Raw genomic sequence first — 88,343 nt, forward strand, 5'->3', positions numbered from 1 at the left:
CGACGTTCACCTTGGCCACCTTGAGACACATGACTATCAGCCAATTGCATCCCTTGCTCTTGCAGTAATTCGCGCAATCTCGGCATAGCTTGTTCAACCAGATCACGCGTTTGTGTCTGAGTGACATGGAACTGTACTTGGGTTTGATCTCCATGCACTTGGATTTTTACCAGCATATGCCCAAGCTCTGGGGGATCAAGCCTAATCTCTGCATGTTGAATACCTTGACTCACCATAGTAATCAACTGTTGCTTCATCACGGGTGAAAACCGTTGGATCATCTCTTGCATTTGGTTCTGCTGATCAACACCTTGGCGTAATGATAGCTGAACTTGCATTGTTTCTTGGCGATTTACTTGTGACATCGAGAGTGTATGGATTGATGATGTAGACTTAATATCTGAGAAGGTACTGCCATCATCAATAAAATTTTCATCTCGGGGAATATCCATCGCAACGGTCAATTTTGCATCTTTAAGTAATAGGTTAGCAGCCAGTTCTGGATTAAGACTCCCATCAAGATCACTTTCTGTTACAGACTGAGTAGCCGATGATTCAGAAGAAACAGCAGAACCTAAAGTATTAAGTTCAAAGGTATTTGCTGAGGTCGTAACGTTACCTGTATTGAGACTGCCCAATATCGGAGCACTCGCGGCACTAGCTGATGACTTTGGCGAAGTGCTCATCGTCGATTTTGTCGTTGAACTATTCGTTAAACCAGCTTGATTAACCACAGCGTTAAGTGTGACTTCATTCTCGACTAAAGGCTCATCTATGCTAACGCCCACTTGAGTGGTAGCGACAAGCTCTGTGTCTTCTATCTGTAATTCAGCATCATCGATCAAATTGGGGTCAATGACAGCATCTGTATCCACTGACGCTGCAATTGTATTTGGATCTATGGGGAGGATCTGAACGAGCGGCTTATCAGTCAAAGGGACTGGCTTAACATCATTATCAGCAGCAGATACAGCCACTGGCGCATCTGGCGCAGAAGAAACTAACTTTTGTAATTCAGCAGAGAAACCCACTTCATCAATCATTGCATCTGATGCCTGCTCAACATCGGCAGAAATAGCTGACACTAATGAAGGATCGATGAATACGGCCGATGTCGCATCAGCATTTTCTTCACCTGCTATGTCAGTGGTATCTTCGCCTGTCATGTCAGTGGTATCTTCAGCATTTAAAAATACCGGCGGCAAACTCTCTCCCTCTGATGCCGTTTTCTTCATGTCATTTGCCATGCTGATCTGGGCGAAGATGAGATTTACGTCAGCATCATCCGTTGATATGTCTTTATCATTTACTTTATCAGTAGAGGCGATCTGCACTTTATCGTCAGTATTCGCTGTAGCCTTTTTAGGCGCGGAAATAGAAAATGAGCTAGCGGAGACAGACGCAAGTGTAGATGAAAAGTCTTCATTATTAGACTCTTGGGAAGATGTCTTAGCGGAATTGGCCGCAGAGTTGCCTGTTTTACTCAACAGGATATTGGTCATTTGTTGCATAAGTGCTCCCAAACATCACCCAGCAGAAAAGAAAATGGCTAGGTAGAAACGTCAATTAAACACTGCGGTTGCAGGGTCATGGACTAAATCAAAGCAAATAAGATGCCAAAACTTCAGTTTTTACTGCAGCATATTGAAAAGAATAAAACTCAGGGAAAGAAGTCGAACAAATGTTCTGCACCATAAGCGGCAACAGAAAACTGAACTCATACGAGTTAGTGAATGGCAAAGATACCGATCATTTAACGCACCATTACACTAACGCTGATGACGGCGATAAAACTGCTGAGAAGCAAATTCATCGGTCATTTTCTGCTCTCGTTTTTGTTCAACAACTTGGCGCTTCTTCTCTTTACTCGCTAACAGTAATTCCACTGCCTTACGTTTTTTCTGTTTTTCCAACCAATACTGTTGTCGATATTCTTTTTGTTTTTCACCGTCGGCCACAACGCGATTTTGCTGAGTAATAGCATCATCAATCTGACGAATAAAGCGATGAAACTGGTGATAATGACTGGCGCTAATGGCTTGGCCTTGCTGGGATTGCATTTGCTTCATGTATTCTAAGCGATAGTTATTCAGTGCACTGAGTTGATTCAGCCGCTTTTGGCACTCTAACTGCGCCGACTTTAACAATAATGCCGCTTGTTCTTCGGCATCATTGGCGAGCTTTAACACTAACAACAAGGGATCGGCGTTAGCCATACTAGACCTCGATTAATTCGATGACGCCATTATTTGCACTGAGCGGCAAGTTGCCCGAGCATGACTTGGCTATCGGTAAAACTGAATGCATCACGCATGGTTTGGCGTAAAAAAGCATTCATCGCCGGCTGTAATCGTATCGCATTATCGATTCGAGGATCGCTTCCTTGAGCATAAGCGCCAATTGAAATCAAATCCCGATTTTGCTGATACAAGGAATAAGTTTGTTTCACGCGGCGCATCGCTTCCAAATGTTCATTGGAGATCACCATAGGCGCGACTCGGCTAATGGAGGCTTCGATATCAATGGCAGGATAGTGCCCAGAGTCCGCAAGCGAACGTGACAAGACTATGTGACCATCGAGGATCGCCCGCGATGCATCGGCAATGGGATCCTGTTGATCGTCCCCTTCCGTCAACACAGTATAAAATGCCGTAATTGAACCTTGACCTGGGCCACCGTTGCCGGCGCGCTCAACTAAACGCGGCAGCTTGGCAAACACTGAAGGCGGATAGCCTTTGGTGGCAGGCGGCTCACCCACAGCCAAAGCAATTTCCCGCTGCGCTTGGGCGTAGCGCGTCAAACTATCCATTAATAACAAGACGTTATAGCCTAAATCGCGGAAATATTCGGCAATACGAGTCGAGGTTTCACAGGCGCGCAAGCGCATCAGCGGCGAGGTATCTGCAGGCGCGGCAACAACAACAGAACGCGCTCGACCTTTGTCCCCAAGAATTTCTTCAATAAACTCTTTTACTTCACGGCCACGTTCGCCCACCAGCCCAACCACAATAATATCGGCAGTGGTACCGCGGGTCATCATGCCTAAGAGCACACTCTTACCCACACCAGAACCGGCAAACAAGCCCATACGTTGGCCTTTACCCACAGTCAGCATGGCATTAATGGCGCGAACGCCAACGTCCAGCGGCTCGGTAATAGCACGGCGAGATAAGGGGTTAATGGCAGCGCTATGTCTTGGCGCTTGTTGATCAGTCTGCAACGCACCTAAACCATCTAAAGGCACGCCGTTACCATCGAGCACGCGCCCTAACAGGGACAAGCCGACATTGAGTCCAGTTTGTTCCCCTAAAGGAACCACCCGGGCACCGGGTAATACCCCACGTAATTCTTCGATAGGCATTAAATAAAGGAGTTCACCATCAAAGCCGACAACTTCGGCAATTAACTCGCCCGCCATAGTTTCGATGGAACATAAGCTGCCTACAGGCGCGCGGCAACCGCTCGCCTCTAAGGTTAAGCCAACAACACGCACCAGCTGACCACTGGCGACAGCACGAAATGGCGGCACTTTATCCTGATGATGATTAAGCCTATTCAGCAGTTGGTGTTGGCGATTTTGCATCTGTTCTGGCATCCGATTGGGTATCTAAGTGCTCACCTGTATTTGAGGCAGATTGCATATCCTCAGCGTCTTGGTTAACCGTATCGACAGCTTGGTTATCCGCCGTTTGATCATCAAGCTCAGACTCAAGCGCCACAGCAACTTGTTTGGCAGTATCTTCAGCTTCAATTGTCTCTTGCAGTTGATGCTGTTTATCACTCAAATGCGCATGTTGATTTCGTAATGACTCAAACACAGTATCAATACGCGATGAAAGCGTTAAATCGACTAATGAGCGATGACTGCTCAGAATACAATCGCCTGCACTTAACGTCGGATCGACTTCAAGTTCCCATTTACTGCGGGTCAGTTGGGCGGTGGAATAAAGTTGTTCGACAAGGATCACATCGTCAGGGTGCAGCCGAATAGTCACCGCTTGCTCTTTAATTGGTAGCGACTCTATGCCTAAGCGTAATGCCGAAAGCACTTGTTCTGGATGGGTTTTTAATTCGTGACCTATGACTGATTTAGCTAATGTCATACTCAAGTTCAGTAGGGAGAGCTCAATATCACCATCGAGTAATTGCAATGGCTTTTCAAATTGGGTTAATAAGGCTTCAAACCGCGAAAGTAAAACCTTGGCTTGAGCTAAACCGGTTTCTAATCCTTGCTCATGCCCTTGGGCGAGACCTTCGGTATGGCCTTGCTCTAAGCCTTCTAAGCGACCTTTTTCTAGCCCTTGCTCGTAACCTTGTTGTTTACCTTCGGCAAACCCTTCTTCTTCAGCTTGCGCGCGAATGTCTTCAATCTCGGCCATCGTCGGCGGAGAAACACTCTCAACCGTCGTCGGCTTAGCGGCTTGATGATTCGAATGGCCGAACAAATTCGAGATAGAATCGTCATCGGCTTCAGTCACATCTGGCAGTGCCCAGTGACTAAACTCAATATCACCGTCGCTCAAGACCTTATTTGACGGTTTATTGTCGCTCGGATTAGAGGAACTCATCGCCACCACCGCCGCCTAACATAATTTCGCCGCTGTCACTTAAGCGACGGGCAATAGACAGGATTTCTTTTTGGGCGACTTCCACTTCACTGATACGGATTGGACCCATGGCCTCAAGATCGTCACGCAGCAATTCTGCGGCACGTTTTGACATGTTGCCCAAGATTTTTTCTTTCAGCTGATCATCTGTGCCTTTAAGCGCCTTCATCAGTACATCTTGCTGCACTTCACGGAGCAGTGCTTGAATACCACGGTCATCAACATCGATTAAGTTTTCAAACACGAACATCAAGTCTTGGATTTGCTGCGCCATTTCTTCATCAGACTCGCGCATGGTTTCCATCAACTGACTTTCGATACCCGTATCTAAATAGTTCATGATGTTGGCAGCCGCTTTTAGGCCACCCATTTTCGCGGCCTGTGCGCCACCTTGACCGGCAAACTGTTTCTCCATGATGTCGTTCAGCTCTTGCAGTGCAGCGGGCTGAACTTCTTCAAGATTCGCAATCCGCATCATCAAATCTAAGCGAGTATTTTCAGGGAATTGACCAAAAATTTCCGCCGCCTGATCGGGTTCTAAATAGGACAACACGATCGTTTGGATCTGAGGATGTTCGTTTTGAATAATGGTCGCTACTTGGCGTGCATCCATCCATTTCAACGAATCCAAACCTTTAGCACCGCTGCCCATGATAATCTGTTCAATCAGATTACCCGCTTTATCTTCACCCAGCGCGGCGGTTAAGGCTTTACGAACGAACTCTTCGCTGTTGAAACCAATAGAAGAATACTTTTGTATATCATCGAGAAACAGCTTATGTACCCCGATGACTTTTTCTTGACCAAACTCATCCATTGCCGCCATCGCCATACCCACTTTTTGCACTTGCTTCGGCTCTAAGTGTTTTAAAATAGATGCAGCATCGGCCTCACTCAAACTGAGGAGTAAGATCGCGGTCTTTTCGACACCGCTAATATCCTTAATGTTAAAGGCAGGTGGGGCCGCTGGAGCCACTTCTTTCGTTTTATTCTCAGCCATTGTCTTGTAACCAGTTTTTCACGACTTGAGTAGAGAGCTCAGGCTCATTCGCCACGAGCGCACGGATAGCTTTAATCATATCATCATCTTTGTGCAAATTAGGGATATGAATTGAACCATCATCGGCATAACTGTATTCCGCCTCTTGGGTATTGAGCATCCCTAGCGTATCTGCCGCGTACTGGTCCTCAATTTCGGCCAGTTCGTTACCTAATCTGCCATCCTCAGGCATATTCACACTGTCAGGATAGATTAAGCGTTTCAGCATAGGCCGTACCACAGCTAAAATCAGTACCAGAATCACTAGCGCACCAATACCGAGCTTAATCGCGCGCCAGAACCAAGGTTGCTCCCACAGTTCTAGTGCTGGCAAGTCTTCAACTAATTGATCCATAAAGGGAACCGTTACCACTTCTAACACATCACCCCGTTGCGAGCTAAAACCGACTGCCCCTTCGAGTAAACGACGAATGTTGGTCAGCTCTTGTTCAGTACGGGCAACACGCGCCACTTGACCATTTTCTCCGGCAGCACCGGGTTTAAAGTCCACAGCAACCGACACACTAATGCGGCGAACGGCGCCAACTTGCTGACGGGTATGGCTAATGGTGGTATCTAACTCAAAATTACGTGTCGCCTCACGGTGTGAATTACCCGCAGTGACAGACTCGGTCGCTTTAGTCGCATCTTGCGGAATGTTTGACTCCATTGGTGGCTGATTCGATAGCGCACCAGGGATCCCACCCGAAGAGCCGCCAGTGGTATTATTTTCAACGGTCATTTCGCTGCGCAGGGCTGGTAAATCAGGGTTGTAACGCTTAGAGGTTTGTTCGACCGCAGTAAAGTCCATGCTAACATCGACTTGAGAGGTGAAATTATCAGGACCTAAGATAGGTACCAAAATCGATTCAATCTTAGTGCGATACTCTGCTTCTTTTTGCTGTACTAATTCAAGCTCGCGACGGGCAGTCGCAGACGCGCCATCTTGGCTGCCTGAGTTTAATAAGCGGCCGTTCGAGTCAGTTACCGTCACCCGTGATGGCTCTAAACCTTGCACAGCAGAGGCAACGATATCAACGATAGCGTCGACTTCACCTTGGCCTAAACCGCCACGGCGGGTATTGATGACCACAGTCGCACTTGGTTTTGAGGCATTGCGAGCAAAGACGTTTTCTTTAGGTAACGCGAGGATCACTTTGGCGCGGCTAACACTTTGTAGTTGCTCAATTGCACGGGCAAGGTTTTCTTCTTGGCTGTGCTTAAGACGGGCTTGCTCCATACGTTGGCTAACACCAAAGCCGCTGTCTTGATTCAAGAAATCTTGACTAGCTGCAGGGCTGTCGACGCCTGCGCGGCTCAGCATCATTTTCACTTCTTGATATTTATCTTCGGGGACTTTAATCACGTCCACGTCGATTTGATACTTAACTTTATTTTTATCAAGCACATCTAATACTTGAACCATTTCCTGAGTTTCCATTTTTCCCAATGGACGATACTCAGGCTCCTGTGCCCACAGCATGACAAATACGGCCAAGGCCAAACAAATCGCCAAGGCTAAAATCATAGTTACTTGACGCATCATATCGACACCGCCAAGGTTTCCCATCATTCCTGACTTATGTTCTTGCTGGACACCTTGGTCAGCTAAGCCGGAATTGGATCCGACAATCATTTCTGTGCTCACGATTCGTACCTGCTAATTGGGTTATTCACTGGCCTAGACAGGCATGCTCATTATTTCTTTATAGGCTTCGACAAGTTTATTTCGTACTTGTACCGTTGCCTCGAAGGCGACACTGGCTTTCTCACGGGCGATAACAGTATCCGACAAAGTGACGGTAGTATCTCCCATTTCTAAACGCGTCGCGAGGTTTGATGATGTCGACTGTAAGCCGCTGACATTGCCGACGGCTTGCGAGAGTAACTGACCGAAGTCCGCACCACTGGTGTTATTAACTTGCTGCATGATATTTGGCTGAACGCCAAAAGACGGCGTAATTTCGCCTTGGAGTTTCTGCATTTCTTGCAGGAATGAATTTGCGCCTATTTGCATGCTGAGCTCCCAGTCGTCGAGTTCTTGACGATCAAAATACCGATAACGGGACAATGCAAAATAACGGCCAAGTTTTCAAATGGTCGTGATTGATAACAAATTGACGAGATAAGAAGACGTTAAAACTAAGGATTCTGGATAAAACAGGTCACTTTTGCGGTGGTATACTTTAATAAATGCAGCCTCACACTCATGTGGAGGCTACAAGATTATCACTTGAATTTAAAGACTAATTTGGCAGTTGAATGCCCATATCACGCATTTTTGCCATCTTGTATCTTAAGGTTCGGGCGCTTATCCCCAGTTTTTCAGCAACCAGTTTGCGGCTTCCTTGGCATTGATTAAGGGTTTCTAAAATAATCACATGCTCCTGCGCTTTAAGCTCTTCGCCTAAACCGTCTGGCTCGGCAACAAATTGATCTAGGTCATCAGCGCCTAAAATCACATCCTGCGCATCGATAATAATGTCATTGGCGGTGATCACTTGACCGGCTCTTAATATCAAAGCCCGCTGGATCACATTATCGAGTTCACGTACGTTCCCCGGCCAGCGATGACTCAATAAACGTCGACGTGCATTTTCATCCAACTCAGGCACATCGGCGACATTCAATGCCTTGGCATGCTTAACCAATAAATGGCGTGCAAGGGGTAAAATATCCGCTGGACGTTGACTTAATGCGGGCCAAGCTAATGGGAACACGTTGATTCGATAGTAGAGATCTTCCCTAAAGCCACCTGCCGCCACCACGGTTTTTAGGTCTCGATTGGATGTGGCAAGCACGCGCACATCGAGCTTAATGGTTTTACGGCCGCCTAAACGCTCAACTTCACGCTCTTGCAATACCCGCAATAACTTAGCTTGTAAGCCTAAATCCATCTCAGAGATTTCATCTAGCAGCAAAGTGCCACCTTGAGCCTGCTCAAATTTCCCAGGACACGCTTGATAGGCCCCCGTAAATGCGCCTTTTTCATAACCAAAAAGCGTGGCTTCGAGCATATTCTCGGGAATTGCAGCACAGTTAATGGCCACAAAAGCTTGATCCGCACGGCTACTGTGTTGATGAATATAACGGGCTAAGACTTCTTTACCCGAGCCGCTTGGACCTAAGATCATAACCGATGCATCAGAAGCCGCAACCCGCTGAGCCAGTGCCAATAAAGCTAAACTCTTCTCATCGGCAACAACTGGCTGATCCACATTTTGTTTTAACGGCAAATAACGGGAAACTTGATTGAGCAAGACTTCTGGCGCAAAAGGTTTCGCTAAGTAATCGACAGCACCCAATTTAATGGCATCCACCGCACTACCAATCGTGGCATAAGCTGTCATCAACAGCACAGGCAACTTAGGATGATGTTGCTGTAGGAAATTTAATAATCCTAACCCACCAATACCTTGCATCTGCACATCGCTAATGACTAAATCAAATTGATGTTGTTTCAAGGCTAGAATAGCGTCTTCACCCGAGGCAACATCAACACACTCATACTGAGCCAACATTAAAGTATCCAACAAGGCTTCACGCAATGAGGCATCATCTTCAACGAGCAATAACTTTGCTTCAGACATGGGTAATCTCCAAAGGTAATATCACCGCAGATTTAGCCCGTGGGAAGACTAAAGACACAGTACAGCCTTTATTCGGTAAGCAACTTAATTGCAGTTGTCCTCCATGATTGCGCACCACAGATTGCACAACCGCTAACCCGAGCCCAGTTCCCTGCGATTTTGTCGTAAAGAAAGGTTCAAGCACCTTCTGCTGCATATTGGCATCTAAACCTTTGCCATTGTCGATGACATTCAGTAGTAACTGATCGCCCTCTTCAGCCGCTTGAATACGAATCTCAGTCGCGCCAGCTTCGATACTGTTCATCACTAAATTGTTGATTGCCGAGCTTAATGCATTTGAATTGGCTAACATCGAACTGCTTGATGCATCATCAAATGACAAGTCACAACCTTGCTTAGCCGCTATCGGCTCACAATTTGCCAATACATTGTCGATAACCTCAGCCAGTGTAATCAAATCTCCCAGTTCATCCTGACGGCCTTTCGCCATCAATAGCATGTCGTTAACCTGACGCTCCAGTTCATTGAGTCTATCAACAAGCTTTTGCTGGAATTTCGCTTTAGCGGCATCGGATAACTTAGGACTCGCAAGATTAGAGGCATATAGCAAAGCGGCAGATAAAGGCGTGCGCACTTGATGTGCCAAGGTAGCAACCATTTTACCCAGTGCAGATAAGCGTTGTAGATGGGATAGATTTTTCTGTAATAATCGAGTTTCAGTCAGATCAGTTAACACAATTAATTGACCAGGCTCTGGCGTGAGTGGCGTAATTGCTAATTTAACGCGGCGGCCATTACGCAGTGACACTTCGTGACCATCATCGTCCTGTGGCGCAAAGGCACTGTGGATCACATCAATCCAGCGAACGCCACACAAGGAGCGCTCTAGTAATTCAACTGCAACCGGATTGGCATCCGTGACTATACCGTCGCCATTGATAATAACCACGCCGGATGGCATAGCCTGTAAAATATGCTCCATTCGATTGGACATATTAGCGGCCTCACGCAGTTGGTTCCATTGTTTGCTAGTGTGCTTGAATGACTCAATTTGCGCTAGTGGGTTGGCTGACATAGTCACTCCGTCAAAAAATTGCTTATGACGGAGTGACTGCAGTATCTATGCCAAATTAGAAATTGAACTTTAGAGGTTAAAACGACTTATATAACAATAAAATAGAAAACTAATCTTTGGTCATTCCGTACTTACGCATTTTTTCTACTAGCGTTGTACGACGTATTCCGAGCATCTCAGCCGCGCGAGCAACAACGTTATCTTGCAGCTCTAGCGCCTGACGTATCATGTCGATTTCCAGTTCTGCTAACAAATCCTTAAGGTTCACGCCTTCAGGCGGCAGCTCACTTGGGAAACGCGTCTCAGGAATTTCAACCGGCTCTTCATCACTAAAGATAGAAGCCAAAGCATCACGTTCCTGCTGCTCTTCACTCATCTCTACACAATATTCAGGTACATCGATATGGCGATACTTAACGGGTAAGTCGTTAACATCAACCAATCCACCCGGATATAAAATGGTGAGGCGTTCGACTAAATTAGACAGCTCACGCACGTTACCCGACCAAGCATGCTCTTTTAAAGACTCAATCGCACGCTGCGTAAAGCGCACCTTGCCACGGCCTTCGTTGTAGACTCGGCTAACCAACTCTTGTAATAGCAAAGGTACATCGTCCTTGCGATCACACAACGCGGGCATTTCAATCGGAAATACGTTTAGGCGATAATAGAGATCCTCGCGGAACTCATTCACGCTGATCATGGTTTCTAAATCTCTATGTGTCGCTGCTACAACGCGCACATCGGCATTGATGGTCTTAGTGCCGCCAACACGCTCAAATACCCGTTCTTGCAGTACACGAAGCAATTTAACTTGCATCTGCAATGGCATATCACCAATTTCATCGAGAAATAGTGTGCCGCCTTCAGCCAATTCGAAACGGCCTTTACGAGAGGATATTGCCCCAGTAAATGATCCCTTCTCATGACCAAAAAGTTCACTCTCTAACAACTCTGGTGGTATAGCACCACAGTTCACTGGAATAAAAGGGCCATCACGGCGTTCAGACAAATAATGGATATTACGGGCGACCACTTCTTTACCTGTACCGGATTGACCCAGTACAAGCACGGTTGCCTCAGATGTTGCCACTTGATTAATCAAATGCCTTACATTGGCAATACCATCACTGCGCCCCACCAAGCTTCGGAATAACTTAGTTTGATTCGCACTTGTGGGTACTTGAGGACGCTTAACTTGGCCAAATACTTGGCAGAAGTGTAATAATTCAGTGAGTTGAGGATAGGTTAAAGGTTCCTCAATATTTCCAAGAATGTTAGATACTTGCAGATCGTCAACGTTGCCAAGCAACAGCATAGGTTGCCATGGATGTTGACCTGCGATGTTTTTAAGCATCTCTGCATCCATAACATCAGTTAGGATAACTAAAGCTCTAAAACGAGTATCTTGGAGGCTAGCACTTAATTTTTCGGCGTCAATTTGTACAATTTGCTCACCTAAAAAATCAAAAATGCAACACAGGCGATTTAATCGCTCTGATGGGGGGCCGATAAGTAAAATTCGTTGATCTGTTTGCATCATTCAGTAGGCCGTAAAGCTCTAATATGTATTAATTCGCATTAATTATTTATGATTAGTTGCTGTAAAAGCTTAACAAATTCAATGTAACAATCTGTGCCACCATCACTACTGTGATGAATATTGTATTATCAGCAGACGAGAAGCAAGCCTCAGATGAGGTTTATGCCAAACTGAATTGATTTTAGTACATTTATGTCATGATTATAATTAAAAACGTCAAATATTTGGCTTTAAGCCAAAAAAGAAGACGCAATAAATGCGTCTTCTTTTATCAAAATTTATGATATTAACCAGCTTCAGAATGCGCAGATATATTGTGTTTATCGGCAGGAATTGAATCCCAACCTTCTTTGATAGTACGTAAAATCTCGCAAACATCATCAATCGCTTTAACATCATTATTGATATTGGCCTCAGTAATTTTACGTAGCATAAAATCATAAAGCTCACTTAGATTACGGGCGATTTGCCCGCCTTCATCCATGTTTAAACTATTGTTTAATCCTATGATGATGCCGATTGCTTTGCCAATATATATGCCTTTGTTCGCAATATCTTTTTGCTCCATGGCATAACGAACCTGCGCTAGGCGCTGCAGCGCACCAGCAAACATCAGTTGGATAATGCGATGCGGTGAGGCAACGCTAATCTCAGTATCTAATGACACCTTACGATATGATTGCAGTGAACTTCTCATAAACACCTACCTAGTTGAATCTATAGTCTTATACACATTGATCTGGCGCTTATGTTGACTGCCAGCATGTAATAAAGCTTGTCGCTCTGCCATCACAATTGCCGCCTTAACCGCAAACTCTTGCGTTAAAGCGAGTTGCTGTTGAAGATAATCAGTATCTGTCATGTTGGCATCCGCGAGCAGCACATTAAGAAAAGTTTGACGCTGCCCTACCTGCTCAAGCAAATTTGATACCAACTCATCTGTTTCTTCATTTTCAGCGGGAATATGGGTTAATATTTCTAATAGTTCCGTGAGCTGAATATTGACTGCATCAAGCTGTTCCAATGGCGGCCTCCTTGTAGCTAACTGCGTCTAAGCAGCTGGCAAACTTACCGAATATTAGCGTTGCCTTACTGAACCAGGCAATGAATTCAAACGGTCAACTAAGCCACTACTTTGTTGATTTAATTGGCCAACAATTAAATCCATCGCATTAAACTGCTTTGATAAACGAGCCGTTAATTGATCCATTTTCAACGTAAAAGCAGCGCGTTGATCTGTTATGCGATCGGTTTGATTAGTAAAGGCTGTTTGGCGTGTTTCAATTAAGCCGCGGGGTTTAACATAGCTGTCAGCTAATTTATGAAATTGGTTGGCAAGACCGGTGTTTGGTGTGGAAAATAAATCACTCACACTCGCCATATCTTCAGCAATAACTTTGTTAAGCTTATCGTCATCGATGGACAACTTTCCATATCTATCTGACTTAATACCAATATTATATAACGCCGATGAGCCATCGCCAGTGGGGACACGTTGACTTACCATACTGCGTAATTGAGATTCTAATGAACGGATCATCGAATCGCCTTGCAGTGCTGAGGCAGTCTTCTTCGTCGTATCATAAGAAGACATTTTATCGATAGCCGTCGCTAAGCTGTTATAGGCATCGACAAAGGATTTTACGTTCTCTTTAACTGCATCGTTATCTTGCTCGATTTTCAACGTCGTTGTTTTGGCAATATCAGCATCTGTTAGATTTAACGTGACGCCTGTTATTGCCTCTTTCACTTCGTTGCTCTGCGAGGTCACCTTTTGGCCGTCAATGTAAATCACAGCATTCTGGGCATTCTGTAAGGTGGTCAAATTACCCGCACCAAAAATATCATTTAATCCAGTGCCAGAGGTGTCATTAGCCGTCACATTGACTTGATTATCCTCACCAGACTTGTCGGTGCTGAATACTAAGCGACTACCTGCATCACTGGTAACAACCGTGGCGGTGACGCCCGGGTTATCTGTAGCTGCATTGACCTTTTTAGCGATGGCGTCAAGTGAATCGCCAGCAGCAATCGCAACGGAAAAGTTGTCCCCGTTAACCCCAAAATCTAGGCTCCCCTCACCTACACCTTGCGTACGATCAGCAATATTGCTCCCCGCAACTTTGTGGCTAATTGCGAGCTGTTCAACTTTTATACTATAACTACCTGCTTGCGCAGTTTTATCAGTCGTCGCGGTCAAAAAAGTGCTATTTCCAACAGATACCTTACGTTGATTGAGTGTATCGCCAGTTTGCAATTTTTTTAACGCGTCTTGAAACTTAGACAATTCGCTTTTTAATGTGCCGATCGCTGACACCTTCGCTTTAATACTGTCTTCGGTTTTATTGAATATCGCTTCTTTAGGGACTTTCTCAGCATCCACTAATACCTTAACGATATTAGAAATATCTAAGCCCGAACCAATACCCGTCGCTGTTAATGCCATACAAACCTCTACTCATCAATTAACACATAAGCCTTAGCCTATGTGTACATTAAGCTTCTGTTTTCATTAAAAGCCCAGTGACTTCTGATAACTTCTCAGCTAATGCCAACGCTTCCTCCGTGGGCATTTGTCTGATGATGTCGCCTGTGTCTCTATCCAATACTGTCACAATTGGCCGGCCACTTTGATCATCCACTTTAAAGGCTAACCCTTTGCGCATCATCGACATCATGTCGGTCAATTCTGTCGCCACTTCATTGAGTTTTTCTGCATCAGGCTCTTGATTCACGCCTTCAGAATCAGGTGATGGTGTAATGGTGTTAGCTTGTGTTTGCGTCTGTGCTTGCTCATTACGCTTGAGCTCAACATCCTTCGCCGTGATACTGCCAAGTGTTTGTCCTACATCAGCCTTCGCGTGAGCCATTGGGGGTGAACTGACTAGATTGATATCCATAGCTATACCTCAATCAATAAAATGCCCCTCGTGACTATCTACACTCAAACTACACTCAAATAAAACATTAAGCGATTGAGGGGGAACACATTTACCATGTTATTTATTAACAACCCTTTAAGCAGCAAAGGGAGACTCGTTACCGAATCTCCCTCATCACTATCCGGCGATAATGCTACCGATTATAGCAGTGACAAGGCCACTTGAGGTAACTGGTTAGCCTGCGCTAGCATAGCAGAACCGGTTTGCTGTAATACTTGGTTTTTAGTCATAGCTGAGGTTTCTTTGGCAAAATCCACATCTACAATACGGCTCTTCGCATCAGCGACGTTAGCCTGCACGTTGGCATTGTTGGCGATATTATGTGACAAACGGTTTTGTACAGCACCTAATTTCGCACGCTCTGCATCCACTGCTGCTATCTGAGTATCTATCTTTGCAAGAGTAGCAGTTCCAACGTCTCCAGCTGCACCAGCCCCAATACCACTCATGTCAGCTATCTTAACTTGAATTTTCTCTGCCGCGGTATGTCCTGTTTGAAAGCTTTTATCAAAGCCTGTTAACACTTTAGTGTCACCAAAAGCGGTATTCGCACCAATACTATCTATTTCTGCAACTAAATCATTAAACTCTGCTTGAAGGGCTGCTATATCTGATACGCTATTTGCACCATTTTCTGCTTGTACAGACAAATCACGCATACGTTGCAACATGTTAGTCTGTTCTTGCATTGCGCCTTCGGCAATCTGTGCTACGGAGATAGCATCATTGGCGTTACGCATCCCCACATCCAAACCGCGCACTTGGCTGTTTAAGCGGTTAGAAATAGCGAGTCCTGCTGCATCATCTTTTGCACTGTTGATACGTAAACCAGAAGATAAACGCTCCATTGACGTTGCTAATGCTTGGCCTGAAGTATTTAGGTTTTTTTGTGCCTTCATTGAAGTCACGTTGGTGTTAACGGTAATAGCCATTATTGAGTCCTCTTCCTAGTTATACTGCCAAGGCTTGGAAGCTTGGCTAAATTTTTAACAATTAATCTTCCGGATGGATAGGTATTTGCTTTCTGTTAAATAAAGTCGAACAGGGAAACAGAACCCACCTTACTAAACACGTTCGTGACTGCGTTCAATGCAAGCTGTTGCTTTTCAAATTCGGTAATCGCTGACGCATAATCGAGATCTTCCAATAAAGACAGTGCTGAACTATTCACCACTTTCTCTTCGGTATGACTCGCTTGATAACTCTCGACAGATTTCAAACTATTGCCCGCCACACTTCTGGCGGAACTGAGCTGATTAATGCCGCTATCGATATTATTCAATATCTGTGCCAACTGCGATTTACCTTGTGATGAATCCGCTAAAGCAGGGTTTTCAATCACGTTAATCGCATTGCTAATACTGTCAAAAATGCTGATCTGCGGCTGTGGCGCCATGCTGAAACTGTCGCCAGCACTGGGCGCACCATCTATTTTGACGTCAACCCCCTCAAAGTTTACCGTGTTACTGGCGTCAAAATTAGCCACGTTAGCCACAGGATTGTTCGCTGAGTCGAGTACCGTTAAATCAACCCCGCCAGCACCATTATCAGCGAAGTTAAATTTATAGGTATCAAGAGGATAAGTTACACTTGGCCCAGCTTTGGCTGAGTCAACTGTAAAGTCACCCTGTTGGCTGGCCAAATAATTGACGCTAAAATCACCCATCGCGTTTGGTGCATTCATGAAGGCGCTATCACCTGGAATGTTGGTGCCAACCACCACACCAGACTGCACTACGCTGTTACGTACGCCAGAGTCACCTTTATAGATAATTTGCGCTGGGCTAGCATTAGTGAACTCAAATGGGGCTTTATCTGTGCTAAAACCGGCAAACATATAATTGCCTGAGGCATCTTGGCTGTTTGCCAATGACATAAGTTCTTCTAAGCTGCCACGCATTTCATCGGCAATTGTTTGCCGTTCAGTGGCAGATAAGGTGCCGTTTATCGAGCGCAATACTTGATCGCGAATAGACGCAGTCAAATCTTCGGCGCCACCTAACTGGCTTTCGGCAAGACCAAGGTGATTGGCAGCATAATCGATATTCTTCATAAACTGATCGACGAGTGCATTTTTCTGATTCAGATTATCAATACCCTGTGACGCCACAGGATCATCACCAGCAGTATTGACTTTCTTACCACTGCTCAATTGGTCAAGAATTTTGCTGGTCGCCGTTTGCTTTTGCAGCACACTGGTAATGCTTTGATTAAAAATCTGCGCGGATGATAATCGCATAGTTAAATCTCCTAACGCACTGAGGATAATAAGGTGTCAAAAATCTGCTGTGCAGTCGTCATGATCCGCGCAGAGGCTTGATAGGCTTGCTGAAAACGCATTAAATTTGCTGCTTCTTCATCTAAGTTCACGCCCGACTCACTCTCTACTCGCGCATAAGCTTGTTGATACACGGCCTCTGCCGAACCAACACGCACTTCAGCCGCTTTCGTTTTACTGCCTACCTCGAGCTTAGTGTTCTCGAACACATCAGCTAGGGTCGACTTTCCCCCATTCATCACCTTACTTTCGCTCAATTTAGCCATAGCGACAGCATTGGAGTTATCACCCTCAGCGAAGGATAAATCGAAAGTAAATCTGTCATTACCCGCTGCAGCTGTACTATCTACTTCGAAGGTAAAACCAAAGGCGCTGATACTCGGTGGGGTATAAGTTGTAGCAGCCCCAAGTGATGTTCCTGCGGCATCGAATGCTTCATAGGTGGGAGGTACAGCAGTAGTGTCGAGCTTTATCGTCAATTCACTGCCCGTTACAGGGAAATTTGCGGCATTGCGATTACCAATTTGAGTCAACTTAACTTGGGTATTGCCCGAGTTAGCGGCATCTGCAGTAATCTTTGGGGATGCGGCGGCAATGCCTTTAGGGTCTTTCATAACAACTTCAATGCCATTTGAGGCGCCCGCTGTCGGGCGAATGGCAAAACGATCCCCCGACGCCATCGCGCCCGCTTTTATGTCAATTGAAAATCCAAAAGTCGAGCCTGATAAAGTCAGCGGTGTTATCACCCCCGTTTCCGTATCTCTCAACTCATAAGAAGCTGGCGCAGTACTGACACATGACAGCTCGTAGGCACCGCCAGTTAATAAACTGGTGTCATCGACGGTGACGCCTAACGTTGCATTGCCCGTATTTCCAGAAAAACCTGCTACACGACCCAAGGACATCATAGGATCGTTGATATCTTTGAAGATATTGGCGCCGACTTGACCATTGAGGTCAATGCCTTGCGCTTGCATTTTGTTAAAGTTATCAGCCACGCCCAAAGCTAATTGGTCAAGCTCATGACCCGCGGGAATTAACGTCTGGTCACGATAATCAAACATGGCTCCTAGCTGACCACCCAGTTTATTTGGGTCAACAGTAACGCTTTGCGAGCCAATACTTGAGTTAAGCTGTAACTCTTTGGGAAATGGGTTACCCGCTTGAGTCCCCATACTCATGGCAATCTCACCAGAAACCAACATTACAGAGCCACCGAGCATAATACTCTTAGCGCCATTTTCTTGCGGGATAACATTCACTTGGGCGTACTGGCTTAATTCTTGAACGAGTGCATCTTGCTTATCGAGTAACTGCGCATCTTGATTCGGTGACTTCATCAGCTCTAGGTTTAAGTTGGCAAGTTCTGTACTGATCTCATTAATACGCTTGGTCATGCCGGTTATCTGGTCATTGGTTTGATCGAGCTGACCATTCAAATAAGACTGCATCTGATTCAGGCTACTGGCGACTTGCTGCGCATTCGTTAAGGTCGAGCTGCGGATGCCCAGGTCTGTGGGTAAGTCCGCCACGCTATTCATACCTGAAAACAGGTCATTTAAGCTTTGTGGCACAACGTTGCCTATCTTAGAAAATAGCTGATCGAGTTCACTCAATTTACCGTAGCTGGCTTCGGCGGCACTGAGCGTTGTTTGGCCAATGCGCAACTCTCTTGCGGCATAGTCATTGTAGATACGCTTAACGTCATTAACGTAAGTTCCAGTGCCATAAAAGCTATTGCCTAAACGCTGTGATTCTAGAGTCGACTGGGTTGCCACTTGTCTGTGGTAACCCGCGGTATTGGCGTTAGCAATGTTATTACTGGTGACACCCAGTTGCGACTGGGAGGCAAGCACCCCAGTTCGTGCAATATTCAGCAGATCAACGGCCATTAGTTGACACTCCTATGAACAAACAGGGTTGTAAGGTTCATCATTTGTCTTCTCCTGGCAGAATTGATTTCAGCTCTTCACTGATGGACTGCATCACTTTAATGACCTTTTCAGCATATCTAGGATCTGTGGCATAACCCGCATCCTGCAAAGCTCGAATAAACTGAGTTGGCGAAGCCGCCACTTTCTTCGCATCTTGATAACGATCGCCTTCGGCAATGAAGGACACAAAATCGTTGAAGCTATGCTCAAAGTCACTGTAAACACGGAAGTCGGCTTTTTGCTGCACTGCCACACCGTGTTCGAATTCTAAGGTGCTGACGTTCGCCTTATCGCCCAGCCAACGGCGATCAGCTTTAATATTGAATAGGTTATGACTTGGCGCGCCGTTATTACCGCGAACAATTTTTTGTCCCCAGCCAGTTTCAAGTGCCGATTGCGCCAACAATACTTCTGGTTGAGTGCCTAATGCTTTTGCCGCTTTTTCGGCATGTGGGTATAAGGTCGCCAAAAACTCTTCGCGACTACCGAAGCGGACTATCTTCTGAGTTTCCCTAAAGGCCGCCGTCGGCAAAACTTGGCCGCTAATCACAGGGTCGACGACAGAAAGTGACTGTTCGCTCCAGCTTGGCTTAGGAGTATCAATTGCCAGTAAACGATTTGGCGTATCAATGTCCATTGATGAGTTTGCATCCATGGCTCTATCAGGCTCAAATGCTGGTCGAGCAATGGCAGCGGGTACGCCATGATTAATAACTGTGGATTCAACCGCTGGCGCGACTGCACTCTGCATTGGCACGTTAAGCGCTTTAGCATCATGGAGCATTTTCATACCGCCATCGTCGCGTAATACCGATGCTGGCGTAAAATGACTGGTTTCAGGGGAGAGTTGCTGCACCATCATATCGGCAAGGCCCAATACCCCTTTGTCAGATAAATCGACCGATAACTGCTGATCGCGCATCTGCTCGTAAAACTTAGTGTATTGGCTATTGAGAGGACTATCAGACTGAAAAACCGCATTGGCATCGCGCATACTTTTCATCAGCATTTGCACGAAAATACCTTCAAATTGTTGGGCGACCTTTTTCAAGGCGCCCTTCTCATCCTTCTGAGCCTGGGCGCGGAGTGAATCTAAGCCGCCCAGGTCAAGAAAATGTGATGAACTTGAAAGCTTTTCCATGATTTTCCCGACAGAAATTAGATGATGATAAGTTCACCATGCAAAGCTCCTGCCACTTTTAACGCTTCCAGTATTGCTAACACATCTGAGGGGGCTGCACCGACCAAGTTAACCGCTCTAACCAGCTCATCCAGCGTAGTGCCAGGATTAAACATAAACATACGGCGGTCACTTTCTGTCGCTGTAATCGTACTATTGCTCGTGACAGTTGTTTGACCATTGGCCAAGGCGTTTGGCTGTGAAACCTGGGTTGCCTCAGCAATCGTGACGGTCATGCCGCCATGGGTAATCGCCGCTGGGAGTAAGCGCACGTTTTGCCCAACCACTATGGTTCCAGTACGTGAGTTAACGATCACTTTGGCAGATTCTTCTGCGGGGATAACATCGAGGTTTTCAAGCGTTGCTAAAAAAGACACCCGTTGTGATACATCACGCGGAGCACTGACCTGCACAGATGTTGCGTCTAAAGGACGCGCCATATCAGGGCCTAATAGCTCATTAATCGCATCGGCCATCCGTTGTGCGGTAGAAAAATCAGAACGACGTAAGTTAAACGTCAAATAATCGCCGGTTGAAAATGGGGTCGCCACACTGCGCTCGACAATCGCGCCATTGGGTATACGGCCAACAGTTGGAGTATTTTGGATCACCTTTGAACCATCTAAACCATCGGCACTAAAACCACTCACCACTAAGCTGCCTTGGGCTATCGCATACACATTACCGTCAACGCCTTTCAAAAAGGTTTGCAATAAGGTGCCGCCGCGTAAACTTTTGGCTTCGCCTAAGCTAGATACGGTGACGTCAAGATCTTGACCCGGTTTTATAAAGGCTGGCATATCGGCGTGTACGGCAACCACAGCGACGTTTTTAATCTTTGGTTTGACGTTGTCAGGAAGATTAATGCCGAAATTCTTCAGCATAGTCATAAAGGTTTGTTCGGTATAACTGGTTTTTTCACCCGTTCCCGGCAAACCAACCACTAAGCCATAACCGATCAACTGGTTACTGCGTACGCCCTGCACATTGGCAATATCTTTAATTCGTTCAGCCTGACTAGGTAGAGAAAACACTAGCACTGCAACGGCTAACACCAGTTTATATTTCATGATACGACTCCTTAGAAGGGCCACCAGTCGCTCATAAAGAACTGGCTTAACCAGCCCACTTTTTGAGCATCTGCGAAAGTGCCAGTGCCACTGTATTGAATACGGGCATTGGCCATTCGCGTTGAATCGATAGTGTTATCAGGTTTAATGTCCTGCGAGCGAACCAGACCTGTGACGCGAATAAACTCATCACCGTTGTTAATTGAGATCCATTTTTCACCACGGATCACTAAGCTGCCGTTGTTCAGCACTTGCATCACGTTTGCCGAGATGCTGCCATCTAAACTATTGCTCTGATCCGCATCCGATTCACGCTTAGTGTTCATGCTATCTTTATAACGTAAATCAATTGGCACTCCGCCAATGGACACATTACTACCACCAGCAAAAATGGGATCTAAGCTCATGTCAGAGCCTTTTTTGATCTGATTGCCTGCACTCTTCTTAGCTTGAGTCGACTCTTTCAAAACGATAGTGATAATGTCGCCAACTTTGTGAGCACGTATATCCGAATACAAGCTAGATGCTTGACTGTCTTGGTAAATAGAACCAGTCGCGGCAATTTTTGTCGGCGGTGCCTCTGGGTATACCGGCGCATAAAAGGGATCATCCGCAAGGGGTTTCTTTTGCGTCGAGCTACAAGCTGCAAGCAATAACGCGACGGCCAACACAAGATATCTAGCCATGATGTTTGCCTCTATAAATTCTGAGTCACGTAAGACAGCATCTGATCTACCGCTGAAATCACTTTGGAGTTCATCTCGTAAATGCGCTGACTTTCGATAAGGTTCACAAGTTCTTCGGTCACGTTAACGTTAGAGGTTTCTAAGGCGCCTTGGCGAATCGCTCCCATGCCATCTAACGAAGCAGTACCTTGAATTGGCGTGCCACTCGCACCAGTTTCCGTGTATAGGTTTTGTCCCATAGGATCCAGACCCGATGGATTAATAAAATCCGTCATAGTCAACTGACCCACAACTTGGTTCTCTGCTGTACCTGGGGTTTTCACTGAAACTTCACCCTCAGCGGAAACGGTAATACTAGTCGCATTGTCAGGAATCGTGATCGCGGGTTGCAGCAAGTAGCCAGAACCTGGCGTCACAATCTGGCCCGTATCGTCTAAGGTAAACTGACCATTTCGAGTATAGGCCGCAGTACCATCGGGTAGCTGGATTTCAAAAAAACCTGGGCCCTCAATCATCAGATCCAATGAGTTATCCGTAGTCAGCATGTTGCCTTGGGTAAACATTTTCTGTGTGGCGACGACTTTGGTACCCGCACCTATGTTTAATCCATTAGGTAACTTAGTGTTAGAAGCGCTGACACCGCCCGCTTGGTTAACTGTTTGGTAAAGCAAATCTTCAAATACTGCGCGACTTTTCTTATAGCCCACAGTGCTGGCGTTCGCCACGTTGTTCGAGATCACCGCAATGTCAGTTTGCTGTGCGTCTAAGCCAGTTTTACTAATCCATAACGCCGGATGCATAATCTATCTCCTAACTAATACGCATTAATGAAGATGAAGCGCGATCATTTTCTTCCGCGGTTTTCATCATCTTGACTTGCAATTCAAACTGACGCTGAAGGTCAATCAAAGACACCATTTCATCGACAGGATTTACGTTACTGCCTTCCACTGCGCCACTTTCAACTGCGACGAAAGGATCAGCTGGTGCAGGTTCACCTGACATTTGTCGAAATAATCCATCTTCACCACGCATCATCTGCGCATTGCCGGGATTAACGAGTTTCAAGCGACCAACTTCTTCCACCACTTCAGCGGTAGCGCCCTGAGGTCGAACAGAAATAATGCCATCCTGAGAAATTGAAACTTTCTCGATAGGGAGCGGCAACACTATGGGACCGGCATCCCCCATAACAGGATTTCCCCTGTCATTGTGTAGTAAACCCGTAGAGTCGAAACTTAAACTGCCAGCGCGGGTATAGGCTTCACTGCCATCTTTTGCCTGCACGGCAAACCAGCCGTCGCCTTTAATGGCAACATCGAGATCTCGTCCGGTCGTTTTTATTGGACCTGAGCGAAAATTTGCTGACGGAGACTCTGTCATCGCAAACACCCTTGTAGGCAATCCTTCACCGAAGGCCTGCATCGAGCGAGCTTGCGCCATATCGGATTTGAAACCGTCGGTATTCGCGTTGGCTAAGTTGTTCGCACGGAGCGCCAGCTCATTCATATTTTGCTTGGCGCCACTCATGGCGACATAAAGGAATTTGTCCACAGACTGCTCCGTCAAATTTTCTACATGACAATAGCAAAGCAATCATCGTGCCAACAAAATTGACGTTTAATTTACTGATAGAATTGAAGAATAGGAAAATGAAGTGAATTGACAGCTAGATAAAGGCTAAGTGTTGCCACTGGCGGCAACACTTAGTCAAACAATGTAATGATTAGCGAATTTGTAATACGGTTTGTTGCAGCGTGTTGTTCACTTCAAGGGTACGAGAGTTCGCTTGGAAGTTACGCTGCGCCGAAATTAAATCGACCAGTTCAGTGGTCAAATCGATGTTCGATTGCTCTAACGCCGATGAACTGATGCTACCAAAAGTACCACTGTTTGCCTCCCCCGCTAATGCCTGACCTGAGGCTAAACTGGCTTTCCATGAAGTATTACCCACTTGCGTTAAACCTTGTTCGTTAGCAAAACGGGCCAAGGCAACGCGGGCTAAAGCAACTGTCGAACCGTTAGAATAACTGGCAGTAACAAGACCATCAGCACCAATTTCGACGTTAGATAAACGGCCTACCGTCGTACCATCTTGCTTCAATTCAGTTGCCGCAAAAGGATCTGCATATTGAGTTGGCGCATTAAACTTCACAGTTAATGTTTGAGTACCATCCGCTCCAGCGCCTAATACACCAGCTGGTTTATTACCAAGTGGCTCCGTGGTAATCACGGTAGGATTACTTTCGATATAGGCCCCAACTGAGTTGAACTTCAGCACAGATCCCGTCCAGCCACCAGCAGTTTGCGCTGAAACACCACCACCGCCCGCAACCGTTGGCACATCTGGACTACCATCTTTATCTATATCTACATCATATTTACCAGCAGGGCCATTTAAATCAACGGGGAGTTCACCTATCGCATAAAAAGCCACCCAGTTGTTCTCACCATTATATGCACCGTCTTTAGGCTTCACAAAATACGTCGTCATGATGTGTGACTCACCGAGAGAGTCATAAATAGTCATTGAAGTCGCATTGTTATAAGTTTTTGGATCTTTAGGATCAAATAAAGCAGGATCTAGGGCTTCAGCTTTAGCATTTAAGTTCATTTGTAAAGTGACATTCTCAGTCTTTACTGGACTACCCGCAAAATCAGGAATTTGTACAGGCTTAGCCGTGGTTAAGCTCACTGATGTTGAGTTACCGTCTTTATCAACAGGAAAAGTTTGTAAATAGTTGCCAGCCGAATCCACCATGTAATTGTTAGAATCTACTTTAAATGCCCCTGCACGGGTAAATGAATGGTCTAGGCTACCAATTTCAGAAGCTGTGACAAAGAAGCCACCGCCCTTAATCGCCATATCAAGGGAGTTACTCGTCAGCTGTAAGCTGCCTTGATGGAATTGCTGGGCCACTTGACTCGTCGCCACACCACCACCCACGGCAGTCTTAGCATTTGAAAAGATAGAATTAGCGTATACATCCGCAAATTCAGCACGGGATTCTTTAAAGCCAATGGTGTTCGCATTCGCAATGTTGTTCGCCGTGGTGTTTAAATCTTTCTGTGCGGCGGCAATGCCACTCAATGCAATGTTAAACGACATAATTCACCTCTACATTTGACTCAATTCAATTGCGGGCGACAAACGCCCAATTCGGATTCTATAAAAACTATTTTTGTGTGAACTTAAGTTTCAGACACAGCTAATACGTCGGTTAACTTGATCCCCATACCGCCTCTCAAATTGAGAATGGCGCCAGTACTGGCCGTCCCTAAAGAAACGCTGCTCACATGGGCATAGGTTGAAACGGGTAATTCTTGGGATTGCCCATCCACTAAACCACTCGCCTTAATCGTATAGTTACCTGCGACCACTGGCTGGCCATTTTTATCTAAACCATCCCAGTTCACATCGACGTTACCACCATCACTTCCATCGACTTTAAAGGTGGCTACGACTTGACCCTTTTCATCCTCTACGCGCACTGAGAGCTCAGGTATTTTACTCGGTGTACTGATCACCCCTTTCATCGTTGGGCTTTCTGCTGAAATATTACCAGTATCGGTTGGGATCAAAACCTTACGACCAACAAGTCCCGATGCCTGCAGTGCTTGGCTCGACGTCATAACACTGTTTAAGTTAACAATTTCATCATTTAACTTACCGATACCGTCAACGGTCGAAAATGATGCCATCTGCGCAATCATTTGATCGTTGTCGACAGGCTTAAAAGGGTCCTGCATCGATAACTGTTGGCTTAATAACGAGAAAAAGTCATCTTGAGTTAACTGTTGGCTTTTAGCTTCCGGTACTATCGAATCTTTTGGCAAACGTATGCCATCAAGAAACGGATTGCCCGTTGAGCTGGTTGATGAATTGGTCGTAACAGCATTTGACTGACTCTTATTTTGAGCCGTCTGCGCCGAGGCTTGGTTAATTTGATTAATGAGGCTCACAGCTTACCTCCTAAGTAACACATGTTATTTACCCATCCCAAGTGTTTGTTGCAGCATAGACTTAGCTGCTTCAGCGACCTGAACATTCATTTGATATGAGCGCGAAGCAGAAATCATATCTGCCATTTCTTCCATGACATTAACATTCGGTTTATAAATAAAGCCGTCCGCATCCGCCATTGGATGATCGGGCGAGTATTCTTTTAGTAGTGGTTTATCACTTTCAACAATGCCTTTTACCGCAACACCTTGAGAGGCTTGTTGCTGACTTTGCGCTTTGGCCATTTCAGCTTCAAAAATAGGATGACGGGAACGATAGGTCTTATCTACGCTACTCGAGACGGAATCAGCGTTAGCTATGTTACTCGCAGTGGTGTTCAACCTGACCGATTGAGCCGACATTCCCGAGCCAGCAACATCAAATATGCTAAATAAACTCATGATTAATCCCCTCTCAGCGCTTTCTTCATGCCACTAAACTTACTGTCTAAAAAGCCTAATGACATTTGATATTCAAGGGCATTTTGCATGAATGCCGATTGTTCCTGTTGGATATCAACGGTATTGCCATCACCGGTATCGGGTTGATTTGGCACACGGAACTTAACAAATTGACCCGTCAACTCAGCAAGACCAAAATGCTTGTCTGACTCTTGCATTTCAAGACTATTACGCTGCTGTTGTTGGCCACGGGCGGCCTGCATTGCCGCAGAAAAATCAACATCACGGGCTTTATAATGTGGCGTATCGGCGTTAGCGATATTGCTCGAAATGACTTCAGCTCGCTGCGCTCTAATACCGAGAGTGTACTGATGCACACCCAGTGCATTATCAAAATTGATCGCCATAAAATTGCCTCCTCGTGTTACTCACGGAAATAAAGCAATTCATGTGCCAACATAGTGGAATAATGAGAATAACAATAGGGATGAGCAAGTGATGGGTAAAAAATTACCGACAAATGTCGGTAATTTTCTTTAAAGAAGCAAACTTAAGTCTTTTTCTGGTAATAAATCCCAGGATTACAACGGACCATGTCAAACTCATCCGTTAAACCAGCTATAGATTCAGAAGCACCAAGAAATAAGATCCCTTTGGGATTAAGAGCGGCAGCGAATTGCCGCAAAATTTTTGCCTTTGCCTCAGGCGCAAAATAAATCAGCACATTGCGGCAAAAAATAATGTCGAACTTACCAAGTAAGCTATAACTCTCAAGCAGATTATGTGCCCTAAAGTTCACTAAACGCTTAACATTATCCTTTAACTTCATATTGCCTGAAGGCAAAGCATCAAAAAACTGACGCTTACGCTCCTCGGATAAACCGCGCGCTAATGCCAAACTATCGTACTCAGCATTTTTGCAACGTTCCAACATGGAAGGCGATAAATCCGTGGCTTGAATTGACGCACTACCCGCAAGCGCACCAGGCTTCTTTTGTTGATACTCAAGAATCGTCATCGCCAGTGAATAGGGTTCTTGCCCAGACGAACACGCGGCCGACCAAATCTTAAGTGGACGACCTAAACGACTGTACTCAGGTAACAAAACGTTATGCAATAACTCAAATGGATAACGATCACGAAACCAGAGGGTTTCATTAGTCGTCATAGCATCGATCACTTCAGCCCGAAGCGCACGTTCCGTTGGCTTCATCGAATGCTTAACCACATCAGATAAGGATGGCAGGTTATATTTCCCCATCAGAGGAGCTAGACGACTGCGCACCAGATATTGCTTATTTTCACCCAGTACGATGCCGCTGTGTTGCTCTAAGAACAACCTAAATTGATTATATTCAGCTTCAGCGAGTGATTTATTTGGCACATTCACATCCTAAATCCTATAGCAAGCACCAAAATCAGTGCGAAACCATCATGTTATAAAGTCGAGATTATAGCGTAAAGCGTATCTAGGTACTAACTACTGCACTTACAAACTTAAGTGTTTATTCACGGCAGCAGCCAGTTCGTCGGGATTAAACTTAGCGATAAAGTCATTGGCCCCCACTTTTTGAACCATTGCCTGATTGAATACACCACTTAACGACGTGTGCAGTACCACTTTAATATGCTTGAGCTTAGGATCATCTCGGATCTCAGCGGTCAGGGTATAACCATCCATTTCAGGCATCTCAATGTCTGAGATAATGAGAGGGATTTCATCGGCAACATTGTCCATTTCTTTGGCGATTTCTTTAAGCTTATCTAATGCTTCTCGACCATCTTTTGCGGTATCAATTTGTAAGTTCAATGACTCGAGTGAACGAATAATTTGCTTACGCGCCACGGCAGAATCATCGATAACCATAATATGGTAATGCTGGGTTCTGTCGAGGGTCAGCTTTTCATTGGCTTCTTCACTGATAGCGGTTTTAACCGGTGAAATCTCATCTAAGATTTTTTCTACATCGAGAATTTCAACCAATTCACCTTCAATCTCAGTTACAGCCGTCAGATAAGAATAACGACCGGCACCTTGCGGCGGAGGCATAATCGCTTCCCAATTCATGTTGATAATCCGCTCAACAGAACTGACCAAGAAACCTTGAACGCTACGGTTATATTCAGAAATAATGATGAAACAGTTTTCAGTACTCGCTAAAGGTCTACCACCTGTTGCCGCACTCAGATCAATAACTGAAATAGTCGTACCGCGAATATGCGCGACACCTTTAACATAAGGATTAAGTTTAGGCAAAGTTGTCAGTGGCGGGCACTGCAGTACTTCTTTCACCTTAAACACGTTAATCCCAAACCGTTGACGACCGTTTAATTTAAAAAGCAGCAATTCTAAACGGTTTTGACCAACGAGCTGGGTTCGTTTGTTGACTGAATCAAGAATACTCGACATAACTCTGCCTTGTTGTTCTGTTTATGTACGGCCCTATGACTCGTTTGAGTATAGGCATATTAATTGCTTACGTCTTATCTATCGATAAACATAGTCGAAACTGAGTCAATCTTCTGACAGTGATGCAAATTATTATTACAGTGGTCAGCTTCGAACTTGATAAAAGTATAGGTGCATTCTGGCGTTACAAGCTAGTCTCTTCATTATGAAAGTAAATTTAGTCTGTTTTTTTAGTGTTTTCGCCCTCTTCATGCCCGCTTTTGCGAGTGCAGAGCCTATTGTTCCCACCGTATCGGCCATCTCAGAATTAGCTAAAGCGCTTATTTCAGAAAAGATATCCGTGCCCGCTAATGCCAAAGTCGATATTTCGCCGCAAATAGTTGACGCAAGAATGCTGCCGTCACAATGTTCGTCGCCGATTAAGGTTGAATTGGCTAGTGACAGGGAAATTAGCCGTAATAACACCCTAAAAGTCAGCTGCGATACGCAAGAGCTCGCTTACCCTTGGCAAATTTATATCTCGGTTAGAGTGGATATTTTATTCCCCGTTGTTGTCACAACTGAAACCTTAGCACCTGGCGAACTCATCTCCCCTAGCCAAGTTGAAATCCGTTACATTGAGCAAAATAGTTTACGAGGCGCTGAGTTTGATGACCCAAGTAAATTAGCAGGTGTACGAGTAAAACGACGCGTCTCGAAGGATTATCCTATATTGAGCAATAACTTATGCTTCGTGTGTAAAAACGACTCGGTATCTATTTATGTTCGTTCTAACTCATTCGAACTTAAAACTGCGGGCGAAGCCCTACAAGATGGCAATAAAGGCGATCGGATCAGAGTCAAAAATAGCAGTTCAAACAAAGAACTAGATGCTATAGTCACGGGCATTGGCGAAGTTGAAGTAAGAATGTAAAATAATCTAAAGCTTTTTTATAAGCTGCCGATACCCCAGTTAAGAAATCCCGTACACACGACGCTGGAGCCGAAAATGGCAATTGATATTAGCAAACTCAACACTGCAACGACCACACAAGTTCGTTCAGGTGCAACTAAAACTAGCAGCGATCAATCTGCTCAAGTTGCCACAAAATCGACAACACCACAAAGAAGCGACTCAGTGGTGATTACAGCGCAAGCGCAACAACTTCAAGGAGCTCAGACTAAAATGGCGAGCCTTCCTGAAGTTGATCAAAAGAAAGTGGCCGAAATTAAACAGGCTATCGCCGAAGGCCGCTATAAAATTGACCCTGAAAAGTTGGCTGCCAATATTGCAAGTTTTGAAGCCGAACTTAATGACTTGAATAAAGAGTAACTATGACTGAAATAGCTAAACTGGTAGATCTACAACACGCCCATTTGGCTGTTCTTAAGCAAATCATACTCAAGGAAAAAGGCGCTTTGGTTGACCAAAACGCCGATTTACTGATTTCTCTTGCTAACGAAAAATCACAATGTCTGAAAGAACTCAAGACTAATGACGATATTCTGGCAAACCACACTGATAAGTCTCAACTCACTCAGCAAACCGAACTCGTGCATAAAATGGCCGTTGTCAAAGACGCCTTAACTGAATGCAAAGAACTGAACGATCAAAATGCCAGTTTAATTGAGATGAATTTAGCCAGTCTCAATCGCTTCGCTCAAGCTTTACAAGCCAGCAGAAACGCCTCCAGCCTTACGTATAACGATAAAGGCAAGACCTCAACTATCTCAAGTTTAGGTAATGATTTAAAGGCCTAACAGGCGCATCAATTCCCACTCTGTATTTCCCGCTTCTAAGCTCTGCTCTGATTAAAGATTAGACTTTGATACTTGTGCAGAAAAAGAAAAGCCGCATAACTACTCGCATAGTACGCGGCTCAATAGAGTCATGTAGAAATGACTAGAAATACGTGACTTCTTTCACTCGCTGTGGACGACTCTGTTGCTGATACAGCGCCCATACCTGTGAAAAATCCAGTTCTAACTCAGTGACATAATGATCGCCAGCCGGATAACTCTTAACGACCCGCGCCCCACGGATCACGCCAGAAACCGACGCTTTAACATTATCGTCCGTCAACATCCAATCACTGACACTGCTGTTTGCCGTTATTTTCTGCCCATAAACTTGTTCTGCTAATTCACGATAGGCCACAATTTTTGATGCTTGCATGGCCATCAACACTCTTTGTGATTGCTCTTTAGCCGGTTGAGTCGCTAAGGGCGCATATCCTATGGCCGTTAACTTAGGAAAACTCGGCGGCGGCACATCTTCCCATTGCACATATCTATCTTTAGCAGCGCAGCCAGTTAGCATTAGCGCCGCAATAACTAAAAGGTAGCGTTTCATTTTCCATCTCCTAAAACACGCACTTCATTCATGCCTGGACTCGCCTGACGATATAAGATGCCATTTTGTGACACAATTTGCTCCGAAGGCTGCATGTAGTTTGCCAACTCTTTTTGAGTCACAAAAGTTTGAGAGGCCGATACCACACGATTGTTACTTATGTTCACAATCCGAGTATTGATCGACATACCATTGGTAACTGGGCTCATAGTCGATACAACAAGATGCTCAACGGGAAGATTTTTCGACAATTGTTGCCAATCTCGCGTCAAAATAAAATCCCCATTAGCCGTCACTCTCAAGCCATCAGCTAAATTTAAATCCACTACATTAAACTGAAAGCTATGGAGCGACGTCATTAATCCTTGCTGTAACTGCTGCGCCAACGCATTTGTGCCATTCATGTCACCCACTAATACTGGGGTTGCGACGACAATTGGTTGATCAGAACGCAGAGCATCATTTTGCTTAACGAGCTCTGTCACAATTCGCTGTGCTAAATGGTTGATCACTGCCGTTGGCGGCAACCCATTGCCATCCACTAAACTCGGCTTTGGCGGTGTAACCGATTTAGCCACACATCCACCTAACATCAGTAATGTTAAGGGAATTATCACACGCTTTAGCATTGGATTTACCTCATCTATGGGTGTACTGGCAATTAAATCACTCACACTCTATGCGTCTCATTTTTGTGAGTAACAAAAGCCAGCAATCTTCGGACCAAAATTGCTCCAGCCCGACAATATTATGCTCATACGCTGTATATCGACTGCGCCAATGGAAACTTTATCGAAAACTCTCGTTACTCAGGCATGAAATTTGCTTTGTCGGTATATTAGATTAAGTGTCAGGAAACTGGCTCGATTAGCAAGCTCGCCAATAGCTTAGCGATAAGGATTGTATTGATGCACATACCACGTTCAGCTTCGCTCATCATTTTGAGCCTTGCACTGCTGTCTTTGCCTACTCGGGCCGAATGGATAGAAGCCAGTGGTGAAGCGACTATCATCAATGGTAATACGGCTCAAGCAAGGGAAGAAGCGATTAATCAAGCCGTTAGCTATGCTACATTAAGCACGGGCATTCAAATATCCAGTGAACAACAAACCTCTAACGGAAACCTTACACAAAATAATTTTGCGATAAATCGCAACGCCCAAGCTATCAGCATCCAACTCGTTAGCGAACGAATCCAGGGAAACAAAATTTATGTGTCCTTACGACTCGATCTAAATGATGATCCTACGCAGCAGTGTCCAAATGGACAATTAAAGGCCGCGATTTTAATTCCTCAAGCACAAATCAAAGATCGTACTCAGCTCAGATATGGGCAGCTTTCCGGTTTTGAAGAAGTTATTTCCGAAAAACTAGGCAGTGTTATAGAAGATTACTCTTCCACAGGTTTTAGCCACACTCACGCTAAAGAGCTGCTCGATATTAAACAAGATCTAGTGGATATTCGCGGTTATCGACTCCCAAGCTGGCTCAGTGAAATTACCGACAGCCAATATATCCTCCAACCACAAATTATGGATATCTCAATGGAGCCAGTGCAGGCAACCTTCCTAGGATTTTGGGATGAAGCTCCACTCAGGCAATTCCAGTTCAAACTTAGCCTCTATCATGGGATCAGTGGCGAAGAAGTTTGGAGTAAAAGCTACAGCACATCGGCGCCATGGGAATTTGAAGAACAAGCCATTATTGCCCCGAATACGGACAGATTCTGGCGATCATCCTATGGCAAAAATATTACTAAATTAATGCAACAGGCTACCCACGATTTGGACAGCACACTCAATTGCAGACCCTTACTCGGCCAAGTCGTGAGCCGCCAAGCGGACAGGATCATTTTAAATCTCGGCCGTAAACATGGCATTCGTGTCGGGGATAAATTCCAAGTCGTATTACAGCAAAACCTACCCGATCGACTCAATGAAATGCGCGCCGTCGCAACCAAAAGCCGAGCCACGGTAAAAATCGAACAAGTGAGTGAAGAAAGCTCTACAGCAGTACTTTTAGACCAAAATGCAGCTTACAATGTGCAGATAAACGACATAGCGCTTAAGATTTAAGCAACTAAATCATAAGCCTTTTAATCAGAGATAAAACCAGTATAATCACTGTCGTCTCTCTATAGCTCAACAGGATAGAGCAGCCGCCTCCTAAGCGGCCGATCGGGGTTCGAGTCCCTGTGGAGAGACCAGATAGTGCTTATGTGATTTCAACTTCACTTGAAGAGTTTTCTGATAAGCATGATTTCCAGAAACACAATTTACAGCTTCCTCTGTCTATCCCCCTTAAAAAACAGCTCTCTTAATCGTTACTATAAAATCCAATACTAGGATATAGCCACATTGCGCCATTTCCCTAAACTTGGCTAAGTCAGTATAATCCGACACATTGATGTTTGATGAGCCTTCAGGGCTCAACCTAGGAGAGCTTGCTTGGCCAACACTTATATCCCGCTAGAACAATACCGCCGTAAGTGGATTTTCAACAACAAAGACTTGCCTGTCACTGACGAAGACAAGGCGCATATCCTGCCGTTAACAGATAAAAGTGCGATGGAAATCTGGAATCAATGGATCAGTAACAAGAGTAGTCGTGCGGAGCAATTTACTAAGGGAGACTGGGCGGCGAAGGCTGATGCTTGGGTGGAAACAGATCATTGGCAGAGTGCTTGGGATAGTGAAGAGAGCAGTTTACCCGCCATGTTAGCCGAGTTCATTCAATGGCCCGATGAGACAACCGTCTATTTTTGCTATGAAAAATATCAGATTATTGAAACTCGTTGGGATGTGTTCGTCCGTAATTGGAAGTGTTTTCTCTTCTTCGACGACGGTCCAATTTTGATCTCACCAAAACAGAAACAAGCTGTGATGTTCGAACAGAGTGGTCAGTACAAGCTAGGCACTCGCGGATAATTTTCACGCAGAAAGTCTAACGCTGATGATTTGCCGCCGATAGTTTTACACCAATACTTTTACGTCAATTGTTTAACGCGATGATTCATCTTGTTGGCATGCTCATACTTAATGATGAGTATGCCATATTTAACCATTTTCGAATGATGCTTAGGCACATTTAGCCTATCTCTCCCCTCTTCTTTAGATTAACATCCATTTTCGGTGCCGAGTATTTGAGAAGTTGGGGTCAACTTTCTGCTGTAAATACTCATAAAATCTGCTTTATACCAATCGAATTAAATATCTGTTCATTCAGCGGGAGTTCAACGCGCTTTAGACAAGGCGAAGGCTTGAAGGCATAGTGGTGCTCTGTCGAAAGCCTTGAACGCAGTATAAAGCGCGTTGCCATGCCGTTAACATTAGCCGCCCTTCGGGAGCCTCACAGGCATCCGACTCCGGTGTTGCATTGGCTTAAAAGGGAATAACCATTTCTGCGTCAATGCGCCTTGGATTGTGATGCCTGTGAGGCTCTGAACTGATTAGATATTTATTGTGATTGGTATTAAACCCAATAATTAAAATAGAAAAATGAGGTGTATTATGAAGTTACTCTCCACTCTTACCCTAGCAAGCGCGCTGTTATTACCCCACACATTAATGGCCAAAGAAGTATCAGGTGTGCAAGTCGCCGATACTGTGACGTTAGATAGCCAAGCATTACAGCTCAATGGTGCGGGCGTTCGCAGTAAGTTCTTTATGGATTTATATGTGGGCAGTCTGTATTTGCCAGCAGCCTTGAGTAGCACTGCAGCGGTTATCGATGCTCCGATTGCGGCAATCCACCTTAATATTACCTCTGGCATGATCACCTCAGAAAAAATGCGCGATGCGATCACTGAAGGTTTTGAGCACGCGACCGCAGAAAACACCGCCGATATTCAACCGCAAATCGATGCATTTATGGCGCTGTTTAACGAAGAAATTAAAGAAGGTGACCAATTTACCTTAGTCGCCAATAAAGCCCGCGGCGTGACGGCCTATAAAAATGGTCAGGAACAAGCCACCATCGAAGGTGAAATGTTCCGTCAAGCACTGTTAAAAATTTGGCTAGGTGACAAGCCAGCCCAGAAAAGCCTCAAAGAGGCCATGCTAGGCAAATAACTGACATTAACGTTAGAATTTGAATTCGATATCCAAGGCCGCAGCGCCTTGGCTATCCATATCAAGCGCGGCTTGGTCGGTCACTTCTAGCTCCCCATCAAAGTAATATCCGGCGTAAAGATTCACTGTTATTGCAGACGTTGCTCGCCAACCACCGCGCAGATAACTCACCCATTCGTTCGTTTCCACTACAGTGTCATCGTCTTCGATCAGGAATCGCTCAGTACGACGCGAACTACCAAAGCCGACATTCCAATCGGAATTAAATCGATAACTCAGCTCTAATCCTGCAGGACCACTAAAACCGGCTTGGAAAGGATTGGCGAGTGCCCAATGTTCATCTATCTGCCAGCGCATGGCGAGATATGGCACAGTGCGAACTTCATCGATATCATTGAGATACGCGACGCCAAAGCCAATCATATTCCCTGAATCAAATGCATACATGGCAGACGCCACAATACCGTAACTCTGGGCTTCGCTGGCCGATGCAGTGTCGGCGTAGGCATATTGGATCTGCGGCGCTAAAAAGAAGGCCCAATGTTTATCCATGCGATAATTTAACGACACTCCGGCACGGTAACGATTGATATGATCCCAATTCTGCCCGTCGGTACCAAACAGCGGGGCGACATTGTTAGCACCAGTGAGCGTGATATTGCGCCAATCATAATCCAGCCTGTCGTAACCCACACGAAAGCCCAAAGACCATTGCTGATTTAACGGAACATTCATCCCTGCACTCAATAATAAACTGTCCCTTTGTAGCTCAGTATTACCATTGGCAACCTCGGCACTCTGGGTGCTGATCTGCGCGACACTTAATCTAAAAGGCTTGTATTCCTGCGAAGGTTTATCCGCTGCAATAGCGGCACAACTCATTAACGGCAACAGTAATACAGCGCTTTTCAGCAGGCGCAGTTTTGCGCTCGATGGTGAGAGTTCTCGATTAGCCACGTCAGCTCCTTGCATTTAAAATGATTAACAGATTTTTTGCGCATAATACGCGCTATCAAGCTAAAAGGTTCATGCTTTCAATATTCAGATACAAAATGATACTTTTATATTGTGCAAGTTTTATTAAACCCGATGCGCCTTCAGGAACATGTCTGCACAACCCAAAATATACTCATTTCTATCGTCAACGAGTTCATCGGCCGCCAAGCCCAATTCTAATTTGAGTTTTAGCTCACCAAACAACATTAAACATAAACGCACCGCACTATGGTGCGCATTACCGAAGTGATATTGCCCTAGGGCTTCTACTGTCACTAAATAATCCGCCAATAACCCCACTATATGTTTCGGGCCCGCGTCGAAGAACAACTGCGACACTTCAGGATGACTTTCGGATTGTGCCACACAGGCTTTAAATACCGTAATAGCTTCAGGGCTGACGATCATCTCCCCAAACTGCAGGGCAAACTGAGTTAATGCCGATTCAGGCTTAGTGGGATCACTTAACAAATCATCATTAAGATTATGGCCGACACACTTAGATTCGATTGCCGCAACAAATAATTCATCTTTGCTGCCGTAATGGGAATAGACGGTTTGTTTAGACACGCCCGCAAGCTTGGCAACCTCATCCATACTGGTATGGGGAAACCCTTGACGACAAAATAAATCAATAGCAGCCACAAGTACTTGCTGACGTTTTTGTTCGCTACGGCTCAGAGGTAACTGCATCTCAGAGGAATGCATCATATCGACTCTCGAATAGATAGACATAATAAATTGGCATTAGTTAAGCACAAAATAGACTAGACAGTCTAGTTCCGCGCAACTAGACTAGCAAGTCTAGTTACATAGCATTAACGTTTAACTTACAGCGGAAGCACTTAAAATGGATCGAACTGCCCGACGTTCTTGGCGCACTATCAGCGTCTGCGTGTTTGCTTTAGTCACAGTATCCGCCTGTCAAAAGGAAGTCACTGAACACGCCACGACAACCGTACTGCCCACAGTCACGAGCCAAACGTTGATCCTGACCCCAAGCTATCAGCACGAGCAGACCTTCACGGGGACTATCCGTGCGGGCAACACAACTGGCGTCGGCTTTGAACTAGCAGGAAAGTTAAACGAGCTACAGGCCGATTCCGGCATCAAAGTGAAGCAAGGTCAAATACTGGCAATCCTCGATACCCGACTACTTGAAGCCGAGCGTCAAGAGATCCAAGCGAGTCTGGCGCAAACCCAAGCCGATGTTGATCTGGCCACCAGCACTCTAAAACGTAATCAAGAATTGAAAAAATCGGGTTATGTCTCTGAGCAGCTATTAGATGAAAACCGCTCACAATTAAATAGCTTAGCCGCGGCGAAAAACCGCCTACTTGCCTCACAGCATGCCAATCAACTTAAGCTCGATAAATCCATCTTAGTGGCGCCCTTCGACGGCACCATCAGCCAAAAACTGCATAACTTGGGCGAAGTGGTTACTGCGGGCAGCCCCATTTTCACCTTAGTGGGCAATATCAATCCTGAAGCCTACATTGGCGTACCTGTGGCGTTAGCGGAGCAGTTTCACGCCGAACAGCAAGTACAAGTCAGCGTGCAAGATCAAACCTTTACCGCCAAAATCGCCGGTATCAGCGCCGAAGTGAATCCCGTCAGCCGCACCCTACAACTTAGGATCAGCCTGCCCCAAGATGCCCGTGTGATTAACGGTGAAATTGCGTATCTGCATCAACAGCAGCAAATTGAGCAAGCTGGGTATTGGGTGCCGATTTCAGCGCTAACGGATGGCATTCGCGGATTATGGAATCTGTATGTCATCGCAAATCATGAACAGCAATCCATCATAGAGCGACGAGATGTGGAAATTCTCTACACCACCCAAGACATGGCCTACATTCAAGGCGCGATTCAGCCCAATGAAATCTATGTCAGCCAAGGACTCCATAAGCTGGTCGTAGGCCAAGCCGTGTCTCCCATTGCCGCAGCCACGAGGTAGTTATGATTAAAGCCTTTGTTGAAAACGGCCGCTTAGTCAGCCTCGTTATTGCACTATTACTGGTCGCGGGCTTTGGCGCTATCTCGAGTCTGCCGCGTACTGAAGATCCACACATAACCAACCGTTTCGCCTCTGTGATCACCCCTTATCCCGGAGCTTCGGCTGAACGGGTCGAAGCCTTAGTCACGGAAGTGCTCGAAAATCAGCTCAGACGCTTAGAAGAAATCAAGCTGATCCAGTCGACCTCTCGGCCGGGGATTTCAGTCATACAGTTAGAATTGAAAGACACTGTCATGGAGACAGATCCCGTGTGGTCTCGGGCGCGGGATTTATTAGCCGATGCGAAAATCAATCTGCCCGAGGGCATACCATCCCCGACACTCGATGATCAAATTGGTTATGCCTACACCGCCATTTTAAGCTTAGTGTGGAATAGTAATACGCCCGTTCGAGTCGATATGCTCAACCGCTACGCGAAGGAATTACAGAGCAGGCTCAGGCTGTTGTCGGGCACAGATTTTGTCAAACTCTACGGCGCGCCGACCGAAGAAATGCTAGTGCTGCTCGATGGCAACAAGATGAGCCAGTTACAACTCACTCCCGCTTCCATCGCCCATATTCTCAGCGGCGCCGACAGTAAAATTGCCGCGGGTGAAATTAACAATCGTGAGTTTCGCGCCTTAGTCGAAGTCTCGGGCGAACTCGACTCATTAACTCGCATTCGCCAAGTGCCACTCAAAATTGATAACCAAGGCCAAATTATTCGCCTTGGGGATATTGCCCTTGTCACTCGCCAAGCCAAAACGCCCGCGGATAGCATAGCGTTAGTCGATGGTGAACAAAGCGTTTTTGTCGCCGCGCGCATGCTTAACAATAGCCGTGTCGATCTCTGGCAAGCACAAGTGAATAGCGTCGTCGATGAACTTAATCGCGAAGTGCCCGCCAATATCCAGATCCAATGGCTATTCGAGCAAAACAGTTACACCAGCGATCGCCTTGGCGGACTCGTGGTAAACCTGCTGCAAGGATTTATGATCATCTTGCTGGTATTGCTACTCACCCTCGGACTACGAAACGCCATCATAGTGGCGATTTCATTGCCCCTTACAGCACTATTTACCTTGGCCTGCATGAAATATATCGGCCTGCCCATACATCAAATGTCGGTGACAGGACTCGTCGTCGCCCTTGGGATCATGGTGGATAATGCGATTGTGATTGTTGATGCCATCTCACAACGGCGTCAACAAGGGATGAGCCGCCTAGCCGCAGTGAGTGAAACCATACACCATCTTTGGCTGCCCTTAGCAGGTTCAACGATTACCACGATTTTAGCCTTTGCGCCCATAGTACTGATGCCCGGTGCCGCTGGTGAGTTTGTCGGTGGCATTGCTATGTCAGTGATGTTTGCGCTGCTGGGCTCTTACCTGATTTCCCACACGATAATTGCGGGACTCGCTGGACGATTTAGCCATGAAGGCAAACATGATGCCTGGTATCAACACGGGATCAATCTCCCGCTGCTGAGCCAATATTTTCAAGCGAGCCTCAGAATCGCCCTTAAACGCCCTATTCTCAGTGCGCTGCTTATCGGCATTACGCCAGTATTAGGTTTTTACGCCTCGGGCAAGATGACAGAGCAATTCTTTCCGCCTTCGGACAGGGACATGTTCCAAATTGAAGTCTATCTTGCGCCCCATGTGAGTTTAGACAACACCTTGAACCAAGTGCAGTTGATGGACAAAAAGCTCCATGCCGTCAATGGGATTACCCAAGTCGATTGGGTGGTGGGCGGCAATACGCCCTCATTTTATTACAATCTGACACAGCGCCAACAGGGCGCGACTAACTATGCGCAGGCCATGGTGAAAGTGACCGACTTTGAACGTGCCAATGAGCTGATCCCCGAATTACAACAGAAATTCGACAGTGCTTTCCCCGAGGCACAAGTGCTAGTACGAAAACTCGAGCAAGGTCCGCCCTTTAATGCGCCGGTAGAATTGATGATCTTCGGTCCAAATCTCGATACGTTGCGTTCGCTGGGCGACGAAGTTCGCAATATCCTCGCGCAAACGCCGGACGTACTCCATACCCGAGCCACTTTAAGTGCCGGTGCGCCTAAGCTGTGGCTGCAAGTGAATGAAGATGCCAGCCTGATGAGTGGTTTAAGTCTGACGGATATTGCTAAGCAGATCCAAATGTCGACCACGGGCGTTATCGGGGGCAGCGTGCTTGAGCAAACGGAGTCATTACCCGTCCGAGTACGACTCGGTGATGGCAGTCGCGAACAAGTCACCCGCCTTTCAGAAATTCAATTAGTGACACCTTCAGGTGAGTCGGTCGCGCTCTCTGCCCTCGCCCACAACGAAGTGCAAGTGAGCCGCGGCGCCATTCCAAGACGTAACGGCCAAAGGGTGAATACCATAGAAGCCTATATTGTCAGTGGTGTGTTACCCGCCCAAGTGCTGAACGATGTCAAAGATAAAGTGGCACAACTCGCGCTGCCATCGGGATATCGCATTGAAATCGGCGGTGAAAGCGCGAAACGTAACGAAGCGGTCGGCAATTTACTGTCCAATGTGATGTTAGTCATCACCTTGTTATTGGCCACTGTGGTGTTGTCGTTCAACTCCTTTAGGCTCACGGCGATTATTCTATTGAGCGCGATACAATCGGCAGGGCTTGGCCTATTAGCCGTGTTTGTGTTCGGTTATCCCTTTGGATTCCCTGTCATCATAGGTTTGCTAGGCTTGATGGGACTGGCCATTAACGCTGCCATAGTGATTTTGGCGGAACTTGAAGATATGCCGAGTGCCAGACTCGGCGATATGGAAACCATAGTCTCAACCGTCAGCAGTTGTGGTCGCCATATCAGCTCGACAACCATCACCACAGTGGGCGGTTTTATCCCGCTTATCATTGCTGGCGGCGGATTTTGGCCTCCCTTTGCCATTGCTATCGCGGGCGGCACGCTGCTGACGACTTTGCTCTCTCTGGTTTGGGTACCGACTATGTATTTACTGTTGATGAAAACCCGTAAGGCGAACAATCAGTCCGCCATTCCAGCTTAAATCGCATCGTGGACTAGGTATTGATACAGTTTATCTTTGAGGTTTAACCGCTCTAATTTTAACGCTAAAAAGTGCTCATCGGCGGTGGGCACTTTAGTCAACTCCAGTGCCCTAATTTTATTATCGAGCTCATGGTAACGACTGGCCATAGTCGCAAAGGCGCTATTATTGACTTTTAGATGCTTAATTTGATCGACAAAATCAGGAAACTCATAAACTAACGCATGATTCTCACCTAGCATATACACTTCCCCTATAATGGTTCTGACTCAATGAACTCCATTCACCTTAAGCAGCTTAGTCCATGCCATCACAATACGGCCAGTTAGCAGGACTTTTTATCTGCCGACATGTCTGTGGAATGAATTCATTAACTCAAGTCTAAAACTGGTAAAATATCAAAGAATTGACTATACAATTGCTTAAATACTAGACCCATATCAAGACCATGGAGTGAGACTTAGGCTACATTGATGTAACCGTTACCTATAGGATCGTACGATGAATTATAAAAATTGGCCTATTGCAAAACAAATAGGTGCCCTCGCGTTTATTCTCACACTCACCATTTTTGGCATACTCAGTACTGTTTCCTACAAAGCCGCTTCAAATGTATTAGAAGATAAAGGCATGAGTGCCATGAAGTCCGAAATGCGTGCCGTTTCAGACATGTTAGAACTGCAATACGATAGCCTTTTGCAGCTTGCAAGGCGCAACGCCGACGTGTTTAAGGAAATGTATCCAGGGCAATTTAGTAAACCAAATAAAACCGTCAATGTGATGGGAGTAAGCTCCCCCGCCCTCATGCACGAACAAGAACAAATTAACTCCTCAAAAAGTAAAGTCGATCGTTTTGCTAACCTGACAGGCGGTACGGCAACGGTATTCGTGCGTGATGGCGATGATTTTATGCGGGTATCGACCTCACTCAAAAAAGCCGATGGTAGCCGTGCACTAGGCACCTTCCTCGGCAAAACGCATCCAGGCTATCAAGCGCTGATCAGCGGCCAAGAATACGAAGGCTACGCCAAACTCTTCGGCAAAGACTATATGACAGTCTATCGCCCAGTTAAGGACGTCCAAGGGAAAGTCATTGGTATCTTATATATTGGCTTTGACATCACCAGCTCGTTAAAACAATTACAAGATGCTGTAAACAGACTCACCCTAGAAGAAAGCGGTCATTTTCTGTTAGTGCGTAAAGCGGACAATGTACTTGTCGCGCATCCTAAATTTAATGCGGGCGACGTTATCACCGAGAGTATGCTCGATGGGTTAAGTGTGGCTGAGGCCACGAAAGATGATTCTGAGTACAGTTATAGCAATAGTAAAAATGAGCCTATGTTTGCCTATAGCCAAACCGTAACCGGCTGGAATTGGATGTTGGTAGGCCAAGTTAAGGCGAGTGAACTCAATGAAGAAAGTATGCAGTTACTCACTATCAACGCTATCGTTGCCCTCACAGGGATTGCGCTGATCACAGCACTGCTTTCAGTAGTATTAATCCGTGCACTTAAACCGTTACATGCCCTACAAGTGCATATGGAAAGCCTAGGCAGTGGCGATTTTAGTCATCACTTAGCGCCATCGGAACCACAGAGTCAAAACGAAGTTGATCGCATCACCACCAGTGTATCGACCATGTCCTCAGAGTTAAGGCAGTTGATCATTGCCCTGCAGGATTCGGTGATGAGTTTAGAGCAGCAGGCTTCTAAGGCACAAAGTATCGCCAAACAGAATGGCGAAGAAGCTCAGGCCTTAATGCTACAAACGGATCAAATTGCCACAGCCATTGAAGAAATGTCGACCTCTATTCGTGATGTGGCGAACCATGCCCAAGACGGCGCAGTTCAGAGCCAGCAAGTGGATGCCGCTGCCAAAGAAGGCCAAGATCAGCAAGTTAAAGTAGTGCAAGATTTACTCAAGCTCAGTGAACAGCTCAGTAACAGTCATCAGTCGGTTGAAAAAGTCAGTCACGAAAGTGAAGCCATCAGTAAAGTCACCGAAGTGATTAACAGTATTGCCGAGCAGACAAACTTACTGGCACTCAATGCGGCGATTGAAGCGGCGCGCGCAGGCGATCAAGGTCGAGGCTTTGCGGTCGTTGCCGATGAGGTGAGAACCTTAGCCCAGCGCACCCAATCATCCATTTTAGAAATTGGCCAAACAATTGGAAAGCTACAAACCCAAGTGAAAAGCACCACAGAGCAAATGGGTCAGAGTCATCAATTAGGTATGGAATCCGCAGCACAGGGTGAAGCAACCGGCGAGCAGCTTAAGGAAATCACCCGCCGGATTGGTGAACTCGCCATTAGTTCACGTAATATCGCCTCAGCAACTGAACAGCAAAGCAGTGTTGCAGAGGAAATTACTCACAATCTGCATCAGATCAGTGAACTAGCAAATGAGGGCGAGCACCGTGCCACTGAAACCGTACATTCAGCCAATGAACTGTCTTCCTTAGCGGCGGCTTTAAAACGCCAAATAAGCCAGTTTAAGGCCTAGATAGACTCGCTCGACAGGTTCAATTAACACCACTAGCTCAAATTTTTAATGAGTTGTTTATCAAATGCCACCCACACTGGGTGGCATTTTTTATGGCCGCGATTCCAACAGTTTTGGGCATCATTCAAGAAAGCGACTTGAGGAGATAGTTATTGAGGATAGCTATTTTAAAAGAGCCCAACACAGGTTAAACCTTACCTCACCCAGTAAATAAATCCCAATAAAAAACCCCGCTAGTGCGAGGTTTTTTAAATCGAGTTTAGACGTTACTCGGCATCATCTGCCGATCTGTCCATGTTCTCAGTATTCTCAAGCCACAGGGCATTGATAATCCCGAAAGAACAGGCCAACAAAACCCCTAATATCCACGTAAAATACCACATAGCAGATGCTCCTTAATGCCTAATAGAGTGAGGCTTTGTTATCTTCAATATGTTTACGACCGATACGGCCAAACATTTTGAAATAAGTCCAAACAGTGTAGCTCAATACTATAGGGACGAAAATCGCAGCGGCAGCAGTCATCACCCCTAAGGTAGTTTTACTGGCTGTTGCATCCCACATAGTCAAACTGACGTTAGGGTCTAATGATGATGGCATAACGAATGGGAACATAGCTGCACCGCACGTCAAAATCACCATAGCGACAGTCAGCGAACTGAATAGGAACGCAAAACCTGAACGGTTAAAGCGGCTCACCAGAATCACTAACAGCGGCAATAGCACACCTAAGAAAGGGAACAACATAGTGATGGGGTATTTGTCATAGTTGGCAAGCCAAGCACCCGCTTCAATCGCGACTGTTTTCATTGCTGGGTTAGACACCGCATTATGGTCAAGGACTGATGTCACGACATAACCATCAATACCATTGGCTAACCACACGCCTGCTGCTGCAAACAACACAGCCACTAATAGTGCGAAGAATTGCGTGGCTTTCGCAGCACGCACTCGCAGCTCGCTATCAGTCTTCATTTGTAGCCAAGAAGCGCCTTGCATCATAAACATGCTCACGCTCACAAGACCTGCCAGTAGACCGAAAGGATTCAACAGACCGAATAGACCACCGTGGTAAGTCGCACGTAGGAACTCATCGAATTCAAACGGTACGCCTTGTAACAAGTTGCCAAAGGCTACGCCTATGATCAGTGGAGGTACAAAACCGCCGGCAAACAAGGCCCAGTCCCACGACTTACGCCACTTTGGATTTTCAATTTTAGAACGGTAATCGAATCCGACTGGACGCATGTAAAGGGCAAACAGCACTAACATCATGGCGACATAGAAGCCAGAGAAAGACACTGCATACACCATAGGCCAAGCGGCAAATAACGCACCACCTGCTGTGATTAACCACACTTGGTTGCCGTCCCAATGGGGAGCAATAGTGTTGACCATGATACGGCGTTCAGTATCGTCTTTGCCTATGATTGGCAGTAACGCACCGACACCCATGTCAAAACCGTCAGTAACCGCAAATCCGATGAACAGTACGCCGATCAGAGCCCACCAGATAACTCTTAATATTTCATAATCAAACATAATGAAATCCTCTGCTTAGGCTTCTAGGTTCTCGAAATGATAACGACCAGTTTTTAAACTGCTCGGACCAATGCGGGCAAACTTAAACATCAAGAACATCTCAATCACCAGCAGCACAGTGTAGAACAGGGTGATAGAAAGGATACTGAACCATAAGTCGCCAGTCGTTAAACTCGATGCAGACATAAAGGTCGGTAGTACCTCAGAAATCGTCCAAGGTTGACGACCATACTCAGCCACAAACCAACCACACTCAATCGCGATCCAAGGTAATGGCAAGCTATAAAGTGCAGCTTTAAGTACCCATTTCTTCTCAGCGATTTGATGACGTGTGCTTTGCCAGAATGCCGCAGCAAATACGAACAACATGATAAAGCCTAGACCCACCATCACACGGAAGCTCCAGAAAATCGGTGCAACGTTCGGGATAGAATCTTTAGCTGCTGCTTTAATTTGCTCTTCAGTGGCATCAACCACTTTGTCTGTGTAGCGTTTCAGTAAGAAACCATAGCCTAAGTCGACTTTTGCTTCTTCAAAGGCCGCACGCAGTTCAGGGGTTTCTTCACCCGCACGCAGCTTCACTAACATGGCATAGGCTTTCATACCGTTACGGATGCGCACTTCATGCTCAGCAATCAAGTCATGGATACCCGTGACTTCTTCATCCAATGAGCGTGTTGCCACAATACCCATAGCATAAGGAATTTTGATCGCATAATCCGTGTGCATGGTTTCTTGATTTGGGAAACCAACCGCAGTAAAGGCCGCAGGAGCAGGTTCAGTGTGCCATTCAGCTTCAATCGCCGCTAACTTAACACGCTGTGCTTCACCGACTTTATAGCCAGATTCATCACCTAACACGATAACCGATAGAATTGCCGCCATACCAAAGCTTGCCGCAATCGCGAATGAGCGACGGGCAAAAGGTAAGTCACGTTTCTTGAGGATGTAATAAGCACTGATTGCCAGTACAAACATGGCACCCGCGACATAACCCGAAGCCACAGTGTGAACAAACTTCACCTGCGCAACAGGGTTAAACACCACTTCAGCGAAGCTGGTCATTTCCATGCGCATGGTTTCGTAGTTGAACACTGAACCCACAGGGTTTTGCATCCAACCGTTTGCCACTAAAATCCACAATGCCGACATGTTAGAGCCAAAGGCCACTAACCAAGTCACCACTAAATGTTGACGTTTAGTGAAACGATCCCAACCGAAGAAGAACATACCGACGAAGGTAGATTCGAGGAAGAAGGCCATTAAACCTTCAATAGCCAGAGGCGCACCAAAGATGTCCCCTACGTAATGCGAATAGTAAGACCAGTTAGTACCAAACTGGAATTCCATTGCCAAACCTGTAGTAACCCCCAAGGCAAAGTTAATACCAAATAACTTACCCCAGAACTTAGTCATATCTTTATAAATTTGTTTATCCGTCATCACATACAGTGATTCCATGATAGCCAGCAAAAATGCCAACCCCAACGTCAAGGGAACAAACAGGAAGTGATACATGGCTGTCAGCGCAAACTGCAACCGCGATAGCTCAACAACCTCTTCAACAATCATCGGTGACTCCTTACTTGGTGCGTCCAATTGCTATGATAAAACCCGCGTCAATCACAGCAAGTGCCTTTGTAGGATAGTGAGTTTTCATTTTGTGTTTATATCTGAACATCAGTATAAACCGTTAAATTTAATCTTTTGCATTAGTTCGAAGCAGCAAGGGCTAAAAAGTACCAATATCCGTCGCATATTGAGACGCGAGTCACACTATCGCAAGTAACTGAGACCGACACCTTACCACTCAATCAATCAAATGATCTCATCGATATAAATATCAGATAGTTAAGATATTTATTCGTTTTCATTTGTGGCTATTTTATACCACCTCGCTTTGATGCAAATCAATCAAACTCAGTGGTTTAGGTGGGTTTTGCGGTGAGGCACACACTTCCCCATTGAGAGGGATTGACAACCACATAAAACAGGAGTAGTGAGCAAGCGTTAATTAATGTAAACCCATACTTTTATTAATTAGCCGCCACAAATCAGCTTAAGCTACCAAAAAACTAACAAACAAATAATGTTGCAACAAATTAACTAAAAAACTTAAAAATATTTTTAGAGAAATATTAATTTAAAACCTTTAAAATCAACAAATAAACTCACATATAGAAATAAAAATATAAAAATAGCATTAAAATTCATTAGTTTTAATAATGAATAATTGTATTTTTTCTCGTTTGAGAAGCTAACCTGAGTTGTTTAATATATGTCCTGTGTTAAGGAGACAATTTGGTAGAACTGGTGTCGTAGCCCAGTCAATGCCAACTTCGCGCACATAGGTATTAACTTTTGGTGTGGAGATATCGATATGACTAAATTATTTGAACGTGTGGTTAACAGCTACAAGCGTGTTTTTGTTGAACTTTATACAGCTAATGAGCTGAAATAATTCCCCGAATTACTCGTGAAATTTATTGCATTAATTTGAAGTTTTGTTAGCGCAAAACGAGCCCCCCTCTCCTTGAGAGTGGGGGCTTTTTCTTTTCTAAAGCCACAAAATCTGCCTTCAACTCTAGAACCCCATAAAACGTCGCTTCCAGCATCAAGTATGCAACATACCTATTAATAGGTATTTACCGATGAAAGAAGCTATTTTTTCACTTTGGTCCATTAGATTATTTGCAATAAGTGTTAATGATTTGAAATCCAAGATATTTCATAAAAGTGCATTTTAAATATAAAAAAAGGAGCGAAATTATCGCTCCTTTTTTACGATTAACTAAACCCACTTTTACCCATCAATACAGATAAAAGCCGCTGAGTTTACTCGCTTAACCTAAGGTCACTCGCGCATTACGGAACATACGCATCCAAGGGCTATCTTCACCCCAAGCATCTGGATGCCAAGAGTTAGCGACCGTTCTGAACACACGTTCAGGATGCGGCATCATCAAAGTAACGCGTCCGTCAGTGCTACAAATGCCCGTTAGGCCATTTGGAGAACCGTTCGGGTTTTGTGGATACTGAGTCGCGATATCGCCCTTGCCATTGACAAAGCGCAGGGCAATGGTGCCTGACGCTTCGGCAATCGCCAGCGCTTCAGGGCTGGCAAACTCAGCCAAACCTTCCCCGTGTGATACGGCGATTGGCATACGTGAACCTGCCATACCTTGGAAGAATAGCGACGGACTCTGTTGCACTTCAACTAAGCTGAAACGCGCTTCAAAACGCTCTGAGCGGTTACGCACAAAACGTGGCCAATGCTCGCTTCCTGGAATGATTTCTTTCAGGTTTGACAGCATTTGACAGCCGTTACACACGCCGAGGGCAAAGCTTGAGTCACGTTCAAAGAAACGTGAAAACTCATCGCGCGCACGGTCATTAAACAGAATCGACTTGGCCCAACCTTCACCTGCGCCTAATACGTCACCATAAGAGAAACCACCACAGGCCACTAGACCTTGGAAATCCTCTAGGCTGATACGGCCAGATAAAATGTCCGACATGTGCACGTCGCGGCTTTCAAATCCAGCGCGATCAAAGGCAGCGGCCATTTCCACGTGGGAGTTAACGCCCTGCTCACGCAAAATCGCCATCTTAGGCGCAGCGCCTTTAAGAATATAAGGCGCGGCAACGTCAGTGCTTGGATCGAAACTTAAGTTAACCGTTAAGCCTAAATCGGTTTCGTCTTGCTTAAGTTTGAACTCTTCCAGTGCACACGCTGGGTTATCACGCATGGCTTGCATACGATAAGTGGTTTCTGACCACAAGGTACGCAGCGCAACACGGGTATCACTGAAAATTTCACGCGCGCCATCTTTAATGGTGATGCGTTGATCGTCAGCTAACGTCCCAATAACATGGCAAGGAACGCCCGCGATAGCAAACTGAGCAGCAATTTTCGCAGCGTTGTCGCGGCTCACTTGCAGCACAGCGCCGAGCTCTTCATTAAAGAGTCGCTCTAAATCCGTGCCCTGCAAGTCTTCTACATCTATGTCTAAGCCAGTATTACCCGCAAAGGCCATTTCCACTAAGGTGGTAAATAAGCCACCGTCGCTTCGGTCGTGGTAAGCGATAACGGATTTCTTAGCCACTAGATTTTGCATGGTTTCAAAGAAACCGCGCAGCAGTGCAGCATCGTCAAGATCCGGCGCAATATCACCCAGCTCACCAAACACTTGGGCTAAACAAGAACCGCCTAAACGATTTTTACCCGCACCGAGATCCACTAACAGTAAAGACGTTTCGCCTTTATCTGTGCGCAGCTCTGGCGTCACTGTATTACGAATGTCTTGTACCACGCCAAAAGCAGTGATGACCAATGACATGGGCGACGTCACGGTTTTATCCGCGCCATCTTGCTGCCATGCGGTCTTCATCGACATAGAGTCTTTACCGACCGGAATGGTCAGGCTCAGCTCTGGACACAGTTCTTCACCTACGGCTTTCACCGCTTCATAAAGACCCGCATCTTCACCGGGGTGACCCGCAGCAGACATCCAGTTGGCAGAAAGCTTGATACGCTTGAATGAACCGATATCAGCACCGGCGATGTTCATAATTGATTCAGCCACTGCCATACGGGCAGAGGCGCCAAAATCAAGCAGTGCCAGCGGTGTACGCTCGCCCAGTGACATTGCTTCACCGGCGTAGGTATCAAAGCTTGCCGCAGTGACCGCGCAATCGGCCACAGGCACTTGCCATGGACCCACCATTTGGTCACGGTTAACTAAACCCGTTACTGTGCGGTCGCCAATGGTGATAAGGAAGGTTTTATCCGCAACTGTAGGCAAGCTCAGTACGCGTTTAACCGCTTCTTTAACATCAATCTTGTTTTGTTCGAGCGCTGGCGATACCGCTTTGGCTGATACCACATCGCGGCTCATCTTAGGTGCTTTGCCTAATAAGACTTCGAGCGGCAAATCGATAGGATTATTATCGAAATGGCTGTCGCTAAGGGTCAGGTGTTTCTCCGCCGTCGCTTCACCCACAACCGCAAACGGGGCGCGCTCACGCTCACAGATGGCAGTAAATAGTGCGAGGTTTTCAGGGGCAACTGACATCACATAACGTTCTTGTGATTCGTTACACCAGATTTCCAGCGGGCTCATGCCTGGCTCATCTGAAGGCACGTTACGCAGATTGAATAAACCGCCGCGCTCGCCGTCATTCACAAGTTCAGGGAAAGCGTTCGACAAACCGCCCGCGCCCACATCGTGGATAAATTGGATAGGGTTTTTATCGCCAAGCTGCCAACAGCGGTCAATCACTTCCTGACAACGACGTTCCATTTCGGGGTTTTCACGTTGCACAGAAGCAAAGTCGAGATCTTCACTCGATTGACCCGATGCCATAGATGAAGCGGCGCCACCACCCAAACCAATGTTCATCGCAGGGCCACCCAGCACAATCAGCTTAGCGCCAACGGTGATTTCGCCCTTTTGCACATGTTCTTCGCGAATGTTACCTAAACCACCGGCCAACATAATGGGCTTGTGGTAACCACGCACTTCAACGCCGTTATGGCTGCTGACTTCCTGCTCGTAGGTACGGAAATAACCCACCAATGCCGGACGACCAAACTCGTTGTTAAATGCCGCGCCGCCCAGTGGGCCTTCGGTCATGATATCGAGCGCGCTAACGATACGATCTGGTTTACCGTAGTTACCTTCCCATGGTTGAACAAAACCTGGGATTTTTAAATTTGATACGCTAAAGCCCGTTAAACCTGCTTTAGGTTTAGAACCACGACCCGTTGCGCCTTCATCACGGATTTCACCACCTGAACCGGTTGCAGCGCCAGGATAGGGGCTGATGGCGGTTGGATGGTTGTGGGTTTCCACTTTCATCAGGATGTGCATAGGTTCAGTGTGGTAGTTGTACACCCCATCTGGATCGGGGAAGAAACGACCGGCAACCGAGCCTTCCATCACAGCGGCGTTATCTTTGTAGGCAGATAACACGTGATCAGGCGTGGTTTCAAAGGTGTTCTTAATCATTTTGAACAATGACTTAGGCTGAACTTCACCGTCAATGGTCCAATCTGCGTTAAAAATCTTGTGACGACAATGCTCAGAGTTCGCCTGGGCAAACATCATCAATTCGATGTCATGGGGATTACGGCCTAAACGGACGAAGTTTTCGACTAAATAGTCGATTTCATCTTCGGCTAAGGCAAGCCCCAATGCAGTGTTAGCCACTTCAAGTGCGCGGCGACCTTCCCCAAGAATATTGACGCTCTTAAACGGCGCAGGCTCAGTGCGCTTAAACAGCACATCGGCTTTGGCAAAATCGTCAAGCATGATTTCCACCATGCGATCGTGCAGCAACGCATTCAGGGCTTGTTGCTGAGGCGCAGTGAGCGCATCTGACTCGACATAATACGCAACGCCTCGCTCCAAACGCTTCACTTTACCAAGGCCACAATTGTGTGCAATGTCAGTGGCTTTTGAAGACCAAGGAGAAATAGTACCGGGGCGAGGAGTGACAAACAGGAGTGAACCTTGGGGGATATGAGCTTCTATCGCAGGTCCATAGGTGAGAATTTTTTCAAGTTGCTGGCGTTCATTTGTATCGAGCAACTCGCTCAAATCCGCTAAATGAACATACTCAGCATAGATTTGGCGTACCGGAAGCGCAGCGTTTTCGCAGGCCTCCATCAGCTTTTGCACCCTAAACGTCGAGAGTGCAGGGGCTCCGCGGATGATCTCCATCACGTCTATTCACCTTATTATTTATTATTGCAGGGGTCAGAGGTGGCGCTATTATAAGGAAATGTCTGCCACAAATCACCTGTGACCTTACGCAAAACAGTGTTTCCTGTGATATAAAAAACGCGACCATTTTTAGTCGCCATTTTCCCCCACGAATGATTTTTTTACGTTATCGCAGACAAACGGATATAATCCCACCAATGTCGGCCAGTTCACCACGCATGCCCCACTGTTAACTCGCTATCTATAATATTGATTTTATTTACTATAAGCATATTTAATGACTCGATTCCTGTTCGCTCTTATCTTAGGTTTCTTACTGACTGCCTGTCAGCAGGTGACCGTGGACGAAACAGAATTCGTGCCGAAAAAATTAACTGAGTTAAGAGTCGGGACACTTTACGGCCCACAGATTTATATGACATCTGGCCAAGGTGATAGCGGTTTCGATTACGATATGGCGGTATTGTTCGCCGAATACTTAGATGTGCCCTTAAAAATGGTGCCCTACACTAACCGTACCGAGCTGTACGAAGCCCTTAAAAAGAATGAAATCGACCTCATTGCCGCGGGCATGACAGAAACGCCCGCAAGGCGAGAACAGTTCCGCCTAGGGCCGCCGCTGTACCGCGTTAATCAAGTATTGGTGTATCGCGAAGGCATGCCAGCGCCCAAAGACATCAGCGACTTAAAAGGTAAGATTACTGTCATCGCCGACTCTTCCTTTGTCGAGACATTAACTCAATTGCAAAAGCATTATCCAACGCTGGTGTGGGATCAAATTACCGACAAAGACAGCGAAGAATTGCTGGCCATGATCGCCAACAAAGAAATTGACTACACCATCGCCGACTCCAGCAGCGTACAAATCAACCGCCGCTACTTGCCCGATCTGCGCTCAGGCCCCGTACTTGAAGAAAAGCTCGATGTGGTCTGGCTGTTGCCGCCGAACCGCAGTGATGAACTCATGAGCCAATTACTGGCCTTTTGGCACCAAGAAAAACTGGCTGGCACGCTCGATCATCTCAACGAAAAATACTTTGGCCATGTGAAGCGCTTTGATTATGTCGATACTCGGGCATTTATTCGCGCCATCGAAACCGTTTTGCCCCGCTATCGTCAGTTATTCGAAACCCATGCGGGTAATTTAGATTGGCGAAAACTTGCGGCGACTAGCTATCAAGAGTCCCATTGGAATCCCCATGCCCGCTCGGCAACGGGGGTACGTGGCATGATGATGTTGACTCAGCCTACGGCAAAAGAAATTGGCATCACCAACCGTTTGGATGCGGAAGAAAGTATCCGCGGCGGCGCGGCTTATTTGAACGATATGATCAATCGTCTGCCGGAATCCATTCCCGAGAGTCAACGTATGTGGTTTGCACTGGCGTCCTACAACATAGGGTATGCCCATGTTGAAGATGCGCGAAAGCTGGCTGAATCGATGGAGTTAAATCCCAATGCGTGGCGAGATTTAAAGAAAGTGCTGCCACTGCTGCAAAAGCGTAAATACTATCAAAAAACCCGCTACGGCTATGCCAGAGGCAGTGAAGCCGTCCATTACGTCGACAGTATTCGCCGCTACTACGACACGTTAGTCTGGGTGGATAATCAGTCGAAACAGCAAAACCCCGAGGAAGAACCGAGCGATCTTGCATCGGAAGAACCCGCCATTCCCGCTGGAACATTGAGCCCAGAACAACCTCAATAATCCGCATTGCCTGAGCCCAGTCTTTAGATCTGGGTTTCTAGAGACTTAAATCAAAAAGCCAAACTGCTAAACCAAAGCTCTGTGAGCTCAGCATCTGAAACTCAGTGCCAGAACCAAGCTGGCTTTACCAACTTAGGTTTACGCTTAAAAACATCGCTTAGTTCAGCTTATCTGACCAGTGCTATTGCTGCGCTCAAGTGCAACTGCTACTGTCTTGGAGTTATGACCTGCGATACATCACTGCAGGGCATCAATAATAACAATGAATGGGGTCAATATGAGAAGAAAAACCATCAGCAATACTGTCGCGCGTCGTCGTACTTTACTCAAAGTTCGCCATCGTCGTATTTTGAATCGTCAGAAACTGTTCTTTACTTTTATTCAGTCTCAGGATTAATCCTGTCGCTTTTACCACTGTTTACTCAATTGCTTGCAGCGCCTTTTGAGCCTGTTTCAGGGCTTTTTTCTCCTCTCTACGCCGTTTAAAAAAACGACTCAATTGCGCGCTACAAGCATCGGCTAATACACCCGATGTGACTTCAACTTGATGATTAAATGCCGGGTGTTGCAGTAAATTCACTACCGTACCCGCAGCACCGGTTTTTTCATCCCTAGCACCATAAACCACCCGCGCGATCCGGCTGTGCACCATGGCACCTGCACACATAGCACAAGGTTCAAGCGTGACATATAAAGTCGCGTCTAACAGGCGATAGTTTTCGACCAAACGCCCCGCTTCCCGTAAACATAAAATTTCCGCATGGGCGCTTGGATCGTGCTGACTAATGGATAAATTGTAACCGGTCGCAATTTGCTGGCCGTCTTTGACCAATACCGCCCCCACAGGCACTTCGCTCTCAGCTTCGGCTTTCTCGGCCATCAGCATCGCGACTTGCATCCATTGCTCGTCTTGCTGCGATTGTTCATTTTGCTGCGATTGTTCATCTTGCTGCATTTGGTCCACTCATGCCCTCTACCGATTAGCCAAAAAATAATGCCGGATTATATCAGTCAAACACAGATATTTCACGTTTGAGTCATTCAACTTAAATTAATCTATCAAACAACAAAAAAGGCGCACTAGGCGCCTTTTAATCGTTAATTCAAATAATTAACTTATTCCCATTCGATCGTCGCTGGCGGCTTGCCAGAGATATCGTAAACCACGCGGGAAATGCCATCGACTTCGTTGATGATGCGGTTTGATACGCGACCTAAGAAATCATACGGCAAATGTGCCCAATGGGCAGTCATAAAATCAACGGTTTCAACAGCGCGAAGTGACACAACCCAATCATATTTACGGCCATCACCCATAACACCGACTGAGCGTACAGGTAAGAACACGGTAAAGGCTTGGCTGACTTTATTGTACAGGTCAGCTTTATGCAGTTCTTCGATGAAGATAGCATCGGCGCGGCGCAATAAGTCACAGTATTCTTTCTTCACTTCACCTAAAACACGCACTCCAAGACCTGGTCCTGGGAACGGGTGACGATAAAGCATGTTGTATGGCAGACCTAACTCAAGACCAATTTTGCGCACTTCATCTTTGAACAGTTCGCGCAGTGGCTCAACTAAACCCAGCTCCATATCGTCTGGCAAACCGCCAACGTTGTGGTGAGATTTAATCACATGCGCTTTGCCTGTGGCGCTGCCAGCAGATTCAATCACGTCTGGATAAATCGTGCCTTGCGCTAACCATTTGGCATTGGCGCATTTTTTCGATTCTTCATCGAAAATTTCCACGAATACACGGCCGATGATCTTACGCTTAGCTTCTGGATCGGCTTCGCCTTTCATCGCGTCAAGGAAGCGATTTTCCGCATCAACATGAATAATGTTCAGACCAAAATGATCGCCAAACATTTCCATCACTTGCTCGGCTTCGTTCAAACGCAATAAACCGTTATCAACGAATACGCAGGTCAGTTTTTTACCGATAGCACGGTGCAGCAACATAGCCACAACCGAAGAATCGACACCGCCCGATAGCCCTAAAATCACTTCATCATCGCCGATTTGCTTCTTCAAGCGCTCAATCGCATCTTCGATGATAGAGGAAGGTTTCCAGTTAGCCGCACAACCACAAATGTCTAAGGCAAAGTGCGATAACATCCGCATGCCTTGGCGAGTGTGGGTCACTTCAGGGTGGAACTGTACGCCGAAGAATTGCTTCTCTTCGTTTGCCATAGCGGCAAATGGGCAAGTGTCCGTTTTAGCGACCGCCACAAACCCTTCTGGAATGGCCGATACTTTATCGCCGTGGCTCATCCATACGTCGAGTAAGGGTTTGCCTTCGCTGTTAACTGCGTCTTCGATGCCTTTGAATAGTAACGAATCTGTCAGCATTTCAATTTGAGCGTAGCCGAATTCACCTTCGCCCACACCTTGGATCACTTTACCACCCAGCTGCTCAGACATGGTTTGCATGCCGTAGCAAATGCCCAGTACAGGCACACCCGCAGTAAATACGTATTCAGGCGCACGCGGCGAGTTTTCAGCCGTTACACTTTCAGGTCCGCCAGCAAGAATAATACCGTTCGGGGCAAATTCGCGGATTTGGGCTTCTGTTACGTCCCAAGCCCATAATTCACAGTACACACCGATTTCACGGATACGACGGGCAATCAGTTGAGTGTACTGAGATCCAAAATCGAGGATCAGTATCTTGTGCTCATGAATATCGCTCATGGGTAACCTTTATCTCATCTATTGTTTTAACATTGCTCAACGCGGCGAGAGCCAGCCTTGAGTATTGGATCACACGCTTTACAAAGGGGCGGCTTATTGCCGCCCCCTCTTATCAAACGATTAAGAACCTGAACGGTAGTTCGGTGCTTCTTTAGTGATAGTCACATCGTGCACATGGGACTCGCCCATGCCTGCTGAAGTCACTTTCACAAATTGGGCTTTTTCATTCAGTTCTAGAATGGTGGCACAACCCGTTAAGCCCATGCATGAACGCAGACCGCCCATATGTTGATGGATGATTTCCTTCAACTTGCCTTTGTAAGGCACGCGCGCTTCAACACCTTCTGGGACTAACTTATCGGCAGCATTATCGGATTGGAAATAACGGTCAGAAGATCCTTGAGACATAGCGCCTAAAGAACCCATGCCGCGATATGACTTGTATGCACGGCCTTGATAAAGTTCAGTTTCGCCTGGCGCTTCCTCAGTTCCCGCAAACATTGAGCCCGCCATGATGCAAGATGCACCCGCGGCTAATGCTTTGGCTAAGTCACCAGAGAAACGAATACCACCATCGGCAATAACAGGAATACCTAGGCTCTTCATGGCTGCGGCAGCATCTGAAACGGCTGTGATTTGTGGCACGCCAACACCAGTTACGATACGAGTCGTACAGATAGAACCAGGGCCAATGCCCACTTTAACTGCGTTAACGCCCGCTTCGACCAGCGCTAATGCGCCTTCAGCCGTGGCAACGTTACCGCCGATAATTTGCAAATCAGGATGTTTTGCGCGAGTTTCACGAATGCGCTGTAAAACGCCTTCTGAATGTCCGTGGGAAGAATCGATAAGTAATACGTCAACGCCAGCTTTAACGAGTGCGTCAACTCGCTCTTCGTTACCTGCGCCCGCACCAACTGCAGCGCCAACACGTAAACGGCCTAACTCATCTTTACAGGCGTTAGGTTTACGTTCGGCTTTCTCGAAGTCTTTAACTGTGATGAGGCCTTTCAGCTTATAGTTATCATCAACCACAAGCACTTTTTCGATACGGTGTGAGTGCATCAACTTTTGCACTTCATCTAATTTAGTGCCTTCGGCAACTGTGACTAAACGCGCTTTAGGCGTCATCACTTCCTCTACCGTTTTGCTCCAATCCGTCACGAAACGTACGTCACGGCCAGTAATGATACCGACCAGCTCGTTTGCTTCGTTAACCACGGGATAACCCGCAAAACCATTCTTCAGTGTTAACACTTTCAGATCGGCTAAGGTCGTTGATGGTGTCACAGTTACAGGTTGTTGAACCACGCCCGCTTCGTAAATTTTTACTTTACGAACTTCTTCGGCTTGTTTTTCAATGCTCATGTTTTTATGAATAAAGCCTAAGCCGCCTTCCTGCGCCATAGCGATCGCAAGACGAGCTTCGGTAACTGTGTCCATAGCGGCAGACACAAGTGGGATATTCAATTCTATGGTATTGGTCAGGCGAGTTTTAAGAATGGCGGTATTTGGGAGTACAGTCGAATGCGCAGGAACAAGCAACACATCGTCAAAAGTAAGCGCTTCTTTAATTAAACGTAGCATATGCAACATCTCCCCAGTTGAGTAGGATTTAGAGGTGAAATATTGCGGCGGGATTATACCTTGCATATCGGCACTGGTAAATGGAAAATAGCAAATATCCCCATTTAATTGAGTAATTCGATGCAAGGCACCAAAAACAATATTTATACTGTCTCGCGGCTCAATGGTGAAGTCAGACAAATTCTCGAGGGACAACTGGGTAAAATTTGGCTCAATGGCGAAATATCCAACTTTTCCTCCCCCAGCTCAGGTCATTGGTATCTCACCTTAAAAGACCACTCTTCCCAGATCCGTTGCGCCATGTTTAAAGGCCGTAACCAAACGGTCAGCTTTAAGCCCATCAATGGTCAGCAAGTGTTAGTCAAAGGCGCGATCAGCGTGTATGAACCCAGAGGCGACTATCAATTATTAATTGACTCCATGCTGCCCGCAGGGGATGGATTACTCGCCCAGCAGTTCGATGCGCTCAAAATGAAGCTCGCCGCCGATGGATTATTCGCCGCCGACACCAAAAGACCATTGCCGAAAAATATCCAACGCATTGGCGTTATTACTTCGCCAACCGGCGCGGCGATTCGCGATGTCTTACACGTACTCGCAAGGCGCGACCCTTCAATCGAAGTCATTATCTATCCGACTCAAGTTCAAGGTGAAACCGCAGCTCAGAGTATTTGTCAGGCAATCAATATCGCCAACCAGCGTTTAGAAGTCGATGTATTACTGCTCACCCGTGGCGGCGGTTCGCTTGAGGATTTGTGGTGTTTTAACAGCGAAGCTCTCGCCCACACAATTTATAACAGCGCCCTGCCCGTGGTCAGCGCTGTCGGCCATGAAGTCGACACCACCATCAGCGATTACGTTGCTGATATTCGCGCCCCAACACCGTCTGCAGGTGCAGAGTTGTTATCCCAAGATAGCGACAATAAGGCGCAAAAACTCGCAACAGCCTTATCGCGCTTGCAACAAAGTGCGAAACATTATCAGCTCAAACAAGAAAGACGGCTCAGCTTGATTGAGCACAGACTGCAACGCCAAGATCCTAAACGGACCTTGCAACAGTTCGAGCAAAGATTCGATGAGATGCAATTAAGACTGGAGTCGGCGCTGTCGAATCGCTTGCACATACTCAGCCGCCGTCAGCAGTTGCTCGCAAGTCGCCTTGAACAGCAATCTCCCAAGCATAAGCTCGCCATTGAGGGTAACCGCCTAAGTTATCTTGCGAGTCGCTTACAGGATGCATTACAGGACAAACTGAGCCAAAGTGAGCAACGGATAAAATACGCGGCCCATCAACTCGAAACCGTCAGCCCGCTTGCTACCTTGAGCCGTGGCTACAGCATCACCACTGACATCCACAATCAAGTGGTCGACTCTGCCGATAAACTGACAATCGGTGATAGCCTGCAAACCCGCTTGCGCCATGGACAAGTGATATCAACCGTCACACAGATAAAGCTGCTTGAATAAGTTGATAGTTAGAATACTGATATTTATAGCTTAGATAAGCAATTTTATACTTAAGGTGAAAACAATAAGGCGCAGAATTTATCTGCGCCTTTCTATGTTGTCTAGTTTTGTTCTAGCATCCCATGCAAATGGTTTTATTGAATGCTGAATTGGCTAGCTTAAATGTAGTCTTACATCGACCCCGCGAGTATCGGCATACTCTTGGCGGCGCTTATCCATTCGCGATTGGTACAAGTTAGTGTCTGCCGAACGCAGCCATTCATGGGGATCGGCCACCTCAGAGTTTAACGATATCCCAAAACTGCACTGACAATCCTTAAAGCCTTGGCTGGCTAATTGTTCACCTAACCCATTTAACAAACTCAGCAATAGCGGGATCCCTGCCGAAGACGTCACAACCACAAACTCATCACCACTAATACGATAAAGCTTTAAATGCGCTAAGTCCGTTGCTTGCAATAACTGCACTATCGATTGCAGTAATCTATCGCCCTCTTGATGGCCGAGCGTTTCGTTAACACTTTTCAGGCTATCGATATTCAATAGCGCTAAAGCCATAGGCTGCACCACTTTATCGGCGAAGCCTAATTGAGAATTCATATATTCATCAAAGGCATAACGATTGCCGACTCGGGTCAAGCCATCTAAGCGGGCCTTTTCCCACGCAATCGCGAGCTCTTCAATATGCGCCTTACGTTCCTCTGCGAGTAACTTAAGCTTATTCGCTAACGCTAAGGACAACAGCAGCGCATCGGCCGTACCGCCCATCAGCGTCGCCAGCTCCGCATGTTCAATAAAGTCAGGGGTTAGGCCCATATTCCCGGGCAAAATAATCACCGCAGGCAAGAGTAAACAAGTAAAGGCGAGAATAAAATAACGTGCAGGAGCAAAGCCTTTCATCAAGCAGACATTACCACAGGTAATCGCTAAGGCAATCCACAACATGATCAGCACTGAGGCAATAATCGCCGTATAGGGCAACAACCAAATACTGGTCGGCAAAGCCACAATACAAGCAAACATCAAATACTGACTAAGGCGCCACAATCGTGGTGAGTAGCTAGGCAGCTGCAAGAAGTGCTTGTAAAACATGATATTAAAAATCGGCAAACTGATAAAAAACAGATGGTGCAACTCAAGGTAATGGAAATTAAACAAGTGCGCCGGCAAATGGAAGGTCAGTGCCCAGCCACCAAAATACGCGAAGACATAAAGGCCATAATAAAGAAAAGCTTTATCGAGAATAGATATATAAATCAGAATATTATATAAGGCGATAAACAATAAGCCGCCTAAGCACAGCAGCACGGCCATGGCGAGGCGATCAGACATCAACTGATGATCCGTCACGCTTTGCAGGGCAATCTCGGGAGGCGATGAATAATAACGGCTACTGAGCTTAACCAATAGCCAATAATCCGTCCCCATATTCAAGGTGACCTTACGGCCATAATCAAATAAAAATTCGTAGGGGGCACTGTAGCCGCTATGGGCATGTTGCGAACTGCCATCACTGCCGATTATCCAATAATCTACAGATTCGATAATCGAGTTACTCGCATCCACTACCCAATTCGACTGACGTTGATTGACCATCACAGGCGTGATCATCCAATAGTCACCGCCGGTTAAACTCACAGAGTTAGCTTCGTCGAGTTGGCCCATCCAATGGGGCACGGCATCAAACTGTTTTGGGGGCTGTTGATCCGCTTGAGCATGGAACAAATACGGCGAGTCCAACGCAATTTCAGCGCTTAATACAGAGGGACTTAATGTCCATATAAAAAGTAAAAAACACCAAAATAGGGTTTGTTTAAGTTTGTTCATCGGCTTATTTAAGTTAAAGGGCCATAGATCATTTAAACAGCTATGAAGTAAATGCTAATGCTGTCAATCTTAGTCGATAGTTGGAATTGTAGGTTAACTTTATGGCCACATTTAGTTTTTTACAATCAGTTAGGCTAAATTAGTCGAATATCCCATGCCGTATGGAGCTATTTTAGTCTCAAAGTCCAAACCGTGGTCTGAAATCCAAAATACAACTTAATACTGACTTATTTTTTGCTGGGATCCTATGCAGCCTCTATTGATGATTTTAGCCGCACAACTCCTGATTGCCAGTGGCAACCTCTTTGTCAAGTTGCTTGAAAATGATGCACCCGTGTTCCAACTGGTGCTCTACAGACAACTCTTTGCCACCTTGCTAGTGCTGCCTTTTGTGTGGCGCTTGCAGGGTAATCTCAAACTGAGCCCTTATTACAAAGTGCATCTTGCCCGCGCCCTATTGATTGGACTCGGCAATGCCATTTTTATGCTTGCCATTTTGCATCTTCCCCTCGCAACGGTAACCGCCGTGATTTATACCTCACCTTTGTTACTCCTCGTGCTTTCTGCGTTATTTTTGCATGAACGCATAGGCTATCGACGCTCAGTTGCGGGGATCATTGGTTTTACTGGCATTTTACTTATCAGCCAACCAACAGAGTTTAACCTGTATATAGGTTTAGCCTTTTTCGGCGCTATGACGTCGGCGTTGAATAGTTTGATTTTAAAGGCCTATTCGACCCATGAACATCCTTTCTCTATGCTCTTTTGGTCTAATGCCTTTGCGATGATATTTCTGATACCAGCGACCTTATACGAAGGCGCGGATTTTAGTTTGCCAGTAGCACAGGTGGGATTAACGTTGGGACTATTTTATATTGGTATGACTTATCTCATCATTCATGCCTATCGACGTGCCGATGCGAGCCAAATGGCGCCTGTTGAATATACCGGATTGATTTTTGCAGCCTTGTTCGGCTGGTGGATACTCGGTGAAGAACTCAGCCTAGTGATGTTAATCGGCATTGGATTAGTCATTTTCTCATCCATATTGCCCAGCTACAGCGAGCTAAAAGCAAAATGGAAAAGCCGGCGAAGTTGACCTTGGCCGGCTCTTGTCATCGACTGCTAAATTAACGCAGTGAGATCAAAACGATTGGTTTTAGAAGCGGAATTTGCCGCCAATATACACGCCATCTTCGAAAGTGAAATCGCGGGCGTCATCGTACTCATAGGCAATCTTGCGATAACCGACATAAAACGCCATGTTTGGCGTGACGCGATATTGCACTTTTGAATCGAGCTCATATTGGCCATCAACATTGCCAAACGACAAGACTGACGGTGCGTAGTAAGCGGCGGCGTGTAATGAAATATTAGGTCCCATAGATAGCGCATAACGGCCACCAACAGAAATGGCGCTGCCATTTGGAGAATAGTCAGACCAAAGCTGACTTAACTTAGCGCCAACTTCAAAGTGATGCACACCCACATCATGGGTCATGTGCATTGCACCTTGGGCAATATGGCCACCCTCGTCGGCATAGATATAACCTAACACTGCGTTAGTATCTTTGTTCAATTGCAGCTCTAACTCAGTAGAAACCACATCGTTGTTCAACCCAAGATTAAATTCTGACGCATTCACTTGCAGCGCTGCCGCACTCAATAATAAAACACTTGCTACTCTGAACTTAGCCATAAAAACACCTCAATAAATGACTGTGGGTAATAGCCGCGGATCATACCGAATAAATAAAGAAAATCAGCCTATTTGCGTATAAATGGGGATAATTTGCGAGGGATATACAAATGTAAAACAAACTCGAAACAGCTGAAGATCTAAGTCTTTTCACTTACAGCACAATTACACCGCTTGAATACGATCACCCACTAAAGACTGCATTATCGCTTCAGCGTCGACATTGGCACTTAAGGCTAAATAATACCAACCCACTGTGTTGCCCGTGCCGCGGATACTCAAATAATCACGCCAAAACTGAAAGCCCGCCTTCAACAAATTGGCTTGGCTCGACGTATTCTCGGCTCGAATAGTGGCGTATAAAATCGAGATCCCTAAAGCCTTCGCCACTTCGATACGTTTTTGCGTTAAACCTTGGGCAATGCCTTGACGTCGATAATGGGACGACACCACCAGATAACCCAATTCACCGACAGTGCCTTTACCAGCTTTTATCGCAGCGCAACCGACTATCTCACCCTCAAAGGTTTTCGCTAAGATCACCGCACGAGAATCGAAAAATACCTGATGATCCAGCGGATGGGCGTTATCATCACGCCCATCAATCAATTGGGCCGCCAGCGCTAATTCCTCTGGCTGTTCACTTATTACAAACTGAATGTCACTCATATCCAGATTAAACCGTTAATGTTGCCAACATACGGGGAGTGCACGCCACTTAGCTGTGCACTCATATCCCACTTCGCTATCACTCTCAAACTACAAATCTAACAGAGCACTATTGATATAACTTTTTATATACTAATGCACTACAGATACAAGAGGGTCGCCATACCTAAGAAAGTAAAGAAGCCCACCACATCTGTCACTGTGGTCAAGATCACTGAACCCGACAGCGCCGCATCTTGATTAAACTTCTGCAGCACCATAGGCACGACCACGCCAGCAATTGCTGCCACGGCCATGTTAATCAAAATTGCGCAGCCAATCACTATGCCTATGGTCGCTTCACCGAACCACCAGCCCGCGACTAAACCTATAACTATCGCCCACAAAAATCCGTTAACTATGCCAATACCGAGTTCGTTCTTCATTAACGAAAACAAGTTACCCGCTGAAATCTGTCCCATGGCCATACCGCGGATCATCAGCGTCAACGACTGACTACCCGCAATGCCGCCCATAGAAGCCACAATCGGCATTAACACTGCTAACGCGACCACTTGGGATAACACATTTTCAAATAAGCCAATCGTCGCCGAAGCGAGGAAAGCCGTCAGTAAATTGATCCCGAGCCACACAGCGCGGCGCTGGGCGCCCTTCATAATAGGCGCGAACAAGTCGTCGGACTCATCCATACCCGCAGTCGCCATCAATTGCGCTTCATAATGTTCACGCACTAAAGCGGTCGCAGTTCGCAGCGTCACGCGACCAATTAACTCTCCAGACTCATCGATCACAGGCAATTCGATTTCGCGGCTGTGCTCTATCGCTTCGGCCGCTTCCAATAAACTCGTGTCAGCGGATAACGCACGGCTATCCTCGGACAAAAGTGAAATCAATAATTCATCGGGATTATGTTTAAAAATGTCATACCGACGCACTGTGCCTTGATACTTATCCTGATCATCAACGATAAACAAATTGTCGTTACAATCGAGTTCAATACGGCGGAAAAAGCGCTGTGCCTGCGCAACGCTCGCCTTATCACTGAGCACCAACATTTGATGATCGGTATAACGGCCGATTTCATTCTCAGAGTACTGATCGTAGAGTTCGAATCGTTGTCGCTGACGCTCGCCCATCTGAGCCAAGGCGCGATCGGTAAAACTTTCAGGGAGATAATCACTCCACTCAATTAAATCTTCTGGGCTTAACTGAGCAAATAGCAAGTCCACTTCATTGTCGGGCATCCGTTTGAGGATCCCCATGCGCGGATCGGCACGCATTAAGCTCAACACTGTCACTCGGTCAGCAAATTCAACTTGCTGCCAACGCTCGTAACGCTCATCCAAGGGCAAGGATTCAAGCGCTAAGGCTATGGTTCCAGGTTCTGAGTCATTCAAAATTTCGCTAAACACTTCAGCTTGTTCTTCGCCTTCAACTTCAGTGAGTTGTTGAACAACCTGCCCCACGTCCGCTTGCATGTTTGTTTCGTATTCTGCGTCATTTTCTGTCACACAGATGCCCTTTTCTTTAGCTACAAAATTGCTGTAACTATATTGATAATTAAGTAAATTAGCAAACCCGCAAAATGAATTGCGCACAACTATATTGCTGAAAATCATTTTTGGGTTTATGCTGTTTGACTAAGATCCTATGGAGGTGAACATGACTACGAATATATACAGCCAATCAGCGACAGACATTCAAGGCAACACAGTAAGTTTAGAGCAGTATCGAGGCAAAGTACTCTTGATCGTTAACACCGCCAGTGAATGTGGATTTACACCGCAATACAAGGGATTAGAAGCATTATATCAAGAATACAAAGATCAAGGATTAGTGATTTTAGGCTTTCCTTGCAATCAATTTGGCGCCCAAGAAAAAACCGATGAGCAAGGAATTCAAGCCTTTTGTGAATTGAATTTTGGCGTGACGTTTCCGCTATTTTCTAAAATAGAAGTGAATGGCGAACATACTCATCCACTTTATCAATACCTTAAGAAAGCTGCTCCCGGTGTATTAGGTACTCAAGGTATCAAATGGAATTTCACCAAATTTTTAGTTAATCGCCAAGGCGAAGCGATTGAACGATTTGCATCGACCACGAAACCCGAAGCATTAGAAAGTAAAATTGCCGCTTTGCTAAAATAATTTACTCGCTATCTATTTGAAATTTTGCGTTTTATAAAAATTTAGATTTATTTTAACTTTTTTATGGAACTTTAACCGTACAAGCCCCCTCAAATGTATTGAACAGTGAATGTCTTTTTCATGTTCATCATCTCCCTGGGGCTTCTAGCGCGGCCCCCTTGACCTAGGAATAGGTCACTAGGCAACCATTGGGTTGCCTTTTTTTATCCCAATGATTTATATGTACAATAAATGTAATAGCACATTTCAACTGCTTTCTATCTCTCAGAAATTCTTTTTTAAACTTTTTAGGATTTTTTTGCGATATCGATGAACTTAATTAAAAATGGCGACTCTGAGTATAGGTAAGGATTAACGGATAAGATTAAATGCACCTTGAGAATGAAATATGTGAGTCGCAGTTTCATCTACTCAAATGACACAGTTTCTGTTTTATCGCATTGAGTCTAATTAGTTGGTCGTTCATCATCATCTCCCTTTTGGGACACAATAGAAAACACGCTAGCGCACTGAATTCTACTTGTATCCCGCACTGATTTCCTTGTGGCAACCTTAGGTTGCCATTTTTTTTGCTTAAATTTCAACAAGCGCTAACGCTAGCTCATAGATTAATAAGCTGACACGCGTTGAATTTTTATCGCTATGATTTTAATGTAAAACAAATGTAGCACTTAAGTGTGAGCGCTCAATATTTCCCAGAAAAATACCCCAGAAAATATTTTTAAACTTTTTGGGATTTTTTTCTGATATCGGTGAACTTAATTAAAAATGGCGACTCTGAGTATAGGTAAGGATTAACGGATAAGATTAAATGCACCTTGAGAATGAAATATGTGGAGTCGCAGTTTCATTCACTCAAATGACACAGTTTCTGTTTTATCGCATTGAGTCTAATTAGTTGGTCGTTCATCATCATCTCCCTTTTGGGACACAATAGAAAACACGCTAGCGCACTGAATTCTATTTGTATCCCGCACTGATTTCCTTGTGGCAACCTTAGGTTGCCATTTTTTTTGCCTAAATTTCTATACGCACCTAAATCGCTATAATCGCCTAAATGTCTATAATATTAGCGACTTGTCTAATTGAACTTGAATCGAAGGGTGATAGCCTGCGCGAGCCTTTGTATAGATATCTTTTAATTCAGTGTGATATCCCGCGATTTGCAGCTCAGCATAAAGTGGCCGCACAAATTTACCGCGTCCAATACGCACTAAATAAGCACTTAAAGCCTGCAACACAGGGTCGTAATGATTGCGAATCGCCACTCTAAACCAATCACAGGCAATTTCCGCATTAGTCGATTGAGTGAATCGGAACGTTTCGTCCAGATCCATCAGTTGCACTTGGCTGACGACTTCCGGTAATTGGGTCAGAAAATACTGCCAATGATGTACACGCCAATCTTTCACGCTTAATCGGCTCGCGGCCGTTCCCTGTAAAAAACACGCCAGCGCATCATCGACTTTATCTAAACTCATGGATGTTGGTCCGCAATATCCCTCGGGCAAACCTTCGCCATAAATCCACGTTAGCAGCTCGGCTTCGGTAATCTTATCTGAGTGTAATGGCAGTAAGGTTTGCTGCGCGTATTCGACAAACACTTCGGTGGTAATCGCCTTAAAGGCAAAATGATCCACATAGTTGCGTAAAAATTTATCGAACGCCACTCGCCCTAGCCTGCGCTCGAGATCATGGACAAACATCGAGGCTTTATCATAGGTAAAACGATTAAAGGCAAGGTTGGGATCGCCCTGTTGCACATTGGCGGGCAAGGTTTGTTTATCCTTAGGCAAAGACGCCATTTCTTCTGTTAAGCGACCAAACTCTATCACCCACTCCAACTCTGCCTGCTCTTTGCCGTAAACCGCTTCCACGATACGGTTAGTAAAGTAAGTCGTAAAACCTTCGTTTAACCAGAGATCTCGCCAGGTTGCATTACTGACTAAATTGCCCGTCCACGAATGCGCTAACTCATGGGCAACGGTTGACACTAAGCTTTTATCGCCGGCGATGAGTGTGGGCGTTAAAAAGGCTAACCGCGGATTTTCCATCCCGCCAAAAGGGAAACTCGGCGGCAAGATAATCATGTCATAACGGCCCCACACATAAGGACCTAACAATGACTCGGCAACGTCGAGCATATATTCGGTATCTTCAAACTCTTTTGCGGCGGCGACCAACATACTTGGCTCGGTATAAACCCCGCATCTTGGGCCTATCGCTTGAAAGGCAATATCACCGACGGCCAGCGCCATTAAATGGGTCGGGATAGGTCGTTCCATCTCAAAGTGAAACACACCATTAAGCGGTGTGTCGGGATGATTCATCGCACTCATCACTGCGCGCATGCCTTTGGGCACTTGCACTTTAGCATCAAAGGTCACTCTCGCCTTAGGCGTGTCCTGTAGTGGGATCCAGCTGCGGGCATTGATCGGTTGCGATTGGCTAAAGAGATAAGGTAACTGTTTACCCGCAGTTTGCTCAGGTGCTAGCCACTGTAATCCTTGGGCGGCTGGAGAGGTTTGATAGTGAATGCAAACCTGTTTGCAAGGTGACGTTGGCAAACTGATACATAATTTTTGCCCGAGAATGGAATTGGCTTCACTCAGTACAAATTCGAGCGGCTCCTCATTCGCTTCTATTAAAAAACTCACTGTATCAGTGGCATTGACGCTATCTGCAGCATTCACAGAAGTAACCGCGAGTATGGTTAGATCGCGGCTATCGAGCCAAAGCTCTGCTACATCGGGCTCAAGGTATTCCAAGGACAGCGTCGCTTTACCGAAAAGACGCTGCGCGTCAAAATCCACCACTAAATCCAAAGAGACATGTCTCACTTGCACTTGTTCGGTATTAGCAAAAGAATGGTAATCTCGGGTTAAATTCCAAGTCGTTGCATCCGCTAACTTATTCTTAGTTGTTTGTAACACTGTCGCCTCGATATTCAAGTTCTGGGCTCTGGGTTCAGGGCTCTGGGCGCTAGCCCTCTAAGCTCTGGCTCTTAATTGTTAGGGTAAGTTTGAATGCTTAATCATGAGTTGTATGCCACGCAGCTGTGGTGCAGCGCTTCATGACTTGCCACTGTTATAACTACACAGTCATAACTTGCCACTGTCATAACTCATCACGGATTGCTAGTCGTTATTATCGACTGCACATTTGCTCAGAGGCAAATCGTAACTGAGCTTTAAGTCAGCTTATCGGCACCTTATAGGCGAGTTTTTTGTAACAGTTCATCTTTGACGGCGATCGCAGAACAGCAATCGGTTTTCTTTCGTGATGCAAGATTTGCCCGTTGCGACGGCCAACAGCGCCAATAGCGATGTGCAAACGGAGCAAACGGAGCAAACGGAGCAAACGGAGCAAACGGAGCAAACGGAGCAAACGGAGCAAAAATCGAGGCTCGCGCTTCTTAATAAAAACAAAATGCAAAATTATTTAAAATATTTCGCACTTTCTCTGAACTAATTTAAGGATGCTGAGTCAGATATTATGAACCGAATCTTTGTAATGAGTTTCTTCGTTCATCATCATTCTCCTTTAGATGGTTTCTAGCGCGACCGTCCCAAGATTCCGAATTGGAATTTACAGCAACCTATTTAGGTTGCTTTTTTTATGCCTTTTATTTGGCATTTACCAAACATAATGACCAAACATCATCGCCCAGATAAAAACCCAGAAACAAAAAAGGACCTCCGAGGAGGTCCTTGATTAATAAGCCGTTTGGCTTACAAGCGGATACCCACTTGTTCTAAATCTTTAGCAACTACGCTCTTAGGCAGAGTCACATAACCGTCTTTCTCAACCACTTGCTGACCTTGCTTAGACAGCACATAACGTAGGAATTCTTTTTCCATTGGTGCTAAGTCTTTGTTTGGTTGCTTGTTCACGTAAACATATAGGTAACGTGATAGTGGGTAAGTACCGTTAGCTGCGTTTTCTGCAGTTGCTTCGATAAACTCTTCGCCTTTCTTAGCAATCGCAACTGCTTTAACACCAGCAGTTTTGTAACCGATACCTGAGTAACCAATCGCGTTTAGAGATTGAGAAACAGATTGCACTACAGATGCAGAACCTGGTTGCTCGTTCACGTTCGCTTTGAAGTCGCCTTTACACAGTGCGTGCTCTTTAAAGTAACCGTAAGTACCAGATACCGAGTTACGACCGTAAAGTTGAACGTCTTTAGCTGACCAGTTACCGTCTAAGCCCAGCTCGCCCCAACGTTGGATGTCGCTGCTACCACATTTGTGAGTAGAAGAGAAAATACCATCAACTTGTTCAACGCTTAAACCTTTGATTGGGTTATCTTTATGTACGAATACTGCTAAAGCATCGATAGCTACGCGAACCGCAGTTGGCTTATAACCATAATGTTTTTCGAACGCTTCAATTTCGTTTGGCTTCATCTTGCGGCTCATTGGGCCGAACTGTGAAGTGCCTTCTGTCAACGCTGGTGGCGCAGTAGAAGAACCCGCCGCTTGGATCTGGATGTTGACGTTAGGGTACATTTGTTTAAATTCTTCAGCCCAAAGTGTCATCATGTTGGCTAACGTATCTGAACCTACAGATGATAAGTTGCCTGACACGCCACTTGCTTTTTCATAAGTTGGCAGAGATTGATCAATCGATGCCATCGCAGTTGCAGAGAATACACCAGCAGCTGTTAGGGTAATCGCGCCGACAAGCTTTTTCAGTTTCATTATGTGCTCCAGTAGTAAGCTAACTAATTTGTAACTTAAGTTTCTTCAGACGCAGCCAGTATCAATCGCTACAATGACAATTCTATGTCTGTGATGTGACACTTAGATGACAATGCGTTATTTATCGCTTTTTTCTGTCACTAATAAACAACTCTCTGAACCTAGAAACAAAAACAGGCCATAATGGCCTGTTTTTATTATTAATTGCGAATATTTCACTTAAGCAATTTACTTCTTACGCTCGATAAGATGTAAAGGAATAACAAAGCTAAACGTACTGCCTTTACCCACTTCACTGCTGATTTTAAGCTCACTGTGATGATGGTTAAGCGCATGCTTTACTATCGCAAGACCTAGACCACTGCCACCGGTTTGCCTTGATCGCGCACTGTCTACCCGATAAAAACGTTCAGTTAATCGACCTATGTGCTGAGGCGCAATGCCTTCGCCCGAATCCGTTACGCTAAAGATAGCTCCCGTTGCCATGCTGCGCCACTGCACTGTGATTTTACCGCCGGGTTCAGTGTAACGAATCGCGTTAGAAATCAAGTTTGAACAAGCACTTCTTAGCTGTAATTCATTACCGTGGGAATCAAGCCCAGGTTCGCAATAGAAGCTCAGCTCGTATCTATCTTGTGCCAGCGCTTTAGCTTCCTCCTTGAGCACTTCCATCAACTGCGTCATGTTCACTGTATGTTCGAGGTTGATATCGGCCGCATCTTCAATCCGCGATAACATCAATAGCTGTTCGACCATAGATTGCATTCGCCGCGTCTGCTGCTGCATTAAAGCCAGTGGTTTGACGTTCATCGAATCGGGCTCGGCCATGCTTTGCATCATTTCGAGATAACCCTGCAACACAGTGAGCGGCGTTTTCAGCTCATGTGACACATTCGCGACAAACTCTTTACGCATGCCCTCAAGCTGACGTATACGAGTGATATCCCGCGCAATTAACAGTAGCTGCCTATCACCGTAGGCCATGATACGGATCTCAAGCAAACGCCTATCCGATACTGGCGAAGGTAACTCCAGCGGCTCTTTGTATTGTGCGGATTTAATATAAGCGGAAAAATCAGGATGGCGGATCAAGTTATCAATACGTTGGCCATTATCCTGCGGCCAAACAAAACCGAGAATAAGCTGCGCTAACTTGTTGCACCATAAAATATTATGCTCTGAATCGAGCACCACAGCTGCATCGGGTAACGCCTCTGCACCTTGGCGGAATCGCGCCAACAATGCGGCTAATTGACCGACACGTCGACGATTTTTCCCTTGAAGGCGATAAATGCCATTAAACACCCCTTCCCAACTCCCACTGCCCTGCGGCGGTGTGAGTTTCCTATCGCGCCATAACCAAAAGTTAAGCCGTGATAATTGTCGGTAATGCCAGCAAACCAGCCCTAGCATGCCGATAAAGAGTATCCAGAGAAGTTTCCCTACCAATAAACCTATTAGCGCACAAAGCAGTAGATATAAGGCTAAGCGCGTAAACAACCGGTACCCTGAATAAGAGTCAGACATAGATAAACCCAAACATCAGGCTAAATAAGAGGAGCACAAGATAGCCTAAAAGCTAACTTGTGCCTAACACTTATTCGGCACTAAATGCGTGTAGAGAAACGATAACCTGCGCCACGAACCGTTTGGATCAAGCGGTCGTGACCAGACTCTTCAACGGCTTTACGAAGGCGTCTGATATGCACGTCAACGGTTCTGTCTTCAACATACACATTGGTTCCCCACACATTGTCGAGCAGCTGTTCGCGGCTGTAGACACGTTCTGGGTGGGTCATGAAAAAGTGTAATAAACGAAATTCGGTTGGGCCCATATCTAATACAGTATCGCCTACGCTCACCCTGTGGCTCACAGGATCGAGCATTAAGCCCTGCACATCAATGGTTTCTTCTAAACGAGTCGGTGCACTGCGACGCAATACGGCCTTAATACGTGCGACCAGTTCTTTAGGGGAGAAAGGTTTAGTGATGTAATCATCGGCGCCGACTTCGAGACCTTTGACTTTATCTTCCTCTTCACCGCGGGCAGTTAACATGATGATCGGAATTTGGCGCGTGAACTCATCTTGCTTCAAGCGTTTCGCCAATTGAATACCACTTCCGCCAGGAAACATCCAATCCAATAAAATCAGATCGGGGTAAGGCTCCTTTAGCAGCGCAATGGCCGAATCAAAATCTTCCGCCGCAGAGGTCGTAAACCCATGCTGTTCCATTACAAAAGTCAGCATCTCGCGGATGGCTAACTCGTCTTCTACTATCAATATCCTTGCAGTCATAAGTGATTTTCTGTCAGTGAATGTCAACACGGCTATTATTAGTCATTTTTATTACAGATTTATGAATTAGCACGCCGTTTGAGCCATATAGTAGTAATATTTGTCATAATAAGTTTATATAACTGTTTGTTTATAGCAATAAAAAAGGAGGCAATATGCCTCCTTAATTGAATCTTAATACTGGATTTAGAATTTGTGTTCTAAGCCAACACCGATATATTTGTCATCATCAGTAGACGCTTCTAACGAACGATTGGTGTAGAAAGCGAAGACTTTAGTCGGTTTAGCCAGTGCATAATCAGCACCTACTGACCATGAATCACCTTTGTCTTCCATGTCTTGATATTGTGCTTTTAAAGTAACAGCATCGATATCATAGGCAGCGCTGAACAGATAACCGTTAACACTATCAGTAGTTACAGGTAGAGCATTTTTATACGTCTCTTCCTGTTGTTGGTACATACCACCTAAGGTTAAATTAGCGATTTTACCTTGAACCGATGCACGCAGGATTTCATAACCTTTCACATCTGAGTCATAAGCAATAGCAGCATAGATAGGTGATTTTTTCAGTTTAGCGTCACCGTACATAGCGGCTAAGCTGAAACCATCTTGACCCTGTTGGTCAGCATCACCTTCAGCAGCATAAGTCGCACCGAATACAAAACCGCTGATTGATGGAGATAAGTAAGTCGCAGTTTGACCTAAACGGTTGTCGCCTTTGAACAGGCTTTTTAAGTCGCCAGATAAATCGTTAAATTGATCAACGTTACCTTGAGAGATTTTTAACAGCGTGTCGTTACGACCAACTGAGAACGAACCGAATGCGCCTTTTAGGCCAACAAATTGGTTACGAGCTTTAAAGTTGTCGCTAGTCGCAGCACCTGTATCAACTTCGTATTCAACTGTGTAGAACGCTTCCAGCGAGCTAGACAGTTCGAAATTACCCTTCACACCAAAACGAGAAGCATTACTTTGAATAGTTGTTGTAGCATCACCTTTCTCATCATTTGATTGAGCAGTGACATTCAACTTACCATAAACAGTCAGTGGCTCAGCGGCATAAGCTGAAGCCAGAGTTGCAGAAGCTAGCGCAGAAGCAAGTAGAGTTTTACAAAAAACGTTCATCATTTAATCCTTTCGACGTTATGTTCGTCTTGGTTATTGGTTTGGAACGACCGAAAGTGTGCAATGAATGTGTTTCAGTTTTATTTCAATTGTGACTGCTTAGTGCGCGAGGTAAAAAAACTGACGCTAAGCCTGGCAATAAACCCAGTAAAAATGCGGTCTGCAGCTGAGCTAATTCTTATGTTACAGTTTAATGAATTCTGATTAGCCACTAGAAATTAGCTGTCGAACACAGGTTTACCCCGCCCAAACTATGCCGTAAACTGCCACTTTAATTTTCAATGAGCGCCTCTTATGTGGTTTAAAAATCTTACTCTTTATCGTTTCAATAAACCTTTTGCCGTCGAAACCGAAGCGCTAGAAACTGCGTTGGCCGATTTCACTTTCTCCCCATGCTCAAGCCAAGATGTCAGTAAATTTGGTTTCTCAAATGCGTTAGGCAAAAAAGGCAGTTCTTTGGTACACAGCGCCGACAATCGCCATCTGATCTGTGTGACTAAAGAAGATAAAATCCTCCCAGGCCAAGTCGTCAAAGAAGCCCTAGAAGAAAAAGTCGCCCTCATTGAAGATGAAGAAAATCGTAAGATGGCGAAAAAAGAAAAAGATGCGCTAAAAGATGAAATCATCACAAGTTTACTGCCACGCGCTTTCTCGCGCCGCAGCCAGACTCACGCACTGATTTTGCCAGAACTGGAAATGATCCTTGTCGACAGTTCAAGCGCCACTAAGGCCGAAGAGTTATTAGCACTCCTACGCAAAGCACTCGGTAGTCTGCCAGTGATCCCATTGAGCTTTAAAGCGCCAGTCGAATCCAATTTAACCGAATGGTTAAAACTTGGCAGCGCGCCATTACCTTTTGAAATGCAAGATGAAGCTGAACTTAAATCCGAAGCAGATGAAGGCGGCATTGTACGTTTCAAGCAACAGGATTTAAAAGAAGACGAAGTCTTAGCTCACCTCGCAACAGGCAAGCAAGTCCACAAGTTAGCACTGCATTTCGGCCAGTCGATTGCACTATTATTGCAATCGGATGCCAGCGTAAAACGTCTTAAATTCTCTGAAGAATTTAGAGCGGGTAACGATGAAGTCGGCACTGATGACCCTATGGCACGTTTAGATGCAGACTTCGCCTTAATGGGCAGCGAGTTAGTCGCCTTGATGCATGCACTCGTGGCAGCACTAGGTGGACTCGAAGAAGCACAAGTTTAAGCCTAAGCAAGTTAGGTAAACTAAATCCGCGACTCACTCGTATTCTTCTTATATGAATAAGTTGAAATACAAAATAGCAAAAGGCGCACCGTCTAAATGAGGGTGCGCCTTTTTTGTATCAATCAAACGCCTAAATTTAAGGCATTCGGCCTAATCGCAAGCTGAATGCCATTTGATTTAGTCATTGGCTTTAGACACTAGCTCGCCTTTATTATCGAACGGCCAATCAATGCCTAACCAAGCCTTGAAGAAGGCTTTTTGCTGTTTAGTCGCTTTCGCATCGCCCTTAAGCACTAACTTACCGCTTTGCTGCTCCCCAAGGATGAGCTTAACTTGTTTGATTTTATCGTTGCTGAATAATGTCACTTCAATGCTATCGCCAGTCTTAAAGTCTTTAATGCGCTTATCAAAACCCGCAGCAGTCACCTTAAGACCATTAATCGCTAATACTTCATCCCCCGCGACGATACCCGCTCGCCACGCTGGGCCATTACGCAGTACTTGATCCAACACTAAAGATCCATGGGCGCTGCTTAACGTCATGCCGGCAAATGCCTCGACTTTTGAATCTTTGCCATAGGACATTGCTAACCCAGCCTGCGATAACAACTCAGGGAAATCTAATCTCATCGGGCTATTCACGTTTGCCTGCCACCAAGGCGCATAATCTTTGCCGGATAAATCCTTAAGGATATGCTGCACATCACTAACCCCATAGCCCTTTGGCACACGGTGATCTTGATATAAACGGCGATGCACATCGCGGTATGAATGCTTTAGCTTAGTATCTTGGAGCAACGAGAAATCTAACGCTAAGGAGGTTAAGTAACCCTCAGAGTAGATATTCACACTGTGATTAATCGCATAATCACCGCCCGTACTGCTCCACTCTCCTGCACTCGCCTCGGCAACAGATTGAGTTTCACGCCCAGGGTTGAGTTGGTTTTTCTCAACGCGTTTAGCTAAGTCTTCGAGGAACTCTTTAGGCGTCATCACCCCAGCACGCAGCAGTAACTGGCCTTGGAAATAACTGGTAGAGCCTTCGGCCATCCACAGTAATTCCGTCATGTTTTCATGCTGATAATCATAGGGCACGAGTCCAGCAGGACGATAGGCCTTTACGTTCCAGGTATGGATAAACTCATGGGATGCTGTGCTAATAAAGCGTAGGTAATCCTTGCGCTCACGGAAACTAAAACGCGGCAGTTGGATAACCGTAGAATTTAAATGTTCTGTCGCGCCACTGGCGCCGCTGGTGGCATGCACCATATACACATAACGATCAAAAGGATAATCATCCCAAATCGCCTTTGCTTGACCACTTAATGCCGTTAAATCCTTAACGACTTTATCGGCGTCATAGTTACCTTCACCCCAAAATACTAACTCATAGTTTTTGCCATTAGCACTAAATTGCTTATGAGTACTCACACCGGTTTCGATAGGGGAATCAATTAACACATCGTAATTTTGTGCGATAAAAGAATGCGCTGGCGTGCCAGAAGCCATACCGGAGTAACTTTGCCACGTTTCAGGAACGTTCAATTGAACCGATACAGGCTCAGAGCGAAATTGCGGGCTATACATGAACACGCCGCTGGCATCTAAATACGCGTGGCTCGCATCAATATGGCGAACCCTTTGGCCTAATTCATTAGCATACAACTGATAACTAACCGTCACGCTGGTTGGCTGCGTGAGCGCGACTTGCCATTCACCGCTCGCCGTACGTTTCCATGGGAGTTCATGACCTTGATTGTCTTTAGCGCTAAATAAACGCACACCGTCGGCCAAAGGCAATACTTGATATTTACCCGTGCGCCACACTGGCAGATTGACCGTAAAATCACTGGTATTCACTTCAGGAAAAGTCACACTCACTTGGGCGATATGATGCTCGGGTTTAACGAGGTCGATTTGATATTTCACATCGGCCAATACTTGGCCCGAGAATAATGCACTTAATATCAAGATTGATAATCTGTTGGGTTTCACTCTTGCTTCCTTCTGTTATTATGCTTCTTATGATTTTTCCAAGTATAACAAGTCGATGTAGCATCCTCATTAGGCGCTAACAAAAGCTAACAAAATAAGTTCCTTGACTTAAGGAATGAGGAATCACAGTTCAAATGCAAAAACTCACGGTTATTTTATTTACTTTGTTGCTGTCACTGCCTTTTAGCGTTCAAAGCCGAGATCTCGAAGCTGATGAGGTGGAGTTAAGAGAATCACCACAGCAAATGTATGATGTACTCAACAAATCCATTTCCTTCCCCCTTGCGTTCCAAAATCGTGACCAATTTGAGCGTGCAGCCCAAGAGCAAGGCTACAGCCCAATCGAATTTGAACAGATTTTGTATCTGCTGACTCGGCTGAATATGGAGCCGAACGTGAAAACTAAGGTCGGTTTTCAAGACGCAAAAAGCTTGATTGAACTCTTATCTACTGCGGCGCAATCGCCCTACGAACTTGCTATGGTCGCCATGTTGAATGGTCGTTACCTTGGCCGTACCGAACAGAAATATCAAGAAGCGATTGGCCTATATAATGAAGCGCTCACCCGCATTAACGACAGTTATGACATCGAAGCATTGATTCTTAAGCACAATATTCATGAGCACTTAGGCGGCTTACATTTATTGATCCGCCAAGAAGTACCGGCGTTGATGCACTTCCATACATACCGCGACATTGCTTATAAGCTCAGAAACGATTACTTAATCGCGGCGGCTGAAGCAAGACTGGGGTTCTATTACAATTTTAATCAGCAGCTCACCAAATCATTGCAGCATTACAGTGAAGCGATTCGGATCTCCAATCGCTCTAATTACCCAGCGATGAAAACCAATCTGCAATTACAACTTTCTAAGGTATATCGCGATTTAAAGCAGTGGGATGAAGCCCTTAAAAATGCCCACGAAGCCGCTGCCGGTTTTAAAAAGATGGGCAATGACACCTATCTTTCAAGCTGTATGACAGTGATCGCTATGGTCTATGGCGAACAAGGGGATTGGAATAAAGCGATTGATTACTACCTTAATGCCCAGCAATTAGATGCCAAACGCGGTAACTATATTGCCCAAGGCCTTAATTTCCACAATCTTGGTCAAGCCTACTCAAATATTAATGACAATGTTAACGCCCTAAAATATTTACTGATGGCGAACCAAATATTCAAAGAAAAACAAAGCCATCATTATCAGGTTTATAACGAACTCTTAATTGGCGAAATCGCGCAAACCAACCAAGATTGGCCGCTAATGATGACCCATGCCGACATCGCATTGGCATTGGCTATCGACTTAAAACTCGTCAATGAACAAAAAGCTGCCCTCACACTGATTGCCTCGGCGTCGCAAAAATTAGGGGAATTAACTAAAACCATCGATGCCCAAACCCGTATCATAGAGCTAGGTAACACCCTTGCAGAGAAAGAGAAAGACTCCCCAGTGTCGACCTCAGCCCTTGCGGAACAACAACTCAAACTTGAGCTCAACATGGTTCAGGGAAAACTTGCCGAGACAGTGAAGGAAAGCAACAGCACCCACACACTACTGCTTATCAGCTGCCTGATTGCCGGACTCTTGCTGCTGGTGATTGCGTATATGTTGCATCATCGCCGCAAAACCATGGCAAAAAACGCCGCATTAACTCAATTGAGCCTTCAGGAACCCTTCACCCATAACTTAGGCTATGCGGCGCTATTAGCGCACTTGGGCCATAATCAACATCAAGCGTCTACAACAGCTTTAGGGATTATCGCCTTCCCTGCCCAGCTCACGACCGACCTCGACTATGGCCAATATTTTAGTGATGCAGTAACGGTGCAACTGGCCACTCATCTAACCGATGCGCTCGCAGCACCTGTGTATGTGATACGCCAAGGGGTATTTGCAGTGCGTTTCACCCAAGCCGTTGAGCCAACGCACGTGCTCAGCCAGATACGCCAAAAACTCGACCAACAGCACATCGTCCATCATTTCCGGCTTGGTTTTGCCAACTTGCCACTGTTAGCGAAATCAGAAATCAAAATGGCCGCGAAATTAAAGTTTGAAACCGTGCAAATGGCGCTCGCCTGTGCCCGCAGTTTAGAGGGTAGTGACGATTATTATGTTGCCCTTAGAGCGCTCGACTTTGTCCCTCTAAGCTTATTTGCCAATCCGTTATTTTTACACCTTGAAAAAGGCATTGAGCGCGGGTTAATCAGATTAGATACCAACGGAAATAAAGAAGATGTTCGCTGGCCTTGCTGGGAAAATAACCAAGATAGGCAATTACTGGAAAATATTTGATCAATATCAGCAATTAATCACAGAGTCATAGGTAAATCGCATTTGCACTCTACGCCCAGTGTTATAACATTAGTATCATATGAGTTAACAGCTAATCTGGACATAGGATCGTCATGTTTTTTAGCCTTGCAGAGTTAGGACAACACTCAGGATGAAGGATTCGAGCGCTACCGTTTCACAACTTACCTTGCTGCAACAGAAACTTCATTCGGCCAAACTAGCCCTCGATGAAGTCAATGAAGACAGAAACGCAAAGTTACAGACATTACTGCAATTTATTGGTCACTTAAGCCTCGCCTGTAAAGGGCAAAATCTTGAGCTAGATAATAAACTCGCCAAACTTCGCCATAACTTAAATACGTTTGAGCGAGTCGATGAGGCATTGCCAGAATTAGTCGATGTCGAGCGCCTGTTAAAAGGTCAATATCACCATGTGATGGTACAACTTGAAGAGAGTCGTACGGGTTTGTCACAGGTGATCCGTCAAATCCAACGCGTGAACTCTGCACCTGAAAAACTCAAAAAAGAAGTCAATTACTTCAAACAAGATCTGGCTAAACCTTTCCACACAGTTTGGGAATATATTCCTAAAGTTAAGCAAATCATCGGCTTCTACGAAACCATATTACAGCTACAATTTAACGAATCAGAAAAACTCGATGTTTTGCCAAAACACAGGCAGCTAGCCCATGAGCTGGCGCAGATGATTTCGGAAATCGAGTTTCGTAAAGATCAGCGAGACCAAGTCTTAGTGATCAAAGAAGTGCTCTCTTCTGAGATTGAAGTTGATAGCTTGCTCGAAGCCTACCAAACCATTTTAGCGTTATTACTTGATAACATCGCCCGCGAGAAATCGGCATCGCAAGAATTTTTGTTTGCCCTCAATGATGCCTTAGCCGCAGTGCGTGAAGTGGTCAGTGAATCTTACAACCACAATCAACGCAGTTTTCAACTCAAGACCCAGTTGAATCGTGAGATCAATACCCGCGTCGATAACGCCGGTGAAATCATTATCGATGTGGAAGATGTCGTCGATCTTAAAGCCCAATTGACTGAGCAACTTAACTCTATCCGCTCGGCATTGGCCCGTAAAGAAGCCTTAGAGCAAAGAGAACAAGCCTTACTGCGTAAATCGATGGAGACGATGCGCAAAGAGCTTAATGAATTAAGTAACGAGGCAAACACCTACAAAGAGCGTTTGTTCGAACAGCAAAAACTTAACTTGCTCGACAGCTTAACTCAATTGCCTAACCGTGCCGCATTAGAAGAGCGCATGGATCTTGAATACCGTAACTATCAACGGCATAAATCTCCCCTGTGGGTCGCGGTTGCCGATATCGACCACTTCAAAACTATCAACGACAGCTTTGGTCACAGCACAGGCGACAAAACCCTGCAGGTGATTGCGATGGCATTGAAAAACTCGCTACGCGATACCGAATTTGTTGCCCGTTATGGCGGCGAAGAATTTGTCCTGCTATTACCGGATGTGGCACCTGCTGATATCGCTCAACTTTTAAACAGAGTGCGCGAGAAAGTAAAAAATATTCCATTTAAATTTAAAAATCAGAGAATTACAGTTACAGTATCTATAGGGGCTGCGCAAGTTATGGGAAGTGAGCTCATACATGAGACCTTCGAACGCGCCGATGCAGCACTCTACAAAGCGAAACACGAAAGCAGAGACAGGGTTGTGATTGACGTATAATTGAGCCCCACTATACGCCTCCTCTAATCACTCCTGTCATGACGAAGGAGTGATAAATGATAGTAAAAGTCAGCCCTAAAGGCAGCATGGATCAGCTTTCGCAACTTGAAGTTGATCGTCTCAAAAAAAGTGCCAAAAGCACGCTATATCAACTGTACCGCAACTGCTCCTTAGCAGTACTTGCCGCGGGTTTAAAAACCGACAACTCTAAAGCCCTATTCGAGCAATACCATGATTTCGATATCCACGTCCTACAACGGGAACGCGGTGTTAAATTAGAACTGGTCAACCCCCCTGAACAAGCCTTTGTCGATGGCCAAATAATCACCGGCATTCAAGAACATCTGTTCTCAGTCTTACGCGACATCCTTTATATCAGCGACAGATACGACTCGCTCAAACACATTAATCTGACCAACGCCCACCATATCACCAATGTGGTGTTTGATATTTTGCGTAACGCGCGGGCGATTGCCCCCATGAAAGACCCTAACGTCGTCGTCTGTTGGGGCGGGCACAGTATTAATGCTATCGAATACCAGTATACCCGCGAGGTAGGCTATCAACTTGGCCTGAGGGAATTGGACATTTGCACTGGCTGTGGTCCTGGCGCGATGGAAGGCCCGATGAAAGGCGCAGCCATAGGTCATGCCAAACAAAGGATTAAAAATGCCCGTTATATTGGTTTGACTGAGCCGAGTATTATTGCCGCCGAGCCACCGAATCAAATCGTCAATGAACTGGTGATCTTACCCGATATTGAAAAACGCCTCGAAGCCTTCGTGCGTTTAGGTCACGGCATTATTATCTTCCCAGGTGGTGCTGGCACGGCGGAAGAGTTGCTCTATATCTTAGGTATCTTACTCAACGAAGAAAACCAAGAAACCCCTTTCCCGCTGATCCTTACAGGCCCCACGGAAAGCGCCGATTACTTCATTAAGATTGATGAGTTCATTGCCTCAACCTTAGGCCCTGAAGCTCAGAAAAAGTATCAAATCATCATAGATAATCCCACTGAAGTAGCGCGTATCATGAAGAAAAGCATGGAGCAAGTGAAAGCCTATCGCCGCTCAACGGGTGATGCTTACCAATATCAATGGGCACTGAAGATTGAATCTGAATTCCAGTTACCTTTTGTCCCGAGCCACGAGGTGATGGCAAACTTGGACTTGCACTTCCAAACCAACAAAGCCGAGCTTGCCGCCAACCTGCGCAAAGCGTTTTCGGGTATAGTGGCAGGCAACGTCAAGTCGGAAACAATCAAGCACATAGAGCGCGATGGTCCCTTCCAATTGAAAGGCGATCCTAAACTCATGGATATGATGGATAAGCTCTTGAGTGCATTTGTGCAACAACAGAGAATGAAGCTTCCCGGAAGCGCTTATATTCCTTGCTACCAAATAGTGAAATAGAGAGCGAAACAACGACACCCCATGAACAAGTTTTTAATCATCGATGGTCTCAACTTGGTTCGCCGCATCTATGCGGCGATCCCCGATGAAACAGATATGCAAAGCCTCACAGAGCGCGTCAGTTCGGCGTGCACTAAACTGCTGCGGGTGCATCGCCCTACCCATGTGGCTATCGTGTGGGACGGTGATGAAATCTCATGGCGTAAACAGCTTTATCCCGATTACAAAAAAGGTCGTAAACCTATGCCAGAACCACTGGCGCAGGGTTTAGTTGCGCTGCAAGACCATTTAACCGCAATGCACATTGGCTCTATTTATGCCGCCACGGAGGCCGATGATGTGATTGCGACACTGGCGATAAAAACCGCTAAAGCGCAAGGTGAAGCCATAATTGTGTCAACCGACAAAGGTTTTAGTCAGCTTAATCATCGCCAAATTAGTCAATGGGATCACTTTAATCAGCAGTATCTTGATATTGCGGCGTTGGAACAAAAGCTTGGTGTTGAGCGCAGCCAATTTCTCGACTTGATGGCATTAGCGGGCGACAGCGGTAATAAAATTCCTGGTATTGCGGGCATAGGCCCTAAGTCGGCCGCCGAGTTATTGAAAACCTTTAGAAGCTTACCGACCTTGTTCTCCTCCTTATCTAACCTAGGCGCTAAGCAAGCGAAGAAGCTCGCTGAAGGCAAAGAGATGGCAAGGCTGAGCTATAAGCTGGCGCAGTTACAAACGGACCTACCACTCAATATCAACTTGAAAGACTTTCGCGTGATTGACTCCCCACCTGAAAAAACCATCAATCAAGACTAAACTTCTGTTAATACAAAGTTGCAATTAACGCATTTACCTTAGCGCAACAAAAGCGTATTTTATGGACGTGCTCAAGTGACTCATTTAATGAGGTAAAGGAATAACTATAAATGAAATCAAAAGTTTCAGTAATTATCGGTAGTATTTTTGCCGCCTACGTCGCCTTTGTCGCTGTGGTTGTACTGGTTTATGAACCAACGCCAGAAGACATGAATTGGGAGGACCGACAGGCCTATAACAGCCAGAAGATGAACGATTTAACCTTAGGGCAAAATATCGGTTCAGTAAAAGAATTGCTCGGTAAGGCCGACTTTTCAGAGGCAAAAGCCGTCAAGGAAGCCAAGTTACAGGTACTTTTTTATCGCACTCACCATGAGAAATCAGACGGTGTGACGACCAAAGAGGAATGTACCCCGCTTATTTTTGAAAATGATAAGTTGATTGCTTGGGGCCAAGATACCTATAAGCAATACCTCGATGCGGGCACAGACACTGTGCTCACTTCCGCCCACGAGACATTGAGCAGTAAATAAAGACGACTGACTGCTAAATAAAAACGCCACCTAATCGGTGGCGTTTTTGTTTTCATAATTAACCAACTAAACGTCTTAGTGACAGCATACCTAGGTCACTCAGTGCGATAGCAATAAGCTAAACCAGTCACTTATTCATCATCAGCCTTGTACTCGACATAGGCTTCGCCTTTGCTGAGCCATTCTGGCGCGGGTTTACCCTTCAGATAATGATCGAAATACTGCATCATGCGAATGCTGTAATCGAGCTTATTCGGGTACTTTTTCAAGTGATGCGGCTCATCCTCATATTGTAAGAACACCACATCTTTACCAGCACGGCGCATGGCCAAGTACATTTCAACACCTTGTTCCCAAGGCACCGCATCGTCCTTATCACCAAACATGATCATCAAAGGCGTTTGAATACGGTCAGCGTAAAATACTGGCGAGTTTTCAATGTACTTTTGTGGCGCGGCAAACAAACTCGCACCAATGCGGCTCTGTCCAGTTTCATACTGGAACTGACGCGCAATACCCGTGCCGTGGCGAATACCGCTGTAGGCGCTGGTCATGTTCGATACCGGCGCACCCGCGACCGCCGCCTTAAACATCTTAGTTTGGGTGATGGCAAACGCCGTTTGATAACCACTCCAAGAATGACCTTGCAGACCAATAGCATCGGGATCGGCAATGCCCATCTCAATCAGCTTTTGCACACCTGAAGTGAGCGCTTGCACCGAACTCGCGCCGGGGTAACCAATTTCAAAGCGAATATCCGGTAAGAACACCGCATAACCATTGTTGATATACCAAGCAAAATTAGGTCTGTGGTTAATGTTCATCTGCGGGAAGGCGTGCAGTCTATCCGTCATAAAACGATAGTAATAAACCAACACAGGAACGCGCTGACCCGCTTGATAATTGGTCGGCTTGATCAGCACGCCATCTAACGGCTTACCATCGCCATTCGTCCAGTGAACTAACTCAGATTGGCTCCAGTTAAACGCTTGGCGTTGCTTATCTAAATCCGTTTGCTTAAGCGCATTTTGCGGTGCGCTATAGTTAGCCGTATACAAGTCAGGGAATAAGTCGAAACGCTCCTTAGAAAACACGATAGTGTCTGCGTCTTTACTGCGTCCTAACACAGTCAACTTATACTCGCCTTGCATCAGCATTTTCACGCCCGCTGAGCCTAGCGTCGCTTGGTAGAAGCCATCGGCCTTAGTTTTATCGCTATAACCGTGGAGTAACACAGTGGCGTTATAGGCAAGCTCAGTCGGTTCATCGGGATTATCGACTAAGCCCTCAAGACGATATTGAATTTTCTGGGTGCGCCCTTTACCTGCGGTTAAGGCAAAACCTGCCTTAGATTCAGTATTAAACTGCCAGACATCGTATTTATCGTAAACCAAGAACCCAGCGTCATCTTTCAGCCAAGGGCCAAAACCGTATCCCGGCGCGCTCGATGGATAGTCATGGTCTTCATCGGCAAAGCTGACCTTTAATGATCTTGTTAGGTTAGTGCGATGGGCCTCAGCAATATCATAAAGATACACATTACCTTGCTGATAATAAGCCACATACTTGCCGTTACCCGACAAACTTGGCTCGGCATCACTCGGCTGCTGAGTCAAAAAAGGCACCTTACTGCCAGTGTTAATGTCGACCAGATAATAGTCTTGATAAAAGCCAGCCCACGTCGCCATCTTGCGATAGGGTAAATCTGAACTCGCCAACATAAAGCGCTTATGTTGTGAAATCGTCACATCTGGAACAGTTTTATCGCCAAGCTGCACCACGTTATTTGAGCCTAAATGCAATACCGCAAGGTAAGTGCGTTTTTGCTCATCCTCATATTGCTTGATTTCGTGGGGTTTAATCCGTGGGTCGTCACCATGCCACACCTTAAGCCCGCGCTGTCCGGTAACAATATCGGCATTAAACAGGTCTTTTTCTTCGGTGATTTTCTGCAAACTAAGCTGCTGGTTCACCTCTGGCACGCGGCCGAAGAACAGCCGTTCGCTATCCAATGAGAAGCTTAAACTTGTGTAGCGATTAAGTTTCCACTCAGGTGACTCAGGAGTTTTGCTGATTTTACCCGATTGCAAATCGACCAACGATAACTGATAGCTGCGACCATAGGGTAACTCGCTATCTTTGCCCTGCGTAAACGCCAGCCAACGACCATTTTTAGCCAGCGCTAACGCACCAACCTGTTGGCTAGGCGAGTCAAAAGCGACGGTTTTTTGGTGGGTACGTAAATCCACTAACTGCAATTGATGCTGTTTATTGGCGATATCATTCACCGCTAGCGCAAGTCGGCGGCTCCCCTTATCAAACACATAACCAGTCACTTGCTCAACATCGATGCGCTGGGTTTGATCGTCTAAACTAAGCAAAGTAAAACGGCGGCCTTGGTCAAACTTATCAACCTTTGGCTTATCGGCTTTCGCTGGGGTTTGTGTGCCTGCTTCAGCGAGTTTTTCGCTGGCTTTAGGCTCAGGGTCTTTTTTAGACTCTTCATCGGCCTCAAACCACATTGCCAAATGCTTACCGTCATCACTGAACACGAATTCCTTCACGCGCTCAAAGCGGGTTTGCGTGCCCGTTTGAGTATCGAGTAATACCATGTCAGATTTGAGTTTTTTCTTCGCCTTGGCATCACTCGTTTCACGCGTGAGCAAACTCGGTTTGACCACCACAGCCACAAAGCGGCCATCGTGACTCACTAAAGGATCTGACCCTCCCGCGATTTGATAACTTTGCTGCGACAGCACATTTTTCACAATGACGTGACTATCCCCTCGATCGGGCGCAGACTCGACCGCGATGACTTGGCCCTTATCTGCGATAACCGGCTTTTCAAGGGATTCAAAGTGCATGATATCTGTGAGGGTGAGCGGTTTAGTGCTGGTTTCAGCCTGCACTGCTGGCAATATTCCAAGGGATAACAGCACCAGAGATGTGATAGGGATTAACTTCAATGTCTTCCTCTTTTATATATTTGTTAGACTAAAGTAGACTTTTTTAACCATTGGCTCTCCATCATGGTGAGAACCCAGTATTTTTACAAGTTATACCACATAAAAAATCGTGATATTGCTCACTATTTCCTGTGAAGTTTGACCAAAGATGGTTAAAATAATAGGCAGAAAAAATACCAAATTCATAGTCCTGCTATCCAGTTAACGCTGGGGCAGACAATTGCAGTAACGACGAACCGTGGAAGGACTTCTCCATGTCAAAAAGAACGATAACCGTAATTCCAGGTGATGGAATTGGCCCAAGTATTATTGATTCAGCCTTAAAAATTCTCGATAAAGCGGGCTGTGATTTTGAATATGAATTTGCCGATGCCGGCCTGACTGCACTCGAAAAGCAAGGCGAGTTACTGCCACCGCGCACCTTAGAATTAATCGAAAAAAACCGTATCACACTGAAAGGTCCGCTGACGACGCCAGTAGGTGAAGGCTTTACCTCTATCAACGTGACCTTACGTAAAAAATTCGGCCTGTACGCTAACGTACGCCCAGTGATTTCGTTCAAAGGCACTCAAGCTCGTTACGAAAATATCGATATCATCACAGTACGTGAAAACACTGAAGGCATGTATTCTGGCTATGGCCAAAAAGTGTCTGAAGATGGTTTGACAGCAGAAGCCACCAGTATCGTGACTCGCCAAGGTGCCGAGCAAATCGCCACTTTCGCCTACGAACTGGCTCGCAAAGAAAACCGTAAAAAAGTCACTATCGTGCACAAAGCCAACATCATGAAGTCAACATCAGGCCTGTTCCTGAAAGTGGCCCGTGAAGTGAGCCTACGTTACCCAGACATCAAGACAGAAGAAATGATCGTCGATGCAACGTGCATGAAGTTAGTGATGAACCCAGAAAACTTCGATGTGATCGTGACGACCAACCTGTTCGGTGACATTTTATCGGATCTGTGTGCCGGTTTAGTCGGTGGTTTAGGTATGGCACCAGGCGCAAACATTGGCCGTGATGCCGCGATTTTCGAAGCCGTTCACGGTAGTGCACCGGATATCGCTGGTAAAAACCTCGCGAACCCAACCTCAGTAATTTTAGCCTCTATCCAGATGCTGGAATATTTAGGTATGGCTGACAAAGCTGAGCAAATCCGTAAAGCGGTATCTGCAGTGATCGAAGAAGGCGACCGTACCACTCGCGATTTAGGCGGCACTCACGGCACGACTGACTTCACTCAAGCGGTTCTTGAGCGTCTATGATCTCAATGCTGAGCGCGTTTAAGACGAGTCTATAACGGCTTGTTCAAGCATAAGCTTCATAAGAAGTAAGCGTTTGAAACTCAAATGAGTAAATACGAAAAAGCCCCGAAGTTTCCTTTGGGGCTTTTTGTTATCTGGTGTCCCGTCCTGAAATACGTTGACATAAAGAGGACTTCTTTATGACAACATCAATTAACTCAAGCCGTAAGCGCACACAACGAGATTACACCTTAGCCTTTAAATTACGCGTTGTAGAGCGTGTTGA

Annotated in this window: 73 protein-coding genes and 1 tRNA gene (1 of these 74 cut by a window edge); 23 read left to right on the forward strand and 51 right to left on the reverse strand. The window is 45.8% G+C overall.

Going from position 1 to position 88,343, the window contains the following annotated elements; genetic code table 11:
• The 28 genes from MO387_RS03595 to MO387_RS03730 form a co-directional block, all read right to left on the reverse strand.
• Positions 1-1,511 carry the 5' portion of a flagellar hook-length control protein FliK gene (locus MO387_RS03595; RefSeq protein ID WP_242326026.1) on the reverse strand. The gene continues 127 nt to the left of window position 1, outside the view, so the window shows 1,511 of its 1,638 coding nt (coding positions 1-1,511); its start codon is at positions 1,509-1,511; its stop codon lies beyond the left edge, outside the window.
• A gap of 258 nt (positions 1,512-1,769) precedes the next feature.
• Entirely contained in the window at positions 1,770-2,216 is a 447-nt protein-coding gene (gene fliJ, locus MO387_RS03600; protein WP_242326027.1) for a flagellar export protein FliJ, read from the reverse strand.
• A 29-nt stretch (positions 2,217-2,245) separates the two neighbouring features.
• The gene (gene fliI / locus MO387_RS03605; protein ID WP_006082403.1) at positions 2,246-3,583 is read right to left on the reverse strand and encodes a flagellar protein export ATPase FliI; all 1,338 of its coding nucleotides are present in this window, start codon (positions 3,581-3,583) and stop codon (positions 2,246-2,248) included.
• Positions 3,552-4,568 (reverse strand): flagellar assembly protein FliH, encoded by a 1,017-nt coding sequence (gene fliH, locus MO387_RS03610; RefSeq protein ID WP_242326029.1) that lies wholly within the window; start codon positions 4,566-4,568, stop codon positions 3,552-3,554. The genes fliI and fliH overlap by 32 nt, the downstream gene beginning before the upstream one ends.
• On the reverse strand, positions 4,555-5,607 hold the full coding sequence (gene fliG, locus MO387_RS03615) for a flagellar motor switch protein FliG (RefSeq protein ID WP_006082405.1): 1,053 nt from the start codon (positions 5,605-5,607) through the stop codon (positions 4,555-4,557). Before fliG ends, fliH begins: the two co-directional genes overlap by 14 nt.
• A complete protein-coding gene (gene fliF / locus MO387_RS03620) occupies positions 5,600-7,282 on the reverse strand; it encodes a flagellar basal-body MS-ring/collar protein FliF (RefSeq protein ID WP_198555691.1) in 1,683 nt (560 codons plus the stop codon). The genes fliG and fliF overlap by 8 nt, the downstream gene beginning before the upstream one ends.
• A gap of 45 nt (positions 7,283-7,327) precedes the next feature.
• Positions 7,328-7,663, reverse strand: a complete 336-nt coding sequence (gene fliE / locus MO387_RS03625) for a flagellar hook-basal body complex protein FliE (protein WP_006082407.1) — start codon at positions 7,661-7,663, stop codon at positions 7,328-7,330.
• Between the two features lie 229 nt (positions 7,664-7,892).
• Positions 7,893-9,236, reverse strand: coding sequence for a sigma-54 dependent transcriptional regulator (locus tag MO387_RS03630; RefSeq protein ID WP_242326030.1), 1,344 nt, complete (start codon positions 9,234-9,236; stop codon positions 7,893-7,895).
• Entirely contained in the window at positions 9,229-10,311 is a 1,083-nt protein-coding gene (locus MO387_RS03635) for a PAS domain-containing sensor histidine kinase (protein ID WP_063884836.1), read from the reverse strand. The genes MO387_RS03630 and MO387_RS03635 overlap by 8 nt, the downstream gene beginning before the upstream one ends.
• 109 nt (positions 10,312-10,420) lie before the next feature.
• Positions 10,421-11,854, reverse strand: a complete 1,434-nt coding sequence (locus MO387_RS03640; protein WP_106651078.1) for a sigma-54 dependent transcriptional regulator — start codon at positions 11,852-11,854, stop codon at positions 10,421-10,423.
• Between the two features lie 286 nt (positions 11,855-12,140).
• Positions 12,141-12,551, reverse strand: coding sequence for a flagellar export chaperone FliS (fliS, locus tag MO387_RS03645; protein ID WP_242326031.1), 411 nt, complete (start codon positions 12,549-12,551; stop codon positions 12,141-12,143).
• Positions 12,552-12,557: 6 nt separating this feature from the next.
• Positions 12,558-12,878 (reverse strand): flagella biosynthesis chaperone for FliD, FliT, encoded by a 321-nt coding sequence (locus MO387_RS03650; RefSeq protein ID WP_242326032.1) that lies wholly within the window; start codon positions 12,876-12,878, stop codon positions 12,558-12,560.
• A gap of 54 nt (positions 12,879-12,932) precedes the next feature.
• Positions 12,933-14,300 (reverse strand): flagellar filament capping protein FliD, encoded by a 1,368-nt coding sequence (fliD, locus tag MO387_RS03655; protein WP_242326033.1) that lies wholly within the window; start codon positions 14,298-14,300, stop codon positions 12,933-12,935.
• A gap of 49 nt (positions 14,301-14,349) precedes the next feature.
• On the reverse strand, positions 14,350-14,754 hold the full coding sequence (locus MO387_RS03660; protein WP_242326034.1) for a flagellar protein FlaG: 405 nt from the start codon (positions 14,752-14,754) through the stop codon (positions 14,350-14,352).
• A 182-nt stretch (positions 14,755-14,936) separates the two neighbouring features.
• Complete coding sequence (locus tag MO387_RS03665; protein WP_242326035.1) at positions 14,937-15,728, reverse strand: flagellin; 792 nt, start codon at positions 15,726-15,728, stop codon at positions 14,937-14,939.
• A 95-nt stretch (positions 15,729-15,823) separates the two neighbouring features.
• Positions 15,824-17,035, reverse strand: a complete 1,212-nt coding sequence (gene flgL, locus MO387_RS03670) for a flagellar hook-associated protein FlgL (RefSeq protein WP_242326037.1) — start codon at positions 17,033-17,035, stop codon at positions 15,824-15,826.
• A gap of 11 nt (positions 17,036-17,046) precedes the next feature.
• Positions 17,047-18,966 carry a flagellar hook-associated protein FlgK gene (gene flgK, locus MO387_RS03675; RefSeq protein WP_242326038.1) on the reverse strand — a complete coding sequence of 640 codons (1,920 nt, stop codon included), beginning with the start codon at positions 18,964-18,966 and terminating at the stop codon, positions 17,047-17,049.
• A gap of 40 nt (positions 18,967-19,006) precedes the next feature.
• A complete protein-coding gene (flgJ, locus tag MO387_RS03680) occupies positions 19,007-20,149 on the reverse strand; it encodes a flagellar assembly peptidoglycan hydrolase FlgJ (RefSeq protein ID WP_242326039.1) in 1,143 nt (380 codons plus the stop codon).
• Between the two features lie 17 nt (positions 20,150-20,166).
• A complete protein-coding gene (locus MO387_RS03685; RefSeq protein ID WP_006082420.1) occupies positions 20,167-21,258 on the reverse strand; it encodes a flagellar basal body P-ring protein FlgI in 1,092 nt (363 codons plus the stop codon).
• A gap of 11 nt (positions 21,259-21,269) precedes the next feature.
• Positions 21,270-21,944, reverse strand: coding sequence for a flagellar basal body L-ring protein FlgH (flgH, locus tag MO387_RS03690; protein ID WP_006082421.1), 675 nt, complete (start codon positions 21,942-21,944; stop codon positions 21,270-21,272).
• Between the two features lie 11 nt (positions 21,945-21,955).
• Positions 21,956-22,744 (reverse strand): flagellar basal-body rod protein FlgG, encoded by a 789-nt coding sequence (gene flgG / locus MO387_RS03695; RefSeq protein WP_006085642.1) that lies wholly within the window; start codon positions 22,742-22,744, stop codon positions 21,956-21,958.
• A gap of 10 nt (positions 22,745-22,754) precedes the next feature.
• Complete coding sequence (flgF, locus tag MO387_RS03700) at positions 22,755-23,498, reverse strand: flagellar basal-body rod protein FlgF (protein WP_242326040.1); 744 nt, start codon at positions 23,496-23,498, stop codon at positions 22,755-22,757.
• A 172-nt stretch (positions 23,499-23,670) separates the two neighbouring features.
• The gene (flgE, locus tag MO387_RS03705) at positions 23,671-25,053 is read right to left on the reverse strand and encodes a flagellar hook protein FlgE (protein ID WP_242326041.1); all 1,383 of its coding nucleotides are present in this window, start codon (positions 25,051-25,053) and stop codon (positions 23,671-23,673) included.
• Positions 25,054-25,136: 83 nt separating this feature from the next.
• Entirely contained in the window at positions 25,137-25,907 is a 771-nt protein-coding gene (gene flgD, locus MO387_RS03710; RefSeq protein ID WP_242326042.1) for a flagellar hook assembly protein FlgD, read from the reverse strand.
• Between the two features lie 24 nt (positions 25,908-25,931).
• Entirely contained in the window at positions 25,932-26,348 is a 417-nt protein-coding gene (gene flgC, locus MO387_RS03715) for a flagellar basal body rod protein FlgC (RefSeq protein WP_006085646.1), read from the reverse strand.
• 2 nt (positions 26,349-26,350) lie between these two features.
• Positions 26,351-26,755, reverse strand: a complete 405-nt coding sequence (gene flgB / locus MO387_RS03720) for a flagellar basal body rod protein FlgB (protein ID WP_006082429.1) — start codon at positions 26,753-26,755, stop codon at positions 26,351-26,353.
• Between the two features lie 143 nt (positions 26,756-26,898).
• Positions 26,899-27,738, reverse strand: coding sequence for a protein-glutamate O-methyltransferase CheR (locus tag MO387_RS03725; protein WP_006082430.1), 840 nt, complete (start codon positions 27,736-27,738; stop codon positions 26,899-26,901).
• Between the two features lie 99 nt (positions 27,739-27,837).
• The gene (locus MO387_RS03730) at positions 27,838-28,758 is read right to left on the reverse strand and encodes a chemotaxis protein CheV (RefSeq protein WP_006082431.1); all 921 of its coding nucleotides are present in this window, start codon (positions 28,756-28,758) and stop codon (positions 27,838-27,840) included.
• A gap of 205 nt (positions 28,759-28,963) precedes the next feature.
• On the opposite strand from MO387_RS03730, the gene flgA reads away from it, so the two are divergent.
• The 3 genes from flgA (at position 28,964) to MO387_RS03745 (ending at position 30,498) form a co-directional block, all read left to right on the forward strand.
• Positions 28,964-29,671: a flagellar basal body P-ring formation chaperone FlgA gene (gene flgA, locus MO387_RS03735; protein WP_006082432.1), complete on the forward strand. Its 708-nt coding sequence runs from the start codon at positions 28,964-28,966 to the stop codon at positions 29,669-29,671.
• A gap of 75 nt (positions 29,672-29,746) precedes the next feature.
• Positions 29,747-30,070, forward strand: a complete 324-nt coding sequence (gene flgM, locus MO387_RS03740; RefSeq protein ID WP_006082433.1) for a flagellar biosynthesis anti-sigma factor FlgM — start codon at positions 29,747-29,749, stop codon at positions 30,068-30,070.
• 2 nt (positions 30,071-30,072) lie between these two features.
• Complete coding sequence (locus MO387_RS03745) at positions 30,073-30,498, forward strand: flagellar protein FlgN (RefSeq protein WP_242326043.1); 426 nt, start codon at positions 30,073-30,075, stop codon at positions 30,496-30,498.
• 142 nt (positions 30,499-30,640) lie between these two features.
• On the opposite strand, the gene MO387_RS03750 is transcribed toward MO387_RS03745, so the two are convergent.
• Both MO387_RS03750 and MO387_RS03755 read right to left on the reverse strand, forming a co-directional pair.
• Complete coding sequence (locus MO387_RS03750; RefSeq protein ID WP_006085649.1) at positions 30,641-31,090, reverse strand: LPP20 family lipoprotein; 450 nt, start codon at positions 31,088-31,090, stop codon at positions 30,641-30,643.
• Complete coding sequence (locus MO387_RS03755) at positions 31,087-31,719, reverse strand: FlgO family outer membrane protein (protein WP_242326057.1); 633 nt, start codon at positions 31,717-31,719, stop codon at positions 31,087-31,089. The genes MO387_RS03750 and MO387_RS03755 overlap by 4 nt, the downstream gene beginning before the upstream one ends.
• Positions 31,720-31,998: 279 nt before the next feature.
• Here MO387_RS03755 and MO387_RS03760 point away from each other — a divergent pair, with 279 nt between their 5' ends.
• The 4 genes from MO387_RS03760 (at position 31,999) to MO387_RS03775 (ending at position 35,160) form a co-directional block, all read left to right on the forward strand.
• Complete coding sequence (locus MO387_RS03760) at positions 31,999-33,165, forward strand: flagellar assembly protein FlgT (protein WP_126491497.1); 1,167 nt, start codon at positions 31,999-32,001, stop codon at positions 33,163-33,165.
• 55 nt (positions 33,166-33,220) lie between these two features.
• A tRNA-Arg gene (locus MO387_RS03765) sits at positions 33,221-33,296 on the forward strand.
• A gap of 241 nt (positions 33,297-33,537) precedes the next feature.
• Positions 33,538-34,017, forward strand: coding sequence for a DUF2947 domain-containing protein (locus MO387_RS03770; protein WP_242326044.1), 480 nt, complete (start codon positions 33,538-33,540; stop codon positions 34,015-34,017).
• 582 nt (positions 34,018-34,599) lie between these two features.
• Positions 34,600-35,160: a chalcone isomerase family protein gene (locus MO387_RS03775; protein ID WP_242326045.1), complete on the forward strand. Its 561-nt coding sequence runs from the start codon at positions 34,600-34,602 to the stop codon at positions 35,158-35,160.
• A 12-nt stretch (positions 35,161-35,172) separates the two neighbouring features.
• On the opposite strand, the gene MO387_RS03780 is transcribed toward MO387_RS03775, so the two are convergent.
• Both MO387_RS03780 and MO387_RS03785 read right to left on the reverse strand, forming a co-directional pair.
• On the reverse strand, positions 35,173-36,117 hold the full coding sequence (locus tag MO387_RS03780) for a DUF6268 family outer membrane beta-barrel protein (RefSeq protein WP_242326046.1): 945 nt from the start codon (positions 36,115-36,117) through the stop codon (positions 35,173-35,175).
• Positions 36,118-36,240: 123 nt separating this feature from the next.
• Positions 36,241-36,867: a TetR/AcrR family transcriptional regulator gene (locus MO387_RS03785; protein WP_242326047.1), complete on the reverse strand. Its 627-nt coding sequence runs from the start codon at positions 36,865-36,867 to the stop codon at positions 36,241-36,243.
• A gap of 139 nt (positions 36,868-37,006) precedes the next feature.
• Between MO387_RS03785 and MO387_RS03790 the strand changes: the two genes are divergently transcribed.
• Both MO387_RS03790 and MO387_RS03795 read left to right on the forward strand, forming a co-directional pair.
• Positions 37,007-38,113 carry an efflux RND transporter periplasmic adaptor subunit gene (locus tag MO387_RS03790; protein ID WP_242326048.1) on the forward strand — a complete coding sequence of 369 codons (1,107 nt, stop codon included), beginning with the start codon at positions 37,007-37,009 and terminating at the stop codon, positions 38,111-38,113.
• A gap of 2 nt (positions 38,114-38,115) precedes the next feature.
• Positions 38,116-41,184 carry an efflux RND transporter permease subunit gene (locus MO387_RS03795; RefSeq protein ID WP_242326049.1) on the forward strand — a complete coding sequence of 1,023 codons (3,069 nt, stop codon included), beginning with the start codon at positions 38,116-38,118 and terminating at the stop codon, positions 41,182-41,184.
• On the opposite strand, the gene MO387_RS03800 is transcribed toward MO387_RS03795, so the two are convergent.
• A complete protein-coding gene (locus tag MO387_RS03800) occupies positions 41,181-41,426 on the reverse strand; it encodes a DUF465 domain-containing protein (protein ID WP_006082467.1) in 246 nt (81 codons plus the stop codon). The two genes, MO387_RS03795 and MO387_RS03800, sit on opposite strands and share 4 nt — an antisense overlap.
• 259 nt (positions 41,427-41,685) lie before the next feature.
• Between MO387_RS03800 and MO387_RS03805 the strand changes: the two genes are divergently transcribed.
• Positions 41,686-43,689 (forward strand): methyl-accepting chemotaxis protein, encoded by a 2,004-nt coding sequence (locus tag MO387_RS03805; RefSeq protein ID WP_242326050.1) that lies wholly within the window; start codon positions 41,686-41,688, stop codon positions 43,687-43,689.
• A 266-nt stretch (positions 43,690-43,955) separates the two neighbouring features.
• Here the strand turns inward: MO387_RS03805 and cydX are convergent, their stop codons facing one another.
• The 4 genes from cydX to purL all read right to left on the reverse strand — a co-directional run bounded on the left by cydX (position 43,956) and on the right by purL (position 51,956).
• Positions 43,956-44,072, reverse strand: a complete 117-nt coding sequence (gene cydX / locus MO387_RS03810) for a cytochrome bd-I oxidase subunit CydX (protein ID WP_006082469.1) — start codon at positions 44,070-44,072, stop codon at positions 43,956-43,958.
• Positions 44,073-44,091: 19 nt separating this feature from the next.
• The gene (gene cydB, locus MO387_RS03815; RefSeq protein ID WP_106651105.1) at positions 44,092-45,231 is read right to left on the reverse strand and encodes a cytochrome d ubiquinol oxidase subunit II; all 1,140 of its coding nucleotides are present in this window, start codon (positions 45,229-45,231) and stop codon (positions 44,092-44,094) included.
• Positions 45,232-45,246: 15 nt separating this feature from the next.
• The gene (locus MO387_RS03820; protein WP_115334203.1) at positions 45,247-46,803 is read right to left on the reverse strand and encodes a cytochrome ubiquinol oxidase subunit I; all 1,557 of its coding nucleotides are present in this window, start codon (positions 46,801-46,803) and stop codon (positions 45,247-45,249) included.
• A 1,271-nt stretch (positions 46,804-48,074) separates the two neighbouring features.
• Entirely contained in the window at positions 48,075-51,956 is a 3,882-nt protein-coding gene (gene purL / locus MO387_RS03825; RefSeq protein ID WP_242326059.1) for a phosphoribosylformylglycinamidine synthase, read from the reverse strand.
• 280 nt (positions 51,957-52,236) lie between these two features.
• On the opposite strand from purL, the gene mltF reads away from it, so the two are divergent.
• On the forward strand, positions 52,237-53,667 hold the full coding sequence (gene mltF, locus MO387_RS03830; protein ID WP_242326051.1) for a membrane-bound lytic murein transglycosylase MltF: 1,431 nt from the start codon (positions 52,237-52,239) through the stop codon (positions 53,665-53,667).
• 418 nt (positions 53,668-54,085) lie between these two features.
• Here the strand turns inward: mltF and tadA are convergent, their stop codons facing one another.
• From tadA to guaB, 3 genes are all read right to left on the reverse strand, one after another.
• Entirely contained in the window at positions 54,086-54,622 is a 537-nt protein-coding gene (gene tadA, locus MO387_RS03835; RefSeq protein WP_242326052.1) for a tRNA adenosine(34) deaminase TadA, read from the reverse strand.
• Positions 54,623-54,783: 161 nt separating this feature from the next.
• Entirely contained in the window at positions 54,784-56,361 is a 1,578-nt protein-coding gene (gene guaA / locus MO387_RS03840) for a glutamine-hydrolyzing GMP synthase (protein ID WP_006082475.1), read from the reverse strand.
• A gap of 120 nt (positions 56,362-56,481) precedes the next feature.
• Positions 56,482-57,948: an IMP dehydrogenase gene (gene guaB, locus MO387_RS03845; RefSeq protein WP_006085677.1), complete on the reverse strand. Its 1,467-nt coding sequence runs from the start codon at positions 57,946-57,948 to the stop codon at positions 56,482-56,484.
• Positions 57,949-58,068: 120 nt separating this feature from the next.
• Between guaB and xseA the strand changes: the two genes are divergently transcribed.
• Positions 58,069-59,415 (forward strand): exodeoxyribonuclease VII large subunit, encoded by a 1,347-nt coding sequence (xseA, locus tag MO387_RS03850; protein WP_242326053.1) that lies wholly within the window; start codon positions 58,069-58,071, stop codon positions 59,413-59,415.
• 153 nt (positions 59,416-59,568) lie between these two features.
• Here the strand turns inward: xseA and MO387_RS03855 are convergent, their stop codons facing one another.
• Positions 59,569-61,242, reverse strand: a complete 1,674-nt coding sequence (locus MO387_RS03855) for a diguanylate cyclase (RefSeq protein WP_107948489.1) — start codon at positions 61,240-61,242, stop codon at positions 59,569-59,571.
• Between the two features lie 247 nt (positions 61,243-61,489).
• Between MO387_RS03855 and MO387_RS03860 the strand changes: the two genes are divergently transcribed.
• On the forward strand, positions 61,490-62,341 hold the full coding sequence (locus MO387_RS03860) for a DMT family transporter (protein ID WP_107948491.1): 852 nt from the start codon (positions 61,490-61,492) through the stop codon (positions 62,339-62,341).
• A 60-nt stretch (positions 62,342-62,401) separates the two neighbouring features.
• Here the strand turns inward: MO387_RS03860 and MO387_RS03865 are convergent, their stop codons facing one another.
• From MO387_RS03865 to MO387_RS03875, 3 genes are all read right to left on the reverse strand, one after another.
• The gene (locus MO387_RS03865; protein WP_106651115.1) at positions 62,402-62,941 is read right to left on the reverse strand and encodes a YfaZ family outer membrane protein; all 540 of its coding nucleotides are present in this window, start codon (positions 62,939-62,941) and stop codon (positions 62,402-62,404) included.
• 165 nt (positions 62,942-63,106) lie between these two features.
• The gene (locus MO387_RS03870; protein WP_107948493.1) at positions 63,107-63,610 is read right to left on the reverse strand and encodes a GNAT family N-acetyltransferase; all 504 of its coding nucleotides are present in this window, start codon (positions 63,608-63,610) and stop codon (positions 63,107-63,109) included.
• Positions 63,611-63,750: 140 nt separating this feature from the next.
• Positions 63,751-65,121 carry a magnesium transporter gene (locus tag MO387_RS03875; protein WP_011846297.1) on the reverse strand — a complete coding sequence of 457 codons (1,371 nt, stop codon included), beginning with the start codon at positions 65,119-65,121 and terminating at the stop codon, positions 63,751-63,753.
• A gap of 151 nt (positions 65,122-65,272) precedes the next feature.
• Here MO387_RS03875 and MO387_RS03880 point away from each other — a divergent pair, with 151 nt between their 5' ends.
• On the forward strand, positions 65,273-65,758 hold the full coding sequence (locus MO387_RS03880; protein ID WP_107948495.1) for a glutathione peroxidase: 486 nt from the start codon (positions 65,273-65,275) through the stop codon (positions 65,756-65,758).
• A gap of 1,061 nt (positions 65,759-66,819) precedes the next feature.
• Here the strand turns inward: MO387_RS03880 and MO387_RS03885 are convergent.
• The gene (locus tag MO387_RS03885; protein WP_107950262.1) at positions 66,820-68,691 is read right to left on the reverse strand and encodes a M1 family metallopeptidase; all 1,872 of its coding nucleotides are present in this window, start codon (positions 68,689-68,691) and stop codon (positions 66,820-66,822) included.
• A gap of 346 nt (positions 68,692-69,037) precedes the next feature.
• Here MO387_RS03885 and MO387_RS03890 point away from each other — a divergent pair, with 346 nt between their 5' ends.
• Positions 69,038-69,229, forward strand: coding sequence for a hypothetical protein (locus tag MO387_RS03890; RefSeq protein WP_242326055.1), 192 nt, complete (start codon positions 69,038-69,040; stop codon positions 69,227-69,229).
• 260 nt (positions 69,230-69,489) lie between these two features.
• Here the strand turns inward: MO387_RS03890 and MO387_RS03895 are convergent, their stop codons facing one another.
• The 4 genes from MO387_RS03895 to MO387_RS03910 all read right to left on the reverse strand — a co-directional run bounded on the left by MO387_RS03895 (position 69,490) and on the right by MO387_RS03910 (position 73,889).
• A complete protein-coding gene (locus tag MO387_RS03895; protein WP_006080906.1) occupies positions 69,490-70,461 on the reverse strand; it encodes a phosphate ABC transporter substrate-binding protein PstS family protein in 972 nt (323 codons plus the stop codon).
• A 228-nt stretch (positions 70,462-70,689) separates the two neighbouring features.
• Positions 70,690-71,988, reverse strand: coding sequence for a phosphate regulon sensor histidine kinase PhoR (phoR, locus tag MO387_RS03900; protein ID WP_107948499.1), 1,299 nt, complete (start codon positions 71,986-71,988; stop codon positions 70,690-70,692).
• Positions 71,989-72,068: 80 nt separating this feature from the next.
• The gene (gene phoB, locus MO387_RS03905) at positions 72,069-72,758 is read right to left on the reverse strand and encodes a phosphate regulon transcriptional regulator PhoB (protein WP_006080904.1); all 690 of its coding nucleotides are present in this window, start codon (positions 72,756-72,758) and stop codon (positions 72,069-72,071) included.
• 186 nt (positions 72,759-72,944) lie between these two features.
• On the reverse strand, positions 72,945-73,889 hold the full coding sequence (locus tag MO387_RS03910) for a porin (protein ID WP_012088673.1): 945 nt from the start codon (positions 73,887-73,889) through the stop codon (positions 72,945-72,947).
• 291 nt (positions 73,890-74,180) lie between these two features.
• Between MO387_RS03910 and rdgC the strand changes: the two genes are divergently transcribed.
• Entirely contained in the window at positions 74,181-75,095 is a 915-nt protein-coding gene (gene rdgC / locus MO387_RS03915) for a recombination-associated protein RdgC (protein ID WP_107948501.1), read from the forward strand.
• A gap of 177 nt (positions 75,096-75,272) precedes the next feature.
• On the opposite strand, the gene MO387_RS03920 is transcribed toward rdgC, so the two are convergent.
• Entirely contained in the window at positions 75,273-77,090 is a 1,818-nt protein-coding gene (locus MO387_RS03920) for a PDZ domain-containing protein (RefSeq protein WP_107948503.1), read from the reverse strand.
• Positions 77,091-77,224: 134 nt separating this feature from the next.
• Between MO387_RS03920 and MO387_RS03925 the strand changes: the two genes are divergently transcribed.
• The 5 genes from MO387_RS03925 to MO387_RS03945 all read left to right on the forward strand — a co-directional run bounded on the left by MO387_RS03925 (position 77,225) and on the right by MO387_RS03945 (position 83,850).
• Positions 77,225-79,387, forward strand: a complete 2,163-nt coding sequence (locus MO387_RS03925) for a tetratricopeptide repeat protein (RefSeq protein WP_107948505.1) — start codon at positions 77,225-77,227, stop codon at positions 79,385-79,387.
• Positions 79,388-79,538: 151 nt separating this feature from the next.
• Complete coding sequence (locus MO387_RS03930) at positions 79,539-81,095, forward strand: GGDEF domain-containing protein (RefSeq protein WP_107948507.1); 1,557 nt, start codon at positions 79,539-79,541, stop codon at positions 81,093-81,095.
• A gap of 56 nt (positions 81,096-81,151) precedes the next feature.
• Positions 81,152-82,507, forward strand: a complete 1,356-nt coding sequence (gene ppnN / locus MO387_RS03935; RefSeq protein WP_006080898.1) for a nucleotide 5'-monophosphate nucleosidase PpnN — start codon at positions 81,152-81,154, stop codon at positions 82,505-82,507.
• Positions 82,508-82,528: 21 nt separating this feature from the next.
• Positions 82,529-83,317, forward strand: a complete 789-nt coding sequence (gene xni, locus MO387_RS03940) for a flap endonuclease Xni (protein ID WP_107948509.1) — start codon at positions 82,529-82,531, stop codon at positions 83,315-83,317.
• Between the two features lie 110 nt (positions 83,318-83,427).
• Positions 83,428-83,850, forward strand: coding sequence for a DUF3192 domain-containing protein (locus tag MO387_RS03945; RefSeq protein WP_006080896.1), 423 nt, complete (start codon positions 83,428-83,430; stop codon positions 83,848-83,850).
• Between the two features lie 131 nt (positions 83,851-83,981).
• Here MO387_RS03945 and MO387_RS03950 read toward each other — a convergent pair whose 3' ends face one another.
• Positions 83,982-86,816, reverse strand: a complete 2,835-nt coding sequence (locus tag MO387_RS03950) for a prolyl oligopeptidase family serine peptidase (protein WP_107948511.1) — start codon at positions 86,814-86,816, stop codon at positions 83,982-83,984.
• Positions 86,817-87,070: 254 nt separating this feature from the next.
• Here MO387_RS03950 and MO387_RS03955 point away from each other — a divergent pair, with 254 nt between their 5' ends.
• Entirely contained in the window at positions 87,071-88,078 is a 1,008-nt protein-coding gene (locus MO387_RS03955; protein ID WP_006080893.1) for an isocitrate dehydrogenase, read from the forward strand.
• A 179-nt stretch (positions 88,079-88,257) separates the two neighbouring features.
• On the forward strand, positions 88,258-88,343 hold an 86-nt coding region (locus MO387_RS03960), incomplete at its 3' end, for a valyl-tRNA synthetase (RefSeq protein WP_242326061.1).

The organism is Shewanella sp. N2AIL, from assembly GCF_022690845.1.
GTDB classification, from domain to species: Bacteria; Pseudomonadota; Gammaproteobacteria; order Enterobacterales; family Shewanellaceae; genus Shewanella; species Shewanella baltica.

Bases quoted from the DNA above. Each gene is read 5' to 3' on its own strand.
- fliJ (WP_242326027.1), bottom strand. From the start codon at position 2,216: ATGGCTAACGCCGATCCCTTGTTGTTAGTGTTAAAGCTCGCCAATGAT.
- fliI (WP_006082403.1), bottom strand. From the start codon at position 3,583: ATGCAAAATCGCCAACACCAACTGCTGAATAGGCTTAATCATCATCAG.
- fliH (WP_242326029.1), bottom strand. From the start codon at position 4,568: ATGAGTTCCTCTAATCCGAGCGACAATAAACCGTCAAATAAGGTCTTG.
- fliG (WP_006082405.1), bottom strand. From the start codon at position 5,607: ATGGCTGAGAATAAAACGAAAGAAGTGGCTCCAGCGGCCCCACCTGCC.
- fliF (WP_198555691.1), bottom strand. From the start codon at position 7,282: ATGATTGTCGGATCCAATTCCGGCTTAGCTGACCAAGGTGTCCAGCAA.
- fliE (WP_006082407.1), bottom strand. From the start codon at position 7,663: ATGCAAATAGGCGCAAATTCATTCCTGCAAGAAATGCAGAAACTCCAA.
- MO387_RS03630 (WP_242326030.1), bottom strand. From the start codon at position 9,236: ATGTCTGAAGCAAAGTTATTGCTCGTTGAAGATGATGCCTCATTGCGT.
- MO387_RS03635 (WP_063884836.1), bottom strand. From the start codon at position 10,311: ATGTCAGCCAACCCACTAGCGCAAATTGAGTCATTCAAGCACACTAGC.
- MO387_RS03640 (WP_106651078.1), bottom strand. From the start codon at position 11,854: ATGATGCAAACAGATCAACGAATTTTACTTATCGGCCCCCCATCAGAG.
- fliS (WP_242326031.1), bottom strand. From the start codon at position 12,551: ATGAGAAGTTCACTGCAATCATATCGTAAGGTGTCATTAGATACTGAG.
- fliD (WP_242326033.1), bottom strand. From the start codon at position 14,300: ATGGCATTAACAGCGACGGGTATTGGTTCGGGCTTAGATATTTCTAAT.
- MO387_RS03660 (WP_242326034.1), bottom strand. From the start codon at position 14,754: ATGGATATCAATCTAGTCAGTTCACCCCCAATGGCTCACGCGAAGGCT.
- MO387_RS03665 (WP_242326035.1), bottom strand. From the start codon at position 15,728: ATGGCTATTACCGTTAACACCAACGTGACTTCAATGAAGGCACAAAAA.
- flgL (WP_242326037.1), bottom strand. From the start codon at position 17,035: ATGCGATTATCATCCGCGCAGATTTTTAATCAAAGCATTACCAGTGTG.
- flgK (WP_242326038.1), bottom strand. From the start codon at position 18,966: ATGGCCGTTGATCTGCTGAATATTGCACGAACTGGGGTGCTTGCCTCC.
- flgJ (WP_242326039.1), bottom strand. From the start codon at position 20,149: ATGGAAAAGCTTTCAAGTTCATCACATTTTCTTGACCTGGGCGGCTTA.
- MO387_RS03685 (WP_006082420.1), bottom strand. From the start codon at position 21,258: ATGAAATATAAACTGGTGTTAGCCGTTGCAGTGCTAGTGTTTTCTCTA.
- flgH (WP_006082421.1), bottom strand. From the start codon at position 21,944: ATGGCTAGATATCTTGTGTTGGCCGTCGCGTTATTGCTTGCAGCTTGT.
- flgG (WP_006085642.1), bottom strand. From the start codon at position 22,744: ATGCATCCGGCGTTATGGATTAGTAAAACTGGCTTAGACGCACAGCAA.
- flgE (WP_242326041.1), bottom strand. From the start codon at position 25,053: ATGTCGTTTAACATTGCATTGAGTGGCATTGCCGCCGCACAGAAAGAT.
- flgC (WP_006085646.1), bottom strand. From the start codon at position 26,348: ATGAGTTTATTTAGCATATTTGATGTTGCTGGCTCGGGAATGTCGGCT.
- flgB (WP_006082429.1), bottom strand. From the start codon at position 26,755: ATGGCGATCAATTTTGATAATGCACTGGGTGTGCATCAGTACACTCTC.
- MO387_RS03730 (WP_006082431.1), bottom strand. From the start codon at position 28,758: ATGTCGAGTATTCTTGATTCAGTCAACAAACGAACCCAGCTCGTTGGT.
- flgA (WP_006082432.1), top strand. From the start codon at position 28,964: ATGAAAGTAAATTTAGTCTGTTTTTTTAGTGTTTTCGCCCTCTTCATG.
- flgM (WP_006082433.1), top strand. From the start codon at position 29,747: ATGGCAATTGATATTAGCAAACTCAACACTGCAACGACCACACAAGTT.
- MO387_RS03745 (WP_242326043.1), top strand. From the start codon at position 30,073: ATGACTGAAATAGCTAAACTGGTAGATCTACAACACGCCCATTTGGCT.
- MO387_RS03750 (WP_006085649.1), bottom strand. From the start codon at position 31,090: ATGAAACGCTACCTTTTAGTTATTGCGGCGCTAATGCTAACTGGCTGC.
- MO387_RS03755 (WP_242326057.1), bottom strand. From the start codon at position 31,719: ATGCTAAAGCGTGTGATAATTCCCTTAACATTACTGATGTTAGGTGGA.
- MO387_RS03760 (WP_126491497.1), top strand. From the start codon at position 31,999: ATGCACATACCACGTTCAGCTTCGCTCATCATTTTGAGCCTTGCACTG.
- MO387_RS03775 (WP_242326045.1), top strand. From the start codon at position 34,600: ATGAAGTTACTCTCCACTCTTACCCTAGCAAGCGCGCTGTTATTACCC.
- MO387_RS03785 (WP_242326047.1), bottom strand. From the start codon at position 36,867: ATGATGCATTCCTCTGAGATGCAGTTACCTCTGAGCCGTAGCGAACAA.
- MO387_RS03790 (WP_242326048.1), top strand. From the start codon at position 37,007: ATGGATCGAACTGCCCGACGTTCTTGGCGCACTATCAGCGTCTGCGTG.
- MO387_RS03795 (WP_242326049.1), top strand. From the start codon at position 38,116: ATGATTAAAGCCTTTGTTGAAAACGGCCGCTTAGTCAGCCTCGTTATT.
- MO387_RS03800 (WP_006082467.1), bottom strand. From the start codon at position 41,426: ATGCTAGGTGAGAATCATGCGTTAGTTTATGAGTTTCCTGATTTTGTC.
- MO387_RS03805 (WP_242326050.1), top strand. From the start codon at position 41,686: ATGAATTATAAAAATTGGCCTATTGCAAAACAAATAGGTGCCCTCGCG.
- cydX (WP_006082469.1), bottom strand. From the start codon at position 44,072: ATGTGGTATTTTACGTGGATATTAGGGGTTTTGTTGGCCTGTTCTTTC.
- cydB (WP_106651105.1), bottom strand. From the start codon at position 45,231: ATGTTTGATTATGAAATATTAAGAGTTATCTGGTGGGCTCTGATCGGC.
- MO387_RS03820 (WP_115334203.1), bottom strand. From the start codon at position 46,803: ATGATTGTTGAAGAGGTTGTTGAGCTATCGCGGTTGCAGTTTGCGCTG.
- purL (WP_242326059.1), bottom strand. From the start codon at position 51,956: ATGGAGATCATCCGCGGAGCCCCTGCACTCTCGACGTTTAGGGTGCAA.
- mltF (WP_242326051.1), top strand. From the start codon at position 52,237: ATGACTCGATTCCTGTTCGCTCTTATCTTAGGTTTCTTACTGACTGCC.
- tadA (WP_242326052.1), bottom strand. From the start codon at position 54,622: ATGCAGCAAGATGAACAATCGCAGCAAAATGAACAATCGCAGCAAGAC.
- guaA (WP_006082475.1), bottom strand. From the start codon at position 56,361: ATGAGCGATATTCATGAGCACAAGATACTGATCCTCGATTTTGGATCT.
- guaB (WP_006085677.1), bottom strand. From the start codon at position 57,948: ATGCTACGTTTAATTAAAGAAGCGCTTACTTTTGACGATGTGTTGCTT.
- xseA (WP_242326053.1), top strand. From the start codon at position 58,069: ATGCAAGGCACCAAAAACAATATTTATACTGTCTCGCGGCTCAATGGT.
- MO387_RS03855 (WP_107948489.1), bottom strand. From the start codon at position 61,242: ATGAACAAACTTAAACAAACCCTATTTTGGTGTTTTTTACTTTTTATA.
- MO387_RS03860 (WP_107948491.1), top strand. From the start codon at position 61,490: ATGCAGCCTCTATTGATGATTTTAGCCGCACAACTCCTGATTGCCAGT.
- MO387_RS03865 (WP_106651115.1), bottom strand. From the start codon at position 62,941: ATGGCTAAGTTCAGAGTAGCAAGTGTTTTATTATTGAGTGCGGCAGCG.
- MO387_RS03870 (WP_107948493.1), bottom strand. From the start codon at position 63,610: ATGAGTGACATTCAGTTTGTAATAAGTGAACAGCCAGAGGAATTAGCG.
- MO387_RS03880 (WP_107948495.1), top strand. From the start codon at position 65,273: ATGACTACGAATATATACAGCCAATCAGCGACAGACATTCAAGGCAAC.
- MO387_RS03895 (WP_006080906.1), bottom strand. From the start codon at position 70,461: ATGAAACTGAAAAAGCTTGTCGGCGCGATTACCCTAACAGCTGCTGGT.
- phoR (WP_107948499.1), bottom strand. From the start codon at position 71,988: ATGTCTGACTCTTATTCAGGGTACCGGTTGTTTACGCGCTTAGCCTTA.
- phoB (WP_006080904.1), bottom strand. From the start codon at position 72,758: ATGACTGCAAGGATATTGATAGTAGAAGACGAGTTAGCCATCCGCGAG.
- MO387_RS03910 (WP_012088673.1), bottom strand. From the start codon at position 73,889: ATGATGAACGTTTTTTGTAAAACTCTACTTGCTTCTGCGCTAGCTTCT.
- rdgC (WP_107948501.1), top strand. From the start codon at position 74,181: ATGTGGTTTAAAAATCTTACTCTTTATCGTTTCAATAAACCTTTTGCC.
- MO387_RS03925 (WP_107948505.1), top strand. From the start codon at position 77,225: ATGCAAAAACTCACGGTTATTTTATTTACTTTGTTGCTGTCACTGCCT.
- MO387_RS03930 (WP_107948507.1), top strand. From the start codon at position 79,539: ATGAAGGATTCGAGCGCTACCGTTTCACAACTTACCTTGCTGCAACAG.
- ppnN (WP_006080898.1), top strand. From the start codon at position 81,152: ATGATAGTAAAAGTCAGCCCTAAAGGCAGCATGGATCAGCTTTCGCAA.
- xni (WP_107948509.1), top strand. From the start codon at position 82,529: ATGAACAAGTTTTTAATCATCGATGGTCTCAACTTGGTTCGCCGCATC.
- MO387_RS03945 (WP_006080896.1), top strand. From the start codon at position 83,428: ATGAAATCAAAAGTTTCAGTAATTATCGGTAGTATTTTTGCCGCCTAC.
- MO387_RS03955 (WP_006080893.1), top strand. From the start codon at position 87,071: ATGTCAAAAAGAACGATAACCGTAATTCCAGGTGATGGAATTGGCCCA.